This window comes from Micromonospora sp. C97 (genome assembly GCF_018070385.1).
Lineage (GTDB): Bacteria > Actinomycetota > Actinomycetes > Mycobacteriales > Micromonosporaceae > Micromonospora > Micromonospora parva.
Map to the genome: position 1 here is coordinate 1 of NZ_JAGPXU010000003.1, position 114,316 is coordinate 114,316.

Annotated in this window: 109 protein-coding genes and 1 riboswitch (1 of these 110 cut by a window edge); of the genes, 44 read left to right on the top strand and 65 right to left on the bottom strand. The window is 71.8% G+C overall.

Features of this window, described 5'->3' with window-relative positions; translation table 11 throughout:
* Positions 1-111: 111 nt before the first annotated feature.
* The 5 genes from KBX26_RS06335 to KBX26_RS06355 all read right to left on the bottom strand — a co-directional run bounded on the left by KBX26_RS06335 (position 112) and on the right by KBX26_RS06355 (position 6,284).
* Positions 112-993: a potassium-transporting ATPase subunit C gene (locus KBX26_RS06335; RefSeq protein WP_210864936.1), complete on the bottom strand. Its 882-nt coding sequence runs from the start codon at positions 991-993 to the stop codon at positions 112-114.
* The gene (gene kdpB, locus KBX26_RS06340) at positions 993-3,188 is read right to left on the bottom strand and encodes a potassium-transporting ATPase subunit KdpB (protein ID WP_210864937.1); all 2,196 of its coding nucleotides are present in this window, start codon (positions 3,186-3,188) and stop codon (positions 993-995) included. Before kdpB ends, KBX26_RS06335 begins: the two co-directional genes overlap by 1 nt.
* Positions 3,189-3,208: 20 nt before the next feature.
* On the bottom strand, positions 3,209-4,864 hold the full coding sequence (kdpA, locus tag KBX26_RS06345) for a potassium-transporting ATPase subunit KdpA (RefSeq protein ID WP_210864938.1): 1,656 nt from the start codon (positions 4,862-4,864) through the stop codon (positions 3,209-3,211).
* Positions 4,864-4,953, bottom strand: a complete 90-nt coding sequence (kdpF, locus tag KBX26_RS32140; protein ID WP_036410889.1) for a K(+)-transporting ATPase subunit F — start codon at positions 4,951-4,953, stop codon at positions 4,864-4,866. Before kdpF ends, kdpA begins: the two co-directional genes overlap by 1 nt.
* A 290-nt stretch (positions 4,954-5,243) precedes the next feature.
* Positions 5,244-6,284 carry a TRM11 family methyltransferase gene (locus KBX26_RS06355; RefSeq protein WP_210864939.1) on the bottom strand — a complete coding sequence of 347 codons (1,041 nt, stop codon included), beginning with the start codon at positions 6,282-6,284 and terminating at the stop codon, positions 5,244-5,246.
* 72 nt (positions 6,285-6,356) lie between these two features.
* On the opposite strand from KBX26_RS06355, the gene KBX26_RS06360 reads away from it, so the two are divergent.
* Positions 6,357-7,220: a zf-HC2 domain-containing protein gene (locus KBX26_RS06360; RefSeq protein ID WP_210864940.1), complete on the top strand. Its 864-nt coding sequence runs from the start codon at positions 6,357-6,359 to the stop codon at positions 7,218-7,220.
* Between the two features lie 9 nt (positions 7,221-7,229).
* Here the strand turns inward: KBX26_RS06360 and KBX26_RS06365 are convergent, their stop codons facing one another.
* The 4 genes from KBX26_RS06365 to KBX26_RS06380 all read right to left on the bottom strand — a co-directional run bounded on the left by KBX26_RS06365 (position 7,230) and on the right by KBX26_RS06380 (position 9,935).
* Complete coding sequence (locus KBX26_RS06365) at positions 7,230-7,850, bottom strand: CGNR zinc finger domain-containing protein (RefSeq protein WP_030329503.1); 621 nt, start codon at positions 7,848-7,850, stop codon at positions 7,230-7,232.
* 7 nt (positions 7,851-7,857) lie between these two features.
* Positions 7,858-8,706, bottom strand: coding sequence for an MBL fold metallo-hydrolase (locus tag KBX26_RS06370; protein ID WP_030329505.1), 849 nt, complete (start codon positions 8,704-8,706; stop codon positions 7,858-7,860).
* 77 nt (positions 8,707-8,783) lie between these two features.
* Entirely contained in the window at positions 8,784-9,440 is a 657-nt protein-coding gene (locus tag KBX26_RS06375; protein WP_030329507.1) for a TetR/AcrR family transcriptional regulator, read from the bottom strand.
* A gap of 96 nt (positions 9,441-9,536) precedes the next feature.
* The gene (locus KBX26_RS06380) at positions 9,537-9,935 is read right to left on the bottom strand and encodes a VOC family protein (RefSeq protein ID WP_210864941.1); all 399 of its coding nucleotides are present in this window, start codon (positions 9,933-9,935) and stop codon (positions 9,537-9,539) included.
* Between the two features lie 100 nt (positions 9,936-10,035).
* Between KBX26_RS06380 and KBX26_RS06385 the strand changes: the two genes are divergently transcribed.
* The 6 genes from KBX26_RS06385 (at position 10,036) to KBX26_RS06410 (ending at position 17,446) form a co-directional block, all read left to right on the top strand.
* Positions 10,036-11,013, top strand: coding sequence for a YafY family protein (locus KBX26_RS06385; RefSeq protein WP_210864942.1), 978 nt, complete (start codon positions 10,036-10,038; stop codon positions 11,011-11,013).
* A gap of 179 nt (positions 11,014-11,192) precedes the next feature.
* Positions 11,193-12,359 (top strand): acyl-CoA dehydrogenase family protein, encoded by a 1,167-nt coding sequence (locus KBX26_RS06390; protein WP_210864943.1) that lies wholly within the window; start codon positions 11,193-11,195, stop codon positions 12,357-12,359.
* Positions 12,349-13,563: an acetyl-CoA C-acetyltransferase gene (locus KBX26_RS06395; RefSeq protein WP_210864944.1), complete on the top strand. Its 1,215-nt coding sequence runs from the start codon at positions 12,349-12,351 to the stop codon at positions 13,561-13,563. Before KBX26_RS06390 ends, KBX26_RS06395 begins: the two co-directional genes overlap by 11 nt.
* A 14-nt stretch (positions 13,564-13,577) precedes the next feature.
* Positions 13,578-15,743, top strand: a complete 2,166-nt coding sequence (locus KBX26_RS06400) for a 3-hydroxyacyl-CoA dehydrogenase NAD-binding domain-containing protein (RefSeq protein WP_210864945.1) — start codon at positions 13,578-13,580, stop codon at positions 15,741-15,743.
* Positions 15,740-16,957 carry a CaiB/BaiF CoA-transferase family protein gene (locus KBX26_RS06405; RefSeq protein WP_307857757.1) on the top strand — a complete coding sequence of 406 codons (1,218 nt, stop codon included), beginning with the start codon at positions 15,740-15,742 and terminating at the stop codon, positions 16,955-16,957. The genes KBX26_RS06400 and KBX26_RS06405 overlap by 4 nt, the downstream gene beginning before the upstream one ends.
* 165 nt (positions 16,958-17,122) lie before the next feature.
* The gene (locus tag KBX26_RS06410) at positions 17,123-17,446 is read left to right on the top strand and encodes a hypothetical protein (RefSeq protein WP_210864946.1); all 324 of its coding nucleotides are present in this window, start codon (positions 17,123-17,125) and stop codon (positions 17,444-17,446) included.
* A 54-nt stretch (positions 17,447-17,500) separates the two neighbouring features.
* Here KBX26_RS06410 and KBX26_RS06415 read toward each other — a convergent pair whose 3' ends face one another.
* The gene (locus KBX26_RS06415) at positions 17,501-18,337 is read right to left on the bottom strand and encodes a cytochrome c oxidase assembly protein (RefSeq protein WP_307857758.1); all 837 of its coding nucleotides are present in this window, start codon (positions 18,335-18,337) and stop codon (positions 17,501-17,503) included.
* The gene (locus KBX26_RS06420; RefSeq protein ID WP_210864947.1) at positions 18,334-18,816 is read right to left on the bottom strand and encodes a DUF2243 domain-containing protein; all 483 of its coding nucleotides are present in this window, start codon (positions 18,814-18,816) and stop codon (positions 18,334-18,336) included. Before KBX26_RS06420 ends, KBX26_RS06415 begins: the two co-directional genes overlap by 4 nt.
* 316 nt (positions 18,817-19,132) lie before the next feature.
* On the opposite strand from KBX26_RS06420, the gene KBX26_RS06425 reads away from it, so the two are divergent.
* The 4 genes from KBX26_RS06425 to KBX26_RS06440 all read left to right on the top strand — a co-directional run bounded on the left by KBX26_RS06425 (position 19,133) and on the right by KBX26_RS06440 (position 22,889).
* Entirely contained in the window at positions 19,133-20,392 is a 1,260-nt protein-coding gene (locus tag KBX26_RS06425) for a DUF2786 domain-containing protein (protein ID WP_036410967.1), read from the top strand.
* A gap of 147 nt (positions 20,393-20,539) precedes the next feature.
* Positions 20,540-20,896, top strand: coding sequence for a YciI family protein (locus tag KBX26_RS06430; protein ID WP_245233552.1), 357 nt, complete (start codon positions 20,540-20,542; stop codon positions 20,894-20,896).
* Positions 20,893-22,146: an RNA polymerase sigma factor gene (locus tag KBX26_RS06435; protein WP_030329526.1), complete on the top strand. Its 1,254-nt coding sequence runs from the start codon at positions 20,893-20,895 to the stop codon at positions 22,144-22,146. Before KBX26_RS06430 ends, KBX26_RS06435 begins: the two co-directional genes overlap by 4 nt.
* Positions 22,147-22,238: 92 nt before the next feature.
* Positions 22,239-22,889 carry a class I SAM-dependent methyltransferase gene (locus KBX26_RS06440; RefSeq protein WP_210864948.1) on the top strand — a complete coding sequence of 217 codons (651 nt, stop codon included), beginning with the start codon at positions 22,239-22,241 and terminating at the stop codon, positions 22,887-22,889.
* Between the two features lie 58 nt (positions 22,890-22,947).
* On the opposite strand, the gene KBX26_RS06445 is transcribed toward KBX26_RS06440, so the two are convergent.
* From KBX26_RS06445 to KBX26_RS06475, 7 genes are all read right to left on the bottom strand, one after another.
* Entirely contained in the window at positions 22,948-24,408 is a 1,461-nt protein-coding gene (locus KBX26_RS06445) for an alpha/beta hydrolase (RefSeq protein WP_210864949.1), read from the bottom strand.
* A gap of 123 nt (positions 24,409-24,531) precedes the next feature.
* Positions 24,532-24,801, bottom strand: coding sequence for a hypothetical protein (locus KBX26_RS06450; RefSeq protein WP_030329531.1), 270 nt, complete (start codon positions 24,799-24,801; stop codon positions 24,532-24,534).
* On the bottom strand, positions 24,798-25,145 hold the full coding sequence (locus KBX26_RS06455; protein ID WP_030329532.1) for an ArsR family transcriptional regulator: 348 nt from the start codon (positions 25,143-25,145) through the stop codon (positions 24,798-24,800). Before KBX26_RS06455 ends, KBX26_RS06450 begins: the two co-directional genes overlap by 4 nt.
* A gap of 162 nt (positions 25,146-25,307) precedes the next feature.
* Positions 25,308-25,481: a CsbD family protein gene (locus KBX26_RS06460; protein ID WP_036410891.1), complete on the bottom strand. Its 174-nt coding sequence runs from the start codon at positions 25,479-25,481 to the stop codon at positions 25,308-25,310.
* A 74-nt stretch (positions 25,482-25,555) separates the two neighbouring features.
* Positions 25,556-27,802 (bottom strand): cation-translocating P-type ATPase, encoded by a 2,247-nt coding sequence (locus KBX26_RS06465; RefSeq protein ID WP_030329534.1) that lies wholly within the window; start codon positions 27,800-27,802, stop codon positions 25,556-25,558.
* A gap of 12 nt (positions 27,803-27,814) precedes the next feature.
* Complete coding sequence (locus tag KBX26_RS06470) at positions 27,815-28,762, bottom strand: hypothetical protein (protein WP_210864950.1); 948 nt, start codon at positions 28,760-28,762, stop codon at positions 27,815-27,817.
* 13 nt (positions 28,763-28,775) lie between these two features.
* Positions 28,776-28,985: a heavy-metal-associated domain-containing protein gene (locus KBX26_RS06475; protein ID WP_030329539.1), complete on the bottom strand. Its 210-nt coding sequence runs from the start codon at positions 28,983-28,985 to the stop codon at positions 28,776-28,778.
* 95 nt (positions 28,986-29,080) lie between these two features.
* On the opposite strand from KBX26_RS06475, the gene KBX26_RS06480 reads away from it, so the two are divergent.
* Entirely contained in the window at positions 29,081-29,377 is a 297-nt protein-coding gene (locus KBX26_RS06480; protein ID WP_030329541.1) for a metal-sensitive transcriptional regulator, read from the top strand.
* Between the two features lie 6 nt (positions 29,378-29,383).
* On the opposite strand, the gene KBX26_RS06485 is transcribed toward KBX26_RS06480, so the two are convergent.
* Complete coding sequence (locus KBX26_RS06485) at positions 29,384-31,468, bottom strand: copper-translocating P-type ATPase (RefSeq protein WP_247680293.1); 2,085 nt, start codon at positions 31,466-31,468, stop codon at positions 29,384-29,386.
* 310 nt (positions 31,469-31,778) lie between these two features.
* On the opposite strand from KBX26_RS06485, the gene KBX26_RS06490 reads away from it, so the two are divergent.
* The gene (locus KBX26_RS06490; protein WP_210864951.1) at positions 31,779-33,149 is read left to right on the top strand and encodes a YibE/F family protein; all 1,371 of its coding nucleotides are present in this window, start codon (positions 31,779-31,781) and stop codon (positions 33,147-33,149) included.
* A gap of 166 nt (positions 33,150-33,315) precedes the next feature.
* Positions 33,316-33,446, top strand: a riboswitch (cyclic di-AMP (ydaO/yuaA leader).
* A gap of 4 nt (positions 33,447-33,450) precedes the next feature.
* The gene (locus KBX26_RS06495; RefSeq protein ID WP_030329547.1) at positions 33,451-34,470 is read left to right on the top strand and encodes a hypothetical protein; all 1,020 of its coding nucleotides are present in this window, start codon (positions 33,451-33,453) and stop codon (positions 34,468-34,470) included.
* A gap of 56 nt (positions 34,471-34,526) precedes the next feature.
* Here the strand turns inward: KBX26_RS06495 and KBX26_RS06500 are convergent, their stop codons facing one another.
* The gene (locus tag KBX26_RS06500) at positions 34,527-35,246 is read right to left on the bottom strand and encodes a carbonic anhydrase (protein WP_210864952.1); all 720 of its coding nucleotides are present in this window, start codon (positions 35,244-35,246) and stop codon (positions 34,527-34,529) included.
* Positions 35,247-35,470: 224 nt separating this feature from the next.
* On the opposite strand from KBX26_RS06500, the gene KBX26_RS06505 reads away from it, so the two are divergent.
* Both KBX26_RS06505 and mycP read left to right on the top strand, forming a co-directional pair.
* Positions 35,471-35,806, top strand: coding sequence for a MarR family winged helix-turn-helix transcriptional regulator (locus KBX26_RS06505; protein ID WP_030329551.1), 336 nt, complete (start codon positions 35,471-35,473; stop codon positions 35,804-35,806).
* A gap of 50 nt (positions 35,807-35,856) precedes the next feature.
* The gene (gene mycP / locus KBX26_RS06510) at positions 35,857-37,086 is read left to right on the top strand and encodes a type VII secretion-associated serine protease mycosin (protein WP_245233544.1); all 1,230 of its coding nucleotides are present in this window, start codon (positions 35,857-35,859) and stop codon (positions 37,084-37,086) included.
* An 87-nt stretch (positions 37,087-37,173) separates the two neighbouring features.
* Here the strand turns inward: mycP and KBX26_RS06515 are convergent, their stop codons facing one another.
* The 3 genes from KBX26_RS06515 to KBX26_RS06525 form a co-directional block, all read right to left on the bottom strand.
* A complete protein-coding gene (locus KBX26_RS06515) occupies positions 37,174-37,452 on the bottom strand; it encodes a WXG100 family type VII secretion target (RefSeq protein WP_030329555.1) in 279 nt (92 codons plus the stop codon).
* Positions 37,453-37,477: 25 nt separating this feature from the next.
* A complete protein-coding gene (locus KBX26_RS06520; protein WP_030329557.1) occupies positions 37,478-37,786 on the bottom strand; it encodes a WXG100 family type VII secretion target in 309 nt (102 codons plus the stop codon).
* A gap of 205 nt (positions 37,787-37,991) precedes the next feature.
* Positions 37,992-41,957 carry a type VII secretion protein EccC gene (locus KBX26_RS06525; protein WP_030329559.1) on the bottom strand — a complete coding sequence of 1,322 codons (3,966 nt, stop codon included), beginning with the start codon at positions 41,955-41,957 and terminating at the stop codon, positions 37,992-37,994.
* A gap of 164 nt (positions 41,958-42,121) precedes the next feature.
* On the opposite strand from KBX26_RS06525, the gene eccD reads away from it, so the two are divergent.
* Positions 42,122-43,519, top strand: coding sequence for a type VII secretion integral membrane protein EccD (gene eccD / locus KBX26_RS06530; protein ID WP_030329561.1), 1,398 nt, complete (start codon positions 42,122-42,124; stop codon positions 43,517-43,519).
* Between the two features lie 22 nt (positions 43,520-43,541).
* Here the strand turns inward: eccD and KBX26_RS06535 are convergent, their stop codons facing one another.
* Positions 43,542-44,729 (bottom strand): type VII secretion protein EccE, encoded by a 1,188-nt coding sequence (locus KBX26_RS06535; protein ID WP_210864953.1) that lies wholly within the window; start codon positions 44,727-44,729, stop codon positions 43,542-43,544.
* Between the two features lie 163 nt (positions 44,730-44,892).
* On the opposite strand from KBX26_RS06535, the gene eccB reads away from it, so the two are divergent.
* From eccB to KBX26_RS06575, 8 genes are all read left to right on the top strand, one after another.
* The gene (eccB, locus tag KBX26_RS06540; RefSeq protein WP_210864954.1) at positions 44,893-46,515 is read left to right on the top strand and encodes a type VII secretion protein EccB; all 1,623 of its coding nucleotides are present in this window, start codon (positions 44,893-44,895) and stop codon (positions 46,513-46,515) included.
* A 46-nt stretch (positions 46,516-46,561) separates the two neighbouring features.
* On the top strand, positions 46,562-46,972 hold the full coding sequence (locus KBX26_RS06545) for a hypothetical protein (protein ID WP_245233545.1): 411 nt from the start codon (positions 46,562-46,564) through the stop codon (positions 46,970-46,972).
* Positions 46,965-48,260, top strand: coding sequence for a WXG100 family type VII secretion target (locus KBX26_RS06550; protein WP_210864955.1), 1,296 nt, complete (start codon positions 46,965-46,967; stop codon positions 48,258-48,260). The genes KBX26_RS06545 and KBX26_RS06550 overlap by 8 nt, the downstream gene beginning before the upstream one ends.
* 205 nt (positions 48,261-48,465) lie before the next feature.
* On the top strand, positions 48,466-48,840 hold the full coding sequence (locus tag KBX26_RS06555; RefSeq protein WP_210864956.1) for a hypothetical protein: 375 nt from the start codon (positions 48,466-48,468) through the stop codon (positions 48,838-48,840).
* A gap of 154 nt (positions 48,841-48,994) precedes the next feature.
* A complete protein-coding gene (locus KBX26_RS06560) occupies positions 48,995-49,813 on the top strand; it encodes a hypothetical protein (protein WP_030329570.1) in 819 nt (272 codons plus the stop codon).
* Positions 49,814-49,846: 33 nt separating this feature from the next.
* The gene (locus tag KBX26_RS06565) at positions 49,847-50,188 is read left to right on the top strand and encodes a YkvA family protein (protein ID WP_030329572.1); all 342 of its coding nucleotides are present in this window, start codon (positions 49,847-49,849) and stop codon (positions 50,186-50,188) included.
* Between the two features lie 30 nt (positions 50,189-50,218).
* A complete protein-coding gene (locus KBX26_RS06570) occupies positions 50,219-50,626 on the top strand; it encodes a pyridoxamine 5'-phosphate oxidase family protein (protein WP_030329574.1) in 408 nt (135 codons plus the stop codon).
* A 222-nt stretch (positions 50,627-50,848) separates the two neighbouring features.
* A complete protein-coding gene (locus KBX26_RS06575; protein WP_030329576.1) occupies positions 50,849-51,493 on the top strand; it encodes a C39 family peptidase in 645 nt (214 codons plus the stop codon).
* Between the two features lie 10 nt (positions 51,494-51,503).
* On the opposite strand, the gene KBX26_RS06580 is transcribed toward KBX26_RS06575, so the two are convergent.
* Entirely contained in the window at positions 51,504-52,820 is a 1,317-nt protein-coding gene (locus KBX26_RS06580) for an FUSC family protein (protein WP_030329578.1), read from the bottom strand.
* A 172-nt stretch (positions 52,821-52,992) separates the two neighbouring features.
* Here KBX26_RS06580 and KBX26_RS06585 point away from each other — a divergent pair, with 172 nt between their 5' ends.
* On the top strand, positions 52,993-53,598 hold the full coding sequence (locus KBX26_RS06585; protein WP_030329580.1) for a hemerythrin domain-containing protein: 606 nt from the start codon (positions 52,993-52,995) through the stop codon (positions 53,596-53,598).
* 61 nt (positions 53,599-53,659) lie between these two features.
* Here KBX26_RS06585 and KBX26_RS06590 read toward each other — a convergent pair whose 3' ends face one another.
* A complete protein-coding gene (locus KBX26_RS06590) occupies positions 53,660-53,830 on the bottom strand; it encodes an antitoxin (RefSeq protein ID WP_247675748.1) in 171 nt (56 codons plus the stop codon).
* A 213-nt stretch (positions 53,831-54,043) separates the two neighbouring features.
* On the opposite strand from KBX26_RS06590, the gene KBX26_RS06595 reads away from it, so the two are divergent.
* Positions 54,044-55,144, top strand: a complete 1,101-nt coding sequence (locus KBX26_RS06595) for an AI-2E family transporter (RefSeq protein ID WP_051708223.1) — start codon at positions 54,044-54,046, stop codon at positions 55,142-55,144.
* On the opposite strand, the gene KBX26_RS06600 is transcribed toward KBX26_RS06595, so the two are convergent.
* A complete protein-coding gene (locus tag KBX26_RS06600) occupies positions 55,145-55,798 on the bottom strand; it encodes a dienelactone hydrolase family protein (RefSeq protein WP_210864957.1) in 654 nt (217 codons plus the stop codon).
* 191 nt (positions 55,799-55,989) lie between these two features.
* Here KBX26_RS06600 and KBX26_RS06605 point away from each other — a divergent pair, with 191 nt between their 5' ends.
* Positions 55,990-56,184, top strand: coding sequence for a hypothetical protein (locus tag KBX26_RS06605; RefSeq protein ID WP_030329585.1), 195 nt, complete (start codon positions 55,990-55,992; stop codon positions 56,182-56,184).
* A 43-nt stretch (positions 56,185-56,227) separates the two neighbouring features.
* On the opposite strand, the gene KBX26_RS06610 is transcribed toward KBX26_RS06605, so the two are convergent.
* The 10 genes from KBX26_RS06610 to KBX26_RS06655 all read right to left on the bottom strand — a co-directional run bounded on the left by KBX26_RS06610 (position 56,228) and on the right by KBX26_RS06655 (position 69,778).
* Positions 56,228-58,600 carry a glycoside hydrolase family 65 protein gene (locus KBX26_RS06610; RefSeq protein WP_030329587.1) on the bottom strand — a complete coding sequence of 791 codons (2,373 nt, stop codon included), beginning with the start codon at positions 58,598-58,600 and terminating at the stop codon, positions 56,228-56,230.
* Complete coding sequence (locus tag KBX26_RS06615) at positions 58,597-59,385, bottom strand: HAD family phosphatase (protein ID WP_030329589.1); 789 nt, start codon at positions 59,383-59,385, stop codon at positions 58,597-58,599. The genes KBX26_RS06610 and KBX26_RS06615 overlap by 4 nt, the downstream gene beginning before the upstream one ends.
* Before the next feature lie 60 nt (positions 59,386-59,445).
* Complete coding sequence (locus KBX26_RS06620) at positions 59,446-59,910, bottom strand: DUF4442 domain-containing protein (protein WP_030329591.1); 465 nt, start codon at positions 59,908-59,910, stop codon at positions 59,446-59,448.
* 63 nt (positions 59,911-59,973) lie between these two features.
* Entirely contained in the window at positions 59,974-60,969 is a 996-nt protein-coding gene (locus tag KBX26_RS06625; RefSeq protein WP_210864958.1) for a hypothetical protein, read from the bottom strand.
* 92 nt (positions 60,970-61,061) lie between these two features.
* Positions 61,062-62,360, bottom strand: coding sequence for an ABC transporter ATP-binding protein (locus KBX26_RS06630; RefSeq protein ID WP_030329594.1), 1,299 nt, complete (start codon positions 62,358-62,360; stop codon positions 61,062-61,064).
* Positions 62,361-62,483: 123 nt separating this feature from the next.
* Positions 62,484-64,694, bottom strand: coding sequence for a bifunctional glycosyltransferase family 2 protein/CDP-glycerol:glycerophosphate glycerophosphotransferase (locus KBX26_RS06635; protein WP_210864959.1), 2,211 nt, complete (start codon positions 64,692-64,694; stop codon positions 62,484-62,486).
* 15 nt (positions 64,695-64,709) lie between these two features.
* Positions 64,710-66,764 carry a DUF5941 domain-containing protein gene (locus tag KBX26_RS06640; RefSeq protein WP_030329597.1) on the bottom strand — a complete coding sequence of 685 codons (2,055 nt, stop codon included), beginning with the start codon at positions 66,762-66,764 and terminating at the stop codon, positions 64,710-64,712.
* Positions 66,761-67,507, bottom strand: coding sequence for an ABC transporter ATP-binding protein (locus KBX26_RS06645; RefSeq protein WP_030329600.1), 747 nt, complete (start codon positions 67,505-67,507; stop codon positions 66,761-66,763). The genes KBX26_RS06640 and KBX26_RS06645 overlap by 4 nt, the downstream gene beginning before the upstream one ends.
* A 1-nt stretch (position 67,508) precedes the next feature.
* Complete coding sequence (locus KBX26_RS06650; RefSeq protein WP_030329602.1) at positions 67,509-68,336, bottom strand: ABC transporter permease; 828 nt, start codon at positions 68,334-68,336, stop codon at positions 67,509-67,511.
* A gap of 71 nt (positions 68,337-68,407) precedes the next feature.
* On the bottom strand, positions 68,408-69,778 hold the full coding sequence (locus tag KBX26_RS06655; RefSeq protein WP_210864960.1) for an L-serine ammonia-lyase: 1,371 nt from the start codon (positions 69,776-69,778) through the stop codon (positions 68,408-68,410).
* A 532-nt stretch (positions 69,779-70,310) separates the two neighbouring features.
* Between KBX26_RS06655 and KBX26_RS06660 the strand changes: the two genes are divergently transcribed.
* Positions 70,311-70,520 carry a PspC domain-containing protein gene (locus tag KBX26_RS06660; protein ID WP_030329606.1) on the top strand — a complete coding sequence of 70 codons (210 nt, stop codon included), beginning with the start codon at positions 70,311-70,313 and terminating at the stop codon, positions 70,518-70,520.
* Positions 70,521-70,769: 249 nt separating this feature from the next.
* Here KBX26_RS06660 and KBX26_RS06665 read toward each other — a convergent pair whose 3' ends face one another.
* The 7 genes from KBX26_RS06665 to pdxH form a co-directional block, all read right to left on the bottom strand.
* Positions 70,770-71,594, bottom strand: coding sequence for a DUF4230 domain-containing protein (locus KBX26_RS06665; protein WP_210864961.1), 825 nt, complete (start codon positions 71,592-71,594; stop codon positions 70,770-70,772).
* Between the two features lie 99 nt (positions 71,595-71,693).
* Entirely contained in the window at positions 71,694-72,857 is a 1,164-nt protein-coding gene (locus tag KBX26_RS06670; RefSeq protein ID WP_030329610.1) for an acyl-CoA dehydrogenase family protein, read from the bottom strand.
* Between the two features lie 35 nt (positions 72,858-72,892).
* On the bottom strand, positions 72,893-73,198 hold the full coding sequence (locus KBX26_RS06675) for a type II toxin-antitoxin system VapB family antitoxin (RefSeq protein WP_030329612.1): 306 nt from the start codon (positions 73,196-73,198) through the stop codon (positions 72,893-72,895).
* A 187-nt stretch (positions 73,199-73,385) separates the two neighbouring features.
* Complete coding sequence (locus tag KBX26_RS06680; RefSeq protein ID WP_030329614.1) at positions 73,386-73,988, bottom strand: nitroreductase family protein; 603 nt, start codon at positions 73,986-73,988, stop codon at positions 73,386-73,388.
* Positions 73,988-74,917, bottom strand: a complete 930-nt coding sequence (locus tag KBX26_RS06685) for an aldose 1-epimerase family protein (RefSeq protein ID WP_030329616.1) — start codon at positions 74,915-74,917, stop codon at positions 73,988-73,990. Before KBX26_RS06685 ends, KBX26_RS06680 begins: the two co-directional genes overlap by 1 nt.
* Positions 74,918-74,935: 18 nt before the next feature.
* Positions 74,936-76,234 (bottom strand): MFS transporter, encoded by a 1,299-nt coding sequence (locus tag KBX26_RS06690; RefSeq protein ID WP_030329617.1) that lies wholly within the window; start codon positions 76,232-76,234, stop codon positions 74,936-74,938.
* Positions 76,231-76,860, bottom strand: a complete 630-nt coding sequence (gene pdxH / locus KBX26_RS06695; RefSeq protein WP_051708239.1) for a pyridoxamine 5'-phosphate oxidase — start codon at positions 76,858-76,860, stop codon at positions 76,231-76,233. The genes KBX26_RS06690 and pdxH overlap by 4 nt, the downstream gene beginning before the upstream one ends.
* A gap of 279 nt (positions 76,861-77,139) precedes the next feature.
* Between pdxH and KBX26_RS06700 the strand changes: the two genes are divergently transcribed.
* The 3 genes from KBX26_RS06700 to sepH all read left to right on the top strand — a co-directional run bounded on the left by KBX26_RS06700 (position 77,140) and on the right by sepH (position 80,834).
* Entirely contained in the window at positions 77,140-78,246 is a 1,107-nt protein-coding gene (locus KBX26_RS06700; RefSeq protein ID WP_030329620.1) for a citrate synthase 2, read from the top strand.
* Between the two features lie 195 nt (positions 78,247-78,441).
* Complete coding sequence (serC, locus tag KBX26_RS06705; protein WP_210864962.1) at positions 78,442-79,569, top strand: phosphoserine transaminase; 1,128 nt, start codon at positions 78,442-78,444, stop codon at positions 79,567-79,569.
* Positions 79,570-79,754: 185 nt separating this feature from the next.
* Positions 79,755-80,834, top strand: coding sequence for a septation protein SepH (gene sepH / locus KBX26_RS06710; protein ID WP_030329624.1), 1,080 nt, complete (start codon positions 79,755-79,757; stop codon positions 80,832-80,834).
* A gap of 54 nt (positions 80,835-80,888) precedes the next feature.
* Here sepH and KBX26_RS06715 read toward each other — a convergent pair whose 3' ends face one another.
* Together KBX26_RS06715 and KBX26_RS06720 are read right to left on the bottom strand one after the other, a co-directional pair.
* Positions 80,889-81,710: an alpha/beta fold hydrolase gene (locus KBX26_RS06715; protein WP_210864963.1), complete on the bottom strand. Its 822-nt coding sequence runs from the start codon at positions 81,708-81,710 to the stop codon at positions 80,889-80,891.
* 49 nt (positions 81,711-81,759) lie between these two features.
* Positions 81,760-82,425 carry a DUF4097 family beta strand repeat-containing protein gene (locus tag KBX26_RS06720; RefSeq protein ID WP_210860756.1) on the bottom strand — a complete coding sequence of 222 codons (666 nt, stop codon included), beginning with the start codon at positions 82,423-82,425 and terminating at the stop codon, positions 81,760-81,762.
* A 236-nt stretch (positions 82,426-82,661) separates the two neighbouring features.
* Between KBX26_RS06720 and KBX26_RS33155 the strand changes: the two genes are divergently transcribed.
* Positions 82,662-83,420, top strand: coding sequence for a helix-turn-helix domain-containing protein (locus KBX26_RS33155; RefSeq protein WP_030329630.1), 759 nt, complete (start codon positions 82,662-82,664; stop codon positions 83,418-83,420).
* On the opposite strand, the gene thpR is transcribed toward KBX26_RS33155, so the two are convergent.
* From thpR to KBX26_RS06750, 5 genes are all read right to left on the bottom strand, one after another.
* Positions 83,390-83,968, bottom strand: coding sequence for an RNA 2',3'-cyclic phosphodiesterase (gene thpR, locus KBX26_RS06730; RefSeq protein ID WP_030329632.1), 579 nt, complete (start codon positions 83,966-83,968; stop codon positions 83,390-83,392). The two genes, KBX26_RS33155 and thpR, sit on opposite strands and share 31 nt — an antisense overlap.
* Positions 83,969-83,980: 12 nt before the next feature.
* Positions 83,981-84,490 carry a hypothetical protein gene (locus tag KBX26_RS06735; RefSeq protein ID WP_210864964.1) on the bottom strand — a complete coding sequence of 170 codons (510 nt, stop codon included), beginning with the start codon at positions 84,488-84,490 and terminating at the stop codon, positions 83,981-83,983.
* A 105-nt stretch (positions 84,491-84,595) separates the two neighbouring features.
* Complete coding sequence (locus KBX26_RS06740) at positions 84,596-85,879, bottom strand: MFS transporter (protein WP_030329636.1); 1,284 nt, start codon at positions 85,877-85,879, stop codon at positions 84,596-84,598.
* Positions 85,880-85,950: 71 nt separating this feature from the next.
* Positions 85,951-86,400, bottom strand: coding sequence for a MarR family winged helix-turn-helix transcriptional regulator (locus KBX26_RS06745; RefSeq protein ID WP_030329638.1), 450 nt, complete (start codon positions 86,398-86,400; stop codon positions 85,951-85,953).
* Between the two features lie 119 nt (positions 86,401-86,519).
* On the bottom strand, positions 86,520-87,998 hold the full coding sequence (locus tag KBX26_RS06750) for an NCS2 family permease (protein ID WP_030329640.1): 1,479 nt from the start codon (positions 87,996-87,998) through the stop codon (positions 86,520-86,522).
* 88 nt (positions 87,999-88,086) lie between these two features.
* On the opposite strand from KBX26_RS06750, the gene KBX26_RS06755 reads away from it, so the two are divergent.
* Complete coding sequence (locus KBX26_RS06755; protein ID WP_088986669.1) at positions 88,087-88,332, top strand: DUF2530 domain-containing protein; 246 nt, start codon at positions 88,087-88,089, stop codon at positions 88,330-88,332.
* A 36-nt stretch (positions 88,333-88,368) separates the two neighbouring features.
* Here KBX26_RS06755 and KBX26_RS06760 read toward each other — a convergent pair whose 3' ends face one another.
* On the bottom strand, positions 88,369-89,208 hold the full coding sequence (locus tag KBX26_RS06760; RefSeq protein ID WP_030329644.1) for a DUF3027 domain-containing protein: 840 nt from the start codon (positions 89,206-89,208) through the stop codon (positions 88,369-88,371).
* An 88-nt stretch (positions 89,209-89,296) separates the two neighbouring features.
* Between KBX26_RS06760 and KBX26_RS06765 the strand changes: the two genes are divergently transcribed.
* Together KBX26_RS06765 and KBX26_RS06770 are read left to right on the top strand one after the other, a co-directional pair.
* Positions 89,297-90,898, top strand: coding sequence for an MFS transporter (locus KBX26_RS06765; protein ID WP_030329646.1), 1,602 nt, complete (start codon positions 89,297-89,299; stop codon positions 90,896-90,898).
* Positions 90,895-91,545, top strand: coding sequence for a futalosine hydrolase (locus tag KBX26_RS06770; protein ID WP_030329648.1), 651 nt, complete (start codon positions 90,895-90,897; stop codon positions 91,543-91,545). The genes KBX26_RS06765 and KBX26_RS06770 overlap by 4 nt, the downstream gene beginning before the upstream one ends.
* Positions 91,546-91,557: 12 nt before the next feature.
* Here KBX26_RS06770 and KBX26_RS32160 read toward each other — a convergent pair whose 3' ends face one another.
* Positions 91,558-92,499 carry a helix-turn-helix transcriptional regulator gene (locus KBX26_RS32160; RefSeq protein ID WP_307857759.1) on the bottom strand — a complete coding sequence of 314 codons (942 nt, stop codon included), beginning with the start codon at positions 92,497-92,499 and terminating at the stop codon, positions 91,558-91,560.
* Positions 92,500-93,068: 569 nt separating this feature from the next.
* Here KBX26_RS32160 and KBX26_RS06780 point away from each other — a divergent pair.
* Positions 93,069-93,917: a 1,4-dihydroxy-6-naphthoate synthase gene (locus KBX26_RS06780; protein WP_210864965.1), complete on the top strand. Its 849-nt coding sequence runs from the start codon at positions 93,069-93,071 to the stop codon at positions 93,915-93,917.
* Here the strand turns inward: KBX26_RS06780 and KBX26_RS06785 are convergent.
* A complete protein-coding gene (locus KBX26_RS06785; protein WP_030329652.1) occupies positions 93,878-94,264 on the bottom strand; it encodes a cold-shock protein in 387 nt (128 codons plus the stop codon). The two genes, KBX26_RS06780 and KBX26_RS06785, sit on opposite strands and share 40 nt — an antisense overlap.
* Positions 94,265-94,291: 27 nt before the next feature.
* On the bottom strand, positions 94,292-94,915 hold the full coding sequence (locus KBX26_RS06790) for an HAD family hydrolase (protein WP_210864966.1): 624 nt from the start codon (positions 94,913-94,915) through the stop codon (positions 94,292-94,294).
* 83 nt (positions 94,916-94,998) lie between these two features.
* Here KBX26_RS06790 and KBX26_RS06795 point away from each other — a divergent pair, with 83 nt between their 5' ends.
* Positions 94,999-97,482 (top strand): helicase-associated domain-containing protein, encoded by a 2,484-nt coding sequence (locus tag KBX26_RS06795; protein WP_210864967.1) that lies wholly within the window; start codon positions 94,999-95,001, stop codon positions 97,480-97,482.
* Between the two features lie 31 nt (positions 97,483-97,513).
* Here KBX26_RS06795 and KBX26_RS06800 read toward each other — a convergent pair whose 3' ends face one another.
* Positions 97,514-97,750: a hypothetical protein gene (locus KBX26_RS06800; RefSeq protein WP_210864968.1), complete on the bottom strand. Its 237-nt coding sequence runs from the start codon at positions 97,748-97,750 to the stop codon at positions 97,514-97,516.
* Between the two features lie 97 nt (positions 97,751-97,847).
* On the bottom strand, positions 97,848-98,726 hold the full coding sequence (locus KBX26_RS06805) for a L,D-transpeptidase family protein (RefSeq protein ID WP_210859186.1): 879 nt from the start codon (positions 98,724-98,726) through the stop codon (positions 97,848-97,850).
* 173 nt (positions 98,727-98,899) lie between these two features.
* Here KBX26_RS06805 and KBX26_RS06810 point away from each other — a divergent pair, with 173 nt between their 5' ends.
* Entirely contained in the window at positions 98,900-100,579 is a 1,680-nt protein-coding gene (locus tag KBX26_RS06810) for a DNA repair helicase XPB (protein WP_030329662.1), read from the top strand.
* A gap of 490 nt (positions 100,580-101,069) precedes the next feature.
* On the opposite strand, the gene KBX26_RS06815 is transcribed toward KBX26_RS06810, so the two are convergent.
* From KBX26_RS06815 to KBX26_RS06830, 4 genes are all read right to left on the bottom strand, one after another.
* Positions 101,070-101,339: a hypothetical protein gene (locus KBX26_RS06815; protein WP_210864969.1), complete on the bottom strand. Its 270-nt coding sequence runs from the start codon at positions 101,337-101,339 to the stop codon at positions 101,070-101,072.
* A 237-nt stretch (positions 101,340-101,576) separates the two neighbouring features.
* The gene (locus KBX26_RS06820) at positions 101,577-101,990 is read right to left on the bottom strand and encodes a methyltransferase domain-containing protein (protein ID WP_210864970.1); all 414 of its coding nucleotides are present in this window, start codon (positions 101,988-101,990) and stop codon (positions 101,577-101,579) included.
* The gene (locus KBX26_RS06825) at positions 101,930-102,841 is read right to left on the bottom strand and encodes a glycosyltransferase (protein WP_210864971.1); all 912 of its coding nucleotides are present in this window, start codon (positions 102,839-102,841) and stop codon (positions 101,930-101,932) included. The genes KBX26_RS06820 and KBX26_RS06825 overlap by 61 nt, the downstream gene beginning before the upstream one ends.
* A gap of 4 nt (positions 102,842-102,845) precedes the next feature.
* Positions 102,846-103,421, bottom strand: a complete 576-nt coding sequence (locus KBX26_RS06830; RefSeq protein WP_210864972.1) for a tetratricopeptide repeat protein — start codon at positions 103,419-103,421, stop codon at positions 102,846-102,848.
* 267 nt (positions 103,422-103,688) lie between these two features.
* Between KBX26_RS06830 and KBX26_RS32680 the strand changes: the two genes are divergently transcribed.
* Complete coding sequence (locus KBX26_RS32680; protein ID WP_282102159.1) at positions 103,689-104,711, top strand: hypothetical protein; 1,023 nt, start codon at positions 103,689-103,691, stop codon at positions 104,709-104,711.
* 531 nt (positions 104,712-105,242) lie between these two features.
* Here KBX26_RS32680 and KBX26_RS06840 read toward each other — a convergent pair.
* Positions 105,243-106,205 carry a zinc metalloprotease gene (locus tag KBX26_RS06840; RefSeq protein ID WP_210864974.1) on the bottom strand — a complete coding sequence of 321 codons (963 nt, stop codon included), beginning with the start codon at positions 106,203-106,205 and terminating at the stop codon, positions 105,243-105,245.
* 158 nt (positions 106,206-106,363) lie between these two features.
* Entirely contained in the window at positions 106,364-107,116 is a 753-nt protein-coding gene (locus KBX26_RS06845; protein ID WP_210864975.1) for a TIGR03089 family protein, read from the bottom strand.
* A 144-nt stretch (positions 107,117-107,260) separates the two neighbouring features.
* Between KBX26_RS06845 and KBX26_RS06850 the strand changes: the two genes are divergently transcribed.
* Both KBX26_RS06850 and KBX26_RS06855 read left to right on the top strand, forming a co-directional pair.
* A complete protein-coding gene (locus KBX26_RS06850) occupies positions 107,261-108,361 on the top strand; it encodes a hypothetical protein (protein ID WP_081883921.1) in 1,101 nt (366 codons plus the stop codon).
* 54 nt (positions 108,362-108,415) lie between these two features.
* Positions 108,416-110,722: an esterase-like activity of phytase family protein gene (locus KBX26_RS06855; RefSeq protein WP_210864976.1), complete on the top strand. Its 2,307-nt coding sequence runs from the start codon at positions 108,416-108,418 to the stop codon at positions 110,720-110,722.
* Positions 110,723-110,878: 156 nt separating this feature from the next.
* Here KBX26_RS06855 and ligD (KBX26_RS06860) read toward each other — a convergent pair whose 3' ends face one another.
* Together ligD (KBX26_RS06860) and ligD (KBX26_RS06865) are read right to left on the bottom strand one after the other, a co-directional pair.
* Positions 110,879-111,796, bottom strand: a complete 918-nt coding sequence (ligD, locus tag KBX26_RS06860) for a non-homologous end-joining DNA ligase (RefSeq protein WP_030334300.1) — start codon at positions 111,794-111,796, stop codon at positions 110,879-110,881.
* Positions 111,786-112,727: a non-homologous end-joining DNA ligase gene (gene ligD / locus KBX26_RS06865; protein WP_210864977.1), complete on the bottom strand. Its 942-nt coding sequence runs from the start codon at positions 112,725-112,727 to the stop codon at positions 111,786-111,788. Before ligD (KBX26_RS06865) ends, ligD (KBX26_RS06860) begins: the two co-directional genes overlap by 11 nt.
* 85 nt (positions 112,728-112,812) lie before the next feature.
* On the opposite strand from ligD (KBX26_RS06865), the gene KBX26_RS06870 reads away from it, so the two are divergent.
* Both KBX26_RS06870 and KBX26_RS06875 read left to right on the top strand, forming a co-directional pair.
* Positions 112,813-113,841 (top strand): Ku protein, encoded by a 1,029-nt coding sequence (locus KBX26_RS06870; RefSeq protein ID WP_030334296.1) that lies wholly within the window; start codon positions 112,813-112,815, stop codon positions 113,839-113,841.
* Between the two features lie 73 nt (positions 113,842-113,914).
* Positions 113,915-114,316, top strand: the 5' portion of a protein-coding gene (locus tag KBX26_RS06875; protein WP_030334294.1) for a DUF4241 domain-containing protein. Its footprint extends 237 nt past the window's final position; only the first 402 of its 639 coding nucleotides appear in the window; the start codon lies at positions 113,915-113,917; its stop codon lies beyond the right edge, outside the window.

Sequence of the window (114,316 nt, forward strand, 5' to 3'; positions counted from 1 at the left end):
GCCTGCTTGTGGGTGACCAGGTGCACGTCGATCGAGCCGGACAGGGCGGTGGTGGTCACCCCGACGCCCCGGGCGAAGATCTGCGCGAGGCGGCCCCACCGGCGCGGGTGCTCAGCGTGCGGGGAACTGCTTGTCGAGGGCGAGGTTCAGCTCCAACACGTTCACGCCGGGCTCCCCCATGAAGCCGAGCGCCCGGCCGCTGGTGTGCTCCTCGACCAGCTTGCGAACCGCCGCCGGGTCCGCGCCGCGCTCCCGCGCGACCCGGTTCACCTGCAACTCCACATACGCCGGGCTGATCTGCGGGTCGAGGCCGCTGGCGCTGGCGGTGACCGCGTCGGCGGGCACCGCCGGGTCGGCGGGCGCGTCGCCCCGGATCGGGGTGACCACCCCGCCGGCGGCCACGTAGTCCTCGCCGGGCTGGGCCGGCTCCACCGTCACCCCCTGGTACTCGGTGACGAACGGAGTCGCCGGGGCGACCTGGTTGACGCTGACCACCCGGGTCACCGGGCCGGTCAGACCGTCCGCGCGGAAGACCGCGAGCACGGCACCCACCCCGTCGTCGGTGCAGTACGGGCGGCTGCCGTCGACGCCGTTGAGTTCACCGACGGCCTTGCTGCGCCCGCAGACCTGGGTGAGCAGGCTTTCGCTGGACTCCTCCGGGTCGGTGGCGATGGTGTCGACGACGCTCTCCGGGCCCAGGTTGCTGGCCGAGGTGGAGGTCGGGTCGTAGCCGTCACCGGCGGCCGACGGGCGGGACTGGAAGTAGCGCGGGACGGGGTTGCCGTCGGCGTCGGTGAAGGACTGGCCGATCAGCGCGCTGCCGACAGTCGTTCCGTTCGAGACGATCAGCGAGCCGTCGGCCTTGTGGTTGAGGCCGGGCAGCTGGCCGAGCGCCACCAGGGCCAACGGGTAGACCAGGCCGAGCAGCACCGTGAAGACGAGCACGGCGCGCAACGCGGCGAGGTGTTGGGCGATCCAGGTGGGTAGGCGCATCACGAAATCCCCGGGAAGAACTGGATGAGCAGGTCGATGAGCTTGATCCCGATGAACGGCACGATGATGCCGCCCAGCCCGTAGACCAGGAGGTTGCGGCTGAGCAGCTTCGACGCGGCGGCCGGCCGGTACCGCACGCCCCGCAGGGCGAGCGGGATCAGCGCGATGATCACCAGGGCGTTGAAGATGACGGCGGACAGGATCGCCGACTCCGGGCTGGACAGCCGCATGATGTTCAGCGCGTCCAGGCTCGGGTAGAGGCCGGCGAACATGGCCGGGATGATCGCGAAGTACTTCGCGATGTCGTTGGAGATGCTGAACGTGGTGAGCGCGCCGCGGGTGATCAGCAACTGCTTGCCGATCTCGACGATCTCGATCAGCTTGGTCGGGTCGGAGTCGAGGTCGACCATGTTGCCGGCCTCCTTGGCGGCCGACGTGCCGGTGTTCATGGCCACCCCGACGTCGGCCTGGGCGAGGGCCGGCGCGTCGTTGGTGCCGTCACCGGTCATCGCGACCAGCCGGCCACCCTCCTGCTCCCGCTTGATCAGCGCGAGCTTGTCCTCCGGCGTCGCCTCGGCCAGGAAGTCGTCCACCCCGGCCTCGTCGGCGATCGCCTTCGCGGTACGCGGGTTGTCGCCGGTGATCATCACGGTCCGGATGCCCATCTGGCGCATCTCGTCGAACCGCTCCCGCATGCCGGACTTGACCACGTCCTTGAGGTGGATGACGCCCAACGCGCGGGCGGGCTCACCGTCGACGTGTTCGGCGACCACCAGCGGGGTGCCGCCGGTGCCGCTGATCGCGTCCACGATCTCGCCGACCTGCTCGGTGGGGTGGCCGCCGTTCTCGCGTACCCACTTCATCACCGCTGCGGCGGCGCCCTTGCGGACCCGGCGGCCGGTGCCCGACGCGCCGCCGTCCACGCTGGCGTCCGGGGTGAGGTCGACGCCGCTCATCCGGGTCTGCGCGGTGAACGGCACGAAGGTGGCGTGCGGCATCACGCCGGGCTCCCGCTCGCGCAGCCCGAACTCGTTCTTCGCCAGCACCACCACCGAACGCCCCTCGGGGGTCTCGTCGGCCAGGCTGGACAGCTGCGCGGCGTCGGCCACGGTCGCGGCGTCGACCCCCTCGACCGGTACGAACTCGGCGGCCTGCCGGTTGCCCAGCGTGATGGTGCCGGTCTTGTCCAGCAGCAGGGTGTTGACGTCGCCGGCCGCCTCGACGGCCCGGCCGCTCATGGCCAGCACGTTGCGTTGGACAAGGCGGTCCATGCCGGCGATGCCGATGGCGGAGAGCAGCGCGCCGATGGTGGTGGGGATCAGGCAGACCAGCAGCGAGACCAGCACGACCCCGGTGACGCCGGAGCCGGTGATCGCACCGCTGTCCGGCGCGGCCGCCTGGTACGCCTTGGAGAAGATGGCGAGCGGCTGGAGGGTGACCACGGCCAGCAGGAAGATGATCGTGAGCGCGGCGAGCAGGATGTTCAGCGCGATCTCGTTCGGCGTCTTCTGCCGGTTGGCCCCCTCGACCAGGGCGATCATCCGGTCGATGAAGCTCTCCCCCGGCTTCTGGGTGATCTTCACGATGATCTGGTCGGAGAGCACCTTGGTGCCGCCGGTGACCGCGCTGCGGTCGCCGCCGGACTCCCGGATGACCGGGGCCGACTCGCCGGTGATCGCCGACTCGTCGACGCTGGCGATGCCCTCGACGATGTCCCCGTCGCCGGGGATGATGCCGCCCGCCGCGACCAGCACGATGTCGCCCTGACGCAGGTCAGGCGCGGGCACCGCCTCGTCGCGGTAGGTGTTGGCCCGGGCACCCGGCTTCCAGTCGATCAGTCGGGTGGCGATGGTGTCCTTCTTCGCCTGCCGCAGGGTCGCCGCCTGGGCCTTGCCCCGACCCTCGGCGACGGCCTCGGCCAGGTTGGCGAAGACCACTGTCAGCCAGAGCCAGATGGTGATCGCCCAGGCGAACACCGACGGGTCGGTCACCGCCAGGACGGTGGTGAAGGCCGCACCGACCTCGACGATCAGCATCACCGGGTTACGCCACAACGTGGTGGGGTTGAGCTTGCGTACCGCGTCCGGCAGGGACCGGATCAACTGCTTGGGGTCGAGCAGGCCCCCGCCGATCCGGTTGCCCTGGGTGGCGGGCGTGCCGGGGAGCTGCTCTGTCGGGGCGGACGTGACGGACATGTCCTCGTTCCTCATGGTGGTCAGAGCCCCTCTGCCAGCGGGCCGAGCGCGAGCGCGGGCAGGAAGGTCAGCGCGACGAGGACCACGGTGACGCCGACGACCATGCCGATGAACAGCGGTCGGTGGGTCGGCAGGGTGCCCTCGGACGCTGGGGTGGGTGCCTGGCGGGCCAGCGAACCGGCCAACGCGAGCACGAAGATGAGCGGCAGGAACCGGCCCAGCAGCATGCACAACCCGAGTGCGGTGTCCCACCAGGTGGTGTTGACGGTGATGCCGCCGAAGGCGGAGCCGTTGTTGTTGCTGGCCGAGGTGAACGCGTACAGCACCTCGGAGAGGCCGTGCGGGCCGACGTTGAGCGCCGTGGAGTTGTTGCCGGTGGCGAACGCCGCCGCCGTGCCGACCAGCACCAGGATGGGTGTGATCAGGAAGTAGAGCGAGGCGAACTTAATCTCGCGCGACCCGATCTTCTTGCCCAGGTACTCCGGGGTGCGGCCGACCATCAGCCCGGCCACGAAGACCGTGATCACCGCGAGGATGAGCAGGCCGTAGAGACCGGAACCGGTGCCGCCCGGCGCGACCTCGCCGAGCATCATGTTGACCATCGTCATCATGCCGCCGAGCGAGGTGAACGAGTCGTGGAACGAGTTCACCGCACCGGTCGAGGTGAGCGTGGTGGCGGCGGCGAAGGTGGCCGAGTTCGACACGTCGAACCGCACCTCCTTGCCCTCCATGGCCGCACCGACCGCCTGCGGCACCGTGCCGTGGCCGGCCAGCTCGAAGATGTTGGTGATGGCGACGCTGGCGACGGCAAGGATGCCCATCACCGCGGCGATGGCGTACCCCTGCCGGTTCTGCCCGACCATCCGGCCGAACACCCGGGGCAGGCTGAACGGGATCAGCAGGATCAGGAAGATCTCCAGCCAGTTCGTCCAGGCGGTCGGGTTCTCGAACGGGTGGGCGCTGTTGACGTTGTAGAAGCCGCCACCGTTGGTGCCCAGCTCCTTGATCACTTCCTGGCTGGCGACCGGACCGCCGGTGATGGTCTGGGTGCCGCCGGTCAACGTGGTCACGTCGGTGCCACCGGAGAGGTTCTGCACCGCCCCGCCGATCATCAGCGCGATCGCGCCGAGCACCGCGATCGGCAGCAGGATGCGCAGCACGATCCGGGTCAGGTCGACCCAGAAGTTGCCGAGCTGCCCGGTGCGGCTGCGGGCGAAGCCGCGCACCAGTGCGACAGCCACCGCGATGCCGACCGCCGCCGAGACGAAGTTCTGCACCGCCAGGCCGGCCATCTGCACCAGGTGACCCATCGTCGACTCACCCGAGTACGACTGCCAGTTGGTGTTCGTCACGAACGACACCGCCGTGTTCCACGCCCCGTGCGGCACCACCGGGTCGAAGCCCAGCGACAGCCACAGGTGGTTCTGCACCCGCTGGAACAGGTACAGGAACAGGATCGAGACCGCGGAGAACGCCAGCACGCTGCGGGCGTACACGCCCCAGGTCTGCTCGGCGGCGGGGTTGACCCCGACCAGGCGGTAGATGCCCCGCTCGACCCGCGACTGCTTGGTGCCGGAGACCGCCCGGAACATGTAGTCGCCGAACGGCTTGTAGACGGCGACGATCGCCGCCACCAGCGTCAGCACGAAGATGACGCCCGCTGTTGTCATGGTCATCAGAAGCGCTCCGGGAACAGCAGGGCGAACACCAGGAACGCGCCCAGCACCACCGCGAGCACCAGACCGACGGCGTTTACCGCGTTCACAGCTTCTCCACCGCCCGGACCACCAGGGCGAGCGCTGCGAACAGCGCCACCGTCAGGACCACGAACACCACGTCAGACACGCTGACTCCTCATACCGGAAAGGTTCGTCGCGACCGCCTTCCGGTCGCGCCGGGCAATCAAAGCCCCACCACCCGCCGGCCGGCAGGGGTCATAACGCGACCATGACGGCGGCGAACCTTTTCTTGACGTGGTTTTCACACCTGCCCACTGAACAGGTGAAATGCGGCACAGACCGGACGGGTGAGGCCGGTAGGAGAGGTGCGGGCCGGTCAGGCCGGCTTACGGGCCACCAGCACGTCGCGCATGATCGACTGATCGACCCGGTGCCGCAGCGCGCGGTAGGGCTCCTCGTCCACGACGGTCAGGCCGGCGTCGGCCAGGGCCGCAGCCGCGTCGTCCCGGCTGGCGACGTGGGTGTTCCAGGAGACCCCCAACGCACCGCCGGGGCGCAACAACCCGGCCCAGACCGGGGCGGCGTCCGCGAGCAGCGCCAGCGGGTCGCGGGTCAATCCCTGCCCAGCGGTACGACTGCCGTGCTGCACGCCGTACGGCGCGTCGGCGACGACGAGGTCCACGGTCTGCGGGCGGAAGAACTCCGCCGACCGGGCGGTGTCGGCGTTCACCACGTCCAGCAGCTGGGTCTGGCCGGCCTTGTGCTCCTCGCGGGTCGGCGCCAACTCGATCCGCACCCGCCGGCCGACCACCTTGCGTTCCCGCCGCACCGGCCCCGACTCCAGCACCCGGTGCTTGACCCGCTTCTGCTTCAACCACGTGGTGATGAACGCCCGGTACGCCTCGACGTCCTTCTGGTCGCGCTCGATCCCGGCCGCGTCGAAGCCGTACATCAGCGCCTGGTTGAGGGTGGTGCCCCGACCGCAGAGTGGGTCGAGCACCCGGAACCGGCGGCTGGTCATCTCGGTGGCCCAGTCCGAGGCGAGCAGTGTGACGTTGAGCAGCAGCTTGGTGAACTGCTCGTTGGTCTTGCCCGGGTACTTCTGGATGGTGAGCAGGTCGTCGTCGTAGCGGTCCAGCCGGCTCCACTCGATCGGCCGCAGCAGCTCGCCGACGATCTCGAACAACGCGTACCCGGCGGAGAGGTTGCCCAGCACTGCCAGGTCACGCTCCGTCAGCCCGTCACCGGTGAAGGTGATGTACGACGCCCCTCCGACGACAGCGGTGTCCAGCTCACCGATCCGACCGTCCAGCGCCGAGCGGCCGAAGATCTCCAGCTCCGCCTGGGTCAGGTCGACGGCGGCGCGGGCGTACACCCGGTTGGTGGCGGGCAGGATCAGCAGGCCGTAACGCGTCATGATCCGGCGAGTATTCCACAACCAGTCACTCTCGCCGGGAACCGGAGCGGCTGCCGGAGCGACTACCGGTACATGGGGTGTGAGCAGTGGCGGGAGGTCCTGTCCGCGCAACTGGACGGGGAGGAGACCGCCGCCGAACTGACGGCGGTGCAGGGGCACCTCGACGGGTGCGCCGATTGCCGGGCCTGGTTCACGGCGGCAGCCGCGCTGACCCGTCGGGTTCGTACCCGACTGGTGGTTGAGGTGCCGGACCGGACGGCGGCGATCCTGGCCGCCGTCGGCGGCAGCGCCGCTGGCGACGCGGCTGCCAGCGCCAGTGACACGCCGCCGGCCCGCCGGTCGCGCTGGCGGCCCCGCCTGCCCGGCCGCGCCGCGCTCGTCGTCGGCCTGCGGTCGGCGCTCGGCCTGCTCGGCGCGGTGCAGTTGGTGCTCGGCCTGGCCCAGGTGGGCCGGGGCGCCACCGCCGACCACCTGCACCCCACCGGCCAGCACCTGTGGCACGAGTCGGCGGCGTGGAACGTGGCGGTGGGCGCCGGGTTCCTGTTCGTGGCGCTGCGCCGCAGCCCGCCCGCCGGGCTGCTGCCGATGCTCAGCGCGTTCGTCGGCACGTTGCTGCTGCTGTCGGTCAACGACCTGGCCACCGGATCGGTGGGCGGGGAACGGCTGATCAGCCACGGCTTCCTGGTGGTCGGCTACCTGATCACCGTGCTGCTGTCCCGGCCCGGTCTTCGCCCTGGCGGACCGGCACCGCAGCGGCAGCCGACGCCGTCGCGCTGGCGGTTCGGCGCGGACGAGGTGGACCGGCCGCTGCGGGTGGTACGCCCCGATTCCTATCCGGCGCAGGCGGCCGACCGTTACCCCGCCCCGGCGGCGCGCACCGGTCAGGCCGCCCAGGCGGCGCGCACCGGTCGGACCGACGAACGCCGGGCCGCCTGAGCGGTCGCGTCAGTCCGCCTGCCGCTGCCGGGCCCGGTGGGCGCGCAGGTTCGCCGGAAGGCCGCAGACGCGGACGGAGTGCCAGACCCCGCTGTTGTTGCGGGAGCGGTCGTAGAACGCCACCTGGCACCGGGGGTTGCGGCAGGTCTTGACGCGCCGGCCGACGTCGGTGAGGTGCGCCGCGAACAGCTCCGCCAGGACGAGGGAGACAAGCAGTTCGGCCCCCGTCCCGGCGGGATCGAGGTGGACCGAGCCGTTGCCGTCGAGCCGCAGCGTGGCGCCCGTGGTGCGAGGGGCGGGCGCCGGCTCGGGCGGCCCGGCTTCCGGTGTGGCGTGCAGCCTGGCGTCGATCCCGTACCGCAGTTCGTCGCGGAAGGTCCGCAGCGCCCGTAGGCCCGCCGGGTCGAGCGTCACGTCGGGTGCCGGCCGCCCGGTGGCCGTCGACCACCGGGCGGCGACATCGTGCGCCCACTGCGTGGCGCTGTCGAGATCGTCGAGGAGATCCGGCTGACGCGGTGCGCCGGCCGGGAGCGTGTTGAGCAGGTCCTGGACGAGCCCGAGGCCACCTGGTGCGGGCTCGAGGCCGTATCTCGCGGTCGCGGGCCACGGCGGAGGGGACACCGACGGCATTGTCACGTCACTTTCCGATCAGGCCGAGCGCCCCGTACCACAGCGGTCCCGGGTTCACCCAGTCCGGATAGAGCTCCATCATCGCGTCGAAGAACTCAAGGGCCGTCGACTTCTCCGCCAACAGCCGTTCCACGTTCAGCAGGTACCGCCGGGTCTCGTCGATGCTCGACGGGTCGTCGGGGCGGTTGCGGTTCTTGTGGCTGGCGACGACCGCCCGGGGCGCGAGGGCCTCGACGCGGTCGAGGGCCTTGAGCCACTCCCTCAGGCCACCGTTGACGGTTTCCAGCAGGTACTGGTGGACCCCGTTGTAGACGACGTCGCCGGCCACCACGAGACCGATCGACGGCACGTGCAGGACAGTGGTCTGGTCGCCGTCGGTGTGCCCGGTCTCGACCGGCTGGGCGACGTTGCCTTCGAGCAGGATTCCGCCGGGCGGCACCGGAATGGCATCGACGGGCGACTCCGGGATCAGCCCGGGGAAGACCTTGTCGAACACCTCTTGGCGCCCGACGGTGGCCTGCTGGTGCATGACCTCGATGGTCCCGGGCGTCGCGTAGGTGACGGCGTCGGGGAAGCGCTTGACCAGCTCGGGGGCACCGAACCAGTGATCGCCGTGCCCGTGGGTGGCGTAGATGGCCGTCAGCCGCCTGCCCGACCGCTCGATCCAGTCTCCCGCCGTCGCGATCTGCTCGTGGGTGAACGGCGGGTCCACCAGCAGCGCCTCCTCGGCCCCCGAGATCAGGGTGGTGGCTGTCGGATTGAAGTGGATGGGCGAGCCGTCCGGCATGCGCTGCTCTCCGGCCCGGACCGGGCCGTCCAAGACCAGGACCTCGTAGGACAGGGCAGACGGGGACATGTCTCCTCCTCGGTGACGCGGGTCGCGACAGTCGGCGTACCCCCACCGACGAAATAAGCATAAGCCGTATGCCTATTTCACCCAGCCGTTTGCCGAGTCTTCTGCGTCACGCCCTCCCCCGCGATGACCTGCGGGATGACCTGCTCCACGATCGTCAGCAGCGTGGTGGTGAGCAGCAGGTGCACCTGGGCGCGGGTGAGCGCGTCACGCTGGAGCCACTCCCGGGCGGTCGAGATGGCCAGCCCGCAGTACGCCCGGACCATCCCCCGCAGCTCCTCGTGGTTCTCGGCCTCCTCGGCCAGCCCGACGGCGACCAGCATCCGGTCCGCGGCGACCTCCTCGGCCTCGGCGAGCACCCGCTCCACATCGGCGTCGCCGCCCATCCCCCGGGCGGTGACCGCAGCCAGCCACGAGGTGCTGTGCCGGGACACCACGTCGAGGAACCAGGTGACGCTGGCCTCCACCCGGGTCCGCAGGTCACCCTTGGGCAGCCGCTCCACAGCCACCTCGGGGATGGTCACCATCACCCGGACGACCTCCAGGTAGAGGTCCTTCTTCGCGCCGAAGTAGTGGTTGACCAGCCCTCGGGCGACACCCGCCTCGCGGGCGACGTCGGTGGTCGACACCTCCGCGTACGGGCGTTCGCCGAACAGCCGGACCGCGCAGGCCAGGATCTGCCCACGCCGGGCGTCCGGCTCCAACCGGCGGCGGCGCGGAGCCGTCTCGACACTCATCTGCCCGACCCTATCGACAGCTCACGCCGCCGGCCTCGGCGTCGACGCCCTCCCGTCCCTCCTCGGAGCTGCCGGCCTCAAGGCCGCGCCGAGCGGTCAACGGCTGAACCTCTCGATCGCGGCCGGAGTCACCGGGGTGAAGAAGTTGACCAGGTTGCCGTCGGGGTCCCGGAAAAGCAGGGCTCGGTTACCCCAGGGCATGGTCGTGGGCCCGTTCACGAAGTCGTCCACCACGCTCTTCAGCTTCTCGTACAGCGCGTCGACGTCCTCCACGCGGAACTCGATGATCACGCTGCGGTTGTCGGCCGGACGGGCCGAGCCGGGCGCGAACAGTGCGACGGTGCGGGTGCTGCCGATCGCCAGCGTGCCGTGGGTGGTGCGCAATTCGGCGAAGTCCTCGTTGCCCCAGGTCGCCTGCACGCCGGTGATCTTCTCGTAGAAGCCGACCAGGCGGTTGATCTCGTCGGTGATGATGCGGATCGAGACGAAGTCCATGTCTTCTCCCTGCTCAAAGCGGTCGCTAACGGTCCGTCGAGATCACGCTAGAGCGAATACTGGACAGATTTGGGCCAGTATTCTTGATAAAGTTCGGACCGTGGCACGACCGACAGCCCAGGTGCTCGCACTGCTGGAGCTCCTGCAGTCCGGCGGCGTCCGGACGATGGCCGAGCTTGCCGAGCGCCTCGGTGTCGAACCGCGCACGGTGCGGCGCTACGTGAGCCACCTGGTCGACCTGGACCTGCCGGTCGAGTCGGTGCGCGGTCGCTACGGCGGGTATCGGCTCGCCGCCGGCTATCGCCTGCCGCCGCTGATGTTCAACGACGACGAGGCCCTCGCCGTCCTCCTCGGCCTGATCGCCGGCCGCCGTGCCGGGTTGGCGACGGCAACGGACACGGCGGGCGAGACAGCCGCCGCGAAGATCCGTCGCGTCCTGCCGCCACGGACGGCGGACCGACTGGACGCCGCACTCCAGTCCCTCGCCTTCACCGCCGAACCCGGTGACTTCCCCGCGCCGCAGACCGAGGTACTGCTCGCCGTCGCCGAGGCGGTCCGCCATCACCGGCCGATCTCGGTGCAGTACACCTCGGGCGACGGCCGGCGCAGCGTCCGCGTGCTGCATCCGTTCGGGCTGGTCAACCATGCCGGCCGGTGGTACGTCACCGGGGTCGATCCGGACATCGGCGAGGAACGAACCCTTCGACTCGACCGCATCGCGGACGCGAGACCGCTGCCGGGCTCGTTCGAGCCGCCCGCCGGAAACGATCCGGCCGGGCACCTTCTCAGCTCGATGGCACGAGCGCCGTACCCGCACGCGGTGTCGCTGCGGATACAAGGAACAGTCGAGCAGATCCGCAGGCGGCTACCGGCCAGCATCGCCGAGGTGCGAGAGGGCGCGGACGAAGGCTGGCAGGACGTGGAGATCCGGGCCGAGAGCCTCGACTGGTTGCCCGGCGTGCTCGCCGCGCTCGACCTGCCGTTCGTCATCGAACGCCCGGACGAACTCCGCGACCGCGTCGTCGCACTCGCCGAGCGGCTGGCGGCCTCGGCACGACGTGAGTCGGCCCGCAGCTAGCCGTCCGACACCGGATGTTCGGCAATCTTGGACAGTTTCCGTCAGCTCGTAACGGAAACTGTCCAAGATCTCCTCGTCTCCGTTGATCGTTTGTCGAGTCCAGTCCGCCGGTCGGTCCGTGTGCCGCCGCCGGTGATGGCTTATTGACATGCCGCCAACAGCGCGCGAGGGTGGTGCACATGCCGACTCCCCCGACCGACGGCTCCCCCTCACCCTGGCGCGAGCCGGAACACGACGACCTGGCCGAACTGGCCCGCACCTTCTTCACCAAGGAGGTGTTGCCGCACGCCGAACGCCTGCTGGCGCAGGGCCACCCGGACCGCGAGCACTACCGGCGCGCCGGCGAGCTGGGGCTGCTCGGCCTGTCCGTCCCCGAGGAGTACGGCGGCGGTGGCGGCGGATTCACCCACGAGGCAGTGCTGCTGCACGAGCAGGCGTACACCGGGGAGAGCAGCCTCGGGCTGGCCGTCCACAGTGGCATCGTCACCGGCTATCTCGTCGCGTACGGCAGCGAGGAGCAGAAGCGACGCTGGCTGCCCGGCCTGTGCAGCGGTGAGTTGGTCGGCGCGATCGCGATGACCGAGCCGGACGGCGGCTCCGATCTGCAGGCGATGCGTACCCGGGCGGTCCGTGACGGCGACGACTACGTGGTCACCGGCGCGAAGACGTTCATCACCAACGGCGGCCTGGCCGACCTGATCATCGTGGCCGTGAAGACCGACCCCGAGCAGCGGGCGGCTGGCGTCTCGCTGCTGGTCTGCGAGGTGGGCGGCGACCCGCAGGGGTTCCGCCGAGGGCGACTGCTGTCCAAGATCGGGCTGCACGCGAACGACACGGCCGAGTTGTTCTTCGACGAGCTGCGGGTGCCGGCGGCCAACCTGCTCGGCGGCACCGAAGGGCTGGGCTTCGTCCAGCTCATGCAGCAACTCCCGCAGGAACGACTGGTCATCGGCGTCGGCGCGGTCGCCGCCATGGAACGCGCTGTCGCGCTGACCGTCGCGTACGCCAAGGAGCGCACCGCCTTCGGCAAGCCCCTGATGGGTCACCAGAACACCAGGATGGTGCTCGCCGAGTGCGCCACCCGCGCCCGGGTCAGCCGGGTCTTCCTGGACGACTGCATCGTCCGGCACGACCGGGGTGACCTGGACGTGTCCACTGCGGCCATGGCGAAGTCATGGCTCACCGACGGGCAGTGCGAGGTCGTCGACAGGTGCCTGCAGATCTTCGGTGGCTACGGCTACACCACCGAGTACCCGATCGCCCGGATGTACGCCGACGCCCGCGTCCAGAAGATCTACGGCGGCACCAACGAGATCATGAAGGAGTTGATCGCCCGTGCCCTCTGAGGCGTACGTCTATGACGCGGTCCGCACCCCGCGCGGACGCGGCCGGGACACCGGCGCGCTGCACGGAGTCAAACCGATCTCCCTGGTGGTCGGCCTGATCGACGCGTTGCGCGAGCGCAACCCCGGCCTGGACGTCGGTCGGCTGGAGGACCTGCTGCTCGGCATCGTGACCCCGGTCGGCGAGCAGGGCGGCGACCTGGCGCGGGCCGCCGCGCTGCTGGCCGGGCTACCCGACCAGGTGGGCGGGGTGCAGCTCAACCGGTTCTGCGCCTCCGGTTTGGAGGCGGTCAACTCCGCCGCCGCCCGGATCCGCTCCGGCTGGGAGCACCTGCTGCTGGCCGGCGGGGTCGAGTCGATGTCCCGGGTGCCGATGGGCTCCGACGGGGCGGCCTGGGCCACCGACCCGCAGACCGCGCTGGCCACGTCGTTCGTGCCGCAGGGCGTCAGCGCCGACCTGATCGCCACCCTCGAGGGCTTCACCCGCGACGACGTGGACGGCTACGCGCTGCGGTCGCAGGAACGGGCCGCCAAGGCGATGGCCGGCGGGCACTTCGCCCGCTCGCTGGTGCCGGTCCGCGACGGCAACGGCCTGGACATCCTCACCGTCGACGAGCACCCACGCCCGGAGACCACCCGGGAGGCCCTCGCTCGGCTCACCCCGTCCTTCGCCACCATGGGTGAGGCGGCCGGCTTCGACGCCGTCGCGTTGCAGAAGTTCCACTGGTTGGAGGCGATCGAGCACGTCCACCACGCCGGCAACTCGTCCGGCATCGTGGACGGCGCCGCGCTGCTGCTGATCGGGTCGGAGCAGGTGGGTCAGGATCTCGGCCTCACCCCGCGCGCCCGGATCGTCGGCGCGGCGGTCACCGGTGCCGACCCGACGCTGATGTTGACCGGCCCGATCCCGGCCACCCACAAGGCGCTCGCCGTGGCCGGGCTGACAGTCGACGACATCGACCTGTTCGAGATCAACGAGGCGTTCGCCGCGGTGGTCCTCAAGTACGTCCGCGACCTGGGCCTCGACCCGGACCGGGTGAACGTCAACGGCGGTGCGATCGCCCTCGGCCATCCGCTCGGCGCGACCGGAGCGATGCTGCTCGGCACCGCGTTGGACGAGTTGGAGCGCCGCGACCTGCGCCGCGCCGTGGTGACCCTCTGCATCGGCGGCGGCATGGGCGTCGCCACCGTTCTCGAACGCTGCTGACCCGGAGGACGACAATGACAAACACCATCCGGTACGACAGCGGCGCCGACGGCATCGTCACGCTCACCCTGGACGACCCCACCCAGTCCGCCAACACCATGAACCGGGCGTACGTCGCCTCGATGAGCGCGGCGCTCGACCGGTTGGAAGCCGAGCCCGATCTCGTCGGGGTCATCGTGACCAGTGCGAAGCCGACATTCTTCGCCGGCGGCGACCTGCCGGAGATGATCCGGGCCACCCGCGCCGACGCGCCAGCGCTGGCCGACCTGCTCGGCACCATCAAACGGGACCTGCGCCGCCTGGAGACGCTGGGCCGGCCGGTGGTCGCCGCTGTCAACGGCTCCGCGCTCGGCGGTGGCCTGGAGATCGCGCTCGCCTGCCACCACCGGATCGCGCTGGACGCGCCCGACAGCCGGCTCGGGCTGCCCGAGGTGACCCTGGGCCTGCTGCCCGGGGCCGGCGGCGTCACCCGGACGGTACGGATGCTCGGCCTGGCCGGTGCGCTGACCACCGTGCTGCTCACCGGCCGGCGGATGCGCCCGGCCGACGCCCTGGCCGCCGGGATCGTCGACGAGGTGGTGGCCACGCCGACGGAGCTGCTGGAGCGCGCACGGGCCTGGATCGCGGCCAACCCGCAGCCGAAGCAGCCGTGGGACCGCCCGGACTACCGGATGCCGGGCGGCACACCGTCCAGCCGGTCACTGGCCGCGCAGTTGCCGGCCTTCCCGGCGACCCTGCGCAAGCAGCTCAAGGGGGCCCGGCTACCGGCGCCCGAGGCGATCCTGGCCGCCGCCGTCGAGGGCGCACAGGTCGACCTGGAGACCGCCCTGACCGTGGAGACCCGGCACCTGATCGGCCTGCTCACCGGGCAGGTCGCCAAGAACATGATCGGTGCCTTCTTCTTCGACCTGAAGGCCGTCAACGGTGGCGCCGCCCGACCGGCCGACGTGGACGCCCCGCCGGTACGCCGGGTGGCGGTGCTCGGGGCCGGCATGATGGGCGCGGGCATCGCGTACGCCTGCGCCACCGCCGGGCTGGACGTCGTGGTCCGGGACGTCACGCCGGAGGCCGCCGGGCGGGCCCGCGAGCACGCCGAACGGCTGCTGGCCCGCAAGGTCCGTAAGGGCCGCGCCACAGAGGCGGAGGCCCGCGCCGTGCTGGGCCGGATCACCACCACCGACCAGGTGGACGCCCTCGCCGGCTGCGACGCGGTGATCGAGGCGGTCTTCGAGGACCCGGCGTTGAAACAGCAGGTCTTCGTCGAGGTGCTGCCCGTGCTGGCACCCGGCGCGCTGCTCGCCTCCAACACCTCCACCCTGCCGATCACCGGGCTGGCCGAGGGAGTGGACCGGCCGGCGGACTTCATCGGCATGCACTTCTTCTCCCCGGTCGACCGGATGCCGCTGCTGGAGATCGTGGTGGGCGAACGGACCGGGGACGTGGCGCTGGCCCGGGCGTTCGACCTGGGCCGGCGGATCGGCAAGACCCCGATCGTGGTCAACGACGGCCGAGGCTTCTTCACCAGCCGGGTGATCGGCCGGTTCATGGACGAGGCGATCGGGATGGTCGCCGACGGTGTCCCCGCCGCGTCGGTGGAGCAGGCCGCCCTTCAGGCCGGCTACCCGACCGGGCCGCTGGCTCTGGCCGACGAGGTCAGCCTCACGCTGATCCAGCGGATCCGCCGCCAGTTCGAGGCGGCCAGCGACGAGTTCCGCCCGCTGCCGGCGCACCGCCTGGTGGACGAACTGGTCGACGCGTACGACCGGCCGGGGCGCGCCGCCGGACGCGGCTTCTATTCCTACGACGACGGCACCCGGGGACGGCTGTGGCCCGGTCTCGCCGACCTGATCACCGACGCGGGCCGGGCGGTGCCGTTCACCGACCTTCAGGAACGGATGCTCTTCGCCGAGGCGCTGGACGCGCTGCGCTGCCTCGACGAGGGAGTGTTGCGGACCGAGACCGACGCCAACATCGGCTCGATCTTCGGCATCGGCTTCCCGGCCTGGACGGGAGGGGTGATCCGCTACGTGCGGCAGTACGCGGGCGGCCCCGCCGGCTTCGCGGCCCGCGCCACCGAGTTGGCCGACCGCTACGGCGACCGGTTCACGCCCCCGACCGACCTGGTCGCCCGCCTCGCCGCCCCGACCGACCACCCCGCCGAACCGGTGGGCGTCGCGTGACGGCCTCCTGGCCGAGCCCCGGCGGTTCGGCTCCGACCGACGACCCGGGAGCCGCCGGGCACGACGGCCCGCGCACCGCGCCGGACGGCCCGACGCGCGGCGGTCCGCTCGCCGGGGTACGGGTGGTCGAGCTGGCCAGCCTCGCGCCGGCGCCGTTCGGATGCATGGTGCTCGCCGACCTCGGCGCGGACGTGGTGCGGGTGGACCGGCCCGGCGCACCGGGTGCGGGCCGGCTGGCCGCACCGACCGGCGGCCCGTTGCAGCGCGGGCGGCGGGTCACCGCACTGGACCTGAAGTCCCCGACCGGGGTGGCGGACCTGCTGAACCTCGTCGAACGCGCGGACGTGCTGGTCGAGGCGTACCGGCCCGGGGTGGCCGAGCGGCTCGGCTTCGGCCCGCAGGTGTGCCAGGCCCGCAACCCCCGCCTGGTGTACGCGCGGATGACCGGCTGGGGGCAGGACGGCCCACTGGCCGCCCGAGCCGGGCACGACATCGACTACATCGCTGTCGCCGGGGCGTTGGAGCCGCTGGGCCGGGCCGGCGAACGCCCGTACGCGCCGATGAACCTGCTCGGCGACTTCGGCGGCGGCGGCATGCTGCTCGCCGTCGGTGTGCTGGCCGCGCTGCTGGAGCGGGAGCGCTCCGGCTTCGGCCAGGTGGTCGACGCGGCGATGGTGGACGGTTCGGCGCTGCTCACCTCGTTCCTGCACGGGCTGCTCGGCACCGGCCTGTGGGCCGCGCCGCGCGGGCGCAACATGTTCGACGGCGGGGCGCCGTTCTACGACACGTACACCACCGCCGACGGCGGATTCATGGCTGTCGGCGCGATGGAACCGGCCTTCTACGCCGTACTCCTCACCGGCCTCGACCTCGCCGACGACCCGGACCTGCCGGCCCAGTACGACCCGAGCGGCTGGGACGAGCTGCGCCGCCGGTTCACCGCACGGTTCGCCGAGCGGACCCGGGACGAGTGGACGGCGGTCTTCGCCGACCTGGATGCGTGCGTCGCGCCGGTGCTCGCCCCCGGTGAGGCGCACCAGCATCCACACAACGCCGCCCGGGGCACGTTCGTCGAGGTGGACGGCGAGATCCAACCGGCACCGGCACCCCGCTTCGACCGCACACCACCGAAACGGCCCACCCCAGCACCCGACCCACAGCGCGACGCGATGCCGGTCAAGGAAATCCTGACCACCTGGCCACACCACACCTGACAGCCAGGTGGTCGGTGAACCATGTCGACCCGTCGGCAGGGGGCGCGTCGCGCCAAACACAGTGTGTAGCGACGTCTTATCCTTTGTGGGTGCTGCTCACCTATCTGGACGAGTCGTACACCGTTGAGTACGGCCCTCGACGAGGTCGCCGTCTACAACGGCGCAATGAAGACCATCGGCGCCCACGATGTGACGATCATCTTGCGCGGGGTCGACCGCTACGGCCTCGCGCCGTCGCACGCCTCGCGGCTGGTGCAGGCCGTGGATCTGGTGACCTTCCTGTATCGCCGGATGGTCAACGGCACAGGTCACGATCCAGGCGAGGCGGCGGCGAACGAAAAGCTCTGGTCCTGGGTCGAGCAGCGGCGGTACCCACTCCTGGTGCTGGTCGCCCACAGCCCGCCAGATGCACGAAGGGCCCGCGTGAGCGGGCCCTTAAGGCGGTTGCGGGAACCCTCAAGCGAGAGCCTCCTGCACCACCCAGGTTAGCAGCGGGTTGTGCGCCACACACATACCACCACGGTGTTGATCAGGAGTGTGGTGTCAGGGCTCCGCCCGTGGCGACGCCAACCTCTTGATCGACGCGGGCGGCGACGGGCGGGTCCGGGGGCGACGGCAGTGGTACCAGGTGGCGAAGAGGGCCACGGCCAGGAGGAGTTCGGCCAGGTCACCGCCGTAATACATGAGTTGGGCCGCCGAGCGGAACGCTTCCGGGTCCCGGTCGGTGAGGCCGGGCGGCAGGGTTTCGGCCTGGGCGTACAGGTACTTGGCCAGCACGGCGTGGCCGGCCGCGGCGGTCAGGAGCGCGCCGACCCGGACCGCCAGCGCCGGGCGCTGCGGCGCCGGGTCCGGCCCGGCCAACGACCAGGCGAAGAGGTACCCGGCGGCCACGTAGTGCAGGTGCACGCCATGGTGCAGGGCGGGGTGGCGTTCGGCCGCCGCGTACAGCGGGGTGAGCAGCACCAGCGCCAACCCGCCGGTGCTCAGCAGCGCGGCGGTGACCGGGTGGGCGAGCAGGTGCAGCGGGCGGGCACGCAGCAGCCGGCCCACCAGCCGGCGCATCGGCGCAGGCGCGACGTGCAGCAACAGCGTCACCGGGGCGCCGAGCACCAGCCCGAGCGGTGCCAGCATGCCGAGGAGCAGGTGTTGCGCCATGTGCCCGCGCGGGTCACCGGAGGTCTGGGCGAGCGGGCCGACGGCGAGCGCCAGCAGGGCGCAGCCGACCAGCCAGGCGACGGTGCGCCGGTGGTCCCAACCCCGTGGGTCGCGGACGGCGGCCAACAGGTAGCCGCCCGCCAGCACGGCGACCGGGAACAACGGGAGCCAGGCCGGCCCGGCCGCACCGTGCCCGGCGTGCGCCAGCGGCACTGTCACCGTCACCGCGGCTCGCCACCGGCCCGACGGGACCGGGCCCACCAGACGACAGCGACGCCGGCCAGCAGCAACACCGCGCCGGCCAGGTTCCAGACCACGTCGTACGGCACCAGGTGGACGCCGTAGCGGATCTGGTGCAGCCGGAGCACCTTGTGGTCGACGATCCCGTCGAAGAGTTGGAATCCGCCGGCGCCGAGCAGGAAACCACCCCAGGCCAGCCGGCTCGACAGGGCGCCCCGCCGACGCAGGTCGGCGAACCAGAAGAACCCACCGACCAGGGCGATCACCTCGGCGGCGTGCAGCAGCCCGTCGGAGAGCAGCGCCACCGAGGGGGTGGAGCGATCGTAGAAGTGGTGCCAGGCGAGCAGCTGGTGGAAGACGATCTCGTCCACCGCCGCCATGATTGCGATGCCGATCAGGACGCCGACGAGAATGGAGGAACGCACGTCGGCGGTGCGTGCGCTTGGCAGGGGGAGATCGGCCACCACCACACCTCGCATCCGCGTCAGGCCGGCCTCAAATTACCCCGGACCAGACGAACCATGCCGGCGAAGCCGAGGACGGGCGACCGCGCGAGGAGTGATCAACACGGGTTTGGTGAAACTGGGGTGTCCGGCCGAGTGGCACACCGCGACTTCCAGGAAGCCGTGTTGATCAAGGTCGGGCGGACGGTCGGATGGCCGATGACCTCCCCGTTTCGCGACTCCCGGGCCACGGACGGCATGATCATGGAGCCTGGAGAGGCAGCGACGGCCGGAGCCCGAGGTGCAGCGACAGCGTGATCCCGAGAAGGAGGTGCCCGTGCCGGACGCTGACGAACTCGTCGCCAGTGCGCTCGCGGCGGTACGCGGCACTGACGTTCGGCACGCCGAACGGCAGCTGGACCACCTGATGGTCGGCACCGGCGTCGCGGACGGCACCACGGCTGTGGACGAGGCACTGCTGCGTCGCCTGGTCCGTGCTCTCGGCCAGCTGTGGCTGCGCGGGTGGCAGCCGGTCGACGTGGACCGGATCACCGGTCGGCGGCTCGACGCCCGGGCGGCCCGGCTGGTCCGCCACGCGATGGCGGTTCAGCGCCGCGACCAGGCCGAGCCGGTCCCGGCCTGGTGGGACGACCAGCTACGCGCGTTGGCGGCAACCACTGGTGACGACCGCAGCGTGCTGACCAGCTGGGCGGCCCGGGAGGGGCTGGACCGGGCGGACGCGCTCCGGACCGCAGTGGACACCCTCGCGCTGGTGGAGAGCCTGCCGCCGATCGCCGTGCTGCGCCCACCGCCGGGCACCAGCGGCGCGGCGCTGTCGCGCGCCGCCGGCCCGGCTCGCAGCGGGTCACCGATGCTCGATCGGGTACGCGCGCTGCTGGCCAAGGCCGAGTCGACCACCTTTCCGGCGGAGGCGGAGGCGTTGACCGGTAAGGCCCAGGAGCTGATCGCCCGGCACAGCATCGACGAGGCGCTGCTGGCCGCCGGGGCGGAGAGCGGCGACCTGCCCGGCGGGGTGCGGCTGAGCACCGACACCCCGTACGCGGGCGCGAAGGCGCTGCTGGTGCAGGAGGTGGCGGCGGCGAACCGGTGCGAGGCGGTCTGGTCCGACGATCTCGGCTTCGCGACCGTGCTGGGCTGGCCCGCCGACCTGGTGGCGGTGGAGTTGCTCTACACGTCGCTGCTGGTCCAGGCCACTGCGGCGATGCTGCGCGGGCGCGCCGAGCGGCGGCCGGGGTCGGGGCGGCGGACGAAGGTCTGGGACGAGTCCTTCCTCAACGCGTTCGCGCTGCGGATCGGCGAGCGGCTGCGGACGGCCACCGAGGCGGCCACGGATGCGGCAACCGACGCGGACCAGGCAACGGCCGGGGCGGAACGGTTGTTGCCGGTGCTCGCGGCGCGGGGCGAGGCGGTCCGGGAGCGGCTGGACACGCTCTTCCCCGGGGTCACCCGGCGCCGGCTCAGCGTGCGCGACGCCGAGGGCTGGTCGTCCGGCACCTCGGCCGCCGACCGGGCGTCACTGGACGTCGGCGGCGGTCGGAAACCCCGGCAGGTGCCCGGTCGACCCGATCCGCGCTGAACGCTGCGGCGTGGGACCGCCCTCGGCGCCGGTTTCTGCGCTTTTCTTCGGTACGCGGTAGGGATCGGGGGAACGGCTCCGACCCTCCGGTGAGCCGCGCCCCGATCGGGGTGCGACCTGAGCCTGAGGAGCATCGCCGTGAAGTACATGCTGCTGATCTGGAACCGGCCCGGCTTCACCGAGGGGCTGAGCGAGCAGGATCGCACCGCCCTCTTCGGTGAGGTCGACGAGATCATGAAGGAGCTGACCGAGACCGGCGAGCTGATCGGCGGCCAGGCGTTGGCCAATCCGTCGCAGACGTTGACGGTCCGACTCGTCGATGGCAGCCCCGAGGTTCTCGACGGTCCGTTCATGGAGAGCAAGGAGCAGTTCGCGGGCTACCTGGCAGTGGACTGTGACAGCCCGCAGCGGGCTGCCGAGATCGCCGCCCGCTGGCCGGACGTCCGGTACGGCGGCGCGATGGAGGTCCGCCCGATCATGGATGAGGCCGGGACGGAGATGTGACCGGGGACCGGACGGTCGAGGACCTGCTGCGCACCTTCGCGCCGCAGGTCCTCGGCCTGCTGGTCCGTCGGCACGGGCAGTTCGACAGGTGCGAGGACGCGGTCCAGGAGGCGTTGCTCGCCGCCGCGACGCAGTGGCCCGCGCAGGGCGTACCGGACAATCCGCGCGCCTGGTTGCTCACCGTGGCCACCCGCCGGCTCACCGACGAGTGGCGCAGCGAGAGCGCGCGCCGGGACCGCGAGGTGGCGGTGGCGCGACGCGAGCCGGCGTACGCCGGGGTGGCGCCGGCGGCCGACGCGGAGCCCAACGTTCCGGCCGACGATGACACCCTCACGCTGCTGTTCCTCTGCTGCCACCCGGCGTTGCCCGGGTCGGCGCAGGTGGCGCTCACCCTGCGGGCGGTCGGTGGTCTCAGCACCGCCCAGATCGCCCGGGCGCACCTGGTGCCCGAGGCGACGATGAGCCAACGCATCCGGCGGGCCAAGCAGCGGATCGAGGCCGCCGGGGCCCGGTTCACCCTGCCCGGGCCGGCGGAGCGGGCCGAGCGGCTGGGGGCGGTGCTGCGGGTGCTCTACCTGATCTTCAATGAGGGCTACACCGCGTCCAGTGGCCCGGACCTGCGCCGGGCCGAGTTGACCGGCGAGGCGATCCGGCTGGCCCGCATCCTGCGCGGGCTGCTGCCCGACGACGGTGAGGTGACCGGGCTGCTGGCGCTGATGCTGCTGACCGACGCGCACCGGGCGGCGCGGGTGGGGCCGGACGGAGAGTTGGTGCCGCTGGCCGAGCAGGACCGCTCCCGGTGGGACGCCGCCGCCATCGCGGAGGGGGTCGCGCTGATCACCGAGGCGTTGACCTGGTCGCCACCGGGCCCGTACCAGCTCCAGGCGGCGATCGCCGCGGTGCACGCCGAAGCCCCGACAGCGGCCGAGACGGACTGGCGGCAGATCGTGGCGCTCTACCGGTTGCTGGCCCGGGTCGCGCCGAACCCGATGGTCACCCTGAACCAGGCGGTGGCGGTGGCCATGGTCGACGGGCCCCGGGCCGGGCTCGCCCTGCTCACGCCGTTGGACGCCGACGACCGCACGGCCGGACACCACCGGCTGGCCGCCGTCCGGGCTCACCTGTTGGAGCTGGCCGGGGAGGTCGGTGCGGCGCGGGAGGCGTACCTGGCCGCGGCGCGTGGCACCACGAGCCGACCGGAGCAGCGGTACCTGGAGGTGCGGGCGGCCCGGCTGACCGGCCAGGAGTGACCGGCGACATCTTGCCATTTCGGCAATTAACTTTGCACATTGCCCCGGTGCCCGGTCACAGTCGTGGGCGACGCGCGAAGGAGCAGGCACCGATGACCGAACAGCACGAGTTCGACAGGGACTACTGGGAGCGGCACTGGCAGCAGGCGCACCCCGGCCGTCCCGGCGCGATGAGCACCAGCCCCGCACACCCGTACCTGGCCCGGGAGACCGGCGGCCTGTCGCCGGGCTCGGCGCTGGACGCCGGGTGCGGCGCCGGTGCCGAGGCGATCTGGCTCGCCTCCCACGGCTGGCAGGTCACCGCCGTCGACATCGCCCCCGTCGCCCTCGCCCGGGCCGCCGAACGCGCGGCCGAGAGCGGGGTGTCTGACCACGTGCGATGGGTGGCGGCGGACCTGACGGCCTGGGCCCCGGAGACGCCGTTCGACCTGGTCACCACGCACTACGCGCACCCCGCGATGCCGCAGCTGGACTTCTACCAGCGCATCGCCGGGTGGGTGGCACCCGGCGGCACCCTCCTGATCGTCGGGCACCTGCACAGCTCCGAAGCCACCGGCCACGGCCATGGGCATGGGCATGGGCACCACCCGCCCGACGAGGCGTCGGTCACCCTCGCGGACATCACCGCCGGCCTGGACGACGCCACCTGGGAGATCGTCACCGCCGGGGAACACCGCCGCATGATGCCGGGTCGGGAAGCCCCGCTGAACGACGTGGTCGTCCGCGCCACCCGACGCCGCTGAGCACACCGTTGCCGGCCGTCGGGTGGCGCGACCGCCCGACGGCCGGCAACGGCTGCGGTCACATCTCGGGTTCGACGGCCGGGCAGCTGGCGCCCCGAGCGGGCACCGCCTGATCGATCAGGTAGGCGTCGACGGCTCGTGCCACGCACGGGCTGCTGGTGTAGCTGCCGTGTCCCCACCCGTCATAGGTGAGCAGCGCGCCGTGTCGGCCCAACTGTCGGGCCACGTTGCGCGCCCAGCCGTAGCCGCTGGCCGGGTCGTGCACGGTGGCGGCGAGCAGCAGCGGCACCTCGGTGTGGACCCGGAGCCGATGCTGCGGGTTGGCGACCGGCGTCGGTGTGCCCAGGCAGGTGACCAGGGCGAACAGCGCCGGCGGGTAGCGCAGGTCCGGCGCGAGCCGGGCCGCCCGTCCCAGGTGCCCGACGTACTCCCGGTAGTCCCGGACCGGCAGGTTCCAGTCCTGACAGAAAACCGCGAAGGGGTACGGAGCCACGGCCTCGTCCGCCAGCGGGCGGACGCTGGATGTGGTGGCGGCGCCTTCCAGTCGGACGATCCACTCGGCCAGCTCCGGCCACCGCCAGGTGTCGTAGAGCTTCTTGTGGGCGAGGCGGCTCAACTCGAACGGGGCGAGCGCCGCCCCGGCCCGGTCCGGGTCGGGCAGTGAGCCCCGCTCCGCCCGGGCGTGCAGCCCGGCCCAGCTGGCGCGCACGTCGCGACCGTGCAGGACGCAGTCGACCGAGCGGGCGCACCAGGCCAGGAACTCGTCGAACGCGCCCTCCGCGGTGACAGCCTGGGTGTCCAGGAAGGCGCGGGTGCCGAGGCTGTGATCCATCGACGCCTCCAGCACCATGGCCCGGACCCGGTCGGGGTACAGCTCGGCGTACCGCTGCCCGAGCACTGTGCCGTACGAACTGCCGTGGAAGGTCAGCTGCCGCTCGCCGAGCGCGGCGCGGACCGCGTCCAGGTCACGGGCGGCGCTGGTGCTGTCGACGTGGTCGTAGAGCGCCCCGGTGCGGGCCCGACAGTCGGCGCGCAGCAGCGTGTTGTTGGCCAGGACGGCATCGAACTGGGCCTGGTCGGCGATCAGCTGCGGTTGCCGGGCGAGCAGGTCCCGGGCACAGATCACCGGGTGACTGCCGCCGGTGCCGCGTGGGTCGAAGCTGACGATGTCGAACCGGGCACGCAGGTCGGCACTGAACCGGGAGCTGCCGTTCACCACCCGGTCGACCCCGCTGTCGCCCGGACCTCCGGGGCCGAAGACCAGCGCGCCCTGCCGGGTGGACGGGTCGGCGACCCGGCGGGCCAACGACAGGTCGAAGCGCTCACCCCGGGGCCGGTCCCAGTCCACCGGCAGCGACAGGGTGCCGCACTCGGCGCTGGCGTCCGTGGCGCAGGGCCGCCAGTCGATCGTCGGGGCGGACTGTTGTCGGGCGGCGGCCGGGCTCGCCGGGGTCAGGCCGGCGGCGGTGAGGGCCAGGGCGACCGCCCAGCCCACTGCGGCTTTGCGTACGCGCAGCATGAGGTGCTGTCCTCTCCTCGAAGGAGCGTTGCCGGTGAAACTCGCCCACTGGGCGAGGTGATGCTGCTTCCACCCGGGCCGTCGAGTAGCCGCTCGACGGCCCGGGGCCTCTCGCCCGCCGGGTCAGTCGACCTCGCGCAGGACGCGTTCCAGCGTGGTCATCCGGGTCTCCATCCCGCCGAGCCGGCCATCCATCGCCGCGAGCAGTCGGGTGTTCTCCGCCTGGGCCTGCGCGGCCGTCTCGGCGAGCCGGCGGTAGTCGTCCGCGCGGGCCGCCTCGTACCGGGCCCGCCGGGTCTTGGCGATCTGGACGACGGTCACGGTGACCACGCTGATCAGGAAGCCGAAGATGCCGATCGCGCCGACCACCTCGGTCCAGTCGTGCTCGCTCATCGCGGGGCTCCTGGCTGCTCGCCCGAGTCGGGCACGGTCAGCGTCTCGACGGCCGCCGCGATGACCGCGGGGGTGAGTGTGAGCACGAACGGCTCCACCTCGTAGTAGTTCATGGCCTTCCCGTCCTCCGACAACTCCAGGCGAGCGGTGACCAACCCGGCCGCCGCCAGCTTCCGTAGGTGGACCTGCAACAGCGCCCGGCTGATGCCCAGTTGCCGGGCCAGCCCGCTGACGTACGCACGCTCGCGGGCCAGCGCGGCGACGACCCGCAGTCGGTGCGGGTTGGCCAGGGTGGCCAGCACCCGGACCAGGTCGTCGCCGGTCGGCGGTGGAGCGGTGCTCATAACCAGCCCTTGCACATGCCAAGGAAAGTTAGCAGGTGCCGGCGCGCGGCAGGGTGGGACGAAAGCGGAATCAGGGGGATCTCAGGGTCACGAAAAGGCCCGGACACACAGCACGCCGGGCCGGTGATGATCACCGGCCCGGCGTGCGGGTTACGTCGTACGTCAGCTCTTGAAGGCGTCCTTGATCTTCTCGCCCGCCTGCTTGAGCTTGGCGGTGGACTGGTCAGCGCGACCCTCCGCCTCCAGCTGCTCGTTGTCGGTGGCCCGACCGGCGCCTTCCTTCAGCTTGCCGGTCGCGTCCTCGGTGGCGTTGTTGATCTTGTCGTCGAATCCCATTGCCAACCTCCATTGCCAGCGTCGCTACAACCACAGAGGTACCCCCACTGTCACCGGCTCAACCGTCACCGTCGTCACAGATCGGCAGCGGCCGGACGAAAGCGACGCAGCCGCAGGCTGTTGGCCACCACGAAGACCGACGAGAGCGCCATCGTGGCACCGGCGATCATCGGGTTGAGCAGCCCGGCGGCGGCCAACGGGAGGGCCGCCACGTTGTAGCCGAACGCCCAGAACAGGTTGCCCCGGATGATGCCGAGCGTGCGTCGGGACAACCGGATGGCGTCCACCGCGGCGTCCAGGTCGCCCCGGACCAGGGTGAGGTCAGCCGCCTCGATCGCCACGTCGGTGCCGGTGCCCATGGCCAGCCCCAGATCGGCCTGGGCCAGTGCCGGGGCGTCGTTCACCCCGTCACCCACCATCGCCACCGACCGCCCCTCGGCCTGGAGCCGTTTGACCACGTCGACCTTCCCGGCCGGCAGCACCTCGGCGATCACCTCGTCGACACCCACCTCGGCGGCGACAGCACGAGCCACTGTGGTGTTGTCCCCGGTGAGCAGGACCGGGGTCAGCCCCAGCCCGCGCAGCCGGGCCACCGCCGCCCGGCTGCTCGGCCGAACCACGTCGGCGACCGCGAGCACGCCGCGCGCCCGCCCGTCCCAGCCGGCGACGATCGCCGTCCGGCCGGCGGCCTCCGCGTCACGCACTGCCCACTCGACCTCCGGTGGTACGTCGAACCCGCGCTCGCGCAGCAGCCGCACCCGGCCGACCAGCACGGCCCGGCCGTCGACAGTGCCGGTCACCCCCAACCCTTCGAGGTTGCCGAAGCCGGTCACCGGGGGCAGCACGCCCGCATCGGTGGCCGCGACGGCGACCGCACGGGCGATCGGGTGCTCGGAGGCGGCCTCCACCGCCCCGGCGAGCCGGAGCAGCTCGGCCCGGTCCACACCGCTGGCCGGCACCACGTCCACCAGCGTCATCCGTCCGGTCGTCACGGTGCCGGTCTTGTCGAGCACCACGGTGTCCACCCGGCGGGTCGACTCCAGCACCTCCGGTCCCTTGATCAGCACGCCGAGTTGGGCGCCCCGGCCGGTGCCGACCAGCAGCGCGGTCGGTGTGGCCAGGCCGAGCGCGCACGGACAGGCGATGATCAACACGGCCACGGCGGCGGTGAACGCGGCGGTCGGGCCCGCCCCGGTGCCGAGCCACCAGCCCAGCGTGCCGACGGCGAGGGTGATGACGATCGGCACGAACACTCCGGAGATCCGGTCCGCCAACCGCTGCACCGCCGCCTTGCCGCTCTGCGCCTGCTCCACCAGGTCAGCCATCCGGGCCAGCTGGGTGTCCGCGCCGACCCGGGTGGCAGTGACGATCAGCCGCCCGCCCGCGTTGATCGTCGCGCCCACCACGCCGTCGCCCGGGGCCACCTCGACCGGCACCGACTCACCGGTGAGCATGCTGGCGTCGACAGCCGAGGTGCCCTCGTCGACCACCCCGTCGGTGGCGATCTTCTCGCCGGGGCGGACCACGAACCGGTCGCCGACGACGAGCCGGTCCACCGGGATCAGGGTCTCCACGCCGTCGCGCAGCACCGCCACGTCCTTGGCGCCGAGGTCGAGCAGGGCCCGCAGGGCGGCACCGGCGGTGCGCTTGGACCGGGCCTCGAAGTAGCGGCCGGCCAGGATGAACACGGTGACCCCGGCGGCCGCCTCCAGGTAGATGTTGCCGGCGCCGTCGGTGCGGGTGATGTCGAAGCGGAACGGGTGCGTCATCCCGGGCATCCCCGCGTCACCGAGGAAGAGCGCCCACAGCGACCACCCGAACGCGGCCAACGTGCCGAGCGACACCAGTGTGTCCATCGTGGCCGCGCCGTGCCGCAGGTTCGTCCAGGCGGCCCGGTGGAACGGCAACCCGCCCCAGACCACCACCGGGGCGGCCAGGGTCAGCGACAGCCACTGCCAGTAGTCGAACTGCCAGGCCGGGACCATGGCCAGCAGGACCACCGGCACGCTCAGGGCCACCGAGACCCAGAGCCGGGTACGCGGGCCCCGCAACGGGTCGACCGGAGGCTCCGCGCTGGGCGGGGCCGGCAGCGCCGCCGCGTAACCGGTCTTCTGGACGGTCTCGATCAGGTCGTCCGGCGTGACGTCGTCGGCGTACCGGACTGTCGCCTTCTCGGTGGCGTAGTTGACGGTGGCGCTCACCCCGTCCATCCGGTTGAGCTTCTTCTCGATCCGGGCGGCGCACGCGGCGCAGGTCATCCCACTGATCGCGAGTTCGATCCGGTTCGGCGCCTCGGGCAGCGGTCTGCTGGTGGTGGTCATCGTCTGGTCCCGTCAGTTGTGTCCGTGCCCGGGGGTGCCGTGGTCGGCCGTGCCGGTCGGCGTGGGCCCGCTCGGGCCGCTGACGTCTCCGGCCGGGGCAGCGCCGGCGACGACGGTGAACTCGGCGGTGCGCACCTGCCCGCCGTGCTTGAAGTCGAGGTAGAGCCGGTAGCTGCCGGCCGAGGGCACCTCGGCGAGGAAGGTGACGGCCGGGCCGGGCTGGGTACGCCCGTCGCCTGGCGTCCCGTCCGGGTGCACGTGCAGGTACGCCAGGTCACCCCGGCGCAGCGCCACCAGGTGCCCGTACGCGCCCAGGTAGGGCTCCAGGTCGGTGACCGGCTGCCCGTCCCGGCTGATGCTCAGGGTCAGCGACGACGTGCGGCCCGGCTGCGGCGCACCGGTCAGGGTGACCGTGTAGCCGTCGACGGTGGTGCTGGTCGCCGGGGCGGGCAACGGCCGTTCGGTCAGCTCGCCGGGGACTGTCACGTCGACGCCGAGGGTCAGCGGCTCACCCCCGGTCGGGGTGAAGTCGGCGAACGCCCGCCACTGCCCGGGGCCGGCCACCGGGGTGTCGACCCGCCAGGTGCCGTCCGGGGCCAGCTCGGGGTGGACGTGGCGGAAGCCGGAGAGGTCCCGTCGGGCGACGATCAGGTGCATCTGCTTGTCGTGCGCCACCTCGTACCGGGTGACCGGTCGGCCGTCCGGGCCGGCGATCCGGAAGGCGAACTCGCCGGCCGGGGCGTCGACCGGTTCGAGGGTGTAGCCGTTCTCGGAGACGAGCAGCCCGCCGGGGAGCTGGTCGGCCGCCCCGCCGTGCTCGTCCGCCGGCGGGGCGGCGGCAGTGTCGTGCCGGCTCTCGGCGACCGGGGCGGGGTCGACGACCCGGCCGATCCCGTAGGTGGCGCCGAAGACCGCCGTCAGGCCGACGGCGAACCCGGCCAGTTTCGTCACGGTACGCACGCCGGCCCTCCGATCACGCGTCGACGAGGTCGTAACCGGCCTCGTCGACGGCGGCCCGGACGACGGCGGTGTCCAGCGGCTGATCGCTGCTGACGGTGACCCGGCCGGAGGCGAGGTCGACCTGGACGTCTGACACGCCAGCGATGGCACCGACCTCGGCGCTCACCGCGCTGACGCAGTGCCCACAGGTCATGCCCTGCACCTGGTACGTCGTGTTGACCATCGGATCGTCTCCTTTACGGTACCGGTACCCGGTGGGGGTATCCAACCGGAACACGACCGTACCATACCCCCCAGGGGTACGCTATCCTGGTCGGCATGACCGCACCCACCCCGATCCGCGGATACACCGCCAGCAAGGACCAGCTGCTCGCGCGGCTCCGCCGCGTCGAGGGCCAGGTCCGGGGCATCGAGAAGATGGTCGACGACGACCGCTACTGCATCGACGTGCTCACCCAGATCTCCGCGATCCAGGCCGCCCTCGACAAGGTGGCCCTCGGGCTGCTCGACGGGCACGCCCGGCACTGCATGCACGAGGGCGCCGCCGAGGGCAGGGCCGACGAGATGGCCACCGAGATGATGGCGGCGGTCGGCCGGCTCATGAAGCGCGGCTGACGGGCGTCAGTCCGGCACGGGATAGAGACGGACCCGCCGCAGCAACTGCGCGTTGAGCGCCACCACGATGGTGGACGCCGACATCAGCACGGCGGCCACCGCCGGGCTCAAGGTCACGCCGGCCCCGGCCAGCACCCCGGCGGCCAGCGGCAGCGCCACCACGTTGTAGCCGGCCGCCCAGGCCAGGTTCTGTCGCATCTTCCGGTACGACGCGCGGGACAGCCGGACCACCGCACCCACCCCGCGCGGGTCCGAGGACGCCAGCACCACCCCGGCGGACTCGATCGCCACATCGGTGCCCGCGCCGATGGCGATGCCCACGTCCGCTCGGGCCAGCGCCGGCGCGTCGTTCACCCCGTCGCCCACCATCGCCACCACCAACCCCCGCCGCTGCAGGTCGGCCACCCGATCGTCCTTCTCCGCCGGCAGCACCTCGGCGAAGACCTCGTCGACGCCGGGCCGGAACCCGAGGTCGGCGGCGACCGCCTCGGCCACCGACCGCGCGTCACCGGTGATCATGGCGATGGTGCGGACACCCTCGGCCCGCAGCTCGTCGACGGCGCGCCGGGCCTCCGGACGCACCTCGTCGGTCAGCGCGAACGCACCGAGCACGGCGTCCGGCAGCCGCACCAGGTGCAGCACCGCGGCACCCCGCGCCGACCACCGCCCGGTCGCCACCTCCAGCTCGGCCGGCAACGACACGTCCAGCTCCCGCAGCAGCGTCGGCCCGCCCACCGCGTACCGCGTACCGTCGATGGTCGCCTGCACCCCGCGGCCCGGCAGCGACCGGAATTCGGCGGCACGGGCCGGGCCGGTCGACCCGGCCGCCGCCACTATCGCCCGGGCCAACGGATGTTCGCTCTCCGACTCGACGCCGGCCGCGATCCGCAACACCTCGTCCCGCTCGACGCCAGGCACCGTCACCAGGCCGGTCACCCCGTGCTCGCCCCGGGTCAGGGTGCCGGTCTTGTCGAAGAGCACCGCGCCGACGGTCCGCATCCGTTCCAACGCCAGTCGGTCCTTGACCAGGATCCCGGACCGCGCGGCGAGCGCGGTGGAGAGCGCGACGACCAGGGGGATGGCGAGACCCAGCGCGTGCGGGCAGGCGATCACCAGGACGGTGACCGCACGGACCACCGCCTCGTCCGGCTGACCGAGCGCGGTCCAGACCAGCACGGTCAGCACGGCGGTGCCGGTGGCCAGGTAGAACAGCGCGGCGGCGAACCGGTCGGCCAGCAACTGGGCGCGCCCACCCGAGCCCTGCGCCTGCGCGACCATCCGCTGGATGCCGGCGAGGGCCGTCTGCTCACCCACCGCCTCGACGCGTACCCGGATCGCCGAGTCGGTGGCGACGGTGCCGGCCACCACCCGGTCGCCCGTCGACCGGACGACCGGTCGCGACTCGCCGGTGATCATCGACTCGTCCAGCTCGGCGCCGCCCTCGACGACCCGACCGTCCGCCGGCACCCGACCTCCCGGCCGGACCAGCACCACGTCGCCGATCCGCAGACCGGCCACCGGCACCGCCTCGACCCGACCGTCCGCCGCCACCCGTTCGGCCTCGTCCGGTAGCAGCGCGGCCAACGCCGCCAGCGCCCCCCGGGCCTGCCCGATGGCCTTCATCTCCTGCCAGTGCCCGAGCAGCATGATGGTGACCAGCGCGGCCAACTCCCACCAGAAGTCCAGGTCGAACGCGCCGACGCTGGTCGCCAGGGACGCGGTGTAGGCGACGGTGATCGCCATCGCGACCAGCAGCATCATCCCCGGCGCCCGGTCCCGCACCTCCCGGACCGCGCCGACCAGGAACGGCCAACCGCCCCACCAGAACACCACCGAGCCGAGCACCGGGCCCACCCAGGACCGGCCGGGCACGTCGTCCAAGGCCAGGCCCAGCTGGTCCGACACGAGATGACTCGTCAGCACCACCGGGACGGTCAACACCAGGCAGACCCAGAACCGGCGGCGGAACATCGCCGGATCGTGCCCGGCGTGCTTGTCGTGCCCGGAATGATCGGAATGCCCGGCGGGCCTCTCGTGCGGCACCGGTCCGGCGTGCCGATGGTCGGGGTCGGACGGCGACGGAGCGGGCATAGCTCCAACATGCCGGTCCGAGGGCCGCCACGCGAGCGATTCGGCCACCGACACTCCGCCACGACCTGCGACCCCGCCACCGGCTGGCTAGCATCTCCCCCGATGGCCCTCCGGATGCCGCCGCACAGTCGGGCACTGTCGCCGCCACGACGTGACGTCGGCTCCGACCGGCCGGGCCGAGCACTGACCGTCCGTGATCAAGCGGTCGTCAGGCAGCGAATCGTCCCGCCGACCGCCGCGTTTCCACCGAAACGGTGAACCGCCCGGCTCGCTGACCCGTACCCCGCACCGGATCGTTGGGAGTCTCGCCTTGGGTTCCGACCACACCCGCCCGGCTCCGTCCGCCCCACCGAGGGTGCGACGGATCCTCGTCGTGACGGTGGTACCCCTCTTCGTCGCCACCGTGCTCGCCGCGGTGCTGCTCTGGCCGCGCGGCGGGTCACCGCAGACCGACGGCGGCGCTGACGTGCCGCGCTACCCCGGCACTGTCACCCGGGTGGTGAACGAGCCGTGCCCGCCGGCGCCGTCGGTCCCCGAGGGCACCCCGAGGGTCGGCAACGGACGGTGCGGCACCGTCGACGTCCGGGTGGACGACGGGCCGACCGCCGGCCAGCAGGTACGGACGCCGGTGCCGGACGGTCCCGGCGCACCCCGGGTCGAGGTCGGCGACGAGGTCATCCTGGTCGAGCTGACCGATCCCACCGATCCCAGCACCAGCAACTGGAACATCGCCGAGCACCAACGCGGCACCCCGATGATCTGGCTGGCGGTGGTCTTCGCGGCCGCGATCGTCGCGTTCGGTCGGTGGCGGGGTCTGGCAGCGCTCGCCGGACTGGCCGCCAGCTTCGCCATCCTGCTCACCTTCGTGCTGCCGGGTATCGGTGCCGGCAGGTCACCCCTGCTGGTGGCGGTGGTCGGCGCCGCCCTGATCATGTTCGTGGTGCTCTATCTGACGCACGGGGTCACCGCACAGACCTCGGTCGCCGTGCTCGGCACCCTGGGCAGCCTGGTGCTGACCGGCGTACTCGCCACCATCGCCACGGCCGCCACCCACCTCACCGGCTTCGGCAGCGAAGACGCCACCACCCTGTCGATGTTCCAGGGCGACGTCGACCTGCACGGACTGCTGCTCGCCGGGATCATCATCGGATCGCTCGGGGTGCTCGACGACGTGACGGTCACCCAGGCGGCCACCGTCACCGAACTGGCCAACGCCAACCCCGGCCTCACCCGGTTGCAGCTGTACCGGGCGGCCACCCGGGTCGGCCGCGCGCACATCGCCTCCACTGTCAACACCATCGTTCTGGCGTACGCGGGCGCGTCGCTGCCCCTGCTGCTCCTGCTCACCGCCGACGCGCGACCGATCGGGCAGATCCTCACCAGTGAGTTCCTCGCCCAGGAGATCGTCCGTAGCGCGGTCGCCACCCTCGGTCTGATCGCCGCCGTGCCGCTGACCACCGGGCTGGCCGCGGTGGTGACCGCCGCCGGGCGTACCGACGCCGTGCCGCCGGCCGACGCTCCCGCCGCGCGCCCCCAGCCGGACCGCAGCGAGGCACTCGCCGCCCTCAGCTCACCGCGAACGGCCGGCTCCAACGAGCCGGACCGGCAGCGGGCCGCACCCCCACCCGAGGCCGCCGACCGGTGGCCGGAGTCGAACAGGAGCACGGATACGGCATGGTGACACTCCTCAGCGTGACCAGATCGGGCAACCACCCTGAGAACCACGTCACTGGTCACTCAACGCTATGGCGAAATGACGCTTTTGGTCGGCATCCAGGCGTAGCTCAGCCGGTCGACTCTCGGGTAACCTCGCTGCCGGTCACCGATGAAGGCGCGAAGCGGCGCCTGCGGTGCCACCGCCCAATCGCCAACCGGCGAGCCGGGGACCCAGGTACGTGGGGTGAATCCGCGTCAGCGGTAGGGGCCGCTTCCGCCCCGAACCCGTCAGCTAACCCGGTCGGCGGTCGACGGAAGGGAACATTGTGACGGCACCCCTACGCCGCTGGTTGACACCCGTGGTGGCCGTGATCGCCGCACTGACCGTGTTCGCCGGGCCACTCCCGGCGCACGCCGCCCCGACGAACCCCACACCGTCCGGGCACGAGGAGGACGGCGAGCCCAAGCTGCTCAACGACGTCATCGAGCAGGCCAACCGCGACTACTCCGCCGCCAAGTCCAAGCTGGACAAATCCAAGAAGCGGCAGAGCGAGTTGGCGGCCGAGGTCGACCGGGCCAACGCCGACCTGGCCGCACTGGCCCCGCAGGTCGGGCAGATCGCCGCCCAGGCCTACCGGACCGGCCGGATCGGCGCGATCGCGATGCTGCTGGAGAGCGACGCCCCCGACTCGTTCGTCCAGCGCGCCGCGGTGCTCGACGAGATGAACATGGTCAACGAGAAGAAGCTCTCCGAGGTCAACGAGGTGAAGGCCCGCGCCGAGCAGGCCAAGCTGGCCCTCGACACCGAGGTCCGCGAGCAGCAGAAGCAGACCGCCCTGATGGCGAAGCGGAAGAGCGAGGCCGACAAGGCGCTCTCCCTCGTCGGCGGCAAGGGCTTCACCGGCGGCCTGGTGGACGCCACCTCCCCGGTCGCGAAGATCGGCCCGGGTCGCACCGCCGACGGCGACTGGAAGCCCCAGTCGTGCAGCGAGAACGACCCCACCACGTCCGGCTGCGTCACCCCCCGCACGCTGCACGCGTACAAGGAGGTCAAGCGGGCCGGCTTCAACCGGTTCGTCGGCTGCTACCGCCCCGGCGGGCCGTGGGAGCACCCGAAGGGCCGCGCCTGCGACTGGTCGCTGCAGAAGAGCGGCTTCTCCCCGTGGCACAACAACGACACCCGGACGTACGGCAACAACGTCGCCGCGTTCCTCATCCGTAACGCCGACCGGCTCGGCATCTACTACGTGATCTGGAACCGGCAGATCTGGTTCCCGGCCACCGGCTGGAGTTCGTACAGCGGGCCGTCGAACCACACCGACCACGTCCACATGTCGCTGCTCTGACCCGTACGACCCCGGTTGAGGGCCGTTCCGCGTGACGCGGAGCGGCCCTCGTCATGTCACACGGTGGCAGGGGCAGCCGGGTCGGCCGGGGTGTCCAGCGTCGCGAAGCCAGCCGGCACGGCGGCAACCGGGCGTACCGCCCCGGCGGCCAGCCGGTAGGACATCCCCACCACCGCGCACCGCCCCCGGGCCACCTCGTCGGCCAGCACCGGGGACTGCCCGAGCAACGTCTCGACGGTCTGTGCGATGTGGATGTCGACGATGCCGTCGATGTCGTCCACGCCCTCAGCCTCGGCCCGGCGAAGGCTGGGCAGCACGGCGTCGACCACCGCGCCCAGGTGGCCGCTCGGCGCGGTGCCGGTCGCGGCGGACTCCCGGGCGGCCTGCACCGCACCGCACAGGTCGTGACCGAGCACCACCACCAGCGGAGTGCCGAGCACTGTCACCGCGTACTCGACGCTGCCGAGCACCTCCGGGCCGGCGGTGTGCCCGGCCGTGCGGACCACGAACAGGTCACCCAACCCGCGGTCGAAGATGATCTCGGCGGCCAGCCGGGAGTCGGAGCAGCCGACGATCACCGCGAACGGGTGCTGCCCGTCGGCGACGGCGGCCCGGTGCCCGGCGTCCTGGTTGGGATGGTGTGGCGCGCCGCCGACGAAGCGTCGATTGCCGGCGACCAGTTCGGCGTACGCCCGGCTCGGCTCACTGAGCACTGGCGCTCGATCGGTGGTCCGCTGCGTACCCGGCTGACCACCGGCGTTCCCGGCATGACTCATCCCGCACCTCGTCTCGACGCATCTCACCTGGTCAGACCGACTTTCCGCCGACCGGGCGGCGGGCGCTCAGTCGCGCTCCACCGTCACACGCACGCTAAGATGCGTCAAGGTATGCGTGATTTAGATTTCATACGTTGACCCCGGTCGCCCCCTGGGCAACCCTCCCAGGGCGGGGCGGACAAGACTCTCCGCGAGCAGGCGGACATCCGGAAGGGCGGTCAACGATGGCGAGCACTGTGACGGGCGACACCGACGGCGGGCGGAACTGGACGTTCCTCACCAATCACGGGCACGTCCTGCTGGCCATCGCCCGCAATCCCACCGCCCGGCTACGCGACGTCGCGGCCGAGGTCGGGGTCACCGAACGCGCCGCGCAGGCGATCGTGGCCGACCTGGAGGCGGGCGGCTACCTGCACCGCACCCGCGTCGGACGACGCAACGAGTACACCCTCAACCCGGCCGGCCGGTTCCGGCACCCGGCCGAGGCCGACCGACAGGTCGGCGACCTGCTCGCGCTGTTCGCCGACACCCCCACCGCGAAAGCGAACCCCCGGGCCTGACCTCGTCACCGGGGGCCGCTGCCCGACGGCAGCGGCGGTAACCTTTGCGGGTGCGCGAATGCCCGCCGTTGAGCGCGACCTCGTCCCGACGTGCCCTTCGCGGCGTCCTCAGTGGAACGCTGGCGGCAGTGCTCGGCGCTGGCCTGGTGGCACCCTCCCCCGCGGCGGCGGCACCGCCGCTGTGCGGTCCCCCCGGCTCCGACGGCCTGACCCAGATGCCGTGGGCGCTACGCCGCCTGGAGCCGTCCTCGGCGTGGCCGCTGTCCCGGGGCGCCGGGGTCACGGTGGCCGTGATCGACTCCGGAGTCTCCGCCGCCCACCCGCTCCTCAAGGGGCAGGTCCTCGAGGGTCGCGACTTCAACGGCCTACCGGCCCGGCAGGGCCAGTGCGACGAGGCCGGGCACGGCACGCTGATCGCCGGCATCATCGCGGGCCGGGAGGGCACTGTCGTCCCCTTCACCGGCATCGCCCCGGCCGCCCGCATCCTGCCGATCCGGGTGCTGCCACAGCTCGGGGCGGTAAGCGATCCGCAACTCCCCGCCCAGATCGCGGCAGCCATCGACTGGGCGGTCGCGCAGGGCGCCGACGTGATCAACCTGTCCCTCACGACGATTCCCCGCCCCGAGCTGACGGCGGCCGTCGAGCGGGCGCTGGACAAGGGCGTGGTGCTGGTCGCCGCCGCCGGCAACCGGTCGGAGGATTCCCAGAACCTGCCGGGCTACCCGGCCGCGTATCCCGGAGTGATCGCCGTCGGTGGCGTGGACGAGCAGGGCAGCCACGTCGGCACCTCGATCAGCGGCGACTACGTCGACATCGCCGCACCGGGAATGAACATCGTCGGGCCGGCGCCCGGAAACAGCGGCTACCGCACCGTGCCGGAGGGCGGGACCAGCTACGCGGCCGCGTACGTCTCGGGAGTGGCCGCGCTGGTCCGGGCCGCCTACCCGAGTCTCAACCCGCAGCAGGTCGCGGATCGGCTGAAGCGCACCGCGGACAACCCACCCGAGGGTCAGAACGCCGACATCGGCCACGGGATGGTCAACCCGTACCGGGCGGTGTCGAGCCTGCTCGGCACCCGGACGAACCCGCCCATCGGCGCGCTGCCGGCGCCAGCCGTGCGGGACGACCCGCTGAGCTGGCAGCGCCCCACCGCGATCTGGGCGGCGGTCATCGGCGCGCTGCTCGCCGGGCTGCTGCTGGTCGCCCGGCCGATCATGACCCGGGGCCGCCGACGCGACTGGCGCCCCGGCCGACGCACCGACGCACCGACCGCCGGTTGAGCGGCGCACCGCGACGCGGTGCCGACGCCCACACACAAAGCGGCTCCGGGCCGGGCGAACCGGACCGGAGCCGCCTGTGCGAATGCCTCAGCTCCACACCTTGGAGTTGCTCATCTCCGTGGTGAGGTAGTTCTCCCGGGCGATGCCCACGGCACCACCGATCTCGTTCAGGATCCGGTTGATGTCCCGGACCGCGGCGTCCCACTTCGCCTGGTGCTGCTCGTAGGCAACCCGGTCCTCGCCGTCCCAGTGCAGCTTGGTCAGCATCGACCGCAGCGTGTCGAGCTTTTCCTCGAGGGTCTTCGAGATGGCCTGCATCTGCTGGTTGCTGCTCTCGAGGACCGCATAGTCAACTTTGATCGTCACGATTTCCTCCTCTGCCGGCTACGGATCACGGGTTGAGAGCAGAGTGGAACTTGTCCAGCATCTGCTGCTGCTCCTCGTCGTTGACCTGGTGCGTCGTACCCGACTTGTCGAGCAGGTCAGCGATGCTGTCCATCGCCGTCAGCAGTTTGACGGTGTCCTCGTTCCAGCGCGTCATCAGCGACTGGAAGCCCGTGGACGCCTGACCCTTCCACGCGATGGCCAGGTCGTCGACGACGTTCCACAGCTTCTTCAGCTCACCGTCGACCTCGCTGCGCGTGGACCGCACGTCACTCGCGGCGGTATGCAGAGTCGCAGCTTCGACCTCGAACGCCATGCTTCACACCCTTCCGTCTGTTGTGGTGGCGGCTTCGCCGCATCCCTCCCCCGCGGCAAGGCAGCAACACCCCACCGACGGACACTCCTGTGAAGACCGTAGCGGAACCTGTCCAGCCCTCGCAGCCCTGGCCGGTGCCGTTCGATGGATGGTGGTGAATCGGGCCGGGACAGCCCATCACCCCCCACCGAACGGCCGACCGCGCTCAGGCTGGCTCAGACCAGGCGGTCTGGATCAACTGCTGGCCGTCGCGACGACGGACCAGGGTGCCCCGGCCGGGCGGTTGCGGGCTCGGCCGCAACGTGCCGAAGACCGCCCCCTCCTCCCGGTTGCCGGACATCAGCAGGCCCGGCGAGTCCAGCTCACGCAGCCGTTGCAGCACCGGCTCGTAGAGCGCCCTGGACACACCGCCGACCCGGCGCGTGATGATCAGGTGCAGACCGATGTCACGGGCCTGCGGCAACAACTCCTGCAGGGCACTGAGCGGGTTGCTCCCGCCGGAGGCCACCAGGTCGTAGTCGTCCACCAGGATGTACAGATCCGGGCCCTTCCACCAGCTCCGGTCGCGCAGCTGGGCGGTCGTCACGTCCGGGCCGGGCAGCCGGTTGGACAGCGCGCTGCGGATCGACCCGAGCCCCTGGGCGAACGCCTGGTTCGACGGCGCGTAGTCGAGCAGGTGGTCACCCTCCACCGCCCCCAGCAGGCCGCGCCGGTAGTCGGCGATCACCAACCGGGCCTGCGCCGGGGTGTACCGCTCGGTGATCCCCCGGGCGATCAGGCGCAGCAGGTTGGTCTTGCCGCACTCCGCGTCGCCGAAGACCGTCAGGTGCGGCTCGTTGGCCAGGTCCAGGTAGACCGGCGCGAGCGCCGACTCGTTGACACCGACCGGGATCCCGGGCGCCGACCGGTCGATGATCCGGGCCAGTTCCGCCACCGGCAGGCGGCGGGGCAGCAACCGCACCTTCGGCGCGGGACGACCCGGCCAGTTCGCCGCCACGTGCCCGGCCAGGGACACCGAGGCCTCGCTCAGATCGTCGATGTCGCGACGCCCGTCGATCCGCGAGATGGCGGTGAGGAAGTGCAGCTTGTCGCGGGTCAGACCCCGACCGGGTGACTTCTCCGGCACGTTGTTCGCCGCGCGGCGGTCGATCTCGGACTCCGACGCGTCACCGAGGCGCAGCTCCAACTTGGTGCCGAGCAGGTCCCGCATGTTGATCCGGATCTCCGCCCACCGCACGGCGGTGAGCACCACGTGCACACCGAAGCCGAGGCCCCGGTTGGCCAACGTGGTGATGGTCTGCTCCAGCTCCTCGTACTCCTGGCGCAGCGTGTTCCAGCCGTCCACCACCAGGAACACGTCGCCGAACGGGTCGTCGGCGAACTCGCCAGCGGCCCGACGACGGCGGTAGCTCGCCACCGAGTCGATGCCGTGCTGGGCGAACCGGCCCTCCCGCTCGTCCAGCACCGCGACCACCTCGGCCACCGTCCGGCGGACCGCCTCGACGTCGCGTCGGCCGGCCACCCCGGCCATGTGCGGCAGCCGCTCCATGCTGCGCAGCGCGCCCCCGCCGAAGTCCAGGCAGAAGAACTGCACCTCGCGTGGCGTGTGCGTGAGGGCCAGCGAGGCGAGCAGCGTACGCAGCATCGTGCTCTTGCCACTGAGCGACCGACCGACGATGACCACGTTGCCGCCGGCCCCGGCCAGCTCGACCATCATCGGGTCCCGACGCTGCTCGTAGGGGCGGTCCACCACACCGACCGGCACGGTCAGCCGCCCGCGCCCGGGCCAGGACGCGGTGCACAGCCCGTAGGTCGGGTCGACCGCCAGCGGGCCGAGCAGCTCACCCAGACCCGGCGGGTCGGCCAGCGGCGGCAGCCACACCTGGTGGGCCGGGCGGCCCCGACCCTTGAGCTGGTCGATCAGCACGTCGAGCATCGCCACGGCCTTGCCGTCGGCCGGCTGCTCCGGCTCCGGGGCGGTGTCCACCGGCACCTGCGGGACCTGCACCGGAACGAAGTCGAGGCCGTACGGCACGATCCGCCGCTGCACCAGCGCCTGCGAAGCGGATGCCTGCTGCCCCGGGGCGCGGTACGCCCCCGACACGTACGCGGCCCGGAACCGCAGCATGGTGCTGGTGTCCGTCTTCAGGTAGCCGTGGCCCGGCGCGTTCGGCAGCTCGTACGCGTCCGGCACGCCGAGCACGATCCGGCTCTCCACAGCGGAGAACGTCCGCAGACCGATCCGGTACGACAGGTGCGTGTCGAGGCCCCGCAGCTTGCCCTCTTCGAGGCGCTGGCTGGCCAGCAGCAGGTGCACGCCGAGGGACCGCCCCAACCGGCCGATCATCACGAACAGGTCGATGAAGTCCGGTTTGGCGGCGAGCAGTTCGCTGAACTCGTCACAGATGATCAACAAGCTGGGCATCGGGTCCAGCGGCTCACCGGCCGACCGCGCCTTCTCGTACTCGAAACGGGAGACGTAGTTGCCGGCCGCCCGCAGCAGCTCCTGCCGGCGCACCATCTCGCCGGCGAGGGCGTCGCGCATCCGGTCGACAAGCGGCAGCTCGTCGGCCAGGTTGGTGATCACCGCGCTGGTGTGCGGCAGCGCCTCCAGCGAGGCGAAGGTCGCACCGCCCTTGAAGTCCACCAGGACGAAGTTCAGCTCCTCCGACGAGTGGGTCACCGCCAACGCGGCCACCACCGTCCGCAGCAGCTCACTCTTGCCGGAACCGGTGGCCCCGATCACCAGACCGTGCGGGCCCATGCCCTCGTGCGCCGACTCCTTGAAGTCGAGCTCGACCACGTTGCCGTCCGGGCCGACACCGAGGGGGATGCGCAGCCGGTCACGGTGACCACGCGGACGCCAGGTGTTCTGCACGTCCACCGCGGCGGCGTCACCGACGCCGAGCAGGTCCGGCAGCTCCGTGCTGCGCGCCAACGGCTCGTCGCCACCGGTCTGCTGCTGCGAGAGCCGGAACGGGGCGATCTGTCGGGCCAGCCCCTCGGCGGCCTCGGCGCTGAGCCGGTCAGGCCGGCCCAACGTCGACGACGAGCTGCCCCGGACCAGGTCGAGTGAGCTTCCGTCGCCCACGTCGAGGCAGAGCAGCCATCGGCCGGCGTCGCGCGGCACCGTCCCGGAGAGGTCGATCACCGTGGTGCCGAGCAACCCCGGGCCCACCAGCTGACAGGTCGGTGAGATCTCCCCGCCGTCGATCACCACGATCAGGTGCGGGGCAGTGGTCAGCGGCTTCGCCTCCGGCGCGAACCGGGGCCGCCCGGTCAGCTCGGCGCTGAGCGCCGCCTCGGCCTCGGCCAGGCTGGCGAAGACCAGCCGGCGGGCGCCGGCCGCGTCCGTACGACCGCTGTGGTGGGCGTGCGGCAGCCACTTGACCCAGCCCCAGGACGTCTGCCGGTCGGGTGCGGCAACCACCGCGATCACCAGGTCGTCCGGCGCGTGGAAGGTGGCCAGCTGCCCCAGCGCCGCCCGGGTCAGATCGAGCACGGGCTCGCGGTCGCCGCGCAGCACCACCCGGCTGAACGCGCGCACCGACAGCGCCGTGGGCAGGTCGGGCACTGTGGAGTGGGCGCGGACGAACCGGCGAAGCGCGATGGCGCTCATCGGCTCCAGGTCCTCCACCGGCTTCGTCTCCGGCGGGACGATCTCCACGGCGAGCCGCTGCGGGCCGAGGGCGATCCGGGTCTCCCCGAAGTCGTCCTCGGTGATCCGTCGCTCCCAGAGTCGCCGGGACGCGGCGATCGACCAGAGCGCGTCGGGCTCCGGGTGCCGCCAGGCCATCGCCGCCCGCTGCTGCTCGGCGGCCCGCCGGGTGCGCTTGCGCATCTGCGCCAGGTAGCGCATGTAGTCGCGGCGGTCGGCGTTCAGCTCGGCCTTGTCCTTGCCACCGTTGTTCGCCAGCGAACCGATCGCCATGCCGAGCATCGAGACACCGAACAGACCACCGGCGACGTACGTCATCATGCCGCCGCCCTTGCCGGCGTAGAGGAACGCCATGGCACCGACCCCGCAGAACATCGGCAGGATCATGAGCAGCTGCCCCATCCCCCGGGGCGTCGGCTCGGGCAGCTCGGGAGGTGACTCCAGCAGCACCTCGCCGCGCGGCAGGGCCGGCCCCGGCTGACGCGGGAGCCGACGGAACACCACAGTGCTCACGGCTGTTTCCTCCCCAGAAGCGGCCCTGATGACGTGCCGCCGCGGAACACCGCCCGCGGGTGGGCATCGTACGTGCCCGTCATCGTAGGTAATCTGCCGTGTGCGCGGTGGACCCGGACCGCAGCATCACAGCCAGCCAATCACAGACGCACCTGGAGGCCACTGTGGCGACGAAGACGGCGACCGGCGGTCTGAGCCGGATCACCATCGTGGCTCCGCGTACCCGGATGGACCTGGCGCTGCCGTCGGACGTGCCGATGGCCGACCTGCTGCCCACCCTGCTGCGCTACGCGGGCGAGGACATGGCCGACGAGGGTGCGCGGCACGGCGGCTGGGCACTGTCCCGGTTGGGCGGTGCGCCCCTCGACGGTGGTCGTACCGCGGCGCAGCTCAGCGTCCGCGACGGTGAGGTGCTCTACTTCAACCCCCGCTCCGACGCCGCACCGGAGATCGTCTTCGACGACGTGGTGGACGCGGTCGCCACCGCGACCAACCAGCGCCCCGGCGCCTGGCAGGTCGGCGCGACCCGTTCCTTCGCCGTGATCTTCGCGGCGGCGGCGCTCGGCGCCGGCGCGGTGGCCGCCCTGTTCGCCGGCCCGCCGCACCTGCCCGGCGCGGTGGCCGCGCTGCTGGTCGCGGTAGCGCTGCTGGTGGGCGCCGCAGTGCTGTCCCGGGCCGCCGGGGACAGCGGCACCGGCGCGGTGCTGGCCATGATCGGCCTGGTGCACGCGGCCACCGGCGGCCTGCTGCTGCTCGCCGGCGACCGATCGCTGACCGAGCTGGACAGTCCGCACGTCCTGCTCGCGGCAACCGCGGCGGTGGTGGCCGGCGCGGTGGCCGTGCTGGCGGTCGGCGACCGGTACCCGCTGTTCTTCGCCACGATCGGGGTCGCGGCCGCGACCGGCCTGGGCGCGGTGCTCTGCCTGGTCCTCGACCTCGACGCGGCGGCCTCCGCCGCGGTGATCGCCGCGGTGGCGTTCGGCGTCGTTCCGGCGCTGCCGATGATGGCCTACCGGCTGGCCCGGCTGCCGGTGCCGTCCATCCCGACCGGCCCGGAGGACCTGAAGACCGACAGCGAGTCGGTGGACGGTCGGCAGGTGCTCCAGCAGAGTGAGCGCGCCGACGAGTTCCTGACCGGCCTGCTGTGGACGGTCGCCGTGCTGGTGCTGGGCGCACAGATCGTGCTGGCCCTGGACGGGCGGCTGCCGGCGGTGTTGCTGTGCCTGGTGCTGGCCCTGCTGGCGCTGCTGCGGGCTCGCCCCCTGCTGGGCCGGGCCCAGCGCACCCCGGTGCTGCTGGCCGGCACCGTGGGTCTGGGTCTGGCCGCCGCGACCACCTTCGCCGGTGGGTCGCTGCCGGTCCGGCTCGGCCTGATCCTGGGCGGGCTGGTGCTGGCCGCGGTGATCAGCCTGATCTACGGTCTGAGCGTCGCCGGCAAGCGCATCTCCCCGGTCTGGGGCCGCCTGCTCGACATCGTCGAGATCCTGCTCATCATCTCGCTGGTGCCGCTCGCCTTCTGGGTCTGCGGCCTCTACGGCTGGATCGTCAACCTCCGACCCTGACCGTGTCTCGCCGCCGCACCGGTCAGCGCGACCGCGGACCGGTCAGGACGCCCAGCGCCGACGCGACCGGAGCGGTGGCGTAGACGCCCGGGGCATGCTGACCGTCCATCGGCCGGGTGGACCCGCCCGCGCGGTCGGCGACCTCGCGGACCACCTTGACCAGCGCCTCGACATGGTTGTCCATCGCCGCGACCCGCACCAGCGGCGCCGCCACCCGACCGTCCGCCGAGACGGTCACGGCCACCGTGTGCGACGGCGCCGAGGTGGCGGTGATCGCGTCCACGAGAGGGCCGAGCGGAGCGTCGGAGCGGCCCCGCAGCGCCATGCAGCGGTGCGTCCAGCCGCCGCCGCGCAGCCCACGCCAGCTCTCCGCCGGCACCTCGGGCACCAGGTCCAGACCGGCGGCCGAGACGATCGCCGCGCGCAGCTCCTCCCGGCCCAACGGGCGGTGGGCCAGCCCCGCCGAGGTCAGCGCCTTGCCGAGCCGGCCGATCCCGGCGGCCACCGTCCGGTGTACGCCGGTCAGCCCGCCGCCCCGACTCACCGCCTCGACCCGGGCGTCGCGGACGGTGAGCCGCAGCGCCACCCAGACGGTCCGGTGCGCCGCCGGCGGCGCACCGGGTGCCGGATACCAGACCAGCGTGTGCGCGACGACCTGGGCCCGGGAGACCGGGGCGTTGAAGTCCGCGAGCACGCCCAGCGCGCGGTCCACAGCGGACGCGTCGACGGAGCCGACCGCCGCGCCGGTGGCGGACTGCAGGGCGACGGCGGCGAACCAGCCCTGGTCGTCGCGCCCGATGCCGAGCCGGGTGCCACGGTCGGTCAGCTCGATGATGCTCAGCTCGGGGGCGAGCGCCGCCAACCGCGGGTCGCTCGCCGTGCCGTCGGCCAGCGCGGCCGACGCCCGCTCGCCGCGACGCCGCAGCCGACGCCGCAGCAGCAGGTCCTCGAACCACCAGCGGCCACCGCGACGGGCGAAGACCGCCAGGACGACCAGCAGCGCCACCGCGCCCACCGCGGCGAGCAGCCAGCTGGGCCCCGCCGTGGCGGCCCAGACGCCGATCACGCACAACTCCAGCACGACGAGCTGCCCGACCAGCACGGGACCGACCCGTCCACGGCCGGGTCGTTCGGCCGGCGGCGTCAGCCGGGTCGGAACGTCGACAGGGTCCGTGACCGCTCGGGCGGGTGGCGCCTGAACCTGCGTCATCGCTGACTGTCCCTCCTGCACGGTACGACTCTGCGCCGGGTCTCCTCCGGAGCCGGCCACGAGCGGTGGTCCCAAGGAAGCACCGTCGGCCCCTTATCGTAGGGAAGCCCGCGACGGCACCCTGCCCCTGATCGTCGTGGAAACACCCCGCCGGAGGTAAGTCATGCGGACCCGCCGCGATCAGGTGCAGGCGTACCGCTTCGTCACCCGCCGCATCGTCTCCGCCTTGCTGTCGGGCGACCCGGAGACCACCAACCTGCCGATGCGACGGCTCGGCATGGCCGTCTTCGGCAGTGTCCTCGCCGCGGCCATCGTGCTCGGCGGGGTGGGCGCGTACGGCCAGTTGACCGGCGGTGCGGCGCCGCTGGACGACAAGACCCTGGTCATCGAACGGGAGACCGGCGCGACGTACGTGTTCATCGAGGGGAAGCTGCACCCGACGCTCAACTACACGTCGGCGCGCCTCATCGTGAACGACGCGGCCGCCGAGGTGCGGACGATGTCCCAGGCGTCGCTGCGGGACCGGCCCCGGGGCGTGACCGTCGGCATCGTCGGCGCACCGGACGCCCTGCCCGACCGCAAGTCGCTGACCGGGCTGCCGTGGTCGGTCTGTGACGTGCCCGACCCGGTCGACCGGCAGCGCTCCAGCACCCGGCTGGTGATCGACCGGGCGCTGCCCGGCGGCACGCCGCTGGGCGACCGGGGGGTGCTGGTCTCGGTGGACGACCAGCGCTACCTCATCACCAACAACAGGCGGCTCCAGCTGCTCGACCCGGCCCGCACGATGACGGCGCTGCGGATGGCCGGCACCGAGCGACTCCAGATCGGGCAGCAACTGCTCAACGCCGTGCCGGCCGGGCCACCGCTGCGCAGGATGTCGCTGGCCGGTGAGGGCGGGCCCAGCAACCGCACGGTGGCCGGAAAGTCGTACAACGTCGGTTCGGTGTTCAAGGCTGCCGGGCGACACTACGTGCTGACCCGGGACGCGCTCGTGCCGATCAGCGAGATCACCGCGTTGCTCCAGACCAGCGGCAGCGGTCGGATCACCGACATCACGCCGAACGACGCCAGCGAGGCCTTCGAGGAGCAGCGGATCGAGGAGGAGGGGTTGCCGCCGACGGTGCCCGCCCTCTACCCGGCCCAGCCCGGTCAGACGACGGTGTGCGCGACGTATCGCAAGGGCAGCGCGGGTGGTCCGCCGACCACCACCCTGGAGGTGTTCGACCGGGTGCCGGATGAGCTGACCGACAGTGATCCGGGGCTGGTGCCGGTGCGGCAGACCAGGCGCGACGCCGTACGCACCGCCGAGGCGGTGCTGCTGCCCGGCGGCAAGGGTGTCATCGCGCAGGCCTCACCGGGTGCCGGGACCAGCGGCTCCGGTGCCGCCGGTGCGACGATCTACCTGATCAGCCCGCAGGGCATCCGGTATCCGCTCGGCTCGGCGGAGACGCTGGAGGTGCTCGGCTACGGCGGGGTCACCCCGCTGGCGGTGCCCGGTTCCCTGCTCGCGCTGATCCCGACCGGGCCCACCCTGAAGCGCGAGGACGCGTTCGCCGTCTTCGCTCCCGACGGGCCGGCGCCGGCCGCGCCACCGTCGGCCGCACCGAAGTCGGCCTCGCCATCGGCGGCACCGCCCTCGGGCTCGCCGTCAGCCACGCCATCGTCCCGGTCGCCGTCCGCCGGTTCACCGTCGGGCTCGACACCGTCGGCTCCGGCGAGCGGCGCACCGGCGAGCGGCGGGGCCGGCGGCGGGGGGTCGGCGGAATCGACCGACGCCGACGGCTGAGCAGCTTGGACGGGTCGCCCGGAGTCGCACGGGTGGACTAACCTTGATGTCGCTGACGGTTGTCAACCAGAACGACGGGGATGTTGCCATGGCCGGGCGTACGGAAGTCGACCTGTTGTCCCTTGAGGACTTCCACGATCACCTGGCGTCTCGGTTGAGCCAGGCCGAGTCGGTGCTGCGCAAGCTCAACACCGAGATGCAGTGCCGCCCTCCGGCGCTGGGCTCGTTCTTCGACGCCACCGACAAGGCGCGTCGCTACAGCGAGGTCCACCAGTCCTACGTGGAGCAGGCCGAGCGCATCCGACAGGCGGTGCTGGCGGCTCAGCAGGCGACGAGCACGATCCTGAGCAACTACCGCACCGCCGAGGCGCGTAACGCGGCCAACGCCGACGACGTCACCGCCGCGCTGAACCCGGTCGACCGGGCGTTCCAGCCGAAGGAGGACGGGCGTGTCTGAATACACCCAGCGCTACCAGGGCAGCAGCCACCAGCAGCTGTACGACGGTCTGATGGCGGGCAAGCCGGAGCAGGTCGAGGGCGTGGCCGCCCAGTGGGCCGAGCTCAAGGGCATCCTCGACGGCCTCGGCCGGGAGCTGAGCGGCGACCTCGACAAGCTCGCCAACACCTGGACGGGTTCTGCGGGTCGGGAGTTCCACCGGCGCCTCAGCCTGATCGTCGCCCACACCGATGCGTTGGGCGAGGGGATGGCCGGCGTCAAGCAGGGGTTGACCATGATGGCCGACCACCTGCGGGCCGCTCACAAGCAGGCCGAGAGCCCGGAGGAGACCGACGACAACGACAAGGCGATCGGCGGTGCGATCAAGGGTGGCGCGGTCTTCGGTCTTACCGGTCTGATCGTCGGGGGCATCGCCGGCCACCAGCAGGACAAGGCCGAGCAGGAGAAGGCCCACCAGCGGATGGTGAACCTGGTGGCCGATCTGGCCAGCAGTTACGACATCTCCACCTACGACCGGGTGGTCGAGCCGCCTCCGCCGGACCCGGACACGCCGACCACCGCCCGCAAGGATCCGACGACGCCGCAGAGCGTCTCGGCCATCGCCAGGGTGACGAGTGGCCCCAACACCGGCACTCACACCGCGCGCACGGGTGACGCGACCATCTCGACGCCGGACCGCGCCGCCGAACTGCCGGGCCACGGTTCCGGCACTGACGAGGTCGGCGCGGGCACCGGTGGCAGCCCGGCTGTGGGCACCGGCCCGGTCGGCGCCGGCAGCGTCATCCCCAGCGGCGGCACCTCCCTCGCCGGGGCGGACCCGGTGGTCGGCGGCGCGCTGTTGGGCGGGGGTGTCGCCGGGTTGGCGGGCCTGTCCACGCCGGCGGGCGCGCCCGCCGCGACGAGCACCGGCCCCGGCCTGCTGTACGGAGCGTCGGGCGGGGCACCGGCCGGCGGGGTGTTGCGCAGCGGCGCGCTCGCCGGCTCGGGCAACGCGCCCCCCGCGTCGGCTCGGCCGGCCGGTGGTGCCGCGTCCCCGGCGGAGAGTCGCGCCGCCAACGGCGTCGGGCGCAGCATTGACGGTCAGCGCGGCGGGGCCGGCGGCCGGGCGGCTGTGGCCGGCGGCAACGCCCGACCGGGGTCCGGCGGCGGCCGTCCCGGTGTGCTCGGTGGGCACGGTCGGGGGCAGGACGACGACTCCGACGAGCGGCTGACCTGGTTGACCGAGGACGAAATGGTGTGGCAGGGCGACGAGAAGCCCGCTCCCCCGGTGCTCGGCACCGGCAACTGACCACGGTCCGCCACCGGCGGGCCCGCACCACCGGCGACACCACCCGGACCACGCGCGGTGCCCCCGATCGGACCTGATCCGGTCGGGGGCACCGCCGTTTCCGGCTCCGGTCGGCGGCGTCCACAGTGCCCATGGTGGTGGCTGTCACGCCAGCGTTGCCCGTCGCCGTGCTGCGGTTCGCCAGCGCTGGCGATAGGTTGGTCGGGTGTCGTCCGCAGCTGCTGTCCGCCCGGTTCGGTGGGCTGTGCTGCGGTCACTGCGGGAACTGACCCGCCTGGCGGTCACCGCGCTGGTGCTCGCGGTCGGCCTTGGTGCCGCTCTCTCCGCGTCCCCACCGCCCGCCCCCACGCAGCTGCGGCCCAGCGCCGTGAGCAGTCGGGTGACGAGTGTCCGCCCCGACGCCAGCCCGGCCGTCGAACGGGCCAGCCGGCCCGCTGTCGCCCCGCCGGTTGGCACGCGCGACACCACCACTGCCGACACCGCCACGGCGACCGGTCCGGTCGCGGCGCTCCTGGCGTACGTTCCGGCCATCGATCCCGGCCGTGACACTCCCGCGCGACGCGGGCCGCCCGCCCGCTGAGCCAGGCCCGGCGACCCCCGGGGCCCGATCCCGGCTGATCCCGTACGGCACCTGAGTTGGCCGTCGACGGGACGACCCCGCCACCGGGCCGACCGGTGCTGCCGCGCCCTCCTGCCGCCCGTCGATACCCGCCTTCGACCGCGAGGTGCTGATCATGCAAACCGTCCTCTCCGCCGTCCTGCCAGACCTCTCCCGGGCCGCCGTCATCTGGCTGAGCCTGCTCGGGGTGGTCGCTGTCGCCGTCTCCGCGCTGCTGCTGCGGCCGGGCCGGTTCCGCTTCGATCCGGGCGCCCGGATCCGCCGCGCCGCCATGCCGAGCCAACTGGAACAGGCGCAGGAGGAGCGGGAGCAGAGCCGCTACGCGCAGGAGGTCGCGGTGGCCGCGGAACGGGCGAGCACCACGGTGCGGCGTCGCCGGGCGGAGTGGGTGGCCGCGCAGGAGGAGGTCGAGGCGGCCTGGTCGGCGTACGAGGCGGCCGAGGCTGGCGTGCGGCGGCTCGACGCGGCGGCCGCGATGCCGCTGCCGCACACCGCACGGACTCCCGCCGAGTACGCCGACCGCGAACGCTACCTGCACCGGGCGGCCCTGGACGCGTACTGGCGGCGGGAGCTGTCGGTGGAGCAGCTCAGCGACGTCTTCGCGCATCGCGACGGCTGGGACCCGCGACTGCACCCGGTCGAGCAGGAGCTGGTGCTCCAGCGGGCGATCCGGGACAACCTGGCGGCCAGGCACGCCGCGGCCCGCGAGCGGGAGCAGGCCGCGTGGCGGGCGGCGGAGTTGGCGGTGGCCGCGGCTCGGAGTCTGCGCGAGGAGGCGCACGCGGCGACCGGACGGCGGGTCGCCGAGTCGGCGTCGGTGCTGCCGCTGAGCGAGGTTGCCCGACCGTTGGGCGCGCAGACCCGGGAGAACGTGGAGCAGACCCGGGAGAACAAGGTGACCGCCCGCGGCCGCGCGACGGTGCCCGCGTTCTGAGCCCGGCGGGTTCATCTGGGTTAGCGTGACGGCATGTCCCGACAGGCGTGGGTCCTCGTGGTGGTCGCCGGCATCCTGGCGCTGGCCACACTGGTCGGTGCCGTGGTGCTGGCGGTGCGGGTGGTGCGTACCCGGCGGATGCTGACCGGGCTCGGCGCGGGCGGCAAGGTCGCCTTCTACGGGGCGCTGATCTACACGATCTTCCCGGTCGACGTGCTGCCGGACCCGATCTACCTGGATGACATGGGGGTGCTGGCCGCCGCGTTGATCTATCTGACCCGGCTGGTGCACCAGCGGCGGGCGGCTGGTCGCCAGCTGCCCGGTCAGCCGGACGCCCCACCGAACCCAGAGCGGGCCCGCCGCCGCGTGCGATGATCCAGGTCGGTTCGGGGACGGGGGACGGGCATGGCGGGCGATCATCGGTTGGACCTGCACGATGAGCGTGTTGCCGCCTTTTGCGCGGAACGGCACCTCGCGACGCTGACGACAGTGCGTGCGGACGGCACCCCGCACGTCGTACCGGTCGGGGTGACCCTCGACCCGGCGGCCGGGCTGGCCCGGGTGATCACCTCCGGCACCTCCCGCAAGGCCCGCCAGGTGGCGGCGGCCGGCCCGGAGGGCGCGGCGGTGGCAGTGTGCCACGTGGATGGCCGCCGCTGGTTGACCGTCGAGGGTCGCGCCGTGCTGCGGTCGGATCCGGCCGCCGTGGCGGAGGCGGAGCGGCGGTACGCCGAGCGGTACCGGACACCGCGCCCGAATCCGGAGCGGGTGGTCATCGAGATCACCGTGACCAGGCTGTTGGGCAGTCTCTGAGCGGCCGTTCGTCCCCGATGACCGGTTCGGGCCGGCCGGGAGGTTGTGCCGTCCCCGGTGCCCGCAGCCGGCGGAATTCTCGGTGAAGCAGAGCGGTTACGCAGTCGGTACGCCCTGGGCCGAGACCACCGATGGTCGGCCCCTGTGTTGCGCCGAGCGCCATTCCCGGTGCTGCCGCCGTCCGCCTGCCGGAGGCGCCAACCCCCGAACGGAGACTCGACAATGAACCCGATCGTCCAGAAGAGCGGCCTGTCCGTCGCCGGCCTGCTTGTCGCCGGTGGGTGCGCCCTCGGCCCGGCGGTGGCCGCGCAGGCCGCCCCGGCGCCGGCCGCCCCGGCGTCGTCGAGCCAGAACGACAGGCACGCCGAGCGGATCCTCGGCGTCGACTACCAGGCCCAGCCGAACTTCTACTACTGCGGCCCGGCCGCGACCCGGATCGCGCTGTCCGCCCAGGGCAAGGCGCTCTCCCAGGACGAGGTGGCCCGACTGCTCGGCACCACCGAGGCGGGCACCCCCTCGGCCCTGGACACCACCCGGGTGCTGAACGAACTGACCGGCGGCAAGTACCGGACCACCGAGATCCGTGATTCGGTGGCCCGCCCGGACCAGGTCGAGCAGTTGCGCCGGGACGTGCTGGCCGCCGTGGACGCCGGCCGGCCGGTGGTGGCGAACATCAAGGGCACGACAGTCGACACCGACGGCAACCCGCACTCGTACGAGGGCGGCCACTACCTGACCCTGGTCGGCTACCGCGACGGCGGTGACACCATCCGGGTCGCCGACCCGGCCGACCCGGCGGTGGGCGAGTACTGGATGAGCCTGCCCAAGGTCGCCAACTGGATCGCCGAGCGCGGCTACTCCTCCTGACCGTGACGGTTCACCGGGCCGGCCTCTCCCGTGCGGGGAGGCCGGCCCGGTTCTCGTTACGGCTCCGCGCGGCGAGGTGTGCGCGCCGACGGGCCCGGGCGGCCCGCGTCGGTCGGGTCCGGTGCAGCTCTCGCCGAACCGGCGGGTGGATCTCCGCCTCGCCGGCACCGGCCGCCCGGCGCACGATCCGGTTCGCGTCCACGGGTTCGCAACCGGCGGCCCGGAGCAGATCGCTCGCGGCGGTACGCAGTCCGGTGACGAGGGATTCGCCGAACGAGTGGACCCCGCTCTCCGAGGCCCGCCCGGCCAACTCGGCGCACTGCTCGACCAACTGGCGGGTGCACCGGGGGTCGTCACCGACCCTGCACTCCGTACGCATCACCACCACCGCCTGGCCCAACCGACGCATCGCCTCCGGCAGCTCCGCCGGGATCGGCTCGTCGTACTGCAGCGCGGTGGTCGACCAGCGGGCCATGGCACGGCTGTCCAGCAACAGCCGCTCCAGGTGAGCGGCGCTGCGGGCGTACCGGTGGTACTGCTGCCGGCGGTGCCAACGGACCGGAGCGATGGTGACCACCTCCTCGGCGCCGCTGAGCGCGTCGTGCAGCCGGCCCAGGTCGTCATCGGTGCCGCGCAGCCGCTCCAGGACGCCCAGGGTCCGGGCACCGTCGCGGTCGCGCAGCGCCTGCGCCAGCTCGGCGAGTTGTTCGCAGACGATCGTGAAGATCGGCGCCGCGGCCCGGTCCAGCACCCGCATCGGGTTGACCGGCAACAACAGGGCGACCACCACCAGGCCGACCGCCCCGCCGACGAGCGCGTCGAAGATCCGGGGCAGCTCCAGGCCACGTTCCATCGGTGCCAGCGTGGCGATCAGCACCGCGGTACCACCGGCCTGACCGACCAGCGGGCCACCCTTCCCGGCCACCAGCAACGCGGCGGCGATGGCCAGCGCGACGACCACGCCGGTCTGCCACGGCCCCGAGCCGAGCAGGAATCGCAGCGTGTCGCCGATGATGATGCCCAGGGCCACGCCGGCCAACAGCTCGAAGGTGCGCCGGGCCCGCTGCCCGATGGCGGTGGCGATCGTACCGACGGCGGCGGCGGGAGCGAAGACGTGCGATCCCTGGCCGAGCAGGCTGTCGGCGAGGAGGGCGGCGATCGCCGCGGCCAACCCGGACTGGACGGAGATCACCAGGGTGATCTCCCACTGCCGGGCTCGGATCTTGCCGGCCTGCCCACCACGGTGCCGAACCCGCCGAACCGTCCGCTCGGCGGTCTCGTCGAGCCGCGACCGTCGGAGGTCGGCGGGTGGGCGGTCGTCGGCCATGGCGGCGGTTACCCCGGCAACGGCGGGGCAATCTCGGCGGCTGGGCAAGCCGTCTCCCGGCGAGCCCCAACGACACCCCCGAACACATCGTCAACCATTGGTTTGCGCAGCCCCGTGGGGGTACCAGAGCCACACACCTCCCACCGATCCGCAACCGGTAAGGGGCCGTCACATGACCAATCCACCGACCGCCGACGACCACGACGCCGTCGACATCCTGGTCTCCGACCACCGGGAGATCGAGGCAGTCCTCGTCGAGTTGGCGACCCGGCAGGGCACCCCCGAGCACCGCCGGCACCTCGTCGACGTGGTGATCGCCGAACTCGTCCGCCACTCGGTGGCCGAGGAGGCGTACGTGTATCCGATCGCCCGCAAGGTACTGCCCGACGGCAACGAGATCGCCGACCGCGAGATCGCGGAGCACGCCGACGCCGAACGAACCATGAAGGAGTTGGAGTCCACCGACGCGTCCGCCCCCCGCTTCGACGAGCTGCTCACCCAGTTGACCGCCATCGTGCGCGGTCACGTGGCGGAGGAGGAGAAGGAGCTCTTTCCGCGGCTGCGCGCGGCGACCGCCCGGGAGGAGCTGGTCGAGGCGGCGGCCAAGGTGACGGCGATCAAGGAGATCGGGCCGACCCGGCCACATCCGGGAAGCCCGGACCATCCGCCGGCGAACAAGCTGATCGCACCCGGCATCGGCCTGGTCGACCGGCTACGCGACGCGTTGAGCGGCCGGCCCACCTCGATGGACGAGCTACACCACAAGCGACAGCGCTGACCCGCGCACCGGGTGGACCGGGCGCTCCCGGGTCGCCGACGCGGCCCGGGAGCAGCGCGGGTCAGCGGACCTGGTCACCCTCACCGGTACGCGCCTGGGCCTGGTCCACGCCCTTGTCGATCTGGTCGTCGTACTTGCCGCCGGTGCGCTTGTCGGCCATCTCGCCGGCCTTCTCCGCGCCCTGGTCGACCTGCTTGTCGTGCTTGTCCGCGAAGTCCTTGGCCTTGTCCATGAAGTCACCCACGGCGTTCCTCCTCAGTCCGGTCCGTCCCCTTCGCGTTCCCTCGACCCGACAGCGCAAACGCCGCCGTCGCGGGGGCGATTGGCGAACACCCACCCGCGTCACCCCGGCCGGCGTACGATCCGCGCGGGCGCCGGCCGGTCATTCGGGTGTCGCGGCACGACCGACCGGGTACCGACCTCGTCGAGATCGAGGAGGACCGACATGGCCGCAGAGGAACCCGGAGCGACAGGCGGCCCCGGGCCGCGCCAGACCTGGACGGCGTTGCCGTGGCTGGTCCGAACCGCGGTGTTGTGGAGCGCCTGCCTGGTGGTGGTCGCCGCCGGGCTCTATCTGCTGGGCAAGATCGCCGTCCTGTTGGCGCCGCTGGCCATCGCGCTGGCCGCCACCATCTTCCTCACCGCGCTGCTCGATCCGGTCCTGCTGCTGCTGCGCCGGTTGCGGCTGCCGGCGGCGCTCGCCGCGCTCTGCACGGTCCTGCTGCTGCTCGGCATCCTGGTCGGCGTCGGCGCACTGGTGTGGAACCTGACCGCCAGCCAGTTCGACCAGCTCAGCCAGGAGTTGACGCAGGGGGTGGATCGCAGCCGCGACTTCGTGACGTCCACGCTACCGGTCAGCGAGGCACAGCTGGACCGGTTGGTGGACCAGGCCCGGCAGGGGCTCAGTGGCAGTTCTCCGGACCCGGTGGCCGGCGCCCGGACCGTCACCGAGGTGTTCGGCTCCGCGCTGCTGGCGCTGGTGCTGCTCTTCTTCCTGCTCAAGGATGGCCGGTCGATGTGGCACTGGGTGCTGTCGCGGGTGTCCGGCCCGAACCAGCCGGTGCTGGCCGAGGCCGGCCGGGCCGGTTGGCAGACGTTGGGCGCGTACAGCCGGGGCACCATGTTCATCGCCGCTGTCGACGCGCTGGGCATCGGGTTGGCTCTCGTGGTGCTCCAGGTGCCCCTCGCCCTGCCGCTGGCGTTGATCACGTTCCTCGGCGGGTTCGTGCCGATCATCGGGGCGACGGTGGCGGGCGCGGTGGCGGTGCTGGTGGCGCTGGCCGCGAACGGTCCCACCACCGCCCTGCTCACCCTCGCGGCGGTGATCGCCGTCCAGCAGATCGAGGGCAACCTGCTGGAACCACTGGTCATGAAACGGCAGGTCCGGCTGCATCCGGCGGTGATCCTGGTGGCGGTCACCGCGGGCACGCTGATCGCGGGGATCGCTGGCGCCTTCGTCAGCGTCCCGATCACCGCAGTCCTCTGGAGGGTCATCGACACCGTCCAACAGCGCCGCTCGGCCTCGGCCCTGCTACCCACGCAGTGATCATCGGCTGAGGTGCATGGTGAACCAGGCGGCGGCCTGGTCGGCGACCTGCTCAAGGGTGCCCGGCTCCTCGAAGAGATGGGTGGCGCCGGGGATCACCCGCAGCTCGCCGGCCTCCCCCAGCTCGGCCAGCGCCTGCTCGTTGAGCGCGATCACCTCTTCGTCCAGCCCGCCCACCAACAGCAACGTCGGGGTACGCACCTGGGCCAGCGCGTCCCCGGCCAGATCCGGTCGACCACCCCGGCTGACCACGGCAGCCACCCGATCGGCGCGCGACGCCGCCGCGACCAGGGCAGCGGCAGCACCCGTACTGGCCCCGAACAGGCCGATTGGCACGTCGCCGGCCGGACGCCCGGTGGCGAGCCAGTCGACGATCCCGGCCAGCCGGCTGGCCAACAGCCCGATGTCGAAGCGCAGTTCGGCGGTTCGCGTGTCCACCTCGTCCTCGACCGGGGTGAGCAGATCCACCAGCACGGTGGCGAGCCCACTGTCGTTCAGCGTCCGGGCCACCGACACGTTGCGCGGGCTGTGCCGGGAACTGCCACTGCCGTGCGCGAACAGCACCACGCCGACCGGCTGGGCGGGCAGCGTCAGGTCGGCGGGGAGCTGGGCCTCCCCGATCGGCACCATCACCGTGCTGCGCTGCTCGTCCATGCCTCACCTCCGGGTGCTCACCGGTGCTGCGCGTACCCGGCCCGGCGCGCGCCACGCACGCCGGGGCGGTGTCACCGCCGGGCCGTGGGCGCGCCGCCAGGCCGCGTTTGCCCGCTGGGGCGTCGGGTACGCGACGAGCGACCGCAGACCGTGTCGGCGCCACCGCGCCCCGACGGATCGCGAGGATCGCCATGGCCAAGCAGCAGATCTCCCGGCAGCAGCAGCTGACCGAGCAGGCCCAGCGGGAACAGGACGCCGAGCGTAACCAGGACTTCGGGGACCAGGATTTCGGCGACCAGGCCGCGTCGGCCCGGCTGCCCGACGACCCGAAGGCGGCGGCGCCCAGGGACGCGATCGGCCGTCCGTCGACCGGCGAGCCGGTCTGATCGACCAGTGCGGGGTGGGGCGGGAACACTCCCGCCCCACCCGTCACTGTTCGCGCTCGGGCAGCCGCAGCAGCGGCGAGCGGCCCGGTGGCTGCTCGGGCGCGGGGCCGGACGGATCGGCCGGCGGCACCGGCACGGTCACCGGCTCGTCGCAGGTCACCCGCAATAGCTGGTCGTGGTGGCGCAGCTCCACCACGTCGTCCGGGCCGCCGTGGCGCAGCGAGTACGTCGTCTGGTGCGGTCGGACGTCCACCCGCAACGCCAGCCCGCGCCACTGCAGCGAGAACTCCAACCGGCTGAGCCGGCTGGAGAGCCGGGGGGCGAAGGACAGCCCGCCGTCGTGGTCCCGCAGACCACCGAACCCGCTGACCAGGGCGAGCCACGCACCGGCCAGCGACGCCATGTGTACGCCGTCGCGGGTGTTCTCGTTGAGGTCGTGCAGGTCCATCAGCGCTGCCTCACGCAGGTAGGTGTGCGCGAGTTCGGGGTGGCCCACCTCGGCGGCGAGCACCGACTGGGTGCAGGCCGACAACGACGAGTCGCGTACGGTGCGGCGCTCGTAGTAGAGGAAGTTGCGCACCTTCTCCTCGGGGGTGAAGGCGTCCCCCCGCCAGTGCATGGCGAGCACCAGGTCGGCCTGCTTGACCACCTGCTTGCGGTACAGCTCGAAGTACGGGTAGTGCAGCAGCAGCGGGTACTTCTCCGCCGGGGTGTGGGTGAAGTCCCACTCCTGGAGCCGGGTGAAGCCCTCGACCTGCTGGTGCACGTCGAGTTCGTCGTCGTACGGGACGTGCATGGAGGTGGCGGCGTCCCGCCAGCTCGCGGCCTCCTCGTCGGTGACCCCGAGGTGGAACGCCTCGTCCCGGTAGCGCATCACCACGTCGGCGGCGGCGAGCAGGTTCCGCTGCGCCATCAGGTTGGTGTAGACGTTGTCGTTCTTCACAGCGGTGTACTCGTCCGGGCCGGTGACACCGTCGATGTGGAACCGCCCGTGGCGGTCGTGGTGGCCGATCGAGCGCCACAGCCGGGCGGTCTCCACCAGCAGCTCCAGCCCGATCTCCCGTTCCATCTGGGTGTCCCCGGTGACCATCACGTAGCGGCGCACCGCGTCGGCGATGTCGGCGGCGATGTGGAAGGCGGCGGTGCCGGCCGGCCAGTAACCGGATGATTCCGGGCCCTCGATGGTCCGCCAGGGGAAGGCGGCGCCCCGCAGGTTGAGCGTCTCGGCCCGTTCCCGCGCCGAATCCAGCGTGCTGTGCCGCCACTGCAACGCGCTGCGTACCGCGCTCGGCTGGGTGTACGTGAGCACCGGCAGGACGAACATCTCGGTGTCCCAGAAGGCGTGGCCGTCGTAACCGGGGCCGGTCAGCCCCTTCGCCGAGATCGGCCGCTGCTCGGCGCGCGCGCCGGCCTGCAACACGTGGAAGAGACCGAACCGGACCGCCTGCTGCACCTCCGGGTCGCCCTCGACCAGCACGTCGGAGGCGTCCCAGAACGCGTCGAGATAGTTGCGCTGCTCCCGGTGGAGCCCGTCCCACCCGTCCAGCCGGGCGCCGGCCAGTGCCGCGCCGACCTGGTCGCGCAGCGCCGGCAGGGACCGGCGACTCGACCAGCTGTACGTCAGGTACTTGATCACCCGCAGCTTCTCGCCGGGCTTGAGCACGCAGGCGATCGTGGTGCGCACCCAGTCCTGGTAGCCCTCTGACTCGATGGTGGTGTGGTCCGGGCCGTGCACCTCGTGCTCCATGGCGGCGGCGACCCGGAGACCGGAGACCTTGGTGCGGTGGATCAGCTGCCCGCCGTCGGGGGTGGTCAACTCCTCCTCGGCCAGCAGCGGCGACTCCAGCACCGCCGCGACCCGGGGGTCCTTGCTCTGCGCGGGCAGCGACTCGTTTGCCACCAACTCGGATTGCACGATCAGCCGCAGCGGGCCGTCGACGGCCTCCACCTCGTAGCTGATGGCGGCCACGGACCGCTGGGTGAACGAGACGAGGCGGGTGCTGCGCACCTTGACCTCACGGCCGGCGGGCGAGCGCCAGTGCAGTTCCCGGTGCAGCGTCCCGGCTCGCATGTCGAGGATCCGCTCGTGGGCGAGCAGCTCGCCGTAGCGCACGTCGAGCGGTTCGTCGTCGACGAGCAGCCGGATCAGTTTGCCGTTGGTGACGTTGACGATGGTCTGCCCGGACTCGGGGAAGCCGTAGCCCGCCTCGGCGTACGGCAGCGGGCGCAGCTCGTAGAACGAGTTGAGGTAGGTGCCGGGCAGGCCGTGCGGCTCGCCCTCGTCGAGGTTGCCCCGCAGGCCGACGTGCCCGTTGGAGAGCGCGAAGACCGACTCCGACTGGGCCAGCACGTCCATGTCCAGCCGGGTCTCCCGGACGTGCCACGGCTCGACCGGATAGGCGCGCTCACGAATCATGCGGAGCCCCGTTCGGTGGCGGTGGGGGTGGGCGTCGGTGGGTCGGCGACGTCGAGCAGGTCGGCGAGGTCCGTCACGACGATGTCGGCGCCGTGGGCGAGCAGCTCGTCAGCCTGCCCGACCCGGTCGACGCCGATCACGTAACCGAAGCCACCGGCGCGGCCGGCGGCCACCCCGGAGAGCGCGTCCTCGAAGACGGCGGCCTGTGTCGGGTCGACGCCGAGCAGCCTGGCCCCGGCGAGGAAGGTGTCGGGGTGTGGTTTGCCGCGCAGTCCCTGGGCGCGGGCGACCAGCCCGTCGACCCGGGCCTCCAGCAGTGACTCGAATCCGGCGGCGGCGACCACCTCGGCCCCGTTCGCGCTCGCGGTGACCACGGCGCGGTGCAGCCCGGCGGCGGTCGCCGCCTTCAGGTAGCGCACCGAGCCCGGGTAGACCTCGACGCCGGCGCTGCGCAGACGGTGCAGCAGCAGGACGTTCTTGCGGTTGCCCAGGCCGTTGACGGTTTCCGCCTCAGGCGGGTCGTCCGGGTCGCCTTCGGGCAGCACGATCCCCCGGGAGGCGAGGAACGACCGGACGCCGTCGGCCCGGGGCCGGCCGTCGACGTAGCGGTTGTAGTCCGGGCCGGGATCGAACGGTTGGAACGGCGTGCCGGAGGCCGCGGCGCGCTGGCGGAGAAACTCGTCGAAGGTCTGCGTCCAGGCGGCGTTGTGTACGCGGGCGGTCTGCGTCAGCACACCGTCCAGATCGAAGAGACAGGCGGTCACGTGAGCAGGTAGGCCCAGCACGGTACGAATCTATCCACCCTGCTGGACCCGCAAACCCATTTTCCGCCGCCCCGAGGCGGTTCAGTTCGGTCGCAGCGTCCAGATCACTGTCATCACCGCGGTTGGCTTTCCGCTCTCGGTGGCGATCTCCACGGCGACCGGGAATTCCGGACGCTGCCCGGCCTCCAGCTCCTCGATCACCTCGGCGGCCGGCCGGCCGAGTCGCGCGGTGGCCAGCACCGGCCCCATCGCGAGTTTCCGGTAGGCGATGTCGGCCCGGACGGCCAACGGCACGGCCCGGTCGAGCAGCTGCCCGAAGGCGGCCAGCACGACCGCGCCGGAGGCCGTCTCGCCAAGAGTGAACATGGCGCCGGCGTGTGGCCCGCCGATGTGGTTGTGGGTGGCCGGCGAGTCGGGCAGCCGGACGACCGCCCGGACGCCACCCTCCGCCTCGGGTGCCACCTCGACGAACTCAAGTCCGAGCGTACGAGCGAACGGCACCGCTTCCAGAATGCCGGCCGCCACCTGGCGGGAGTCGATAGTCATGACCCGACGTTACTCACCGGTAACCAGGCCGGCAACCAGCGGAGATCCGCCGACCGGGCACCCTCAGAGGTTGGCGATGGTGCGCAGGATCTCCGCGTAGAAGTTTCCGTCGATGCTGCGGAAGAAGGCAAAGTCCTGACCCGGGTCACCGAAGAACGGCCGCAGCGTCCAGGCCAGTTGGGTGCCGACGAAACCGAAGAGCAGGATCCAGATGTAGAGCAGGGTCATGCTCGCCGGCCGCTGCGTCGGCTCGCCGCGTCGGATCGGAGCGTTGTCCCACGGGCGCTGCGGCGGGTAGCCGGGCGGGAACGAGGCACCGGCCGGCTGCCCGGTCCACTGCGCCGGAACCTGCGCCGGAGCTGGCGCGGTGGTCACCGCGCCGTTCGACGTCGACTCGGCCACCGCCGCCCCGGCCGGCACGGCCACCGCAGTGGCACTCTGACCGGCGGGCGGAGTGCCGACCGGCGTCGCCCCGGCGGGCACCGCGGCCGGCACGGCCTGGACCGGCGCCGGGGCGGTGACCTGCTCGGTGGCCTTGGCGGTAGGAGCCTCCGGCGCGAGCAGGCCGTGGTCGTTGAGCACCTGCATGCCGCTGGTCAGGAAGCGCAACCCGACCAGCGCCGACAGGGTCAGGATCGCCACGTTGAGCAGCTTGAAGAACCCGTAGTCGTTGGCGGTGATCAGGAAGAACAGACTGATCGGCGCGAACGCCACAGCGAGCATCGAGGTGACGGTGATCGCCACCATCACCAGTGCCAACGACTGCCGCACCGAGAGCCGGGCGCCGAAGACCAGGTTGAACAGGTAGAGCGTGGGCAGGCAGATGGCCAGCGTGACCAGGAACAGCAGTGGCAGCTTCAACGCCGAGGTCAGCGCCATCAGCGGGCTGTGGAAGAAGCCCAACACCGCCCCGTAACAGGCCAACGCGATGGCGGAGCTGGTCAGCATCCGCCCGGTCAGGCCGTTGAGGTCACGCTCGGCCACGATCTGCTGCCAGATGCCCTCGCGATCGCGCAGGATGCGCTCGATCACGAGCGGGCTGGGACGGTCACCCGACACGGGGACCCCTCTCGATGCTCTTGCACTGTGGACTGGGTGGGCAGACGGTAGGGCACCGGGTGGCCGGTCCGCCACCCCGCTCCGGCGCGTCGTCAGCGCCACCCCACGTCGATCCGGTCGCCACGCTCGTCGAAGAAGTGCAGCGCGTCCATCCGCACCGAGACGGCGAGCGGGTGACCGGCACTGACCGCCGGGTACGGCGCCAGCCGCACCGCCAACTCCGCCGGCCGTCGGTGGTGCCGGCCCGGATCGGGGAGCACGCTGGTCTGGACGCCACCTGTCGCGGGCTCCTGCGCCTCCACCGGCTTGCCGGTGAGCCGCTGCATCACCGAGCCGAACCGGCGCAGGCCGCGCTGGCCGACCGGCGGCGGATCGAGCGGGGTGCCCATCTCGTCCACCATGATCGCGGTCGCGCCGATGTCGAGGAACGCCAACGACTCGTGCCCGTGGTGTTCCAGGTAACGGATCCGCCCGCGCAGCACGTCACCGGGGCTGTCCGGGGCGACCGGGGTGAGCGCCTCGGCACGCATGCCGACCACGATCCGCTCACCGTGGTAGTGCGCCACCGCCCGACTGCGGATGTCGTTCCAGGGCAGGTAGAGCGACTGGTCGCCGAGGTTGAGCGTGACGTACCGGTCGAGGTGGACGTAGACCGACGCCTCCAGCAGGTTCATCCGTGGGCTGCCCAGGAACGCCGCCACGTACAGTGTCGCCGGCCGGCCGTACACCTGGGTCGGGGTGCCCACGTCCTGGAGCACGCCGCGGCGCATGATGGCCACCCGGTCGGCCATGGTGAGCGCCTCGGCCTGGTCGTGCGTGACGTAGACGGTGGTGACGCCCAGCTCACGGGTCAGGCCCGAGATCTCCGCGCGCAGCTCGGCACGAAGACCACTGTCCAGGTTCGACAGCGGCTCGTCCATCAGGAACAGGCCGGGCCGGCGGACGATCGCCCGACCCATCGCCACCCGCTGCCGTTGCCCGCCGGAGAGCTGACCCGGCTTGCGGGCCAGCACGTCACCGATGCCCAGCGCGCTCGCCACGTCGCTGACCCGCTCACCCCTCGGCTCGGGCTCGATCCCGGCCAGCCGCAGCGGGAACGCGATGTTGTCGCCAACTGTCATGTGGGGGTAGAGGGCGAAGTCCTGGAAGACCATGGCGATCTTGCGGTCCCGTGGGGGGAGGTCGTTGGCCAACTCGCCGTCGAGCATCACCGCACCGGTGGTGGGTTCCTCCAACCCGGCGATCATTCGCAGCACCGTCGACTTGCCGCACCCGGATGGCCCGAGCAGCACCATGAACTCACCGTCGTTGACATCGAGATTGATGCTGTCGACGGCAACAGTGCCATCCCGGAAAACCTTGGTCACATCCTTGAGCGTGACGGTGCTCACCGTCTTCCCCCCCAGCGCGTCGGCCGAACCCTCCAAGACTGTGACCAGGATCATGGCGTTAGCACATCGGGTAAACGTCTTATGTTCGATCGATGTCGCTGCTATTACACGACAGACGGCCGATCAGCAGTGCGTGGACCTCTCGCCGGGCTCCCCGAGGAACACCTGGCGCACCACCCGCTCCGCCGCCCGCCCGTCGTCCATTGTGCAGAACCGGGCCCGGAACTGCTCACGCGCCTTCGCTGCCGAGTCCGAGCGCACCGCATCGGTGCGGAACACATCGAGAAGGTCGGCGAAAGTGGCGGCCACCGCGCCCGGCGGCTCGGCGGTGACGTCGAAGTAGACACCCCGGGCCAGCCGGTACGCCTCCCAGTCCGGGGTGTAGAGCACGATCGGCCGGTCCAGCACCGCGTAGTCGAACATGGCCGACGAGTAGTCGGTGACCAGCACGTCCGCCACCAGGTAGAGATCCTCCACCCGCTGGTGGCCGCTGACGTCCCGCACCCGCTCCCAGTCCTTCGGCCTACCCGGACGTCGATCCCGGTCGTGGAAGTAGTGGCTGCGCATCAGCAACCGGCCCGAGTCCCCCAACGCCTGCACGAAGCGGTCCGGGTCGAACGGTGGCCGGTAGCCGGGCAGGTGCTCGCGGTGCGTCGGGGCGTACAGGACGACCTGCTCGTCGGGGTCGAGACCGAACTCTTCGCGGAGTCGGCGCACCTCGTCCGGACCGGCCGTGACCAGGCGGTCGTTGCGCGGGTACCCCACCTCCAGGGTCGTGTACGTGGCCGGATACGCCCGGTCCCACATCTGGGTGGAGAAGCTGTTGGCGCTGATGCTGTAATCCCAGCGGTCCACCCGGCGCAGCAGCCCGGCGAAGTCCATCCGGCCCGCGCCGATCGGGTAGCGCTGCTGATCCAACCCCATCACCTTGACCGGCGTGCCGTGGTGGGTTTGCACGTGCACCTGTTCCGGTCGCTTGCGGACGAAGTCCGGGAAGTTGACGTTGTTGACCAGCCACCGGGCGCGGGCGAGCACCCGGTAGTACGCCGGCGTGCCGGCCACCACGTACTCCACCCCGGCCGGCACGGCGTCCACCCGGTCCCGGCGCACGATCCACACCCCGCGCACCCCCGGCGCCAACCGGCGGGCGACCTCGTAGATGGCCGCCGGGTTACAGGAGTAACCCCGGTACCAGTACGCGGCGTACACCGCGAGCGTCGGGTCGATGGGACGTCGCAACTCAGCCCGGTAGTACTCGCGCAGCAGCCCGTCGCGGGTCAGCCGGGCACCGCGCCGGGCGACCGGGCCGACAGTGCGCCGAGCGGTGCGGGCCCGCCGGCGGGCGGCGTCCCGGGCCCGGCTGGCCGCCCGCAACGCGCTGAAGGTACGCCACCGGCCGGTGGCGACGAGCTTGTGTTTGATCCCCTCGACCCCGTCGGGCACCGGATAGCCGCCGGGCGGCAGCCAACGCTCGTAGTCGGCGGTGATCTGCGCGAAGAAGGCCTCCCGCAGCTCCGGCGCGATCCGCTGACCGTTGCCGAGCACCGTCAGGTAGTGCCAGATCATCCGTTCGAAGACCGCCGGCCGCAGCGCCTCCGTCGCCGACCCCCACGAATCCATCAGATGGAAGACCCGGTGCCACTGCGGGAAGACCTCGAAGTGCCGGTCACCCCGGGTCCGGGTGATCGCGCCCGCGCGGCGTTGGCGGTAGTTGACACAGACCCGGTCCAGTACGCCGATCCGCCGCGCCGCCATCAGCACCGGGTAGCTGAACGAGACGTCCTCGTACCAGCCGGGCGCGAAGCGCAGCCCCAGGTCGACCAGGAACTCCCGACGGACCAGCCGGTTCCACGCGGTGTGCAGCAGGTGCATCGCCTGCGGCCGGTCCCGCAACCGGAAGGTGCCCGAGCCCGGTGACTCCGGAAACACCTCCGCCATCGCGCTGCGGGTGGCGGTGTTGTTCCAGTGGGTGCGGACGTGATCGACGAGCAGGACGTCCGGGCGGGTGACCCGCAACCGTTCGGCGACGTCGGTCAGACACTCCGGCGCCAGCCAGTCGTCGCCGTCGAGGAACCACACGTACTCGCCGACGGCCCGGTCCAGCCCGATGTTCCGGGCCGGACCGAGGCCGACGTTCTCCGGCAACCGGACCGAGCGGACCCGCTGGTCGCGGGCCGCGTACTCGTCGATGATGTCGCCGCTGGCGTCCGGCGAACAGTCGTCGACGGCGATCACCTCGATGTCGGTCTCCGGCTGACCGAGGATGGAGTCCAAGCATTCCCGCAGGTATCCCTGCACCCGGAAGGCCGGCACCACGAAGCTGATCAGGGTCATCCGGCCGTCCCTCCGTCAGCGCGGCGCGGCACCTCCAACGCCCGCGGGCGCGACCGACGCCCGCGCGCTACGGGCCGGTCGCACGAACCAGGCCAGGACGACGCTCACCACGAAAACCACGAGAAGGTACGCACCGAGTGTAGCCAGTCCGACACCCGCAATACCGACGATCGCCGCGAGCGCCACCAGCACCGAACGTCCCTCCCAACCCAGCGTCGCCGCGTGCAGCGGCGGTGCCGCCTGCCGCTTCTCCAGCCGGGCGGTCAGGTCATAGTGGTGCACGGTGAGCACGAAGACGTACCCGAAGATCAGCCAGCCGGGCACCCCGCCGACCACGCCGACGGCGATCGCGAACAGGTACTCGGCGGCCCGCAACGCCGCCGGGACCAGCCAGTCCAGCGGACCGTTGTGCGCCGCCCCGGCGCCCAGGCCGCCGACCAGCAGCACCAGCAGCGCGACCGGCACCGCCCACCGGAGCTGATCGGGCGCGTCGTTCAGCAGCGCCCCGACCAGCAGCACCGCCGGGCCGAGCGCGGCGATCACCGCCAGGGTCAGCGGCCCCATCGGGCGCAGCACCGGCAACCAGCGGGCCAACGGGCCGTCGTCGCGGTGCAGGGTGGCGTCGACAGTGTCCAGCACCGGCACCCACATCCAGCGGGCCCGCAGCGTCCGCAGCGCACCGGTGTACGCGAACGCCAGCACCCCCCAGACCAGCACGGCGATCAGGCTGACCAGCGGGTTGAACAGCGCCACGGTCAGCGCGATCAGCGCCCACCGCTCACCGATCGGGAAGACCACGGTCCGCTTCAGCCAGTACGACAGCGAACCGGTGTCCGCCTGCACCCGGGTCGACGCCGCGTTGAGCCGGTCACCGATCCCGCCGCTGGCGTTCGTCGCCGTACGCGGCCGACGGGCCGCCTCGTCGTGCAGCACCCCGTACCAGGTGTCGGTCATGTGCCGGACGGTCTGCAACGTCATCGCGGCGATCGCGAGCGCCCAGCCGTTACCCAGCCCGGCGTGGCTCACCCCGAAGCCCAGACCGGCGTAGACCACGTACTCCTTGGCCCGGTCCGCCATCGTGTCCAGCCAGCCGCCCCAGGCGCTGAAGTGCCGGGTGTAGCGGGCCAGTTGGCCGTCCACGCAGTCCAGTACGAAGCCGAGATAGAGCAGCACCGCGCCACCGACCAGCGCGGGTCGCCCACCGACCCCGAACAGTACCGCCGCCGCCAGCGCGAAGAGCACCGAGATCACCGTCACCCCGGTCGGGGTGAGCCGGAGCCGCGCCGACAGCCGGACCAGGTACGGCGACCAGGTGCTGACGAAGTAGGTGGAGAAGAAGTCGTCCTTCTCCTTCACCGACAACCGCAGCTCGGCCCGGTCCTCGTCGACAGCGGTCACCGCCGCCTCGGCAACGGCCAGCCCGGCCGTGTCCTCGACCCGGTGCGCGACGAGCAGGCGTACCCGCTGGGCGAAGATCAGGGTGCCGAGCGCCGCGAGGCCCGCGAAGAGCCGGTCCACGGCGGGCCCGGGGGCACCGGCCGCGGCCGACCCGCCGGCCCCGGCGGTCGTCGGCAGCGGAGCCACGTCGCCGACCGGACCGATCGGGGCGGCGACGGGGAGCATTCCGGACGCGGCGGCCCGGGCGGCGGCCGCGAGGGTCGGCAGGTCGTCCACGCCGACCCGCAGCGCACCGCCGAACACGCCGGTGGCGTCCCCGTCGAGGGCGTCCAACGCGCCGGCGTCGACCACCTGGCCGCGCTCCTCCCGGACGGCGGTCCGACCGGGCACCGGCGGGTCGCCGAGCACCAGCGCCACAGTCGGCCCCACCGGGCTGGTGGCCAGGTGCCGCAGGACGGCGGTGTGCGCGACCAGGTCCGTTCCGGTGATCAGCACCGGGGCGGTCGCGGTGGCGACCAGGTCGGTCAGCTCGTCGAGGGTGGCGGCGAAGCGCACCTCGTCCGCCCCGGCCCGGCGCAACTGGGCGGCCAGTCGGTCGGCCAGCGGCTCACCGGTCGCCGTGGTCAGGCCCGCCGCGGATGGTCCGGCGGCGAGCACGATCGCGAGCGTCACCGCGGGACCGCGGCGTGGTACGCGTCGAGCGCCTCGGCGATGGTGCCGTCGAGCGTCAACCGGCCCGCGTCGAGGTACAACCCCCGACGGCAGAACCGGGTCAGGTCCTTTTCGTTGTGTGACACCAGCACCAGCGTGCGCCCCTCCCCGAGCAGACGATCAATCGTCGCGTAACACTTCTTGCGGAACTCCGCGTCCCCGACCGCGGTCACCTCGTCCATCAGCAGGATCGGGTGCGGCAGGTGCGAGATGATCGCGAAGCCCAGCCGCACCTTCATCCCCGACGAGTAGTGCCGCACCGACGTGTCGATGGCCCGTTCCACCTGCTCACCGGCGAACTCGACGATCTCGTCGAAGTGCCGCTTCAGGTAGCCCGTCGACAGGCCGTGCAGCCCACCGACCAGGTGCAGGTTCTCCCGGCCGGTCAGGTCGTTGGAGAAACCGGCTGACAACTCCAGCAGCGGCGCCACCGCGCCGTGCACCCGGATGTCGCCCTCGTCCGGAATGAGCACCCCGGCGATCAGCCGCAGCAGGGTGCTCTTGCCGGTGCCGTTGCGCCCGATCACCCCGACGGTCTCGCCGGGCTCCACGGTGAACGACACGTCCCGCAGCGGCCAGAACTGGCCGGGCAGCGCACCACGCGCGCCGCGGTGGATGAACAGCTCCCGCAGCCGCAGTTGACGGCGGCGGTTGCGGACGAACCGGATGCCCAGGCCGTCCGCCTCGATGATCGGCGTGGCCACGTCACAGCTCCTTGAGCACGGCGGGCTCCAACCGGCGGAACGACCACCAACCGGCGACCAGCACCAGCAGGCTGCCGACGACAGTGGTGGCGAGCAGACGGGCGTCCGGGAACTCGTCCGGGTACCAGATCGCGTGGTGCAGCTGGAAGATCCCCACCAGCGGGTTCAGCTCGTACACCACCTTCAACCAGCCCGGCAGACCGGACTCCCGGACCAGGCTGAGCGGGTAGATGATCGGCGTGGCGTAGAAGAGCACCCGGATGATCAGACGCATCAGCCGCTCCACGTCGCGCATCAGCACGTTCCAGGCGGACAGCAGCAGGGCCAGCCCGGTCAGCAGGACGGCCTGCACGGCCACCGCCAGCGGCAGGGACAGCAGCGACCAACCGGGGTGGATCCGACCGTGCGCCGCGTAGATCACCGCGATCGCGACCAGGATCGGCAGGCCGGCCGCGTACTCGGCGAACCGGCCGGTGACCCGGCCGATCGGGAAGACCTGACGCGGCACGTTCATCGTGGTGATCAGCCGGGACTGGCCGGTCAGCGCGTTCGTCGCCTCGCTCAGCGCCGAACTGGTCCACATCCAGGCGAAGATGCCGGTGATCAGGAACAACGGGTACGACCCGGCCGCCTCACCGAGGTGCCGACCGGTGTCGCGGGAGTAGAGCACCCCGAAGACGAACCAGTAGATGGCGCCCATGCCGAGCGGCTCGATCAACGACCAGAAGTAGCCCAGCACCGACTGCTGGTACTTGACCGCCAGATCCCGCCTGACCAGGATGCGCAGCGAGTTGCGGTGCGACCACAACGCCGCGACGCCAGAGGTCACCGCCGCCTCCCGCCTCCTGAAACGGACGACAGGTTAGCAGTCGGTGAACGATTGCCCCGAATCGACCGGACTCAGCACTCGATCACGTTGACGGCCAGACCGCCCCGCGCCGTCTCCTTGTACTTGACCTTCATGTCGGCGCCCGTCTCCCGCATGGTCTTGATGACCTTGTCCAGCGACACCTTGTGCACACCGTCGCCGCGCAGCGCCAGCCGGGCGGCCGTGATCGCCTTGATGCTAGCCACCGCGTTCCGCTCGATGCAGGGGATCTGCACCAGGCCACCCACCGGGTCACAGGTCAACCCGAGGTTGTGCTCCATCCCGATCTCGGCCGCGTTCTCCACCTGCTCCGGGGTGCCACCGAGCGCCTCGGCCAACCCGGCCGCCGCCATCGAACACGCCGAACCGACCTCACCCTGGCAACCCACCTCGGCACCCGAGATCGACGCGTTCTCCTTGAACAGCACACCGATCGCGCCCGCCGTCAGCAGGAACCGCAGCACACCCTCCTCATCGGCACCCGGCACGAACCGGGTGTAGTAGTGCAGCACCGCCGGAATGATCCCGGCCGCGCCGTTGGTCGGCGCGGTGACCACCCGGCCGCCCGCCGCGTTCTCCTCGTTGACAGCGAGCGCGAACAGCGTCACCCAGTCCATCGCGTGCAGCGGGTCGACCGTCCCGGCCTCCGCCTCCAGGCCGCGCCGCAGCTCCGCCGCGCGCCGCCGAACCTTCAACCCCCCAGGGAGTACGCCGTCCCGCTCGCAGCCGCGCTGCACGCACTCCCGCATCACCCGCCAGATCTCCAGCAGACCGGCCCGGATGTCCGCCTCGCTGCGCCAGGAACGCTCGTTGGCCAACATCACCTCGCTGATCGACAGACCGGTGCGGGTGGTGACGTCGAGCAGCTGCGCCCCGGTCAGGAACGGGTACCGCACCACTGTGCTGTCCGGCTTGATCCGGTCCGCGCCGGCCGCCTCCTCGTCGACCACGAAACCGCCCCCGACGGAGTAGTAGGTGCGGCTGCGCAGCTCCGCACCGGCACCGTCGTACGCCACGAAGGTCATCCCGTTCGGGTGGTACGGCAGCGACCGACGGCGGTGCAGCGTCAGGTCCCGATCCGGGTCGAAGGCGATCTCGTGCACGTCGAGGATGTTGATCCGCCGCTCGGCGCGGATCCGTTCGACCCGAGGACCGACGGTGTCCGTGTCGACAGTCTCCGGCGACTCACCGGCCAACCCGAGCAGCACCGCCCGGTCACTGCCGTGGCCGTGCCCGGTGGCACCCAACGAACCGAACAACTCGGCCTGCACCCGCGCCGTGTCAGTGAGCAACCCGTCGGCCTTCAACCCGCCGACGAACGTACGCGCGGCCCGCATCGGCCCCACCGTGTGCGAGCTGGACGGCCCGATACCGACACTGAAGAGGTCGAAAACACTGATCATGGCTGCACTTCCTCGCCGTCGTCCCGGCGTACGGGACCCGGGCGGGTCGTGACCACCGGTCTGGCGGCCCCGATGGTGACCGTCCGGGGTATGGGTGCCGGCCTTCCGGGGTGTGGAAGGCCGATCAGCCAGCCTACCCGCCCAGGTCACCGCCCACCCGGTCCGGGACGTGAACACCCCACGACCGTCCCCCGCCCCCGCCCTCGCCCGGCCCCGTCTCGCCGCCTCGCCCTCGCCCGGCCCCGTCTCGCCTCGCCTCGCCTCGCCTCGCAAGATCGTGCTCGATCCAGGGTTTAGTGGCATCCGCCCGGTCCGAGGCCACCACAACCAGGATCGAGTGCGATCTTGCGAGGCGGCCCGGCGGAGACAGGTGGTGGCGGACGTTCGGGGAGGCGTCAGCGGGGGTCTGCCCGGGTAATGCACCTACGGGTCCACTGGTTGCCACTCCACCTCGGGACCGAGGGCGAGCTGGTCATCCCCTTCTACCGTGGATTGCAGACGCGGCGCACCGCCGCAGAGTGGGAGTACGACGATGAGTCGCAAACTGGTCCGGCCCCGTGAGGGGCGCATGCTCGCCGGTGTCTGTGCTGGCCTCGGTCGACGGTTCGGCATGTCCGCCGGGATGGTCCGGCTGCTGTTCCTGCTGTCCTTGCTGCTGCCCGGCACGCAGGTGATCGTCTACCTGATCCTGTGGGTGCTGATGCCGAACGAGGACCGCTACCTCGCCTCCACCGGCCACTGACCCCTCCCCGGTAAGACCAGATCTTGGACAGTTTCCGTCACGTGCTGACGGAAACTGTCCAAGATTGCCCCCACCGCTGCCACGCCGGCCGCGAGGGAGCCACCGGCGGCGGGCACGAAACCGGGCCGTCAGCGTCAGCCGGGCCGTCAGCAGCAGCCGGGCCGTGAGCCACCGGGCACCAGCCGAGAAGCGCCCGCTCCGACGGAAGTCGGTGCGGGCGCTTCGGCGTACGGGGGGGGGAGGAGGAGGTCAGGGCGCCACGTAGGTGACAGTGATCTGCTGGTAGCCGAGGGAGCGGAGCAGCCCCTCCAGCATCTTGCGGGTGTTCTCCTCGGCGCGGGCGGAGAGCCCGCTGTCCCGGGCGGCGGCGGTGATCCGCTCCTCGGCGAGCTGGTAGACCTGCTGCTGCCGGTTGGGGTCGTTGCCGACCAGGTCACCGAGTCGGTTGAGCAGACCGCGCTGCTCGGCGAAGACGTAGCTCTTCTCCATGTCGAGGTTGGTCTCGCCGAGCTGCGGCGCCGGCAACTTGATCTCGACGGACTTGCCGTCGGCGGACTGGACGATGGCCCCGTCACCGATCTTGGTGAAGTCGACGTACGCCTCGACGCTGCCGGCGCCGACGAACAGGGTGCGCTCGTTGAGCAGGAAGTCCGGAACGTTGCGCCGGTCGTTCTGGGTGTCGACCACGACCTGGAAGTTGCCCTCGGCGGCCACGTAGCGGCTGAGGTCCTGGATCGACTTGAGCAGTGGTGGCTGGCTGCGGTCGGTCTGCTCCTTGGCGAACGGGTTGCGGAACTCGGGCAGGATGCCGGTCGCCTGAATGCCGAGCAGCACGATCACGGCCAGCGCGGCGGCGCCGAGCAGCAGGAGCAGACCTCGGGCCGCCCCACCACCCCCGCCGGTGCCACCGGTCGTCGGGCCACCGGGGCCAGCCGGGTCGGCGGGGTCGCCGGCGCCCTCCGGAGTGTCGGTGGTCCACTCGGGTGTAGCGGTCGACCGCACCTTGAGATCGTCACCGGTCGGGTAACCGGGGAACTCCCTCGTGGGCTCGTTGCTGCCAGCGTCGCGGGCCATCACGCTCACCGTCCTCGTCAGACACGTCGTCTGTCAATGACGGTACGGCCCCGTTACGACAGTCGCGCGGCGAGCGCCAGGAAGCGACAAAGGAGCAGGTCAGGCGAATGCGGAGAGCCCGGTGAGCCGCTGTCCGATGACCAGTTGGTGGATTTCCGAGGTGCCCTCGTAGGTCAGCACGCTCTCCAGGTTGTTGGCGTGCCGCATCACCGGGTACTCGCCGGAGACGCCGTTGGCGCCGAGGATGGTGCGGCACTGCCGGGCGATGGCCAGCGCCTCCCGTACGTTGTTCAGTTTGCCCACGCTGACCTGCTCGGGCCGCAGCCGCCGGGCGTCGGCGAGCCGGCCCAGGTGCAGCGCGAGCAGTTGCCCCTTCACCAACTCGACGGCCATGTCGGCGAGCTTCGCCTGGGTGAGCTGGAACCCGGCCAGTGGGCGACCGAACTGGGTGCGGGTGGTGGCGTACGCCAGTGTGGTTTCCAGGCAGTCGCGGGCCGCGCCGACGGAACCCCAGACGATGCCGTAGCGGGCCTCGGTGAGGCAGCTCAGCGGCGCCTTGAGGCCGACCGCCTCGGGCAGTCGGGCGTCGGCCGGGAGCCGGACGTCGTCGAGCACGATCTCGCCGGTCACCGACGCGCGCAGCGACATCTTGCGGTGAATCTCCCGGGCCGTGACGCCGGGCGTGTCCATTGGTACGGCGAAACCCCGTACGCCCTCGTCGGTGCGGGCCCAGATCACCGCGACGTCCGCGATCGGGGCGTTGGTGATCCACATCTTTCCGCCGGTGAGCACCCAGTCGTCGCCGTCGCGGCGGGCCCGGGTGGCCATCGAGGCGGGGTCGGAACCGTGGTCCGGCTCGGTCAGGCCGAAGCACCCGATCGCCTCACCGGTGGCCATCGACGGCAGCCAGCGTTGCTTCTGCTCCTCGCTGCCGTAGCGCCAGATGGCGTACATGGCGAGCGATCCCTGCACCGAGACCAGCGAGCGGACGCCGGAGTCACCGGCTTCCAGCTCCTGGCAGGCGAGCCCGTAGGCGACCGCTGAGGTGCCGGCGCAGCCGTAGCCGGTCAGGTGCATGCCGAGCAGGCCGAGCTTGCCGAACTCGCGGGCCAGCTCCCGGGCGGGCACCCGGCCGTCCTCGTACCACTCGGCGACGTGGGGCCGCACCCGGTCGTCGACGAGTTGGCGGACGACGTCACGGACCTGCCGCTCCTCCTCGCTGAGCGACGGGTCCAGGTCGAGCAGGTCCAGCGGAGCGGTCATGGACGCCACCCTAACGAAGCTTCAGGCCGGACCGCTCACTCGATCGGCTCGGAGAGCACCAGCACCCGGGCGTGGATCTGGTTGCGCTGCTGGAGGGCGGCGCGCAGCGCCCGGTGCAGCCCGTCCTCCAGGTAGAGCCCACCGTTCCACTGCACCACGTGCGGGAAGAGGTCACCGTAGAAGGTGGAGTCCTCGGCGAGGAGCTTGTCCAGCGCCAACTCGCGCTTGGTGGTGATCATCTGATCCAGGCGCAGTGGCCGCGGCGGGATCTCCGCCCACTGCTTGAGCGTCAGGTTGTGCTCCGGATAGGGACGCCCGTCCCGGACCGCTCTGAAGATCACGACGGCACGCTCCCCTCCCCGTGGCCGGGCCGACCGACGGCGCCGAGCCGGGCCGCGGCGGGCACCGCGCGGCGCGGCACCGATGACCGTGCCAGCCTAGCCGCCCAGCGCACGCTGCGTTCTGCTCCCTGATGTCAGTTTCGCTATCGCTCGTCCGATCCTCAACCGGACGAACGGGACGTCCGCCTCAGTTCCACCGGCCGCGCCGCACAACCTCGTCCATCGGACGACGCCCCCGACGCAACGACGGTGACCGATGGTCAGCGGCCCGGTAACCGATTGTGACGGCACCGATGGGCTGGTACTCCGCCGGCACGCCGAACGCGTCCCGGTAGGTGCCGAGCCGCTGCGGCGGAATGCCGAAGAAGCACGCCCCCAGCCCCTCGTCCACCGCGGTCAGCAGCATCAGCAACGCGGCGAAGCCGGCGTCCACGTGCCAGTACGGCACCGGCCACCGGTCCGGGGACTGATCCGTCCAGCCCTTGTCCGGCTCCGCGTACCGCCGCAGGTAGGCCGACTCGTTGGCGTGCGGCACCACGATCAGCGGTGCGCGGCGCATGCCGGCGAGCCACCGCTGACGCCCACCCCCGTCGGGGGTGGTGGCAGCCCAGAACCGGTCCCGGTCGACCGGCTCCTCCAGCACCAGGAAACCCCAGCCCTGGGCGAAGCCGGCCGACGGCGCGCGGACCGCGTGGTCGAGCAGCCGGTCCACCACGTCGGGCGGGACCGGGCGGTCCGGGTCGTAGTTGCGCACCATCCGCCGACGGCGGACGACCTCGGCGAACTCCATCAGGCGCCGGGGCGGATGCCCCAGGCACCTCGCCAGGTCGTGCCGGGCTTGAGGGTGAGCAGATCCTTGCCCGACCGGAACGCGTCCGGTGGGCAGGTCATCGGCTCGACCGCCACCGAGCGGCGCTGCCGCTCACCGGTGAGGGCGTCCCCGGTGAACACCTGCCACCAGCCGAACTCGGCATCCGCCCAAATGCTCACACCGGTCGCGCCGTCCGGCGCGGAGAGGCTCACCGACGAACCGCCGTCGGCGTCGCGGATCACGTCACCGAAGCAGGAGTCCAGGACGGCGGCGCCGATCCGGCGGGGGCTGGTCCAGTCGTACTCGGTGCCGGCCACCGGGGTCACCCCCACCGGCAGCAGCCGGCCGTCCACCAGCACCCGGCTGCGGGTGGGCAGCCGCAGCACCAGGTCGTCCACCGCGACGCCGGGCAGTTGCAGGTACGGGTGCACGGAGAAACCGAACGGCGCCAACTCCCCGCCGATGTTGGTCACCTCGTGCTCGGCGCGCAGCCCGTCCGCGTCGACGCTCCACCGGCTGCGCAGCCGCAGCGGCCACGGGTAGCCGAGCTGCGGCGGCAGGTGGTAGCCGACCGTCACGGCGTCCGCGGACTGCTCCAGCAACTGCCACGGCACCCAGTTGACCAGCCCGTGGATGGCCACGTGCCGCTCCGGCTCGGTCAGTGCGAGCTGGTGCGTCCGCTCGCCGAACGAGTAGCGGCCATCGCGGATCCGGTTCGGCCAGGGGGCCAGCACCTGCCCGGTGCAACCCGGGCAGACCTCGTCGGTCCGGTACCCGTCGACCACGTCCACGCCGTCGTGCCGGTACGTCCGGAGCCCACCGCCCACCTCCACGATGACGGCCTCGTGGCCGGCGGCGGAGATGGTCCACTGGGCGCCGGAGAACGGGCGCTGATCGGGGCTTTCCATGCCGGCGACAGTAACCGGTCAGGCCCGGTCGCCGCTTGACGCCGTCGCCGCCCGGTAACGCAGCAGCACCGGGAACGCGACAGCGAGCACCACCACGAGCACCGCGGAGGCGAGCCCACCGGCCACCCAGGCCACCCCGCCGCCGAACCCGGCAGCCATGGTGCCGGCCCGCAGGTCGCCCAGGCGTGGCCCACCGGCCACCACCACCGTGTTGACGCCCTGGAGTCGGCCGCGCATCCGGTCCGGCGCGTAGACCAGCAACATGGACTGACGCAGCACCGCGCTGATCAGGTCGGCGGCGCCGGCCACGGCGAGCAGCACGACCATCAGCCAGAGCTGGTGGGCCAACCCCGCCGCGGCGATCGCCAGGCCCCAGCCGACCACCGCGAGCACCAGGCCGAGCCCCTGCCGGCGGAGCCGGCCGATCCAGCCGGAGGTCAGCCCACCGATCATCGAGCCGATCGCGATGGCGCTGTAGAGCAGGCCGACCGAGCCACCGCCGCCGAACCGCTCGTGCGCGATCTCCGGAAAGAGAGCCCGCGGCATGGCGAGGATCATCGCGATCAGGTCCACCGCGAAGGACAACAGCAGGACCGGGGTGGTGGCCAGGTAGCGGAACCCGTCGATGACGCTGGCCAGGCCGGCCTTTCGGGCCTGGCCGTCGGCGGTGGGCTCGGGCGGCAGCGACGGCAGCCGCAGCGCCGCCCAGAGCATCGCGGTGAACAGCACCGCGTCCAACCCGTACGCGATCGGCAGCACCACAGTGGTGTCCGGCGAGGCGGAGAGGATGAGACCGGCGGCGAGCGGGCCGGCGACCGAGGCGGCGGTGAAGGTCGTGTAGTTCAGCGTGGTGGCGGACGCCACCAGGTCGTCCGGCACCAGCCGGGGCAGCATGGCGCTGCGGGCCGGCGAGCTGATCGCGAAGGCCACCGACTGCACCGCCATCAACGCCAGCAGCAGCACCGGGCTGCCGACGTCCAGCACCGCCTGGAGCAACAGACCGAGGGTGGATGCCCAAAGCAACAATGAGCCACCGAGCAGCACCGCACGCCGGTCGCGGGCGTCGGCGACCGCGCCGCCCCAGAGCCCGAAGACCAGCAACGGTACGAAGGCGGCAATCCCCAGCAGGCCCACCCAGAACGAGTCCCGGGTCAGGGCGTACATCTCCACCGGCACCGCGACGGCGGTGAACTGGAAGCCGAACATCGCCACGGTGTTGCCGAGCCAGAGCCGCCGGTACGCCGGGACCCGCAGCGGACGCACGTCGATCGCCCAGCGGCGCGCGGCGCGCGGCCGGGTCTCCTGCACTCCCGTCACGGCGCCAACCGCTCGACGATCCAGGCACCCTCGTCCCGGCGACGGAAACGGAGCCGGTCGTGCAGCCGGCTGGCCCGACCCTGCCAGAACTCCACCGACTCGGGTTGCACCCGCAGCCCGCCCCAGTGCGACGGGGTCGGGATGTCGGCCTGGCCGGCGAAGCGTTCGGCCACCTCCTGGTACCGCTGCTCCAGCGCCGCCCGGCCCGACACGACCTGCGACTGAGGGCTGGCCCAGGCGCCCAGTTGGGAGCCGCGCGGCCGGCTGGCGAAGTACGCCTCGCTCGTCGCGCGGTCGACGGGCGTCACCCGCCCGGCGACCACCACCTGACGCTGCATGGGAAACCACGGAAAGACCAGGCTGGCGTACGGGTTCGCGGTCGCCTCGACGCCCTTGCGCGACAGGTGGTTGGTGAAGAAGACGAAGCCCTCCGGGTCGTACCCCTTCAACAACACCGTCCGCCCGCTCGGCCGGCCGGCCGGGTCGGCGGTGCCCACCACCATGGCGTTCGGTTCGGGCAGCCCGAAGGCCACCGCGTCGGCGAACCAGCTGTCGAACTGGGTGTGCCAGTCGGCGGCCAGGTCAGCCTCGGTCAGGCCCAGGTCCGCGGCGTACTCGTTACGCATCGCGGCCGGGGCGGGTGTGTCACCCGTCACGTCCCCACTCCTTCTCGGGGGCCCCGCCAGCACCCTCCCGCGCTGACCAGCCCGCCCTGCCCAGTCTCACTGAGCCAGGCGGAGAATGCGCGTCCGGGGATGTCGCGTGCAGCACAGTCGCAGCGGGTCGCGTATCCCTTACTCAGCAGGCAAGATGTTCCGAACACATCCCTGAGGGTCGCCTAAGGCGCCCGGCCGATCGGGCCGGATGAGCTGTTCGGGCGCACCGACCAGATCCAGGAGAGCGACATGGCCGATTTCAAACCCGGGCTGGAGGGCGTCGTCGCCTTCGAGACCGAGATCGCCGAACCTGACCGTGAGGGCGGCGCGCTGCGCTATCGCGGGGTCGACATCGAGGATCTGATCGGCCAGGTGTCGTTCGGCAACGTCTGGGCACTGCTGGTCGACGGCCGGTTCGGGCCGGGCCTGCCGCCGGCGGAACCGTTCCCGGTGCCGGTGCACTCCGGTGACATCCGCGTCGACGTGCAGTCCGCAGTCGCCATGCTGGCCCCGTACTGGGGTCTCAACCAACTGCTGGACATCTCCGACGAGCAGGCCCGTGAGGATCTCGCCCGGGTCTCGGTGACAGCGCTCTCCTTCGTCGCCCAGTCTGCTCGCGGCCTCGGCCTGCCGGCCGTGCCGCAGAAGGAGATCGACAAGGCGCAGACCATCGTCGAGCGGTTCATGAAGCGCTGGCGCGGCGAGCCCGACCCCCGGCACGTCAAGGCCGTCGACGCGTACTTCATCTCGGCCGCCGAGCACGGCCTGAACGCGTCCACCTTCACCGCTCGCATCGTCGCCTCCACCGGGGCGGACGCGGCGGCCTGCATCTCGTCGGGCATCGGCGCCCTCTCCGGCCCGCTGCACGGCGGTGCCCCGTCCCGGGTGCTCAGCATGCTGGAGGCGGTCGAGCGCAGCGGCGACGCGGAGGGTTACGTCAAGGGTGTCCTGGACCGCGGCGAGCGGTTGATGGGCTTCGGCCACCGCGTCTACCGCGCGGAGGACCCGCGCGCCCGGGTGCTCCGGCGCACCGCCAAGGAGCTGGGCGCGCCGCGCTTCGAGATCGCCGAGGCGCTGGAGAAGGCCGCCCTGGCCGAGCTTCAGGCCCGCCGCCCGGACCGGGTGCTGGCCACCAACGTCGAGTTCTGGTCGGCGGTGGTGCTGGACTTCGCCGAGGTGCCGGCGCACATGTTCACCTCGATGTTCACCTGCGCCCGGATGGGCGGCTGGAGCGCGCACATCCTGGAGCAGAAGCGGCTGCAGCGGCTGGTCCGCCCGTCCGCCCGCTACGTCGGCCCGGAGACCCGCAAGCCGTCCGACGTCGAGGGCTGGGCGGCCATTCCGCACGGCGTCTGACCGGTACGAAAGGGGCCCTTCCTCGACGCCGGGCGTCGGGGCGGGGCCCTTTTCGGTGGCTGCCGGCGCCAACTGTGGCGAAGGCCTCAGACCTGCCCTCGGGGGCTCGGCTTCCACCGATGGGTCCGGGTGCGAGGATGGGGGCCGGCAGTGTCGCCGGCCCGCCCTCGCCCTTGCGGAAGGATCTTCAAGACCGTGGCTGACGCACCGATCATCCGGATTCCCGATGAGATCAAGCCCGCCGACGGACGTTTCGGCTGCGGCCCGTCCAAGGTCCGCCCGGCGGCGGTGTCCGCTCTCGCCGAGGTCGCGACCACCTACCTCGGCACTTCGCACCGGCAGAAGACGGTCCGTGACCAGGTGGCCCGGCTGCGCTCCGGCATCGCCGAGTTCTTCTCGCTGCCCGAGGGCTACGAGGTGGTGATCGGCAACGGTGGCACCACCGCGTTCTGGGAGGTCGCCACCTTCGGCCTGATCCGCGACCGGGCCCAGTTCGCCAGCTTCGGCGAGTTCGGCGCCAAGTTCGCCAAGTCGGTCAAGGAAGCCCCGTTCCTGGGTGAGCCGACGGTCCGCAAGGCCGACGCGGGCAGCGCCCCGACCCTGGTCGCCGAGTCCGGCGTGGACGCGTACGCGACGCCGCAGAACGAGACCTCGACCGGTGTGGCGGTTCCGATCAGCCGGGTGGCCGGGGCGGACGAGGGCGCGCTGCTGCTTGTCGACGCGACCTCCGGCGCGGGTGGCCTGGACGTCAACGTCGGCGAGACCGACGTCTACTACTTCGCTCCGCAGAAGTGCTTCGGCTCCGACGGCGGGCTCTGGCTGGCTCTGATGTCCCCGGCCGCACTGGACCGGGCCGCCGAGATCAAGGCGTCCGGGCGCTACATCCCGGCCTTCCTCGATCTGGTCACCGCGATCGACAACTCGCGGCTGGAGCAGACCTACAACACCCCGGCGCTGGCCACCATCTTCCTGGCCGCCGAGCAGACCGACTGGATGAACGCGCAGGGCGGTCTGGCCTGGGCGGCAAAGCGCACCGCCGAGAGCGCCGCCGCGGTCTACGGCTGGGCTGAGCGGTCCAGCGTGGCCACCCCGTTCGTCACCGACCCGTCGTTGCGCTCCAACGTGGTCGCCACCATCGACTTCGCCGACGAGGTGGACGCCACGGCGATCGCCAAGGCGCTGCGCGCCAACGGCATCGTGGACACTGAGCCCTACCGCAAGCTCGGTCGTAACCAGCTGCGGGTGGCGCTGTTCCCGGCCGTCGAGCCGGCCGATGTCGAGGCGCTGACCGCGTCCATCGACTACGTGGTCGAGCGACTCTGAGGTTCGTCACGTTCGGTGTCCGTGGAGGCCTCCACGGACACCGAACGTGATCATCGCCGCAGCTCAGTCACGACATGCGGGGTGTCGCTTCCCCCACCCCGAGGCAGATGCGCGTACGGTGGTCCGAGACGCCTGGGTGGCCGACTCGTGGCGTGCGGCCAGCGAAGCGGGACGGAGGCAACGCTATGCGCCCAGTACGCTTCGTCGCCCTCTCCGAGGACGGCCATGCCCTGGTTCTCGCCGACGAGGTGGGGCGGCTGCTCGCCCTGCCCATCGACGAACGGATCTCCGGTGCGTTGCACGCCGAGCCCGGTTCGCCGCCGCTCGCGGTGGCACCGACCGCCGCCGACCCGGTTCCGTCTCTGTCTCCTCGGGACATTCAGGCCCGCATCCGCTCCGGTGAGTCCGCGGAGGATGTCGCCCGGATCGCCGGCGTGCCGGTCGACCGGGTGCTGCGCTATGCCGGCCCGGTGCTGCAGGAGCGGGCGATGCTCGCCCAGCACGCCCGCCGCACCCGTCTCAAGGGCGCGGAGAAGCCCACCCCGCTCGCCGAGGTGGTCAACGGCCGGCTGAGCCAGCACGGCATCGACACCGAGAAGATCTCCTGGGACGCGTACCGGCGTGACGACGGCACCTGGCGGATCATCGCCACCTGGCCGTCGGGCAAGGCCACCGCGCAGGCCATCTGGGATCTCGACAAGACCCGGCAGCAGGTCACCCCGCACGACGACATGGCGCAGTACCTGTGCGCGGAGCGGCCCACGCCGATCCTCGGCCAGGAGCCGGCACCGGAGCGGGGCGGGCACGGCCTGCCTGGTCCGTCGCGCGGTGAGCCGAGTCGTGGTGGGCACGGGTTGCCGGCGGCGTCCGAGCACCCGCGCCCGGGCCGCGATCCGATCCGGGCCGGCCGGGACGCCCTGCTCGCGTCGCTGGACCGTCCGCTCGGCGCCTCGTCGGGTCGTGGGCTGGAGCCGCGTACCCCGGCTGCGCTCGCCGGTTCGGACGCGCCCCGGCAGCGGCCGGTCGGTGGGGGTGCCGCCGCCCTGCTCGGCGGTGGCCAGGGGTCGGCCTTCGACGACGATTCGGACGCGCCCAAGGAGGTGCCGGCCGTGCCGTCGCTGGCGGTGCTCCGGCCCCGTCGGACGGGCGCTGCAGCGGCCGCCGGCGGCGAGTCGACCGACGCCAGCGGCAAGCCGCGCAAGCGGCTCCCGAGCTGGGACGACGTGCTCTTCGGCAGCGGCCCGGCCGCCCGCGAATCCTCCTGACGCCGCGCGGTGACGGGTGACCTCGCGTCACCCGTCACCGCGCGCGTTCGGTCCTCACCGACTGTCTGCGGCGCCTTCGCGGTGCGGCGCGGCGACCAGGCGTACGGCATCGGCCACGGCCCGGAAGTCCTTCTTGAGAATCGCGCCGTGATTGCTGGCGACCTTCGCGCCGATAGTGATGTTCGGGTTGCGGGCGATCACCGCGTCGAGGCCGGCCCGGATCTGTTCCTGCTCATCGCCGCGGCTGCCGAGGGACCTTCCCGAGGCGACCACGTACCGCACCGGGACGGTGATGGCGTCCAGCACCGGGCCCAGCGCCCGCTCGCGGGAGAGTTCGCCCAGCTCGATGTTGCTGTTCGCCATCTGGTCGGCGTTCATCCGTGGGGTCAGGCCGGTCGGGCGCAGCAGGGGCATGAACAGGTTCATCCGGCGGAACAGCGTGCGGATCCGTTGCGCCGTGGCCTCGTCGAGCCAGTCGTGCGGGAACGCGCCGTCGACGAGGACCGCGCCCAGGGCGCGCTCCGGATTCCGGTGGGCCCAGTGCGCCCCGACGACCGCTCCGTAGGACCAGCCCACCAGTAGCACCCGGTCGACGTTCCGGGCCGAGAGCACGGCGTCGACGTCCCGGACGACTGCCTCGAAGGAGTAGTCCGCCGAACGCTTCGACTTCTTGCCGCGGGCCCGCTCGTCGTAGGTGATGTGGCGGAATCCGGTGCCGAGGTCGGCGATGACCCGCCGCCAGTAACCCTGGGTGGCGAACTGGCCGTTGAGGTAGACCACGGGGATGCCGGTGCCGCCGGTGTCGGTGACAGCAAGGGCCGTGTCGTCGACCGGCACCATGCCGGTCCACGTCGAACTGGTGTTAGGGATCGTCATGTCTGCACTCCTGGTCGCGTGGAAGGTCGGGTGGAAGGTCGGGTGCGACTCAGAGGCTGCGGGCGGTGATGTCGCCGTAAGAGGTGGTGGCGCGGATGTCGAGCGCGGTGGTGCCGTCGTTCTTGAGGCCGTTGCTGACGCGGCCGAAGCCGGTGCCGGCATCCAGGGCGGCCGAGACGCCGGTGGCGGCGACGACCGAGATGTCGCCGGACTGGGTACGGAGCACGACCGTGCCGTGCACGGCCTCGGCGATCCGGATGTCACCCCTCGCGGTGCTGATCTCGGCGGGGCCATTGAGCCGGCCGACCTCGACGTCGCCGTCGATCGCGGTGAGGCGGACGCTCGCGGCTTCATCGATCTTGATCTGGCGGTACGCCCCTTCGAAGGCGACGTCCCCTAGACGCCCGACGCTACGGAGTTCGGCGCTGGCGGACGTGCCGTCGATGCGGGAGCCGGCGGGCATCTGAACGGTGACCTCCAGGGATCCGGACGGACCGAAGAGCGGGTTGCCCGGGTCCGCCGTCGTGATCCGCAGGACGCCGTCGGCATAGGCGACGGCGGTCTGCTCGGCGGCTCTGGCGTCGCGGCTCTTGGCGGGGTCAGCCGGACGGACCTCGACGGTGGTGTCGGCCCGGTGTGCGGCGATGAGCTGGATGCGTCCGGCGGGGATGTTCAGGATGGCGGAGATCGGGGCGGGGGTGTCGAACTTCTGCATGGCGCTCTCCCGTGCGTGGCCGTTGTTTCTGATATTTGAAACGCTACGTTGCTTTCCAAAATCCGGCAACGACTTCGTTGCGTAGGGCAGGCATTTTCGCAGCTAGACCGCACACAATCATTGCAATGGACGACGAGATAACGCAACGCCTGAACGCCGCGCCATTGCAATGAGAAGGGAGTGAACGCTACCGTGGGGGCAGCGAACGCCGTTGCCGGATCACCAAGGAGACAGCGATGCCCGGAGGCAGGCTCAGCCAGCAGGAACGCCAGCAAATCGCGTCCGGGCTGGCCGACAGCCTCCCCTACGCGGAGATCGCCCGGCGCCTCGACCGTCCCACCTCGACGATCACGCGTGAGGTGATGCGCAACGGTGGCCCCACCGCCTACCGCGCCGACCTGGCGCACCGGGCCACCGAACGTCGCGCGCACCGGCGCAGCCCGTCCTCGTCGCGGGGGGCCGAGTCGGCACCCCAACCGCACGGGCGGGACGCCCGGGCCGTCGCCGAATACGAGGAGACGTTCACCACGGTCCTCATGACCTCGGGTCTGAACCGGATGGCGGCCCGGGTGCTGACCTGTCTGTACACCACCGACTCGGGCAGCCTCACCGCGTCCGAGCTCGCCCGGCACCTCCAGGTGAGCCCAGCGTCCATCTCCAAGGCGATCGCCTTCCTGGAGAGCCAGAGCCTCGTCCGGCGGCACCGCGACGAACGCCGCCGCGACCTCTACGTCGTCGACGACGAGCTCTTCTACCAGGCGACGATCGCCAGCGCCCGGGCCAACGACCAGCTCGTCGAGACCGCACGCCAGGGCGTCGCCGTCCTCGGTGCGCACACCCCCGCAGCAGCCAGGCTGGAGAACATCGCCCGCTTCCTCGACTTCATGAGCGAGAGCATCACCCGCGCCGCCGAACAGGCCCGCGAGGTCCTGCACACCAGACCGGCCACAGCCACGCCCCAGGATCAGAGCGGCCAGGCGGCGATCCGTTCGTAGCGCGGCGGGGTGCCGAGGTGGCTGCGCACGAGTAGCAGCTCGAGCACCGGCCATGGTGGACCTCGATATCCGTCCAGGCTGGCCCGGTCGGCCTCGACGTCCGCCGGGGGCATCCGGTCGCCGGGCCGGGCGACGGTCAGGTGCGGGCGGAACGGCTTCTCGTCGTGCGGTAGCCGGGCGTTCCGCAGCCGCGACCGGACCAACCCCGCCAGGTCGTGCAGCGCCTGCATGTCTCCCCGCAGGTCCACCCAGAGCACCGTGGACCGGCCCCGACCGAACCGGCCACCGCCACCGAGGCTCAACCGGGGTACGGCGTCGCGGCCGTCGCGGAACGACTCGGCGGCCAATCCGAGCGCGCTCTCCACCTCGACCAGCCGGTCGGACCCGACCTCGCCGAGGAACGCCAGGGTGAGGTGCAGATGGGCCGGATCGGCGAGCCGGACGTTGCTGCCGGCCGCAGCCGCCACGCCGACACGCAGCCGGGCAACCTGCGCGCCGAGGTGGTTGACCGCCTCGACGGACGGGTGGACCGCGACGAAGAGCCGCAACCGCCGCGTCTCTCAGCGGTGCCGTTGCCGGTGCCCGGCCCGGGCCGCCGGCAGGGCCAGCCCGGCGGCGTGCAGCACGCCCTCCACCCGGACCCGCTCGATCTCCTGGTCGACGCCCTCCAGCTCGGCGAGGTGTTCGGCGACGCCGAGGGCGCGGCAGGCGCGGCGAAGCCGGTCGTCGTACGCCTGCAGCAGCGCGCTGTGCCAGACCATCGACCGGCCCGCGCCACCGATCCGCTGACCGCCGAGCCGGCGCAGGTCGGCGGCGAGCTGCTCCAGCGGCCGGCGGTCATCGCTGTCGAACGCACTGAGGTCGATGTCCCGGGTCAGCGCGTCGGCCTCGACGGCCCGGTCGAGGCGGGCGATGGTGCGTTTCTCCCGTCGGCGCTCACGCCACTCGGACCAGCCGCAGACCACCCGGTCGACGATCTCGTCGTAACAGAAGAGCAGGGCGAATGCCGCCGGCAAGGTGGCCACGGCGAGGAACGCCAGGGCCAGCATCAGCGCGCGTCCGACACCCACGTATCGACGCTAAGCCCCGACGTGCCACCCCGCCAGCGATTTGGCCGCATCCGCGCGATCCGCGCAACCGGACGCGGCCCGCCCAGCTCGGGCGCGCGGTAAACCTCAGCAGTCGGTGGAGGTGACGTAGAAGCGGGGCATCGGCAGCACCCGGAAGCGCAGCCGGGCACCGGAGTGGCGCAGCTGCCAGGTGAGGGCGATCAGCGCGGCGGCCAGCGAGATGAGCCCGCCCATCCAGATGCTGGCACCGGCACCGAAGTGCTCAGCGACCCAGCCGATCAGCGGCGCGCCGACCGGGTTGGTCCCCAGGAACACCAGCACCCACAGGGCCATCACCCGACCCCGGAAGGCCGCGTCCACACCCAACTGGACCCGCTGGTTGGCGGCCTGGGCGAAGAAGACCATGAAGAAGCCGGTCGGCACCAGCAGTGCCACGACCAGCCAGTACGTCCCGGCGAAGCCGACCAGGGTGCCGAAGCTGGCGCAGGCGACCGCCGCACCCAGCACCAGCCAGACCGACGGGCGGCTGCGCCGGCCGGTGCCGCTGAGCGCGCCACCGAGCGCGCCGACGGCCAGGGCGGTGCTGAACAGGCCGAAGGACGCGGCCCCGGTGTGGAATACCGTCTTGGCCAGCGCGGCCAGGGTGAGCTGGAAGTTGAACAGCGACATGCCGATCACCGACATGACCGCCATCGGCAGCAGCAGGTCGGGCCGGCGCCAGACGTACCGCAGCCCGTCGATCACCTTCGCGGACGCCCGCTCGTCGCGCGGCAGCAGGGCGTCGCGGTGCAGTTCGGCGGTCCGCATCCGGACCACGTTGACCAGCGGCGCGACCGAGCTGAGGGCGGTGAAGAGGAAAACCGGGCCCACGTCGAACGCGGCGATGGCCAGGCCGGCGACGGCCGGGCCGACGATCCGGGCCGAGTTGAACACGGCGGCGTTGAGTGACAGCGCGTTGGGCAGCAGGGGCGTGCCGACCAGTTCGGAGACGAACGCCTGGCGGACCGGGGTCTCCACGGCGTTGGCGGTGCCGAGCAGCGCGGCGAACGCGAAGACGTGCCAGAGCTGCACCAGGTCGGTGAGGACCAGCACTGACATGCCGAGGGCCAGCACGGTCCAGAAGGCGTTCGCGGCGAAGAGCAAGACCCGCTTGTCGTACCGGTCGGCGAGCCGGCCGGAGAAGAGCGTGAGCAGCAGCACCGGGGTGAACTGACACGCGGTGACCACGCCGAGCGCGGTCGCCGAGTTGTCGGACAGATCGAGGACGAGCCAGTCCTGGGCGATGAACATCATCCAGACGCCGATCAGCTTGATCAGCTGCCCGGATGCGAAGAGGCGGTAGTTGCGGACCTGTAGGGACTGGAACATCGTGCTCAGCTTCGCCTGCACTCTTGGTGCGCCTCCTCGGACGTACGCGTCATCGACAGGTGACGGCACGGACCCGGTGGCGCGGGTGCGGCTCAGGCGCGAGCGAGCTGCTGAAGAATCTCGGCGGCCCTCTGCAGGGTCTCCCGTTCGTCCTCGTCGAGTGCGGCCAGCCGGTGGGCCAACCACTCGTCGCGGGCCCGCTCGAACTGGTCGAGCACGGCCTGCGCTCCTTCGGTCGCCGCGAGAATGACCTGCCGTCCGTCGGTCGGATGGGGTGTCCGCTGCACGAGGCCGCGGTCCTCCAACTTCCCGACGATCTTGGTCATCGTCGGCGGCTGCACCCGCTCCACGTCGGCCAGCTCCCGGGGTGTCATCGCGCCCGCCAGCCGCAGGCTGGTGAGCGCGGAGACCTGGGTGACCGTGAGGTCGCCGACCGGCCGGGCCTGTCGGACCCGCCGGTTGAGTCGGGTGATCGCATCACGCAGCTGGGGAGCCAGCTGCGCCGGTGGCACGCGTTTCGCCGTCACCGTCCGCTCCGTCACAGTAGTTAGCTTAACTAATGAGCATGGCTAACGACATCCGTTATGACCAGGCTCACGAGGGGATTCAGATGGTACGGGCGGGGAACCCTGATCGACTCCCCGCCCGGACGCAGCTCGGCTCAGAGCACCAGGGACTCGATCGGCCCCCGCAGGAAGTACAGCACGAAGAGCGCGGCCACCCCGTACAGCAACGGGTGGATCTCCCGGGCCTTACCCCGCGCCAACTTGACCACGACGAAGGTGATCAGACCAGCGCCGATCCCGTTGGAGATCGAGTAGGTGAACGGCATCAGCACGATGGTGAGGAACGCCGGAATGGCGATCTCGTAGTCGGACCAGTCGATCGTCCGCACCGCGGTCATCATCAGGAAACCGACCACCACCAGGGCCGTCGACGCCGCCTCGAACGGCACGATCACGACCAGCGGCGCCAGGAACATCGCGAGCAGGAAGAGCGCGCCGGTGACCAGGTTGGCCACGCCGGTCCGCGCACCCTCCGCGACACCGGCGGCACTCTCGATGTACGACGTGTTGCTGGAGGTGCTGGCCGCACCGCCGGCCGCCGCGGCGATCGAGTCGACAAGCAGGATCTCCTTGGCCTTCGGCGGAGTGCCCTGCTCGTCGAGCAGACCACCCTCCTGGCCAACCGCGACCATGGTGCCCATGGTGTCGAAGAAGTCCGTGATCAACAGCGTGAAGATGAACATCAGCACGACCAGCCAACCGGCCTTGCCCCACGAGTCCAGCACGTTGAACTTGCCGAGCAGCGACAGGTCCGGCAGGTCGACCACCGTCTTCGGCAGCTCCGGCACGTTCAACGACCAGCCCTTCGGATTGGGCTGACCGTTGACGAACGACGGGCCGATGTTGCCGATCGCCTCCACGATCACCGCGAGCACCGTCGAGGCGAGGATGCCGATCAGGATCGCGCCCTTCACCCGCCGGACCACCAGCACCAGCGTGATCAGCAGACCGACCACGAAGACCAGCATCGGCCAGCTCACCAGCTTGCCGCCGATGCCCAGGCCGACCGGGACGGTGGTGTTGGCGGCGTCCGGGATGCGCCGGACGAAGCCGGCGTCCACCAGACCGATGATGGTCAGGAACAGGCCGATGCCGACCCCGATCGCGGTCTTCATCTGGGTCGGGACCGAGCGGAAGACAGCGGTCCGCAGACCGGTCAGCACCAGCACCGCGATGATCACACCCTCGATCACCACCAGGCCCATCGCGTCGGCCCAGGTCATCTCGGGGGCGATCTCGTACGCCACCAGGGCGTTGACGCCCAGACCGGCGGCGAGCGCCAGCGGGAACCGGCCGACCACACCCATCAGGATGGTCATCAGGCCGGCGACCAGCGCGGTCGCGGCTGCCAGTGCGGGGATCGGGAGGCTCTTGCCGTCACCGTCGACGGCGCCGCCCAGGATCAGCGGGTTGAGCACCACGATGTACGCCATCGTGAAGAAGGTCGCCAGGCCACCGCGTACCTCACGGCTCAGCGTCGAGCCACGGGCGGAGATCTCGAAAAACCGGTCGAAACCGTTACGCGGATGAGCAGGGTTGGGAGGTGTGCCGTTCTCGGGCGGCGCTACGGCCATCAGGTCCTCGCAGGTGATCTTCCGATTGTCGCGCGCATCGTCCCAGATCGTCGGTGGGCAGCGGAAGTACATCCCGTACGCTTGCCGGGTGCCGAACGAGCAGCCACCGCGACCCGCACCACTGGACCCGCCGATGGTGCCGTTCGCGCTCGCCGGGTTGATCGCGTGGGCGGTGGCCGGGCTGGTCCTGCTGATCTTCTTCCGGGGCTGGCTCACCGACAACGGTCACCAGAACTGGCTCTGGACCTGCCTCGCCGGCTTCCTCTGGGGTTTCCCGGGCCTCGCCGTGATGATGCGCCACGACGCCAACCGACGCCGCCGCCGGGCGAGGTGAGCGGGGCACCGCGCCGGAGCACTCCGGCGCGGTCGATCAGGAGTGCCCGTACGGCTCCGCCGGCTCGGCCGCCTCGACCGAGCCCGGGGCCCGGCTGACCGACATGGCCTCCACCGCGCTGTCGTCGTACACCGTGGGCAGCTCGTCGACAGCGGTCTCGGCCGCCTCGATCAACGTCTCGGAGTGGGCGCCGCAACCGTGATCGGCGCTCACCACCCGGCCGTCGTCGGGTGCGTAGAAGTTGCCGCACGCCCCGAAGGCCTGGCGCATCGCACCGGCCAACGGCAGGTAGAAACCGCAGGTGCCGCAGCGGGCGGCGGACGGGGCGGCGGTCGAGATGGCCGCGGCGGGGCCGTGGTCACCGTCGTACCAGCGCTGCGCCGTGTCGATGCGGCCCTCCCGGGAGAGCACGCGGGCGCGTCCGAGGCCCAACTCCCACGCCGTCTCCTCGACCGCCGGGTCGTCGGAGAGCAGGTAACCGGGGACCAGTCGGTCGTCGTCGGGTGAGGTCGGAAGCAGATCACCCGGGCCCAGGTCGCCCGGCTTGAGCCGCTCCTGCCAGGGCAGCCAGCCGGGCGCGAGCAGCGCGTCCGGGCCGGGCAGCAGGACCGTCTCGCAGATGGTCACCGTCTTGCTGCGCGGCACCCGGGTGACGGTGACCGCCCAGCGCCAACCGCGGTAACCGGCGAGGCGGCATTCGAAGTAGTGGGTGACCAGCCGGTCGCCCTCGGCCACAACCTGCAGGTGATCGCCGACGTCGTCGGCGTCCACCTCGGTGATGCCAGCGCGAGCCACCTCGACGGCGGCGGCGCAGACCTGGTCGAGGCGGGCGGCACGGGTGGAGGCGGGCCTGGTCACCTCACCATTGTTCCCCATGCGCCTCGCAGGGGTGACAGGGACTCCCGGGGAACCTTTCCCAGCGGTGGTGCGGCGTACCCGGATCAGATGGGCGAGGATGGTGCACATGCCGTCGTACTCCCGCTCCGGGCGTTCCGTCCTCGGGCGGACCGTCGGCACCGGCATTCGCGCCGTCCGTCTGCTGCTGCGCGGTTCGGTGGGCAGCGGCCGCTGGGTGACCCGCCGGGCCGGTCGGGCCCGCGCCCGGGGTGCCGGCGGCGAGGTCGGCATGGTTCGCCTGTTCGACCTGCACGCGCTCTCCTGCGCCGGTGACACCCTGATCGCCATCGGCCTGGCCGGCACGATCTTCTTCAACGTGCCGCTCGGCGAGGCCCGCAGCAAGGTCGCGCTCTACCTGCTGGTGACCATGGTTCCGTTCGCGATGCTCGCCCCGGTGGTGGGCCCGCTGCTGGATCATTTCCGACACGGCCGGCGGTACGCCCTGGCCGCGACGATGCTCGGCCGCGCCTTCCTCGCCTGGTTGATCTCCGACTACATCCACGGGTTCGGGCTCTATCCGGCCGCGTTCGGGGTGCTCGCGCTCTCCCGGGCGTACGGTGTGGCCCGCTCCGCGGCGGTGCCCCGGTTGTTGCCGGAGGGTCTCGGCCTGTCCCAGGTGGGCGCCCGGGCCAGCGTCTACGGCACTGTCGCGGGCGCGCTGGTAGCGCCGATCGGGTTGGCAGCGTTCTGGTTCGGCCCGCAGTGGCCGCTACGGGTCGCGTCGGTGATCTTCCTGGTCGGCATGGTGATCTCGCTGCGGCTGCCACCGAAGGCCGACTCGGAGCCACCCGAGCGGGTCCCCCGGCCCCTGCGCGCGCTGGGCCGCCGCCGTGGTGACCGGCCACTGGGCCGGGGCCGACCGTCCGGTCGGCTGGTGATCGCCACCCTGATCGGCGCCGCGATGCTCCGCGCGCTCTACGGCTTCCTGCTGCTCTTCCTCGCCTTCGCGATCAAGAAGGGCGACCTGACCACAGTGGTGTTCGGCCGGGACCTGGGTGCCGAGTGGGCGCTGGGCGTCGTCGGCGGCGCGCTCGCGGTCGGCACCTTCCTGGCCACCGCCATCGGCACCCGGCTGCGCATTCACCGCCCGACCGCCATCCAGTCGAGCAGCATGATCATCGTGGCCGGCGTCGCGGTGCTCGCCGTGATCCAGTTCTCGCTGGTGATGGTCGCCCTGCTCTGCCTGGTCGCCGCTCTGGTCAGCGGGGTGGCGAAGCTGGCCGTGGACGCCTCGATCCAGGAGCGCATCCCGGAACGGTTGCGGGCCAGTTCCTTCGCCCACTCCGAGACGGTGCTGATGCTCGCCTTCGTCGCCGGCGGCGGGCTCGGGCTGGTGCCGTTCGACGGTCGGATGGGCATCGCCGTCGCCGCCGGGGTCGGCGTACTGGCCGCGATCCGGGGGGTGCTGGCCGCCGCCCGGCTGCGCGGCGAGAAGCTGGCCGGCCGGCCGCTCGGCGACGACGAGCTGACCGAGGACGAGCCGGCGGACGAGCCCGGGGATTCGGCACCGACCTCACCGGCACCGGCCCAGACCAGCTCCCCGCAGTACGACGACCCGAGCCTCGCCCCGCCGGGCTACCACATCTACCGCCCGTCGTCGGCGGTCGGCGGCCCGGGTGGCGGGGCCGACGACGAGACCCGCCGGGAGTCCCCCGGCTCACTCTCGTGACCGGTCTGCTGGTGGTGACGGCGGTTCCCGCCGAGGCGGACGCGGTCCGCGCCGGGCTGACCGACAGCACCGTGACCGTCGCGCCGATCGGTGTGGGCCCGGCCATCGCCGGTGCCGCCACCGCCCGGCTGTTGGCACTCGCCGAGGCCGCCGGCCGGCCGTACCGCGCGGTGGTCAGCGCCGGTGTGGCCGGCGGCTTCACCGGGCGGGCCGAGGTCGGCGACACGGTGCTCGGCACCGCCAGCATCGCCGCCGACCTGGGTGCCGAGTCGCCCGACGGCTTCATCCCCGTCGACGAGCTGGGCATGCCGCCCGCGCTGCTCGGCGCCGGCAGCAGGGTGTCGGCGGACCCGGGTCTGCTGGCCACGCTGCGGGCCGCTCTTCCGACGGCAACGACCGGGCCGGTGCTGACGGTCAGCACCGTCACCGGCACCAGCGCCGGCACCGACGAGCTGCGCCGGCGGCATCCGGAAGCGGTAGCCGAGGCCATGGAGGGGTACGGCGTGGCGGTCGCCGCCGCGCAGGCCGGGCTGCCCTTCGCCGAACTGCGCACCATCTCCAACCCGATCGGCCCGCGCGACCGGGACGCCTGGCGGCTGCGCGAAGCCCTCGCCGCGCTGACCGCAGCGGCCCCGGCACTGCGGTGACCAGGCCCGCGTTCAGGAAAACCAGCGCTTGCCGGGTTGGCTGAGGCGCAGTGCCGCCGGACGGCGTGCCTCGATCTCGAAGCCGCACGCCAGCAGCAGCTCGGTGCCGAACCCCTCGGCGATGGCGGCCGCGTCGTCGATGCCCGCCTCGCGCATGTCAGCCACCAGCGCGGTGACCAGCCGACGTCCGAGCCCCAACCGCCGATAACGGGGATCAACCAGCACGCCGTCGAGCACCATCTCCCGCTCTGGCATGCCCGGATGCCACTCCCCGAACTCCAGGAACGGGCTGCGCTCGTGGGCCCGCAGTTCACCAACCAGCGCCCCGTCGGGAAGCTCGGCGACGTACCGCCAGGAGGTGGCCGGCAGGTCGCCACCGATCACCCGACGCACCCGCGCAGTCCGTCGGACCTCGGCACCCCACCGTCGGTTGTCGCGGTAACGCCGGTTCAGCTCGTAGGCGGCCGGTGGCAGCGGAAGTGGATACCGCTGGGGCGGCAACCTGTACCACTCCGCCCACCAGGCGCCGGGCCAGTCCCGAGGCTCGTGGACCGGCCACACGTCCAGGTGAGCCGGGTAACGGCGGCCTGCCTCGTCCCGCATGTCGTCGTGCGGCACCGGCGTGGGTTCGGTGATGCCGGAGATCGCGGTCGAGGTGCCGATGACCAACTGCCCACCCGCTGCCCGGACGAGACGCTCCACTGTCCGGAATCGGGGATCGGCCGACCGCCCCGACTCGATCCGGGCCAGCGTCGGCTGCGGCACCCCGGACCTCTCGGCCAACTGCCGCTGACTCAGATCGGCCCGCCGACGCAGAGCGCGCAGCGCCAGGCCAAGCTCGACGCCATTGCCCTCGCTGGCGCCATTGCCCCCGTCGGTGCCGTCGCCCCCGTCGGCGTGGTCGCCCTCGTCGGCGCCGCTGCCCCCGTCGGTGTGGTCGCTCGCCTCGGTCACGGACCGATGCTCCCCGCTGGTCAGCCCACTATCAACACCTTCATCGGGACTGTGGATAAAGCTGTGGACAACCCCTCCGGTCGGTGGACGACCTACTCCGCAGACCTCCTTTGGCGCTGAATCGTCTGCGACATCATCACGACCCGCACCACCACGACCCGCGCCACCACGACCTCCATCACCACGGCCTGCGCCACCACGGCCTACATCACGACGACGGCGGACCGCTGCGGCCCACACCACGACCCCGCACACCGCTGTGGTCGCGCCACGACTTCGGGCCACTCCGGAACACGTCGGCCGCACCAGGACTGCGGACCCTGCGGCCCCGGGTCCAGCGCGATTCGTTTGCGACATCAGCTCCAAAGGGAGTCCGTGGGAGGTGACGGACCCCGCGCCCCGGGCGGATCACCGCCCACGCTGCTGCCGGCGGCCGGCCACACTCCCGGTGCCGCCGGCCGTTCGTCGCGGACCTCCCGTCGGCGATCTCCGCCGCCGATCTCCGTCGCGGATCACACTGGGCGGGGTGGGCGCGGGCGACGAGGCGGGGGCGGGGCTAGCGTGGGGGTGTGGCGCTCTCCCTGGCGATCTCGCCCTGCCCCAACGACACGTTCGTCTTCCACGCGCTGGTGCACGGGCTGGTGCCCGACGCGCCGCCGGTCGAGGTGACGTACGCCGACGTCGACATCACCAACACGGCGGCCGAGCGGGGCGCGTTCGACCTGGTGAAGGTGAGCTTCGCGGCGCTGCCCTGGCTGCTCGACGACTACCACCTGCTGCCCTGCGGCGGCGCACTCGGTCGCGGGTGCGGCCCGCTGGTGCTCACCCGGGGAGATCGTGACGGCGGGCCGGACCGCACCGACCTGACCGGCGCGACGGTGGCGGTGCCGGGCGACCGGACCACCGCGTACCTGCTGTTCCGGCTCTGGTCGGCCGGGCGACCGCCGGCCCGGATCGAGGTGGTTCCGTTCCACGAGATCATGCCGGGCGTGGCGGCGGGTCGCTACGACGCTGGGCTGGTCATCCACGAGGCCCGGTTCACCTACCACCGGCACGGCCTGAGCGCCCTGGTCGACCTCGGCGAATGGTGGGAAACCGACACCGGCCTGCCCATCCCGCTCGGCGCGATCCTGGCCAAGCGTGGCGCGGTCGACCCGGAGGCCGCGGCCGGTTGGATCCGCGAGTCGGTCCGGCAGGCCTGGGCGGACCCGGCGGCCAGCCGGGAGTACGTGCTGGCGCACGCCCAGGAGATGGAGCTCGACGTGGTGGACCGGCACATCGGCCTCTACGTCAACGAGTTCACCGCGGACCTGGGCGAAGCCGGTTTCGCCGCGGTGGCGGCACTGCTCGACCGGGCCGCCACCGCCGGCCTGGTGCCTCAGACCTCCAGCTCGCGGGCCACCGCGTGGACCAGCTGAGCGATCTTCTGCGCGGCTTTCCTGTCCGGGTACCGCCCCCGGCGCAGGTCCGGCTGAACCTTCGCCTCCAGCACCTTGATCATGTCTTCGACCAGGCCGTGCAGTTCCTCGGCCGGTCGACGGCGCAGCTCCGCCATCGACGGCGGCGCGTCCAGCAGCTTGACTCCCATGGCCTGCGCGCCCCGGCGGCTGTCCACCACGCTGAAGTCGACCCGTTGGCCACCCTTGAGGTCGGTGACACCCGCCGGCAGCGCCCCCTTGGGCAGGAACACGTCGCCGCCCTCGTCACTGGTGACGAAGCCGTATCCCTTGGCCGTGTCGTACCACTTCACTCGACCCGTAGGCACCTGAAAACCCCTGCTTCACTTGAGCCGCTACTGCTCCAAGGCTAGCTGGATCATCCCGTCGAGCGCCGCTGGGAATTCGGTGAGCTCGTCCAGCACCACTTCCGCCCCCGCCGCGCGCAGCTCAGCCCGGGAGCACGGGCCGGTCGCGACACCGATGCCGGGCACCCCGGCAGCTGTCGCCGCCGCCATGTCCGCCACGTGGTCACCGACGTAGTGGGTGGCGCCGTGCTCCCGCAGGGCGGTCGCCTTCTGCTCGGCGAACAGGTCGCCGGCCAACTCGTCGACAGTGAGGCCGAGATGGTCCAGGTGCAACCGGGCCAACCGGCCGATCTTGGAGGTGACCACCAGCACCCGGCCACCCCGGTCCCGGATCGCGTCGATGGCCTCCCGGGCACCGGGCAGCAGGAGCGTCGGCGTGATCGCGTACGCCGGGTACAGCTCGCGGTACACCCGTACGGCCGACTCGACCTGCTCCGGCGGGAACCAGTGCGCGATCTCGGTACGCAGCGGCGGCCCCAGCCGGGACACCGCCAGCTCGGCGTCGACCGGCACACCGGTCCTCGCGGTCAGCGCCCGGTACGCCGCGGCGATGCCGGGGCGGGAGTCCACCAGGGTCATGTCGAGGTCGAATCCGACGGTCAGTGCGGGCATGTCGAGAAACGTACCGGCTACTCCCGGTCGGCCGGACGTCCGAGGGGCGCGGAAGCCCGATGCCGGGCTAGCGTGGAAAGACGATGACCACCTCACTCGCCGACCACCTGCGGTCGCTGCCCGACGAGTCACTGGCCGCGCTCCTCCAGCTGCGGCCCGACCTCGTCGTGCCCGTGCCGGCCGATGTCTCCGCCCTGGCCATCCGGGCCCAGTCCCGGGTCTCCGTGGCCCGCGCGCTGGACGGGCTGGACCAGTTCACCCTCCAGATCCTCGACGCCGCCCGCCTCACCCGGAACCCGGACGACGCCACCACGGCCACCGACACCGTGCTCGCGATGGCGACCGGCGGGCCGCAGCCGCCGGCTCCGACGGCCGTCCGGGCCGCCGTGGGCCGACTGCGTGCGCTCTTCCTGCTGTACGGCCCGGAGCACGCGCTCCAGGTGGTGCCCGCCGTCGACGAGGTGTCCCCGTACCCCGCCGGGCTCGGCCGGCCGGCCGCGGAGCTGGACCCGCGCACGGCAGCGCTCTGCGCGGACCCGGCGAAACTCCGACGGACGGTGCTCGCCGCCCCACCCTCGGCCCGGGCGATCCTGGACCGGTTGGCGGCCGGCCCACCGGTCGGCAGCGTTCCGCCGGGAGCGTTGCAGGCGCCACCGCTCGGTACGGAGGACCCGGTCCTCTCCGACCCCACCAACGGGGGTGCCCCGACCGGCTCCCCGGTGCGGTGGCTCGTCGACAACCGGCTGCTGGTCCCCGTGACGACCGGCTCGTCCACGGCCAGCGGAACTGTGGAGCTGCCCCGCGAGGTCGGCCTGCTGCTGCGCCGCGACACCGGCCCGCTCGGGCCCCTGCGCACCAGCCCACCGCCGGTGGCAGTCGCACCGCGGGAGCCGAAGGCTGTCGACTCGGCCGGGGCCGGGCAGACCATGGAGGTGGTCCGGAACACCGAAGGGCTGCTGGAGCAACTCGCCGACGAGCCCGCGCCGGTGCTGCGTTCGGGTGGCATCGGTGTGCGGGATCTGCGCCGGTTGGCGCGCACCGCCGGGCTGGACGAACCGACCACCGCGCTGCTGCTGGAGGTCGCGTACGCGGCGGGGCTCGCCGGTGAGCTGGAGATACCCGGGTCGGCCACCGGCCGGTACGGGGCGGACCAGCAGGTGCTGCCCACCGGCGGGTACGAGGTGTGGCGAGCCGCCTCACTGGCCCAACGGTGGGAGCAGCTCGCCCGAGCGTGGCTGACCATGACCCGGCAGGTGGGGCTGGTCGGCCGCCGGGACGACCGGGACCGCCCGATCGCCGCGCTCTCCGCCGAGGCCGAACGGGCCGGCGTGCCGGCCACCCGACGGGCGGTGCTGGGCGTACTCGCCGATCTGGAACCGGCCACCGCACCCACCCCGCAGGAGGTGCAGGACCTGCTGGACTGGCGGGCCCCGCGCCGCAGCCGGGGCCGGGACGCCGCCCACCGGGAGGTGCTGGCCGAGGCCGCGCAGCTGGGCGTGACGGGGTTGGGGGCGCTCACCACGTACGGTCGGCTGCTGCTGGGTGACCTGACGTCGACCGACGAGCGGACCGACGACCCGCTGGGCGTGCACGCGGACATCGAGAGCGGTGACCCGTCCAGTGCCGCCCGGGCGCTGGACGCGTTGCTGCCCGCACCGGTCGACCACTTCCTGGTGCAGGCCGACCTGACCGTGGTGGTGCCCGGCCCACCCGAGCCGGCGCTCGCCGCCGAACTGGAGGCGATGACCGAGCTGGAGTCGGCCGGTGGGGCCAGCGTGCACCGGGTCACCACGGCGAGCGTGCGACGGGCACTGGATTCCGGCTACACCGCCGACGACCTGCACGACGTGTTCCGGCGCCGGTCACGTACCCCGGTGCCGCAGGGGCTCACCTACCTGATCGACGACGTGGCCCGTAAGCACGGCGGGCTGCGGGTCGGCCTGGCCGGGGCGTACCTGCGCAGCGACGACGAGACGCTGATCAGCGAGGTGCTGGCCGACCGGCGACTGGAGTCGTTGGCGTTGCGCCGGCTGGCGCCGACGGTGCTGTGCACGCAGTACCAGGTTGGCCGGTTGCTGGGCGCGCTTCGCGACGCCGGGTACGCGCCGGTGCAGGAGGACGGCACCGGCAGCACCGTGCTGGCCCGGCCGCGCATCCGGCGGGCCCCGCCCCGGGTGTCGGTGACCAGTCGTACGACCGATCCGCTGGCCGCCCCGAAGCTGCCCATGCCCCGGCTGCTCGGCGTGGTGGAGCACATCCGGCGGGGCGACGCGGCGGCGCGGGCGGCCCGACGCGCACCGGCGGTGGTGCGCGGCGGTGCTCCGGGGTTGGGCGGCGGTCCCGTGCCGGCGCACACCCACAGTGAGGCCCTGGCGGTGCTCCAGCAGGCGGTCCGGGACAAGGCGCTGGTCTGGGTCGGTTACGTCGACGCGCACGGGGCGACCGCGTCGCGCCTGCTCAAACCGGTTTCGATCGGTGCCGGCTACCTGCGGGCCGAGGATGAGCGGACCGAGATGCTGCACACGTTCGCGTTGCACCGGATCACCGCGGCGGTGGTGGCGGACTGACCGACGGCGCCGTCGCGCGGGGGGCTGTCGGTCAGCGGCGGCTCCGGCGCACGGTGCCGATCACCGAGATGACCAGCAGCAGCGCGAAGCCGGCGCCGGCGGCCTCCCCGACCGAGTCGATGAAGCCCTGCTGGAGCACCAGCCAGCCGAAGAGGAACCACCCGAGCAGGAGCGTCGCCGCGACGGCATACGCGATCACGGTCGCTCGGGACACCTCGTCCGGTGGTGCTTGCTCATGCTCCGCAATCACGTCATGGTCGACCGTCATGCCCAGCCTCCCCGCCCGGTCCGGCCCTGGACTCCAAGAGTGACACTCGAGAGTCCGGTCGGACAGGGGGTCACCGCCGCAATTCGCTGCGTGTCGCTCAGGTGCCGGGGCGGCGGCCGATCAGCACCACCCGGGTGCCGACCTTGCCGAGTTCCCACATCCGGACGGCGTCGGCGTGCAGCAGATTGACGCAGCCGTGCGAGCCGATCGACTTCTCGTGCAGGTAGGTGGTGGTCTCGTGGAAGCCCATCCCCTGGGTGAAGTGCTGCCAGTACGGCAGCCACACCTCGTACGGGTCGGACCACTCCTTGGGGTTGCGGTAGTTGACGGTGTAGGTGCCGGCCGGGGTGCGGTAGCCGGACATGCCGGTGCGGGTCACCGTCGGCGCCATGATCACTTTGCCGGCGCGGAGCGCCCAGACGGTCTGTCGGGTCAGGTCCACGCAGAACGTGGTGCCTGTGCCGCCCTTGCAGCGGGCCGGGTCGGTGGTGGCGAGGCGCTGGGCCACGTCGAGGGTGGTCGGCCCGGCGCGACCCTCGACGGGGCGAATGCCGTACCTCTTCTGGAACTTCTTGATCGCCGCGCAGTCGGCGGCGGACTGCCGGCCGTCAACGGTCACCGCCCCGAACCCACCCAACCGGGCCAGGTAGGTCTCCACCGCGCGCTGGTGCTGGCCCTGGGGGCAGCCGGCGACGGTCGGCGTACCGCTGGGGGTCGGCTTGGCCGTGCTCGTGCGGGTCGGCTTCGGCGTGGGTTTCCGGGAGGGTTTCGGGGTGGCTACGGCCGACGTGGACGGGCCGTGCTGGTCCGGCCGGGGCGTGTCGCTCGCCCCCGTTGCCCGTTCTGCCGCACCGGCTGGGGCGGCTCCCCCGCCACCACTCCCACCGGACTGCGGCTCGAACGCGCACGCACCCGCGCCGACCAGCACGACCACCACGAGGGCGAGCAGCCGGGAAGTGGTCCGAAAGTGCTTCATGGAGCCCTCCCCTGACAATCGTCCCCTTCTTAGACGTTCGTGAGTGCCGTCACGGTTGCGGCGGGTGCGCATCTTTCTTCCGCCGTCCCGCATCGTGCAACACTGGATGGTCGGCCAGCGGCGGGTATGCGACCCGTTCCGGCCGGACGGCCAACCGAGGAGAGGACGCTGGCGTGAGCGGTGGACCACTGATCGTGCAGTCGGACAAGACCCTGCTGCTGGAGATCGACCACCCCGACGCGCAGGCCTGCCGGATGGCGATCGCGCCGTTCGCGGAGCTGGAACGCTCGCCGGAGCACGTGCACACGTACCGCCTGACCCCGCTGGGTCTGTGGAACGCCCGCGCCGCGGGACACGACGCCGAGGGTGTCGTCGACTCGCTGATCAAGTACTCCCGCTACCCGGTGCCGCACGCCCTGCTGGTGGACGTGGCCGAGACGATGGACCGGTACGGCCGGTTGCAGCTCGCCAACGACCCGGCGTACGGGCTGGTGCTGCGCGCACTGGACCGGCTGGTGCTGATCGAGGTGGCCAAGAGCAAGAAGCTCGCCGGGATGCTCGGCGACAAGATCGACGACGACACCATCCGGGTGCATCCGTCCGAGCGGGGCCGACTCAAGCAGGCGCTGCTGAAGTTGGGTTGGCCGGCGGAGGACCTGGCCGGTTACGTCGACGGTGAGGCGCACCCGATCGAGCTGGCCGAAGCCGGCAAGGACGGGCGCAAGCCGTTCACGCTGCGGTCGTACCAGCGGGAAGCCGTCGAGGCGTTCTGGGCCGGCGGGTCGGGGGTGGTGGTGCTGCCGTGCGGCGCCGGCAAGACCCTGGTCGGCGCGGCGGCGATGGCCGAGGCGAAGGCGACGACGCTGATCCTGGTCACCAACACGGTGGCGGGACGGCAGTGGAAGCGGGAGCTGATCGCCCGCACCTCGTTGACCGAGGAGGAGATCGGCGAGTACTCGGGCGAGCGCAAGGAGATCCGCCCGGTCACCATCGCCACGTACCAGGTGCTCACCTCGCGGCGCGGCGGCGCGTTCACCCACCTTGACCTGTTCGGGGCCCGCGACTGGGGCCTGGTCGTCTACGACGAGGTGCACCTGCTGCCCGCGCCGATCTTCCGGTTCACCGCGGACCTCCAGGCCCGCCGCCGGCTGGGCCTGACGGCGACCCTGGTACGTGAGGACGGCCGCGAGGGTGACGTGTTCAGCCTCATCGGCCCGAAGCGGTACGACGCGCCGTGGAAGGACATCGAGTCGCAGGGCTGGATCGCCCCGGCCGAGTGCACCGAGGTACGGGTGACCCTGACCGACGCGGAGCGGATGTCGTACGCGACGGCGGAAGCCGAGGAGCGCTACCGGATGGCGGCGACCGCCCGCACCAAGCTGCCGGTGGTGAAGGCGCTTGTCGACCGGCACCCGGAGGACCAGGTGCTGGTGATCGGCGCGTACATCGACCAGTTGCACCAGCTCGGCGAGTACCTCGACGCGCCGATCATCCAGGGCTCGACCACGAACAAGGAGCGGGAGCGGCTCTTCGACGCGTTCCGCACCGGGGAGATCCGCACGTTGGTGATCTCGAAGGTCGGGAACTTCTCCATCGACCTGCCCGAGGCGGCGGTGGCGATCCAGGTGTCCGGGACGTTCGGGTCACGCCAGGAGGAGGCGCAGCGCCTGGGCCGGGTGCTCCGGCCGAAGGCCGACGGCCGGCAGGCGCACTTCTACACAGTGGTGTCCCGGGACACGATCGACACGGAGTACGCGGCGCACCGGCAACGCTTTCTCGCCGAGCAGGGGTACGCGTACACGATCGTCGACGCCGACGACGTCCTCGGCCCGTCCCTGCCGTCCTTCGACTGATTCCGCGCAGCGCGGCCTTGATCGACTCGGTTTTCAGGAAGTCGCGGTGTCCGGGGCAGGTTGATGCCCCGGTTTCACGGAACCCGAGTCGGTCACCGCGTTGCCTGCGGGGCAGGGCCAGGGGGCAACGTGCCTCTCGCGCTCACTTTGGAGCTGATGCCGTGAACGAATCAGCCGCCACGGCCCCTGCCGCCCACGCCCCCCCCGCGCCCGAGTAACACCCACCACCCCACCCCACCCCATCCGCGCGGTGATCAAGAAGTTTGCGTCACCGTCGAGCCGATCGGTGACGCAAACTTCTTGATCACCGCGGTCGGCCGGGGTTCGACGCGGTCGGTCGGGAGCACCGCGGTCGGTCGGGTTCACCGCGGTCGGCCGGGTTCGACGCGGTCGGTCGGGTTCACCGCGGTCGGTCGGGAGCACCGCGGCCGGTCGGGAGCACCGCGGTCGGTCGGGTTCGACGCGGTCGGTCGGGGTCTGGGCCGGGGGGTCAGGGCGTGGGGGGTGGGCAGCGATCGGGGAGGGTCACCTGGCCGGGGCGGTGGTCGAAGGTGTCCATGGTGAACCACTCGTCCAGTTCCGGGTCGAAGAGGTTCTGCAGGCCGAACTGCAACACCTGCCACCAGCGGCTCGGGTCGCGCTGGTCGACGTAGATGTCGCCGAGCGCGAGCGGGAACCGGAAGAACTCCCCCGGCACTGTGGACCCGCCGACGACGCCGACCCGCCAGTGGTCGACGTGCCGGTCCTTGGCACCCTGCAAAATCTCCGGCCCTGCCCTCCGTCGGCTGTGAGAGTGCCAACTGCCTTCGGCGCAGCGTACGAGCAGGCAAAACGTGAGATATGGCGGAACGGGTCGGCTCCACCGGACGGGTGAGGCGACGCGCAATTGGAGCAGAGCATGCTGGCACCCCTCGCCTACGGGCTCGCGGTCGTACTCAGCCTCTCCCTGGGCAGTACACCTAGCCGGCGGGCGCAGGACCGTGTCACGGCCGTCGGCTCAGATCGTCAACGGACCTCCGTTGCGGGTCTCGTCCTTCACCGCGATCAGGTTCGCGACGACGTACGGGATGTTGTGCGCCTGGTGGAAATCGCTCGGGAAGTACGTGCCCAGGCGAGACACCTGGAATCGGCAGCGGATCTCCGGCACGAAACGTGCGTACTGGTCGTTGGTGAAATACCAGAACGAGTTCTCGTTGTAGAACGCGACGTGCGTCGGATCCTGGTACGCGCCCCGTCCGTCCGAACTGGGCGTCAGGGACAGCAGCAACCCGTTCGGGGCGAGGACCCGGTACAACTCGTTGAACATCCCCATCTTGTCCGGGATGTGCTCCAGGAAGTCGACCGCCCGGATCACCCCGACGCTGTTGTCCGGCAGGTCGATCCCCTTCGTGACGTCGCAGACGATGTCCACGCCGTCCCCGGCACGGCGATCCAGCCCGAGGAACCCTCCGGCTTGTTGTGTGCCGCTCCCATATCCAGGGCCAGCAGGTCCCGCCGTTTCGCCCAGGCCAACGTGTTGAACTGGATGTTACGGTCGTAGATCTCCACGGACCGCCGCTGGATGCGCGCGTTGACCTCAGGGTCGCGCTGGGTGTTCCTGGCGTGCATCCGTTGCAGGTAAAGGCACTTGGGGATCTGGTGAAACTCGGCCGCCTGGTACAGCCGGCACATCAGGTCGAGGTCATCTGCCACGTCGAGTTCCTCGTTGTAGCCGCCCACCTTCTCGTACAGATCCCGTCGGAACGCCCGGACGTGGTTCGGGGCGTACCAGATGTAGCTGACGTTGTGCGGCGTCGGCTCCAGCGAGTGGCAGGCCAACACCGCACGCCCGTCGACCCGCTCGTCGCGGTAGCGCCACCCGTGCGAGGCGGCGAACCGCGAGTCGTCCCGGCCGCCGTCCTCGCTGATCTGAGCCGTGTCGCTGTAGACGAAGCCCCCCCCGGGGTTCGCGTCGAAGGCGGCCACGACCTCCCCCAGGCAGTCGCTGCTGAGCAGGTCGTCGTCGTCGAGTTCGACGAGGATGTCCCCGTACGCCTCGGCGCAGGCCTGTCGCTTCACCGCACCGACACCGGACAGCCCGTCCCGCACCAGGAGGCGGATCCGTGGATCGTTCGCCTCGGGGCGCCACCGGGTGCCCTGGTTGAGAATGACCACCCACTCCCAGTCCGCGTACGTCTGCGCCAGCAGGGACTGCAGGCAATCGTCCAGGAAGCGGGTTCGGTTGCTACCCGTGAAAACCGTGACGTGTGGTGCCGTCACCACGCGATCACCTCTTTGTCTTCTGCGGGCGGAAGTCCTCGGGGACGGCCGACGCAAGCTTCGGATCCGCACCGATCGCCGACGCGAACGCCTCCTGGGCGCCCGTCCGGTCGTGCTGCTTGACGAGCATCAACCCCAATCGCAGGTACGCCGTGGAAGCGCCCTCATCGGCACCGACGATCTTGCGATACAGCGCGACCGCCTCGTCCGGCTTCGCCTCCTCCAACAGCATTGCCTTGTTGTAAAGGGCCGGCCGGTAGGAGTCGTCGATCTGCAGTGCCTTGTCGTAGTCCGCCATCGCTTCGCCGGTCGCGTTACGCGACTGGGCGAGGTAGCCGAGGTTGAACCAGGCGAACTTGTTGTCTCCCTGAAGCGCGACCACCTTCTCGAAGGTTGCCTTCGCCTCGTCGGACTTGCCGGCCTGACCCTGCTCGATACCCTGCTGGAGCAGGACCCCCGGGTCCTCCTGCCCGGCCCCTGGTGCGACGGTCCCGCCGGATTCCTTCGCCACGGGTGTCTTGTCGTCACTGCACGCACCCGCCCCGGCCAGCAGCACAGAGCCGCAGGCAAGTGTGCCGAACACCTGTCGCATTCTCACTGTCTTCCTCGTTCCTGCCGATCATTGTGGGTGCTTCGCTGATCACGATGTGGCGGGCGCGCAGATGACGTAGACGAGGCCGGGTTCCGTTCCGAGGAAGTTGGCCTGCCATCCGACCGGCGTACCTCCTACTACGAGCGGGCTGTCCACGTTCACGGTCCCGTTGGTGGTGTAGCCGCCGCCCGTCGCCACTTCACCGGTGGGGCAGCTGACGGTTTGGAAGCCGGTCCCAGGCACATCAGAAGATTCGACATGAACGCCTGCCAGGACACCCTGAGCGCCCTGAGCGCCCTGCGGGCCCTGCGGCCCGGTCTCGCCCTGCGCACCCTGGAAACCCTGCGGGCCCTGCGCACCTTGCGGACCGACCTCGCCCTGGAAACCCTGCGCACCCTGCGCACCGACCTCGCCCTGCGAACCCTGCGCACCCTGCGGCCCGACTTCGCCCTGCAGGCCCTGGAAACCCTGCGGACCCTGCGGGCCAGCCTCGCCCTGCGAACCTTGCGCACCCGGCGCGCCCTGCGGGCCCTGCGGGCCAGCCTCGCCCTGCGAACCCTGCGGCCCGGCGTCGCCCTGGAAACCCTGCGGGCCCTGCGCGCCCTGCGGGCCAGCCTCACCCTGCGAACCCTGCGGACCGGCCTCGCCCTGCGCACCCTGGAAACCTTGCGAGCCCTGCGGACCCGGCGAACCGGTCACACCCTGCGGACCCTGGGGGCCCTGGAAACCCTGCGGCCCTTGGGGACCCGGCGAACCCTGCGGACCCGGCTCACCCTGCTCACCTTGGAAACCCTGCGCGCCGGTAGCACCCTGGAAGCCACGTGGGCCTCGTGGACCACGTCCCCCGCGTTCGCCCTGCGGACCCTGTGGACCTTGTGGACCCACCTTGCCGCCGTCATGGTGGCGTCGACCCGGCTCCTGGTCCTGCCACTGCCAACCCTGCGGACCGGACCATCCGTCGGGACCGCCGTCCCGCACGAGGGTTGCGCCGGGCTGCCGCGCCTGCGCCTGTCCGAGCGGCCTGGGCGTGCCCTGGTAGCTGCGCTCGGCGCGGGCCTTGTGGACCACCTCGGCCGCCTGAGCGGGGGTGACGCCTGTGGTCATGCCGGCCACGATCAGCACGGAGCTCAAACCCGATGCGGCCTTGATGTGCCGGGGACTCACCAGCGGCTTACGTTCCGTGTTTTCCCTCATGTCCCCTCCACCGGAACGGGTCGGCACATCTCGAGCCCTTCCCAGGACGCGCCGGAGTCACAATATCGGCGGGACTACCCGATGTAGGGCAAATGTAGTTTTAGCCTCAAATACCTCGTAACCACCCGAAATAGGTCGACCGCTGGGCATCGCCTCCCGTGGTGGTGTGCCAGACCCCCTGGTCGGCTGGCGTGCCGGTGCAGATCCACGGCATGAACCCGGACCCGTTCCTCGCCGGTGGGGGCCATCTGGACGTGCACGTCCCCGGCCGGGCACTCAAGGATGTCTTCCACCGGTACGAGGGGAGCTGCGCGGCTACCACCAGCGCTAGCAGAACACTTACGGCTGCCAGAGGTTCTGGATCGAGGTCGGCGTCGAGAAGGAGCTCGGGCTCAATTGCAAGCCCGGGATCGAGGCGTACGGGCCAGGACGCAGAGGCGCTGTTCGCCAACTGACCCGCGCCCGGATCGTCGGGCCGACCCGTCCGGGCTGACCGGTCACGACGTCGGGGGTCGGCAACGTGCGGATCGAGGGATTGGCAGGGCTCCGCCGGACGGGTGAAGCAGACGGGCCGGCGGGTCGCCGCAGAGCGACCCACCGGCCCGGACCTCCAGTGGGCTATCCGGCGCCGCCGGCCCGGAACGCCACCCAGGCGTCGCTCATCCGGTCGGCCTGACCCGGCGTGAACATGTTCATGCAGGAGTCCTCGGTGTAGTCCATGAAGTTGTGGATCGGGTCAAGCCCGGGGGCGGTGCAGGAGTCCGCACCCACCGGGCAGTCGAACTGCGGCGCCGCCTCGCGTGGGGTGTCCGCGACGAAGTCGCCGGACGCGGAGCAGCCGTGCGCGAAGGTGTGCTCCAGCATCAGCCAGTGCCCGACCTCGTGCGTCAGCGTGTCACCCAGGGCGTACTTGCCGGCCGTGCCACCCGGCATCGACTCGTCGAGCATCACCACGCCGTCGATGTAGTCGCGCCCGTTGTTGTAGCCCTTCGGGAAGTACGCCCAGCCGAGCAGCCCGCCGCCGATGTTGGCCGCGTACACGTTCAGGGTCTCGGAGTCGCCGGTGTACAGCGCCTTCTTCATGTCCCGCTCGTTCTTGCCGGGCACGACCGTGTACCAGGCACTGTTCACCGTCCACGTGGTGTCGACGAGCGAGAACCGGAACGGGGTGTTGGCGGCGTCGCCGGCCGTGCGGCCCGCGAACGAGTCGTTGAGGACCGTCATCTGCGCGGCGATCAGGGTGTTCCACCTGGTCGTCTCGGCTGCGGTGAGCGGATGGTCGGAGATCATGTGGAAGACCGTCGGGATGGTCACGCTGCCGTTGGGCAGGCGCGGCGCGTCCTTGATCACGCCGTAGGCGTTGGCCTCGTTCTTGGCGTACAGCGCCGGCTCCTGGACGGTGGCGCCCTTGGCGACCCGGGCCGCGCCGTGCGCGTCGGCACCCGGCTCGCAGGCGGCGACGCCCGGGGAGGCGGTCGCGGGCGCGGCCGTGGCGAGCGCCCCGGAGGCGCCGCCGGAAGCCAGGACCGTCGCGGCGGTGGCGGTGAGGACCGCGAGTCGGAAGGTCGATCTTCTGCGCATCGGTGCACCTTTCGTGAGGGAGGCGGTGCCGGGTCGATGGCGTCGCTGTTCGGTATGAGAACACGCCGACGACATCGACAAAAGCCCCTCTGATCAGGGCAGACGACGATGTAACGGAACCGGACCGGCCAGCGCTGTTTGGGGCGCTCCGGTGGAGTTCAGAGGACCCGGGTCACCTGCTCGGCGGCGACGACCGCGTCCCGCCGCGCCGGGTCGAGATTGGCGCTGATCACTATGGACGCGCCGGCCGACAGCGGCGCGAGCAACCACTTCAGCGGCTGCTCGGTCTCGGCAGCGTCGACCAGCAGCCGGTCGCCGGCCCGCAGGTCCATCATCGCGGCGACCTCCCGGGCGAGCGCCCCCCACTGGCCGTAGGTGGTGCCGTCCGCGCTGGCCGGGTCCGACGGGCGGATGGCGGTGTGGTCGGGTGTGACGTCCGAGTGGCGGAGCACCTCGGCGGACCAGTCCAGCCAGCCCAACGGCACGTCGGTCAGCCGACCCGCCTCGGTGCCGACGAGGTAGCGGTGCGGGGCGTCCGGCACGTCCTCCAGCCAGTCGTCCTGCCGCTGCGGGGTCACGAAGACCGCGTCGAACGGCCGGTCACCGCCCGGTTCGAGCACCGGCAGGCCCGCCGTGGCGCGCGGCCGGAACGACACCGCCAGGCCCGAGGCCCACGCGCCCAACAACACCGCGGCGGTACGCCAGTGCGGCGGCAGCAGGACCGCTACGCGGCTGCCGGGGCCAAGTCCACAGCCGTCCCGCAGCAGGCTGGCGCTGCGCGCCGCCCACGAGCCGACCTGCTGTGCGGTCAGGTCGACCCGCTCGCCGGTCGCCTCGTCGCGGTAGCTGAGCAGGGGACGTTCGACATCGGCGGGCCGCACCGACAGATCGGCCGTGACGGTTGGCTGCATGTCCACGCTCCCCGGTGACGACGACGAAGTCACCCTACTCAACGACTTTGGTCGCGGCTGTCGTCGGCCGATGGCCGTAGCGGCCGGCCGGTAGGCCCGGGCACGGTACGAGGTGAACCCGAAAGCGCTGCCCGAGGAGCGCCGATGCCACCCGAACCCCAGCCCGCCGATCGCCCAGCCACCGCCAACCTCCCAGCCACCGCAGACCGCCCCGCCACCGGCCGTGCCGTCGCCGCCGCACGTCTTCCGCTGCGCCGACGGATCCTGCCGGTGCTCGCGCTGCTGCTACTCGCGCCCTGGGCGGCGGAGTGTTCGTGGGGTGGCTTCGCCATCGACGACTTCCTGCCGGTGCTGATCTTCCTCGGCCCGATGTACGGCGGGGCGGCGATCCTGATCCGGGAGACCGCCCGGCACCTCGGCGCGGGTTGGCCGACGATCGTGCTGCTCGCCGCCGCGTTCGGCGTTCTCCAGGCCGGCCTGGTCGACCAGTCACTGTTCAACCCGCACTACCTCGACGACACCCAGTACGCCGGCACCCGTGCCGCGGCCGAGGCGTCGCTGGTGCCGGGACTCGAATTCAGCCTCCGGCAGGCCTTCGACTACGTGGGCAACCACATCGTGCTGACCATCTGCGCGCCGATCGTGCTCGTCGAGTCGTTCCTCGGACCGGGCCGCCGGCTCCGGCCGTGGCTCGGCCGACCCGGGCTGGCCGTGGTCGCCGTGCTGTACCTGCTCGGCAGTCTGCTGATCTTCGCGTCCGACGGGGGCCGGAAGAACTTCCTGGCCAGCCCCCTCCAACTGACCCTCGCCGCAGTGGTCGTGCTCGCCCTGGTCGCGACGGCAGTGCTGCCCCGCTGGCGTCGCCCCGCTCCGCGCCGGACCCGCCGGCTGCCGCACCCGCTGTGGCTGGGCCTGCTGGTCGTCCTCGTCCGGCTCGGCGCCGACCTCGCGCCGGGCTGGGCGGGGGTGACCATCGCGCTGGGGCTCGCCGCCATCATGGGGGCCGCCATCGCCTACTGGTCGTCGGGCGTGCACTGGGGGCAGCGGCACGTGCTCGCGGCCGGCACGGCCAGCGTGGTCAGCGCCGCCGCGTTCGCCTACCTGGTGCCGCCGTACTCCCCGGGGAACCCGACGGCGGCCCTGGCCGGCGACATCGCGGTCTCCGTCATCACCGTGGCCCTAATCGGCGGCGCCTGGTGGCGACTGCGCCGTGCTTCGCCGACTGTTCACGTCGGCGCAAGCTGATGCTCCCCAACAGCTGTCAGCCTCCGTGCGGGTACGACCTAACGGAGGAAGTCCTTGACACTCAGAAGAGCATTCACCGCGCTCACCGCAGCCGGTGTCGCCGCCGCCAGCCTGACCGGGGCCACCCCCGCGTCGGCCGGCGGGCACCACCACCCAGCCAGGTCGCTCGCCTTCGACCGGGTCGCCACGTACCCGGTCTTCCAGAACCGCCTGGCCGGCGAGGATCCGACGACAGCGACGGTCGCCGAGATCTCGGCGGTCAGCGAGGACGGTCGCACTCTCATCCACACCGACGCGTTGGCCCGGCGCATCGGCTTCCTGGACATCTCCCGTGCCGACCGGCCGCGCGGCCTCGGCACGCTCTCCCTGGCCCAGCTCGGCGACGCCGAGGACGAGCCGACCTCGGTCGCCGTGGTCGGCAGGTACGTGCTGGTGGTGGTGAACACCAGCGCCAGCTACACCGCCCCGTCCGGCCGGCTCGACGTGATCGAGCTGGCCAATCGGCAGCGGGTGGCCAGCTTCGACCTCGGCGGTCAGCCCGACTCGATCGCGATCAGCGCTGACAAGCGGTACGCCGCGATCGCCATCGAGAACGAGCGCGACGAGGAGGCCACCCCGCCCGGCGGCGAGGAGGGCGACCTGCCCCAGGCACCCGCCGGTTTCGTGCAGATCGTCGACCTAACCGGGAAGTCCCCGGCCGGATGGCGGCTGCGGCCGGTAGCGCTGACCGGGGCCGACGGCAGTGCGCTGCCCGCGCTGGTGCGGGCCGGTCTCGCCGCGCCGACCGACCCCGAGCCGGAGTACGTCTCGATCAACAGCCGTAACCAGTTGGCAGTGACGCTGCAGGAGAACAACGGCGTCGCGGTGGTCGATCTGCCCACCGGGCGGATCACCAGAGTGTTCAGCGCCGGCACCGCCACGATCAGCGGCATCGACACCAGGAAGGACGGTGTCATCGACCTGACCGGCAGCATCACCGACGTGCCGCGCGAGCCGGACGCGGTGGCCTGGATCGACGACCGCTATCTCGCCACGGCCAACGAGGGTGACTGGCGCGGCGGCACCCGGGGCTGGTCGGTCCTCGACAGCCGCAGCGGACGGGTCGCCTGGGACGCCGGAAACTCCTTCGAGCGGCTCGCCGTCACCTACGGCCTGCACAACGAGGACCGGGCCGGCAAGAAGGGCACCGAGCCGGAGGGCGTGGCGGTCGCCGAGTACGACGGCGTGCGGTACGCGTTCGTCGGCTCGGAGCGGAGCAACTTCGTCGCCGTCTACGACCTGAGCGACCCCACCCGGCCGGTGTTCCGGCAGGTGCTGCCGACCACCAACGGGCCGGAGGGGCTGCTGCCCATCCCGTCGCGCGGGCTGCTCGCGGTCTCCAGCGAGGAGGACGACGCCTCGGTCAACGTCCGGGCCTCGGTGTCGCTGTTCCAGCTCGGCACTGGCACCCCGGCCTTCCCGAGCATCGTCTCCGGCACCGACCGGGCGGGCGCCCCGATCGGTTGGGGCGCACTCGGCGCGCTGAGCGCGGTCCCGGGCAAGCGGGACCAGCTCTACAGCGTCACCGACGCCGCGTACAGCCAGACCCGCATCCTCACCATCGACGCGAAGCGGACGCCGGCCGTGATCACCGGTGTGTTGCCGGTGCGGGACGCTGCCGGCGCGCCGGTCGGCTACGACGCGGAGGGCGTCTTCGCCCGCCCGCAGGGTGGCTTCTGGCTCGCCGTGGAGGGTGCCACCGGCGCGGAGAACAAGCTGGTCCGGCTCGACGCCGCCGGGGTCACCCGGCAGACCGTCGCGCTGCCCTCCGAGGTCGCCACCGGCCTCGGCAAGCAGGGCCTGGAGGGGGTCACCGCGACCACCGACCGGCAGGGTCGGGAGATCGTCTGGGTGGCCGTGCAGCGGGAGCTGAGCACCGATCCGGCCGGCGTCGTCCGACTTGGGCGGTACGACGTCGCGGCGGGCACCTGGAGTTGGTTCGGCTACCAGGTGGGGGCCACCAGCGTGCCCGGCGACTGGATGGGCCTCTCCGAGATCACCGTGGTCGGTGACCGGCTCGCGGTCATCGAGCGGGACAAGCTGAACGGACCGGCCGCGACCGTCAAGCGGATCTACACGGTGCCGCTGCCCGGTGCGGCTGCCACCGGCCCGCTGACAGTGCTGCCGAAGACCCTCGCCGTCGACGTGCTGCCCGCGCTGCGCGCCACCAACGGCTGGACCCAGGAGAAGCTGGAGGGTCTGACGGTCGCCGGCAACGGCAAGGTGTACGCGATCACCGACAACGACGCCGTCCAGGACGCCACCGGCGAGACCGTGCTGCTGCGCCTCGGCTCCAGCCGGAAGGTCTTCGGACACCGCTGATCCGGCACGGGCCCTGCGCGACCCGGCCCGCCAGGTCGATGTGCTGTTGAGCGGTATGCCTCAGAGTCATATTGATGTCTCTGAGGCATACCGCTCACTGCCACATCCGACCCGACGGAGGTGACCGGCGGTGACCGCCGACCGGCCCAGCCAGGTTCAGCCCTTTACCGGGAGTTCCGGGCCGCCGTCGAGCAGTGGAGCGAGCAGGTCGTCGTACTCCTCGACCCGGTCCAGGACCTCGGCGGCGGTGAACTGGCGGACGGCCGGCTTCCGGCCGCGCGCGCCGGCCTCCACCTCGTCCCAGGTCAGCGGCGTCGACACCGACGGCACCGACTGGGCCCGCAGCGAGTACGGCGCCACAGTGGTCTTCGCCGCGTTGTTCTGGCTCCAGTCGATGAAGACCTTGCCCGGCCGGAGGTTCTTCGCCATCTTCGACACGATCAGCTTCGGGTGGGCCTTCTCCAACTCCTGGGCGATCCGGCGGGCGTAGTCGGAGACGAGGTCCGACGACTGCGTGCCGGCGATCGGGCAGCAGAGCTGCATGCCCTTCTTGCCGGAGGTCTTCGGGTACGACTCGATGCCGTCGTCGGCGAGCCGGTCGCGCATCAGGACCGCCACCGGGCAACACTCGGCGAGCCCGGCCGGCGGCCCCGGGTCCAGGTCGACGACCATCATGTCCGGGTGCTCGCCGACCTTCCACTGCGGCGTGTGCAGCTCCAACGCGGCCAGGTTCGCCAGCCAGACCAGGGTGGGCAGGTCGTCGGCGACCACGTAGTCGATGGTTTCCCGGCCCTTCGTCGACCCGGGGGCGGGCAGGTTTTCCACCCGCACCCAGTCCGGGGTCGCGGCCGGTGTGTTCTTCTCGAAGAACGACTTGTCGTCCACGCCGTTGGGGAAGCGGATCCGGGTGACCGGTCGGTCCCGCAGATGCGGCAGGAGCACCGGGGAGATCCGGGTGTAGTAGTCGATCACCTCACCCTTGGTGAACCCGGCCGCCGGGTAGAGCACCTTGTCCAGATTGGACAGCTCCAGCGAGCGGCCCTCGACGTCCACCCGTAACCGCTCAGCCGGCATCGTCGACCTCCTCCGGAGGTTTGTCCGGGCGCAACCGCAGCACCCGGGGGAAGCGCAGCCGGCCGTCGGGGGTGCGCTGGCCGTACTTCACCTCCACCACCACCCGGGGTTCTACCCAGATGGCGCCCCGGGCATCCTCGCGCGGCACACCCGCGGCGAACGGTGACACGCCGGAGCGCAGCGGCTCCAGCTCGGCGAGGAGCTGCCGCTCGATGGCGGCACCGATCCCACCACCGACACGGCCCCGGTAGATCAGCCGGCCGTCCGGGCCGGGCACCCCCACCAGCAGCCCACCGATCCGACGGGCGCCCGGTCGCCAACCGCCGATGACGAAGTCGCCGGTCACCTCCAGCTTGACCTTCACCCAGTCCGGCGAGCGCACCCCCGGGCGGTAGACGGCACCGACGCGCTTGGCCATCACCCCCTCCAGGCCGTGCTCACCGGCCGCCTCGTAGGTGGCCGGCCCGTCGGCGAACATCGGCGGCACCGCCCACCGGGGGCCGCCGAGGGCGAGCCCGTCCAGCGCCTCCCGGCGGCGCTCGTACGGCCAACCGGTCAGGTCGTCGCCGTTCAGCCGCAGCAGGTCGAAGATCATGTAGGTCACCGGCATGATCGCCGCCAACCGGGCCGCCTTGTTCCGGTCCCGGACGTGCATCCGCTCGGCCAGCGCGGTGAAAGACGGCTGCCCACCCTGCCCGAGCAGCACCACCTCGCCGTCGAGCAGGGCGTCGTCGACCTGCTCGGGCAGGGTGGCCAGCTCCGGGTACGCGGCGGTGATCTCCACGCCGGAGCGGGCATACAGGTGCTGGTCGCCGCCGGAGATGTCGGCGAGCGCGCGGACGCCGTCCCACTTGAACTCGTACGCCCAGCCGTCACCCGCCGGGAGCGGCCCGGTCATCGCGAGCATCGGCTTGAGCGGCGCGCCGGGCACGACCCGACTGTAGTAGCAGGCCGAACACCTCGCGTCCGGTTCTTTCGGATGCGAGCATGGTCGATACCGGGGAAGGGAGCGCAGGATGCGTGCCATCTGGAAGGGAGCCGTGTCGTTCGGGCTCGTCTCGATCGGGGTGAAGCTCTACTCCGCCACCGAGGAGAAGGACATTCGGTTCCACCAGGTGCACCGCGAGGACGGCGGTCGCATCCGCTACAAGCGCACCTGCTCGGTCTGCGGCGAGGAGGTCACCTACGACGACATCGCCAAGGGCTACGACATCGGCGGCGGCGAGATGGTGATCCTCACCGACGAGGACTTCGCCGACCTGCCGCTGACCAGCTCCCGCGCCATCGACGTGCTGGAGTTCGTCCCGGCCGAACAGGTCGACCCGATCCTCTACAACAAGGCGTACTTCCTGGAGCCGGAGGGCGCGGCCACCAAGCCGTACGTGCTGCTGCGCGACGCGCTGATCGACTCGGAGCGGGTGGCCATCGTCAAGGTGGCGCTGCGCCAGCGGGAACAGCTGGCCACGCTGCGGGTCCGCGAGGGTGTGCTGCTGCTCAACACCATGCTCTGGCCCGACGAGATCCGTACCCCGGACTTCGGTTTCCTCGACGAGGACCTGAAGGTGCGCCCGCCGGAGCTGGCCATGGCCAGCTCCCTGATCGACTCGATGACCGGCGAGTTCGAGCCGGACGTCTTCACCGACGACTACCGGGCCGCGTTGCAGGAGGTCATCGACGCCAAGGTGGAGGGTCGCGAGGTCGTTCAGCCGGAGGAGGTCGAGGAGGCCCCGGCCGCGGCGGTGGACCTGATGGCCGCGTTGAAGGCGTCGGTGGAGCGCGCCAAGGCGGCTCGCGGCGAGCAGCCCGCCCGCGCGGGTGGCGGTGCTGGCGAGCCGACGCCCATCTCGTCGGCCCGGTCCGCGCAGAAGGCAGCGGAGAAGAAGGCGGCCAAGGCGCCCGCGAAGAAGACGGCGGCGAAGAAGACGGCCGAGAAGAAGGCGGCCGAGCCGGCGAAGAAGACCGCCGCGAAGAAGACCGCCGCGAAGAAGGCGGAGCCGGCGAAGAAGACCGCCGCGCGCAAGACCGCACCCCGCAAGAGCGCCTGACCGTACGGCCCCGACGGCGGTGTCCGTCGGGCCGGGTACGCTCCGCCGGCCGCTGGCGACCGGAGGAGCCCCCATGCCGTACACCCCTGATCTGGACCGGTTGTTGACGCCCGGCGCCCGCTTCACCGACGAGCACGGCGGATACCTGATCGAGGTTCAGCCGGTGGGCGACATCGTGTTGCCGACCGGCCGCGTGGTCGGGTGTGACCCGCTGGTCTGCCCGGAGGCGGAGCCGTTCACGGTGACCGTGCCCCCGGGGCGGTATCCCGCCCGCGCCTGGGTGGCGGTGGTGCTCCGGGAGGACGCCGAGGTGGACCGACGGGTTGCCGCGCTGGAGCTGGTCGTCTCCGCCGAGCCGACGGTCCGCTGGGAGCCGGCCGTCGCGGGTGACCAGGACGTCGCCACGCTCGGTGCCGACGACTACTTCGGGTACGGGGTGGACGCCGGCGTCGGCACCTTCGCCGACCCGAGCGCG

Bases quoted from the DNA above. Each gene is read 5' to 3' on its own strand.
- KBX26_RS06790 (WP_210864966.1), bottom strand. From the start codon at position 94,915: ATGCCCGCACTGACCGTCGGATTCGACCTCGACATGACCCTGGTGGAC.
- KBX26_RS06750 (WP_030329640.1), bottom strand. From the start codon at position 87,998: ATGGCCGTAGCGCCGCCCGAGAACGGCACACCTCCCAACCCTGCTCAT.
- KBX26_RS06560 (WP_030329570.1), top strand. From the start codon at position 48,995: ATGCAAACCGTCCTCTCCGCCGTCCTGCCAGACCTCTCCCGGGCCGCC.
- KBX26_RS32680 (WP_282102159.1), top strand. From the start codon at position 103,689: ATGAACGCCTGCCAGGACACCCTGAGCGCCCTGAGCGCCCTGCGGGCC.
- KBX26_RS06575 (WP_030329576.1), top strand. From the start codon at position 50,849: ATGAACCCGATCGTCCAGAAGAGCGGCCTGTCCGTCGCCGGCCTGCTT.
- KBX26_RS06660 (WP_030329606.1), top strand. From the start codon at position 70,311: ATGAGTCGCAAACTGGTCCGGCCCCGTGAGGGGCGCATGCTCGCCGGT.
- KBX26_RS06760 (WP_030329644.1), bottom strand. From the start codon at position 89,208: ATGGGGAACAATGGTGAGGTGACCAGGCCCGCCTCCACCCGTGCCGCC.
- KBX26_RS06590 (WP_247675748.1), bottom strand. From the start codon at position 53,830: ATGGACAAGGCCAAGGACTTCGCGGACAAGCACGACAAGCAGGTCGAC.
- KBX26_RS06545 (WP_245233545.1), top strand. From the start codon at position 46,562: ATGTCGCTGACGGTTGTCAACCAGAACGACGGGGATGTTGCCATGGCC.
- kdpA (WP_210864938.1), bottom strand. From the start codon at position 4,864: ATGACCATGACAACAGCGGGCGTCATCTTCGTGCTGACGCTGGTGGCG.
- KBX26_RS06610 (WP_030329587.1), bottom strand. From the start codon at position 58,600: ATGATTCGTGAGCGCGCCTATCCGGTCGAGCCGTGGCACGTCCGGGAG.
- KBX26_RS06480 (WP_030329541.1), top strand. From the start codon at position 29,081: ATGACCGCACCCACCCCGATCCGCGGATACACCGCCAGCAAGGACCAG.
- KBX26_RS06445 (WP_210864949.1), bottom strand. From the start codon at position 24,408: ATGCTGCGCGTACGCAAAGCCGCAGTGGGCTGGGCGGTCGCCCTGGCC.
- KBX26_RS06685 (WP_030329616.1), bottom strand. From the start codon at position 74,917: ATGGAAAGCCCCGATCAGCGCCCGTTCTCCGGCGCCCAGTGGACCATC.
- KBX26_RS06635 (WP_210864959.1), bottom strand. From the start codon at position 64,694: ATGACCCTGATCAGCTTCGTGGTGCCGGCCTTCCGGGTGCAGGGATAC.
- KBX26_RS06595 (WP_051708223.1), top strand. From the start codon at position 54,044: ATGGCCGCAGAGGAACCCGGAGCGACAGGCGGCCCCGGGCCGCGCCAG.
- KBX26_RS06670 (WP_030329610.1), bottom strand. From the start codon at position 72,857: ATGACCGCTCCGCTGGACCTGCTCGACCTGGACCCGTCGCTCAGCGAG.
- KBX26_RS06580 (WP_030329578.1), bottom strand. From the start codon at position 52,820: ATGGCCGACGACCGCCCACCCGCCGACCTCCGACGGTCGCGGCTCGAC.
- KBX26_RS06450 (WP_030329531.1), bottom strand. From the start codon at position 24,801: ATGAGCGAGCACGACTGGACCGAGGTGGTCGGCGCGATCGGCATCTTC.
- KBX26_RS06565 (WP_030329572.1), top strand. From the start codon at position 49,847: ATGTCCCGACAGGCGTGGGTCCTCGTGGTGGTCGCCGGCATCCTGGCG.
- KBX26_RS06680 (WP_030329614.1), bottom strand. From the start codon at position 73,988: ATGGAGTTCGCCGAGGTCGTCCGCCGTCGGCGGATGGTGCGCAACTAC.
- KBX26_RS06700 (WP_030329620.1), top strand. From the start codon at position 77,140: ATGGCCGATTTCAAACCCGGGCTGGAGGGCGTCGTCGCCTTCGAGACC.
- KBX26_RS06805 (WP_210859186.1), bottom strand. From the start codon at position 98,726: ATGAAGCACTTTCGGACCACTTCCCGGCTGCTCGCCCTCGTGGTGGTC.
- KBX26_RS06655 (WP_210864960.1), bottom strand. From the start codon at position 69,778: ATGATCAGTGTTTTCGACCTCTTCAGTGTCGGTATCGGGCCGTCCAGC.
- KBX26_RS06570 (WP_030329574.1), top strand. From the start codon at position 50,219: ATGGCGGGCGATCATCGGTTGGACCTGCACGATGAGCGTGTTGCCGCC.
- KBX26_RS06430 (WP_245233552.1), top strand. From the start codon at position 20,540: ATGCTGCTGATCTGGAACCGGCCCGGCTTCACCGAGGGGCTGAGCGAG.
- pdxH (WP_051708239.1), bottom strand. From the start codon at position 76,860: ATGCGTAACGAGTACGCCGCGGACCTGGGCCTGACCGAGGCTGACCTG.
- KBX26_RS06355 (WP_210864939.1), bottom strand. From the start codon at position 6,284: ATGACGCGTTACGGCCTGCTGATCCTGCCCGCCACCAACCGGGTGTAC.
- ligD (WP_030334300.1), bottom strand. From the start codon at position 111,796: ATGCCGGCTGAGCGGTTACGGGTGGACGTCGAGGGCCGCTCGCTGGAG.
- KBX26_RS06440 (WP_210864948.1), top strand. From the start codon at position 22,239: ATGACCGAACAGCACGAGTTCGACAGGGACTACTGGGAGCGGCACTGG.
- KBX26_RS06795 (WP_210864967.1), top strand. From the start codon at position 94,999: ATGACCACCTCACTCGCCGACCACCTGCGGTCGCTGCCCGACGAGTCA.
- KBX26_RS06375 (WP_030329507.1), bottom strand. From the start codon at position 9,440: ATGAGTGTCGAGACGGCTCCGCGCCGCCGCCGGTTGGAGCCGGACGCC.
- KBX26_RS06500 (WP_210864952.1), bottom strand. From the start codon at position 35,246: ATGAGTCATGCCGGGAACGCCGGTGGTCAGCCGGGTACGCAGCGGACC.
- KBX26_RS06370 (WP_030329505.1), bottom strand. From the start codon at position 8,706: ATGTCCCCGTCTGCCCTGTCCTACGAGGTCCTGGTCTTGGACGGCCCG.
- KBX26_RS06585 (WP_030329580.1), top strand. From the start codon at position 52,993: ATGACCAATCCACCGACCGCCGACGACCACGACGCCGTCGACATCCTG.
- KBX26_RS06520 (WP_030329557.1), bottom strand. From the start codon at position 37,786: ATGGCGTTCGAGGTCGAAGCTGCGACTCTGCATACCGCCGCGAGTGAC.
- KBX26_RS06605 (WP_030329585.1), top strand. From the start codon at position 55,990: ATGGCCAAGCAGCAGATCTCCCGGCAGCAGCAGCTGACCGAGCAGGCC.
- eccB (WP_210864954.1), top strand. From the start codon at position 44,893: ATGCGGACCCGCCGCGATCAGGTGCAGGCGTACCGCTTCGTCACCCGC.
- KBX26_RS06870 (WP_030334296.1), top strand. From the start codon at position 112,813: ATGCGTGCCATCTGGAAGGGAGCCGTGTCGTTCGGGCTCGTCTCGATC.
- KBX26_RS06850 (WP_081883921.1), top strand. From the start codon at position 107,261: ATGCCACCCGAACCCCAGCCCGCCGATCGCCCAGCCACCGCCAACCTC.
- KBX26_RS06410 (WP_210864946.1), top strand. From the start codon at position 17,123: ATGAAGACCATCGGCGCCCACGATGTGACGATCATCTTGCGCGGGGTC.
- KBX26_RS06460 (WP_036410891.1), bottom strand. From the start codon at position 25,481: ATGGGATTCGACGACAAGATCAACAACGCCACCGAGGACGCGACCGGC.
- KBX26_RS06665 (WP_210864961.1), bottom strand. From the start codon at position 71,594: ATGGCCCGCGACGCTGGCAGCAACGAGCCCACGAGGGAGTTCCCCGGT.
- KBX26_RS06620 (WP_030329591.1), bottom strand. From the start codon at position 59,910: ATGACTATCGACTCCCGCCAGGTGGCGGCCGGCATTCTGGAAGCGGTG.
- KBX26_RS06390 (WP_210864943.1), top strand. From the start codon at position 11,193: ATGCCGACTCCCCCGACCGACGGCTCCCCCTCACCCTGGCGCGAGCCG.
- sepH (WP_030329624.1), top strand. From the start codon at position 79,755: ATGCGCCCAGTACGCTTCGTCGCCCTCTCCGAGGACGGCCATGCCCTG.
- KBX26_RS06720 (WP_210860756.1), bottom strand. From the start codon at position 82,425: ATGCAGAAGTTCGACACCCCCGCCCCGATCTCCGCCATCCTGAACATC.
- KBX26_RS06465 (WP_030329534.1), bottom strand. From the start codon at position 27,802: ATGACCACCACCAGCAGACCGCTGCCCGAGGCGCCGAACCGGATCGAA.
- KBX26_RS06455 (WP_030329532.1), bottom strand. From the start codon at position 25,145: ATGAGCACCGCTCCACCGCCGACCGGCGACGACCTGGTCCGGGTGCTG.
- KBX26_RS06840 (WP_210864974.1), bottom strand. From the start codon at position 106,205: ATGCGCAGAAGATCGACCTTCCGACTCGCGGTCCTCACCGCCACCGCC.
- kdpB (WP_210864937.1), bottom strand. From the start codon at position 3,188: ATGTCCGTCACGTCCGCCCCGACAGAGCAGCTCCCCGGCACGCCCGCC.
- KBX26_RS06600 (WP_210864957.1), bottom strand. From the start codon at position 55,798: ATGGACGAGCAGCGCAGCACGGTGATGGTGCCGATCGGGGAGGCCCAG.
- KBX26_RS06475 (WP_030329539.1), bottom strand. From the start codon at position 28,985: ATGGTCAACACGACGTACCAGGTGCAGGGCATGACCTGTGGGCACTGC.
- KBX26_RS06765 (WP_030329646.1), top strand. From the start codon at position 89,297: ATGCCGTCGTACTCCCGCTCCGGGCGTTCCGTCCTCGGGCGGACCGTC.
- KBX26_RS06380 (WP_210864941.1), bottom strand. From the start codon at position 9,935: ATGGACTTCGTCTCGATCCGCATCATCACCGACGAGATCAACCGCCTG.
- KBX26_RS06360 (WP_210864940.1), top strand. From the start codon at position 6,357: ATGGGGTGTGAGCAGTGGCGGGAGGTCCTGTCCGCGCAACTGGACGGG.
- KBX26_RS06485 (WP_247680293.1), bottom strand. From the start codon at position 31,468: ATGCCCGCTCCGTCGCCGTCCGACCCCGACCATCGGCACGCCGGACCG.
- KBX26_RS06845 (WP_210864975.1), bottom strand. From the start codon at position 107,116: ATGCAGCCAACCGTCACGGCCGATCTGTCGGTGCGGCCCGCCGATGTC.
- KBX26_RS06335 (WP_210864936.1), bottom strand. From the start codon at position 993: ATGCGCCTACCCACCTGGATCGCCCAACACCTCGCCGCGTTGCGCGCC.
- KBX26_RS33155 (WP_030329630.1), top strand. From the start codon at position 82,662: ATGCCCGGAGGCAGGCTCAGCCAGCAGGAACGCCAGCAAATCGCGTCC.
- KBX26_RS06715 (WP_210864963.1), bottom strand. From the start codon at position 81,710: ATGACGATCCCTAACACCAGTTCGACGTGGACCGGCATGGTGCCGGTC.
- KBX26_RS06400 (WP_210864945.1), top strand. From the start codon at position 13,578: ATGACAAACACCATCCGGTACGACAGCGGCGCCGACGGCATCGTCACG.
- KBX26_RS06535 (WP_210864953.1), bottom strand. From the start codon at position 44,729: ATGACGCAGGTTCAGGCGCCACCCGCCCGAGCGGTCACGGACCCTGTC.
- KBX26_RS06505 (WP_030329551.1), top strand. From the start codon at position 35,471: ATGGCGAGCACTGTGACGGGCGACACCGACGGCGGGCGGAACTGGACG.
- KBX26_RS06800 (WP_210864968.1), bottom strand. From the start codon at position 97,750: ATGACGGTCGACCATGACGTGATTGCGGAGCATGAGCAAGCACCACCG.
- KBX26_RS06365 (WP_030329503.1), bottom strand. From the start codon at position 7,850: ATGCCGTCGGTGTCCCCTCCGCCGTGGCCCGCGACCGCGAGATACGGC.